General features: G+C 57.6%; 96 protein-coding genes (1 of these 96 running past the window's edge). 56 read left to right on the top strand and 40 right to left on the bottom strand.

Annotated features, from left to right (window positions below):
• Window positions 1–10 precede the first annotated feature (10 nt).
• The 5 genes from DSCA_RS21495 to DSCA_RS21515 all read left to right on the top strand — a co-directional run bounded on the left by DSCA_RS21495 (window position 11) and on the right by DSCA_RS21515 (window position 5,228).
• The gene (locus tag DSCA_RS21495) at window positions 11–2,044 is read left to right on the top strand and encodes an FAD-dependent oxidoreductase (RefSeq protein ID WP_155318391.1); all 2,034 of its coding nucleotides are present in this window, start codon (window positions 11–13) and stop codon (window positions 2,042–2,044) included.
• 1 nt (window position 2,045) lies between these two features.
• Window positions 2,046–2,702, top strand: coding sequence for a VOC family protein (locus DSCA_RS21500; protein ID WP_167527901.1), 657 nt, complete (start codon window positions 2,046–2,048; stop codon window positions 2,700–2,702).
• 33 nt (window positions 2,703–2,735) lie between these two features.
• On the top strand, window positions 2,736–3,119 hold the full coding sequence (locus tag DSCA_RS21505) for a YajD family HNH nuclease (RefSeq protein ID WP_155318393.1): 384 nt from the start codon (window positions 2,736–2,738) through the stop codon (window positions 3,117–3,119).
• A gap of 44 nt (window positions 3,120–3,163) precedes the next feature.
• On the top strand, window positions 3,164–4,549 hold the full coding sequence (locus tag DSCA_RS21510; RefSeq protein ID WP_155318394.1) for a ferredoxin reductase family protein: 1,386 nt from the start codon (window positions 3,164–3,166) through the stop codon (window positions 4,547–4,549).
• A gap of 82 nt (window positions 4,550–4,631) precedes the next feature.
• Window positions 4,632–5,228 carry a YceI family protein gene (locus DSCA_RS21515; RefSeq protein ID WP_155318395.1) on the top strand — a complete coding sequence of 199 codons (597 nt, stop codon included), beginning with the start codon at window positions 4,632–4,634 and terminating at the stop codon, window positions 5,226–5,228.
• 79 nt (window positions 5,229–5,307) lie between these two features.
• Here DSCA_RS21515 and DSCA_RS21520 read toward each other — a convergent pair whose 3' ends face one another.
• A complete protein-coding gene (locus DSCA_RS21520; protein WP_167527902.1) occupies window positions 5,308–5,814 on the bottom strand; it encodes a hypothetical protein in 507 nt (168 codons plus the stop codon).
• 250 nt (window positions 5,815–6,064) lie between these two features.
• Here DSCA_RS21520 and DSCA_RS21525 point away from each other — a divergent pair, with 250 nt between their 5' ends.
• Window positions 6,065–6,787, top strand: a complete 723-nt coding sequence (locus DSCA_RS21525) for a spondin domain-containing protein (RefSeq protein ID WP_174783996.1) — start codon at window positions 6,065–6,067, stop codon at window positions 6,785–6,787.
• Between the two features lie 144 nt (window positions 6,788–6,931).
• Here DSCA_RS21525 and asnB read toward each other — a convergent pair whose 3' ends face one another.
• The 7 genes from asnB to DSCA_RS21560 all read right to left on the bottom strand — a co-directional run bounded on the left by asnB (window position 6,932) and on the right by DSCA_RS21560 (window position 17,125).
• On the bottom strand, window positions 6,932–8,899 hold the full coding sequence (gene asnB / locus DSCA_RS21530; RefSeq protein ID WP_155318397.1) for an asparagine synthase (glutamine-hydrolyzing): 1,968 nt from the start codon (window positions 8,897–8,899) through the stop codon (window positions 6,932–6,934).
• Window positions 8,900–9,049: 150 nt separating this feature from the next.
• Complete coding sequence (glnA, locus tag DSCA_RS21535) at window positions 9,050–10,462, bottom strand: type I glutamate--ammonia ligase (protein WP_155318398.1); 1,413 nt, start codon at window positions 10,460–10,462, stop codon at window positions 9,050–9,052.
• 126 nt (window positions 10,463–10,588) lie between these two features.
• On the bottom strand, window positions 10,589–10,927 hold the full coding sequence (locus tag DSCA_RS21540; RefSeq protein ID WP_155318399.1) for a P-II family nitrogen regulator: 339 nt from the start codon (window positions 10,925–10,927) through the stop codon (window positions 10,589–10,591).
• A 65-nt stretch (window positions 10,928–10,992) separates the two neighbouring features.
• The gene (locus DSCA_RS21545) at window positions 10,993–12,282 is read right to left on the bottom strand and encodes an ammonium transporter (RefSeq protein WP_155318400.1); all 1,290 of its coding nucleotides are present in this window, start codon (window positions 12,280–12,282) and stop codon (window positions 10,993–10,995) included.
• Window positions 12,283–12,358: 76 nt separating this feature from the next.
• Window positions 12,359–15,001: a [protein-PII] uridylyltransferase gene (gene glnD, locus DSCA_RS21550; protein ID WP_155318401.1), complete on the bottom strand. Its 2,643-nt coding sequence runs from the start codon at window positions 14,999–15,001 to the stop codon at window positions 12,359–12,361.
• Between the two features lie 325 nt (window positions 15,002–15,326).
• Window positions 15,327–16,736: an ammonium transporter gene (locus DSCA_RS21555; protein WP_155318402.1), complete on the bottom strand. Its 1,410-nt coding sequence runs from the start codon at window positions 16,734–16,736 to the stop codon at window positions 15,327–15,329.
• A gap of 50 nt (window positions 16,737–16,786) precedes the next feature.
• Window positions 16,787–17,125: a P-II family nitrogen regulator gene (locus DSCA_RS21560; RefSeq protein ID WP_155318403.1), complete on the bottom strand. Its 339-nt coding sequence runs from the start codon at window positions 17,123–17,125 to the stop codon at window positions 16,787–16,789.
• Window positions 17,126–17,802: 677 nt separating this feature from the next.
• Here DSCA_RS21560 and DSCA_RS21565 point away from each other — a divergent pair.
• The 3 genes from DSCA_RS21565 (at window position 17,803) to DSCA_RS21575 (ending at window position 22,003) form a co-directional block, all read left to right on the top strand.
• Window positions 17,803–18,984 (top strand): pyridoxal phosphate-dependent aminotransferase, encoded by a 1,182-nt coding sequence (locus DSCA_RS21565; protein ID WP_155318404.1) that lies wholly within the window; start codon window positions 17,803–17,805, stop codon window positions 18,982–18,984.
• Window positions 18,985–19,315: 331 nt separating this feature from the next.
• On the top strand, window positions 19,316–19,720 hold the full coding sequence (gene mce, locus DSCA_RS21570; protein ID WP_155318405.1) for a methylmalonyl-CoA epimerase: 405 nt from the start codon (window positions 19,316–19,318) through the stop codon (window positions 19,718–19,720).
• A gap of 264 nt (window positions 19,721–19,984) precedes the next feature.
• A complete protein-coding gene (locus DSCA_RS21575; protein ID WP_231716237.1) occupies window positions 19,985–22,003 on the top strand; it encodes an acyl CoA:acetate/3-ketoacid CoA transferase in 2,019 nt (672 codons plus the stop codon).
• 28 nt (window positions 22,004–22,031) lie between these two features.
• Here the strand turns inward: DSCA_RS21575 and DSCA_RS21580 are convergent, their stop codons facing one another.
• Window positions 22,032–23,447, bottom strand: coding sequence for a sigma-54 interaction domain-containing protein (locus DSCA_RS21580; protein WP_231716238.1), 1,416 nt, complete (start codon window positions 23,445–23,447; stop codon window positions 22,032–22,034).
• 705 nt (window positions 23,448–24,152) lie between these two features.
• Between DSCA_RS21580 and DSCA_RS21585 the strand changes: the two genes are divergently transcribed.
• From DSCA_RS21585 to yedF, 13 genes are all read left to right on the top strand, one after another.
• On the top strand, window positions 24,153–25,301 hold the full coding sequence (locus DSCA_RS21585) for a TRAP transporter substrate-binding protein (protein WP_155318406.1): 1,149 nt from the start codon (window positions 24,153–24,155) through the stop codon (window positions 25,299–25,301).
• 110 nt (window positions 25,302–25,411) lie between these two features.
• Window positions 25,412–25,924, top strand: coding sequence for a TRAP transporter small permease subunit (locus tag DSCA_RS21590; protein WP_155318407.1), 513 nt, complete (start codon window positions 25,412–25,414; stop codon window positions 25,922–25,924).
• 6 nt (window positions 25,925–25,930) lie between these two features.
• Entirely contained in the window at window positions 25,931–27,274 is a 1,344-nt protein-coding gene (locus DSCA_RS21595; protein WP_155318408.1) for a TRAP transporter large permease, read from the top strand.
• 40 nt (window positions 27,275–27,314) lie between these two features.
• Window positions 27,315–28,073 (top strand): (Fe-S)-binding protein, encoded by a 759-nt coding sequence (locus DSCA_RS21600; RefSeq protein WP_155318409.1) that lies wholly within the window; start codon window positions 27,315–27,317, stop codon window positions 28,071–28,073.
• Window positions 28,063–29,493, top strand: a complete 1,431-nt coding sequence (locus DSCA_RS21605; protein ID WP_155318410.1) for a LutB/LldF family L-lactate oxidation iron-sulfur protein — start codon at window positions 28,063–28,065, stop codon at window positions 29,491–29,493. The genes DSCA_RS21600 and DSCA_RS21605 overlap by 11 nt, the downstream gene beginning before the upstream one ends.
• Window positions 29,486–30,148 carry a LutC/YkgG family protein gene (locus tag DSCA_RS21610; RefSeq protein WP_155318411.1) on the top strand — a complete coding sequence of 221 codons (663 nt, stop codon included), beginning with the start codon at window positions 29,486–29,488 and terminating at the stop codon, window positions 30,146–30,148. The genes DSCA_RS21605 and DSCA_RS21610 overlap by 8 nt, the downstream gene beginning before the upstream one ends.
• A 71-nt stretch (window positions 30,149–30,219) precedes the next feature.
• Complete coding sequence (locus tag DSCA_RS21615) at window positions 30,220–31,608, top strand: FAD-binding oxidoreductase (protein ID WP_155318412.1); 1,389 nt, start codon at window positions 30,220–30,222, stop codon at window positions 31,606–31,608.
• Window positions 31,609–31,612: 4 nt separating this feature from the next.
• Complete coding sequence (locus DSCA_RS21620; RefSeq protein WP_155318413.1) at window positions 31,613–32,902, top strand: (Fe-S)-binding protein; 1,290 nt, start codon at window positions 31,613–31,615, stop codon at window positions 32,900–32,902.
• On the top strand, window positions 32,899–33,606 hold the full coding sequence (locus tag DSCA_RS21625) for a FadR/GntR family transcriptional regulator (RefSeq protein WP_155318414.1): 708 nt from the start codon (window positions 32,899–32,901) through the stop codon (window positions 33,604–33,606). Before DSCA_RS21620 ends, DSCA_RS21625 begins: the two co-directional genes overlap by 4 nt.
• 182 nt (window positions 33,607–33,788) lie before the next feature.
• Complete coding sequence (locus DSCA_RS21630) at window positions 33,789–34,139, top strand: carboxymuconolactone decarboxylase family protein (protein WP_155318415.1); 351 nt, start codon at window positions 33,789–33,791, stop codon at window positions 34,137–34,139.
• A 159-nt stretch (window positions 34,140–34,298) separates the two neighbouring features.
• On the top strand, window positions 34,299–34,598 hold the full coding sequence (locus tag DSCA_RS21635; protein ID WP_197904645.1) for a hypothetical protein: 300 nt from the start codon (window positions 34,299–34,301) through the stop codon (window positions 34,596–34,598).
• Complete coding sequence (gene selD, locus DSCA_RS21640; protein WP_155318416.1) at window positions 34,585–35,646, top strand: selenide, water dikinase SelD; 1,062 nt, start codon at window positions 34,585–34,587, stop codon at window positions 35,644–35,646. The genes DSCA_RS21635 and selD overlap by 14 nt, the downstream gene beginning before the upstream one ends.
• Window positions 35,647–35,803: 157 nt before the next feature.
• Window positions 35,804–36,400: a sulfurtransferase-like selenium metabolism protein YedF gene (yedF, locus tag DSCA_RS21645; RefSeq protein WP_155318417.1), complete on the top strand. Its 597-nt coding sequence runs from the start codon at window positions 35,804–35,806 to the stop codon at window positions 36,398–36,400.
• 81 nt (window positions 36,401–36,481) lie between these two features.
• On the opposite strand, the gene DSCA_RS21650 is transcribed toward yedF, so the two are convergent.
• On the bottom strand, window positions 36,482–37,696 hold the full coding sequence (locus DSCA_RS21650) for an aminotransferase class I/II-fold pyridoxal phosphate-dependent enzyme (RefSeq protein WP_155318418.1): 1,215 nt from the start codon (window positions 37,694–37,696) through the stop codon (window positions 36,482–36,484).
• A 360-nt stretch (window positions 37,697–38,056) separates the two neighbouring features.
• On the opposite strand from DSCA_RS21650, the gene DSCA_RS21655 reads away from it, so the two are divergent.
• The 4 genes from DSCA_RS21655 to DSCA_RS21670 all read left to right on the top strand — a co-directional run bounded on the left by DSCA_RS21655 (window position 38,057) and on the right by DSCA_RS21670 (window position 41,200).
• On the top strand, window positions 38,057–38,827 hold the full coding sequence (locus DSCA_RS21655) for a YdcF family protein (RefSeq protein ID WP_155318419.1): 771 nt from the start codon (window positions 38,057–38,059) through the stop codon (window positions 38,825–38,827).
• Between the two features lie 78 nt (window positions 38,828–38,905).
• Window positions 38,906–39,838: a tetratricopeptide repeat protein gene (locus tag DSCA_RS21660; protein WP_155318420.1), complete on the top strand. Its 933-nt coding sequence runs from the start codon at window positions 38,906–38,908 to the stop codon at window positions 39,836–39,838.
• Window positions 39,822–40,730: an SDR family oxidoreductase gene (locus DSCA_RS21665; RefSeq protein ID WP_155318421.1), complete on the top strand. Its 909-nt coding sequence runs from the start codon at window positions 39,822–39,824 to the stop codon at window positions 40,728–40,730. The genes DSCA_RS21660 and DSCA_RS21665 overlap by 17 nt, the downstream gene beginning before the upstream one ends.
• The gene (locus DSCA_RS21670; protein WP_155318422.1) at window positions 40,727–41,200 is read left to right on the top strand and encodes a hypothetical protein; all 474 of its coding nucleotides are present in this window, start codon (window positions 40,727–40,729) and stop codon (window positions 41,198–41,200) included. Before DSCA_RS21665 ends, DSCA_RS21670 begins: the two co-directional genes overlap by 4 nt.
• Here the strand turns inward: DSCA_RS21670 and DSCA_RS21675 are convergent.
• Genes DSCA_RS21675 through DSCA_RS21685 form a run of 3 tightly spaced genes read right to left on the bottom strand, consistent with a single transcriptional unit; the run spans window position 41,197 to window position 43,560 of the window.
• A complete protein-coding gene (locus tag DSCA_RS21675; RefSeq protein ID WP_155318423.1) occupies window positions 41,197–41,865 on the bottom strand; it encodes a response regulator in 669 nt (222 codons plus the stop codon). The genes DSCA_RS21670 and DSCA_RS21675 overlap by 4 nt on opposite strands.
• A gap of 1 nt (window position 41,866) precedes the next feature.
• The gene (locus tag DSCA_RS21680; RefSeq protein ID WP_155318424.1) at window positions 41,867–42,802 is read right to left on the bottom strand and encodes a sensor histidine kinase; all 936 of its coding nucleotides are present in this window, start codon (window positions 42,800–42,802) and stop codon (window positions 41,867–41,869) included.
• Entirely contained in the window at window positions 42,802–43,560 is a 759-nt protein-coding gene (locus DSCA_RS21685) for a MinD/ParA family protein (protein WP_155318425.1), read from the bottom strand. The genes DSCA_RS21680 and DSCA_RS21685 overlap by 1 nt, the downstream gene beginning before the upstream one ends.
• Before the next feature lie 490 nt (window positions 43,561–44,050).
• On the opposite strand from DSCA_RS21685, the gene DSCA_RS21690 reads away from it, so the two are divergent.
• The 7 genes from DSCA_RS21690 (at window position 44,051) to DSCA_RS21720 (ending at window position 56,052) form a co-directional block, all read left to right on the top strand.
• Window positions 44,051–44,515, top strand: a complete 465-nt coding sequence (locus tag DSCA_RS21690; RefSeq protein WP_167527903.1) for a MarR family winged helix-turn-helix transcriptional regulator — start codon at window positions 44,051–44,053, stop codon at window positions 44,513–44,515.
• A gap of 26 nt (window positions 44,516–44,541) precedes the next feature.
• Window positions 44,542–45,900, top strand: coding sequence for an efflux RND transporter periplasmic adaptor subunit (locus DSCA_RS21695; protein ID WP_155318427.1), 1,359 nt, complete (start codon window positions 44,542–44,544; stop codon window positions 45,898–45,900).
• Window positions 45,897–49,133 carry an efflux RND transporter permease subunit gene (locus tag DSCA_RS21700; protein ID WP_155318428.1) on the top strand — a complete coding sequence of 1,079 codons (3,237 nt, stop codon included), beginning with the start codon at window positions 45,897–45,899 and terminating at the stop codon, window positions 49,131–49,133. Before DSCA_RS21695 ends, DSCA_RS21700 begins: the two co-directional genes overlap by 4 nt.
• Before the next feature lie 25 nt (window positions 49,134–49,158).
• On the top strand, window positions 49,159–50,613 hold the full coding sequence (locus DSCA_RS21705) for a TolC family protein (protein WP_167527904.1): 1,455 nt from the start codon (window positions 49,159–49,161) through the stop codon (window positions 50,611–50,613).
• An 88-nt stretch (window positions 50,614–50,701) separates the two neighbouring features.
• A complete protein-coding gene (locus tag DSCA_RS21710; RefSeq protein WP_231716239.1) occupies window positions 50,702–51,880 on the top strand; it encodes an MFS transporter in 1,179 nt (392 codons plus the stop codon).
• Between the two features lie 217 nt (window positions 51,881–52,097).
• Entirely contained in the window at window positions 52,098–52,865 is a 768-nt protein-coding gene (locus DSCA_RS21715) for a substrate-binding periplasmic protein (protein WP_167527905.1), read from the top strand.
• A gap of 58 nt (window positions 52,866–52,923) precedes the next feature.
• A complete protein-coding gene (locus tag DSCA_RS21720; protein WP_167527906.1) occupies window positions 52,924–56,052 on the top strand; it encodes a PAS domain-containing protein in 3,129 nt (1,042 codons plus the stop codon).
• Between the two features lie 149 nt (window positions 56,053–56,201).
• Here the strand turns inward: DSCA_RS21720 and DSCA_RS21725 are convergent, their stop codons facing one another.
• Together DSCA_RS21725 and DSCA_RS21730 are read right to left on the bottom strand one after the other, a co-directional pair.
• A complete protein-coding gene (locus DSCA_RS21725; RefSeq protein WP_155318432.1) occupies window positions 56,202–58,202 on the bottom strand; it encodes an oxidoreductase in 2,001 nt (666 codons plus the stop codon).
• 15 nt (window positions 58,203–58,217) lie between these two features.
• The gene (locus tag DSCA_RS21730; protein WP_155318433.1) at window positions 58,218–58,928 is read right to left on the bottom strand and encodes a MerR family transcriptional regulator; all 711 of its coding nucleotides are present in this window, start codon (window positions 58,926–58,928) and stop codon (window positions 58,218–58,220) included.
• Between the two features lie 271 nt (window positions 58,929–59,199).
• Between DSCA_RS21730 and DSCA_RS21735 the strand changes: the two genes are divergently transcribed.
• From DSCA_RS21735 to DSCA_RS21755, 5 genes are all read left to right on the top strand, one after another.
• Window positions 59,200–59,820 carry a TetR/AcrR family transcriptional regulator gene (locus DSCA_RS21735; RefSeq protein WP_155318434.1) on the top strand — a complete coding sequence of 207 codons (621 nt, stop codon included), beginning with the start codon at window positions 59,200–59,202 and terminating at the stop codon, window positions 59,818–59,820.
• A 62-nt stretch (window positions 59,821–59,882) separates the two neighbouring features.
• A complete protein-coding gene (locus DSCA_RS21740; protein ID WP_155318435.1) occupies window positions 59,883–61,031 on the top strand; it encodes an acyl-CoA dehydrogenase family protein in 1,149 nt (382 codons plus the stop codon).
• 26 nt (window positions 61,032–61,057) lie between these two features.
• Window positions 61,058–61,840: an enoyl-CoA hydratase-related protein gene (locus DSCA_RS21745; RefSeq protein WP_155318436.1), complete on the top strand. Its 783-nt coding sequence runs from the start codon at window positions 61,058–61,060 to the stop codon at window positions 61,838–61,840.
• 46 nt (window positions 61,841–61,886) lie between these two features.
• Window positions 61,887–63,053: a beta/alpha barrel domain-containing protein gene (locus tag DSCA_RS21750; RefSeq protein ID WP_155318437.1), complete on the top strand. Its 1,167-nt coding sequence runs from the start codon at window positions 61,887–61,889 to the stop codon at window positions 63,051–63,053.
• A gap of 119 nt (window positions 63,054–63,172) precedes the next feature.
• Window positions 63,173–63,823 (top strand): XRE family transcriptional regulator, encoded by a 651-nt coding sequence (locus DSCA_RS21755; protein WP_155318438.1) that lies wholly within the window; start codon window positions 63,173–63,175, stop codon window positions 63,821–63,823.
• 117 nt (window positions 63,824–63,940) lie between these two features.
• On the opposite strand, the gene DSCA_RS21760 is transcribed toward DSCA_RS21755, so the two are convergent.
• From DSCA_RS21760 to DSCA_RS21795, 8 genes are all read right to left on the bottom strand, one after another.
• Complete coding sequence (locus DSCA_RS21760) at window positions 63,941–64,981, bottom strand: zinc-dependent alcohol dehydrogenase family protein (protein ID WP_155318439.1); 1,041 nt, start codon at window positions 64,979–64,981, stop codon at window positions 63,941–63,943.
• A 144-nt stretch (window positions 64,982–65,125) separates the two neighbouring features.
• Window positions 65,126–67,207, bottom strand: a complete 2,082-nt coding sequence (locus DSCA_RS21765; RefSeq protein ID WP_155318440.1) for an Ig-like domain-containing protein — start codon at window positions 67,205–67,207, stop codon at window positions 65,126–65,128.
• Window positions 67,208–67,312: 105 nt separating this feature from the next.
• Entirely contained in the window at window positions 67,313–69,547 is a 2,235-nt protein-coding gene (locus DSCA_RS21770; RefSeq protein WP_167527907.1) for a type IV pilus secretin PilQ, read from the bottom strand.
• A 166-nt stretch (window positions 69,548–69,713) separates the two neighbouring features.
• Window positions 69,714–70,394, bottom strand: a complete 681-nt coding sequence (locus DSCA_RS21775) for a pilus assembly protein PilP (RefSeq protein ID WP_155318442.1) — start codon at window positions 70,392–70,394, stop codon at window positions 69,714–69,716.
• Entirely contained in the window at window positions 70,333–70,986 is a 654-nt protein-coding gene (locus tag DSCA_RS21780; RefSeq protein WP_155318443.1) for a type IV pilus inner membrane component PilO, read from the bottom strand. The genes DSCA_RS21775 and DSCA_RS21780 overlap by 62 nt, the downstream gene beginning before the upstream one ends.
• Complete coding sequence (locus tag DSCA_RS21785; RefSeq protein WP_155318444.1) at window positions 70,983–71,561, bottom strand: PilN domain-containing protein; 579 nt, start codon at window positions 71,559–71,561, stop codon at window positions 70,983–70,985. Before DSCA_RS21785 ends, DSCA_RS21780 begins: the two co-directional genes overlap by 4 nt.
• Window positions 71,558–72,616, bottom strand: coding sequence for a type IV pilus assembly protein PilM (pilM, locus tag DSCA_RS21790; RefSeq protein ID WP_155318445.1), 1,059 nt, complete (start codon window positions 72,614–72,616; stop codon window positions 71,558–71,560). Before pilM ends, DSCA_RS21785 begins: the two co-directional genes overlap by 4 nt.
• Before the next feature lie 11 nt (window positions 72,617–72,627).
• Complete coding sequence (locus tag DSCA_RS21795) at window positions 72,628–72,834, bottom strand: helix-turn-helix transcriptional regulator (RefSeq protein WP_331457120.1); 207 nt, start codon at window positions 72,832–72,834, stop codon at window positions 72,628–72,630.
• A 644-nt stretch (window positions 72,835–73,478) separates the two neighbouring features.
• On the opposite strand from DSCA_RS21795, the gene DSCA_RS21800 reads away from it, so the two are divergent.
• Window positions 73,479–74,903 (top strand): sensor histidine kinase, encoded by a 1,425-nt coding sequence (locus DSCA_RS21800; RefSeq protein ID WP_155318447.1) that lies wholly within the window; start codon window positions 73,479–73,481, stop codon window positions 74,901–74,903.
• Window positions 74,903–76,297 carry a sigma-54-dependent transcriptional regulator gene (locus tag DSCA_RS21805; RefSeq protein WP_155318448.1) on the top strand — a complete coding sequence of 465 codons (1,395 nt, stop codon included), beginning with the start codon at window positions 74,903–74,905 and terminating at the stop codon, window positions 76,295–76,297. Before DSCA_RS21800 ends, DSCA_RS21805 begins: the two co-directional genes overlap by 1 nt.
• Before the next feature lie 126 nt (window positions 76,298–76,423).
• Here the strand turns inward: DSCA_RS21805 and DSCA_RS21810 are convergent, their stop codons facing one another.
• The 9 genes from DSCA_RS21810 to DSCA_RS21850 form a co-directional block, all read right to left on the bottom strand.
• Window positions 76,424–77,110 carry a tetratricopeptide repeat protein gene (locus tag DSCA_RS21810; protein ID WP_155318449.1) on the bottom strand — a complete coding sequence of 229 codons (687 nt, stop codon included), beginning with the start codon at window positions 77,108–77,110 and terminating at the stop codon, window positions 76,424–76,426.
• Window positions 77,110–78,099, bottom strand: coding sequence for an adenosine kinase (locus tag DSCA_RS21815; protein ID WP_231716241.1), 990 nt, complete (start codon window positions 78,097–78,099; stop codon window positions 77,110–77,112). The genes DSCA_RS21810 and DSCA_RS21815 overlap by 1 nt, the downstream gene beginning before the upstream one ends.
• Before the next feature lie 23 nt (window positions 78,100–78,122).
• A complete protein-coding gene (locus tag DSCA_RS21820) occupies window positions 78,123–78,560 on the bottom strand; it encodes an SH3 domain-containing protein (RefSeq protein ID WP_155318450.1) in 438 nt (145 codons plus the stop codon).
• A gap of 76 nt (window positions 78,561–78,636) precedes the next feature.
• Window positions 78,637–79,326: a transcriptional repressor gene (locus tag DSCA_RS21825; RefSeq protein WP_155318451.1), complete on the bottom strand. Its 690-nt coding sequence runs from the start codon at window positions 79,324–79,326 to the stop codon at window positions 78,637–78,639.
• A 59-nt stretch (window positions 79,327–79,385) separates the two neighbouring features.
• Window positions 79,386–79,637 carry an FmdB family zinc ribbon protein gene (locus DSCA_RS21830; RefSeq protein ID WP_155318452.1) on the bottom strand — a complete coding sequence of 84 codons (252 nt, stop codon included), beginning with the start codon at window positions 79,635–79,637 and terminating at the stop codon, window positions 79,386–79,388.
• Between the two features lie 46 nt (window positions 79,638–79,683).
• On the bottom strand, window positions 79,684–81,408 hold the full coding sequence (recN, locus tag DSCA_RS21835) for a DNA repair protein RecN (RefSeq protein WP_167527908.1): 1,725 nt from the start codon (window positions 81,406–81,408) through the stop codon (window positions 79,684–79,686).
• A gap of 79 nt (window positions 81,409–81,487) precedes the next feature.
• Entirely contained in the window at window positions 81,488–83,059 is a 1,572-nt protein-coding gene (locus tag DSCA_RS21840; protein WP_155318454.1) for an FGGY-family carbohydrate kinase, read from the bottom strand.
• A gap of 11 nt (window positions 83,060–83,070) precedes the next feature.
• On the bottom strand, window positions 83,071–84,699 hold the full coding sequence (locus tag DSCA_RS21845) for a glycerol-3-phosphate dehydrogenase/oxidase (protein ID WP_155318455.1): 1,629 nt from the start codon (window positions 84,697–84,699) through the stop codon (window positions 83,071–83,073).
• Window positions 84,696–85,397, bottom strand: a complete 702-nt coding sequence (locus tag DSCA_RS21850) for a GntR family transcriptional regulator (RefSeq protein WP_155318456.1) — start codon at window positions 85,395–85,397, stop codon at window positions 84,696–84,698. Before DSCA_RS21850 ends, DSCA_RS21845 begins: the two co-directional genes overlap by 4 nt.
• Before the next feature lie 454 nt (window positions 85,398–85,851).
• On the opposite strand from DSCA_RS21850, the gene DSCA_RS21855 reads away from it, so the two are divergent.
• The 7 genes from DSCA_RS21855 to DSCA_RS21885 all read left to right on the top strand — a co-directional run bounded on the left by DSCA_RS21855 (window position 85,852) and on the right by DSCA_RS21885 (window position 95,492).
• Window positions 85,852–87,912 carry a serine protein kinase PrkA gene (locus DSCA_RS21855; protein WP_155318457.1) on the top strand — a complete coding sequence of 687 codons (2,061 nt, stop codon included), beginning with the start codon at window positions 85,852–85,854 and terminating at the stop codon, window positions 87,910–87,912.
• A 170-nt stretch (window positions 87,913–88,082) separates the two neighbouring features.
• Window positions 88,083–88,307 carry a hypothetical protein gene (locus DSCA_RS21860; protein ID WP_155318458.1) on the top strand — a complete coding sequence of 75 codons (225 nt, stop codon included), beginning with the start codon at window positions 88,083–88,085 and terminating at the stop codon, window positions 88,305–88,307.
• Entirely contained in the window at window positions 88,291–89,685 is a 1,395-nt protein-coding gene (locus tag DSCA_RS21865) for a DUF444 family protein (RefSeq protein WP_155318459.1), read from the top strand. Before DSCA_RS21860 ends, DSCA_RS21865 begins: the two co-directional genes overlap by 17 nt.
• 163 nt (window positions 89,686–89,848) lie before the next feature.
• The gene (locus tag DSCA_RS21870) at window positions 89,849–91,501 is read left to right on the top strand and encodes a SpoVR family protein (RefSeq protein ID WP_155318460.1); all 1,653 of its coding nucleotides are present in this window, start codon (window positions 89,849–89,851) and stop codon (window positions 91,499–91,501) included.
• 47 nt (window positions 91,502–91,548) lie between these two features.
• Window positions 91,549–93,837 carry a serine protein kinase PrkA gene (locus DSCA_RS21875; protein WP_155318461.1) on the top strand — a complete coding sequence of 763 codons (2,289 nt, stop codon included), beginning with the start codon at window positions 91,549–91,551 and terminating at the stop codon, window positions 93,835–93,837.
• Window positions 93,838–93,927: 90 nt separating this feature from the next.
• Window positions 93,928–94,545 (top strand): alpha/beta hydrolase, encoded by a 618-nt coding sequence (locus DSCA_RS21880; RefSeq protein ID WP_155318462.1) that lies wholly within the window; start codon window positions 93,928–93,930, stop codon window positions 94,543–94,545.
• Window positions 94,546–94,838: 293 nt separating this feature from the next.
• Complete coding sequence (locus DSCA_RS21885) at window positions 94,839–95,492, top strand: cytidylate kinase-like family protein (protein ID WP_155318463.1); 654 nt, start codon at window positions 94,839–94,841, stop codon at window positions 95,490–95,492.
• A gap of 314 nt (window positions 95,493–95,806) precedes the next feature.
• Here DSCA_RS21885 and DSCA_RS21890 read toward each other — a convergent pair whose 3' ends face one another.
• Window positions 95,807–96,727, bottom strand: a complete 921-nt coding sequence (locus DSCA_RS21890) for a DMT family transporter (protein WP_155318464.1) — start codon at window positions 96,725–96,727, stop codon at window positions 95,807–95,809.
• A 327-nt stretch (window positions 96,728–97,054) separates the two neighbouring features.
• On the opposite strand from DSCA_RS21890, the gene polA reads away from it, so the two are divergent.
• From polA to DSCA_RS21910, 3 genes are all read left to right on the top strand, one after another.
• Complete coding sequence (gene polA, locus DSCA_RS21900) at window positions 97,055–99,760, top strand: DNA polymerase I (RefSeq protein ID WP_231716242.1); 2,706 nt, start codon at window positions 97,055–97,057, stop codon at window positions 99,758–99,760.
• A gap of 70 nt (window positions 99,761–99,830) precedes the next feature.
• A complete protein-coding gene (sppA, locus tag DSCA_RS21905) occupies window positions 99,831–100,820 on the top strand; it encodes a signal peptide peptidase SppA (protein ID WP_155318466.1) in 990 nt (329 codons plus the stop codon).
• Window positions 100,821–100,903: 83 nt separating this feature from the next.
• Window positions 100,904–101,713, top strand: a complete 810-nt coding sequence (locus DSCA_RS21910; protein ID WP_155318467.1) for a hypothetical protein — start codon at window positions 100,904–100,906, stop codon at window positions 101,711–101,713.
• A 37-nt stretch (window positions 101,714–101,750) separates the two neighbouring features.
• Here DSCA_RS21910 and DSCA_RS21915 read toward each other — a convergent pair whose 3' ends face one another.
• Complete coding sequence (locus DSCA_RS21915) at window positions 101,751–101,945, bottom strand: hypothetical protein (RefSeq protein ID WP_155318468.1); 195 nt, start codon at window positions 101,943–101,945, stop codon at window positions 101,751–101,753.
• 186 nt (window positions 101,946–102,131) lie between these two features.
• Here DSCA_RS21915 and queF point away from each other — a divergent pair, with 186 nt between their 5' ends.
• Both queF and DSCA_RS21925 read left to right on the top strand, forming a co-directional pair.
• Window positions 102,132–102,536, top strand: a complete 405-nt coding sequence (queF, locus tag DSCA_RS21920; protein WP_231716243.1) for a preQ(1) synthase — start codon at window positions 102,132–102,134, stop codon at window positions 102,534–102,536.
• Window positions 102,533–103,465, top strand: coding sequence for a hypothetical protein (locus DSCA_RS21925; protein WP_155318470.1), 933 nt, complete (start codon window positions 102,533–102,535; stop codon window positions 103,463–103,465). The genes queF and DSCA_RS21925 overlap by 4 nt, the downstream gene beginning before the upstream one ends.
• A gap of 258 nt (window positions 103,466–103,723) precedes the next feature.
• Here DSCA_RS21925 and dusB read toward each other — a convergent pair whose 3' ends face one another.
• Genes dusB through DSCA_RS21940 form a run of 3 tightly spaced genes read right to left on the bottom strand, consistent with a single transcriptional unit; the run spans window position 103,724 to window position 105,945 of the window.
• Window positions 103,724–104,701: a tRNA dihydrouridine synthase DusB gene (dusB, locus tag DSCA_RS21930; protein WP_155318471.1), complete on the bottom strand. Its 978-nt coding sequence runs from the start codon at window positions 104,699–104,701 to the stop codon at window positions 103,724–103,726.
• Window positions 104,698–105,582 (bottom strand): DUF1848 domain-containing protein, encoded by an 885-nt coding sequence (locus tag DSCA_RS21935; protein ID WP_155318472.1) that lies wholly within the window; start codon window positions 105,580–105,582, stop codon window positions 104,698–104,700. Before DSCA_RS21935 ends, dusB begins: the two co-directional genes overlap by 4 nt.
• A 21-nt stretch (window positions 105,583–105,603) precedes the next feature.
• Window positions 105,604–105,945: a hypothetical protein gene (locus DSCA_RS21940; RefSeq protein WP_155318473.1), complete on the bottom strand. Its 342-nt coding sequence runs from the start codon at window positions 105,943–105,945 to the stop codon at window positions 105,604–105,606.
• Between the two features lie 404 nt (window positions 105,946–106,349).
• Here DSCA_RS21940 and DSCA_RS21945 point away from each other — a divergent pair, with 404 nt between their 5' ends.
• Complete coding sequence (locus tag DSCA_RS21945; RefSeq protein ID WP_155318474.1) at window positions 106,350–107,096, top strand: N-acyl homoserine lactonase family protein; 747 nt, start codon at window positions 106,350–106,352, stop codon at window positions 107,094–107,096.
• A gap of 270 nt (window positions 107,097–107,366) precedes the next feature.
• Here DSCA_RS21945 and DSCA_RS21950 read toward each other — a convergent pair whose 3' ends face one another.
• The gene (locus tag DSCA_RS21950; protein ID WP_155318475.1) at window positions 107,367–107,534 is read right to left on the bottom strand and encodes a hypothetical protein; all 168 of its coding nucleotides are present in this window, start codon (window positions 107,532–107,534) and stop codon (window positions 107,367–107,369) included.
• A 202-nt stretch (window positions 107,535–107,736) separates the two neighbouring features.
• Between DSCA_RS21950 and DSCA_RS21955 the strand changes: the two genes are divergently transcribed.
• The 3 genes from DSCA_RS21955 (at window position 107,737) to DSCA_RS21965 (ending at window position 112,782) form a co-directional block, all read left to right on the top strand.
• A complete protein-coding gene (locus DSCA_RS21955; protein ID WP_155318476.1) occupies window positions 107,737–110,145 on the top strand; it encodes a 3-hydroxyacyl-CoA dehydrogenase/enoyl-CoA hydratase family protein in 2,409 nt (802 codons plus the stop codon).
• Between the two features lie 36 nt (window positions 110,146–110,181).
• A complete protein-coding gene (locus DSCA_RS21960; RefSeq protein ID WP_155318477.1) occupies window positions 110,182–111,366 on the top strand; it encodes a thiolase family protein in 1,185 nt (394 codons plus the stop codon).
• A gap of 324 nt (window positions 111,367–111,690) precedes the next feature.
• Entirely contained in the window at window positions 111,691–112,782 is a 1,092-nt protein-coding gene (locus DSCA_RS21965) for a 3-deoxy-7-phosphoheptulonate synthase (protein WP_155318478.1), read from the top strand.
• 371 nt (window positions 112,783–113,153) lie between these two features.
• Here DSCA_RS21965 and DSCA_RS21970 read toward each other — a convergent pair whose 3' ends face one another.
• Window positions 113,154–113,600, bottom strand: a complete 447-nt coding sequence (locus DSCA_RS21970) for a hypothetical protein (RefSeq protein WP_155318479.1) — start codon at window positions 113,598–113,600, stop codon at window positions 113,154–113,156.
• Between the two features lie 34 nt (window positions 113,601–113,634).
• Window positions 113,635–115,343: the 3' portion of an HD domain-containing phosphohydrolase gene (locus DSCA_RS21975; RefSeq protein WP_155318480.1), read on the bottom strand. Its footprint extends 358 nt past the window's final position; the window shows 1,709 of its 2,067 coding nt (coding positions 359–2,067); the start codon falls outside the window, past its right edge; its stop codon occupies window positions 113,635–113,637.

Below are 115,343 nucleotides of genomic sequence, written 5' to 3' on the forward strand. Positions count from 1 at the left end.
GGAGACCCGGATGACGAACCACCCCTATCCCCATTTGTTTGAACCCCTGGACCTCGGTTTCACGACCCTTAAAAACAGGTCGGTCATGGGCTCCATGCATACCGGGCTGGAGGAGGCCCCCGACGGTTTCGCGCGGTTGGCCGCTTATTTTGCCGAGCGGGCCGCAGGAGAGGCGGGGCTGATCGTGACCGGCGGCTTTTCTCCCAATCCCGAGGGCCGCGTGGCCGACCACGCGGCCCAGCTGCACACCGCGGACGAGGCGGCCCGCCACCGGGCCGTCACTGCGGCCGTCCATGACCAGGGTGGCAAGATCGCCCTGCAGATCCTGCACACGGGCCGGTACGGGTTTCACAAAAAGCTGGTGAGCGCCTCGGCCCTGCAGGCGCCCATCAATATCTTCAAGCCCCGGGCGCTGTCCGAAGCGGACATCCTGGGCCAGATCGACGATTTTGTCCGATGCGCCCACCTGGCCCTGCAGGCCGGCTACGACGGGGTGGAGATCATGGGCTCCGAAGGCTACCTGATCAACCAGTTCATCGCCCCGGGAACCAACCGGCGCACCGACCGCTGGGGCGGCTGTTTCGAGAACCGGATCCGCCTGCCCCTGGAGATCGTCCGCAGGGTCCGGCAGCGGGTGGGACGGGAATTTATCATCATATACCGGCTTTCCATGCTGGATCTGGTTTCAGGAGGCAGTTCCTGGGAACAGGTGGTGGCATTGGCCCGACAGGTGGAAATCGCCGGGGCCACCATGATCAACACGGGCATCGGCTGGCACGAGGCCCGCATTCCCACCATCGCGAGCATGGTGCCCCGGGCCGCCTTCACCTGGGTTACCGGCCGGCTCAGGGGCGCGGTATCCATCCCCCTGATCACCAGCAACCGGATCAACACCCCCGAGGTGGCAGAGCAGACCCTGGCCGCCGGCCGGGCGGATCTGATTTCCATGGCGCGCCCGTTTCTGGCGGACCCGGACTTCATGCTCAAGGCGCGGCAGGGCCGGGCCGACGAGATCAACACCTGCATCGGCTGCAACCAGGCCTGCCTGGACCACATTTTCCAGGGCAGGGTGGCCAGCTGCCTGGTCAATCCCCGGGCCTGCCGGGAGACGGAATGGGCCATCACCCAGAGCGACCGGCCCAAACGCATCGCCGTGGTGGGTGCCGGCCCGGCCGGCCTTTCCTTTGCCGTCAATGCGGCCTCGCGGGGTCATCGGGTGACCCTTTTCGACCGGCAGAACCGCATCGGCGGGCAGCTGAACCTGTCGGTCCGCATTCCCGGCAAAGAGGAATTTGCCGAAACCCTGAGGTACTACCGCAGGCAACTGGCGCTGATGAAGGTGGTCGTGAGATTGAACACCCCCGTGGAAGCCGGCACCCTGAAAGCGGGGGCCTTCGATGCCGTCGTGGTCGCCACCGGAGTCGTGCCCCGCCGTCTGGATATTCCCGGCATCCATCACGCCAAGGTGATCTCCTACGTCGATGCCATTTCCGGGACGGCTCCCATCGGCGAGTCCGTGGCCATCATCGGCGCCGGCGGCATCGGCTTCGACACGGCCATCCTCGTTTCCGATGAGCGACCCTCCACCAGCCTGGACCGCGAGCGGTTTCTCGAGGAGTGGGGGGTGGACCGCGACTACCGCCAGCCGGGCGGCCTGCTGGCGGATTTTTCGGCATCGGATCGGTCATTCCGTCGTGTCACCCTGTTGCAGCGCAAGGCCGCCAAAATGGGTGCCTCGCTGGGCAAAACCACCGGCTGGATCCACCGGGCCACGCTGAAAAAACGCGGCGTGGCCATGCTCAACGGCGTGGTTTATGAAAAAATCGATGACGCCGGGCTTCATATCGTCAAAAACGGCACCCGCCGGACCATTGCCGCCGACACCATCATCGTCTGTGCCGGTCAGGAGCCGCTGCGCACGCTGGCCGAGGATCTTCAATCCGGGGATATGGCCGTTCACGTCATCGGCGGTGCGGACAAGGCCACCGAACTGGATGCCAAACGGGCCATCGACCAGGGGACCCGGCTGGCCCTGGAGATATAAGGTGACCCCACCCGCTGCCATGCTGGACCATCTCGTGGTCGCCGCCGACACGCTTGATCAGGGCTCGGCCTTTCTTCAGGCGCGTCTGGGCGTTGCCCCATCCGGCGGCGGCCGGCACGCCGCCATGGGCACCCACAACCGGGTATTGAAGCTGGGCCGGGACCGGTACATCGAGGTGATCGCCATCGACCCCGACGGGCGGCGACCCGATTCGCCACGGTGGTTCGACCTGGATGATGCGGACCGCCGGGCCCGGCTGAAAGACCGGCCCCGCCTGATCACCTGGGTGGCACGAACGGATGCCCTCGATGCGCTCGCAGAAGCGGTGTATGGACAGCGGGCTGACGTGCGGGCCATGCAGCGGGGTGACCTGAGATGGCGATTTGCGTTCACCATGGACGGGTCGCTGCCGGGCGATGGGCTGATTCCCCATCTGATCCAGTGGGCGGGTGATCGCCATCCCGCCGAATCCATGGTTGAATCGGGATGTACGCTGGTGGGCCTCGACGGAACGCATACCGACCCTGAAGCCTTTCGCAAAACAATCGCGTCCCTGGGTCTGGAAGGCACCCTCACCATTCACCCGGTTTCGGGACCACAGCCGCCGGGCCTGTCCGTACGGATAGAAACCCCTGCGGGTACAGTCATATTGGATTGAAGAAAAAAGATACCGGTAGAAAGGAAGCCGATCATGCCTGCCAACAACAGGAAGGATTCTGACAGATTGTCACAAGTGGTGGCCGATGCCCGCCGTCACATGAAGGAACGGGAAAAGACGTACCGCGAGAAGGCCCTCAAGATGTATCCGCACGTTTGCGGCCGCTGTGGACGCGAGTTCAGCGGCAAGGGGCTGCGGGAACTCACCGTTCACCACAGAGACCACAACCACGACAACAACCCGCCCGACGGCAGCAACTGGGAACTCTTGTGCATCTACTGCCACGACAACGAGCACGGCCGGCTGGAAGTGGCCGAGGCCTACGACGGCCAGTCCTCGTCCACGGCCCCTCCGGATTCTGATTTTTCTCATAAGCCTTTTGCCGCGCTGGAAGCGCTGCTGAAGGGTAAAAAATAGTACCGACGGTCATTTGATCAACCCCAACGCATAGGCGCAAAACCGTGACAAGGCCCCTTCCGGAGACCTTTTTTCCTGCTGTCGGAAAAATCATCCCTTCCGGCTGGTGCCGTCTGTGGGCTTTTGGGATCGTCTGCGGTTTTCTTTTACTGCTGGCCGGTGCGCTTGCGATCCCTTTCTACTTCGAATCCCCGTCCATCTGGTACAAGTTCGGAATGGAAAAGGTCAGCCTGCGGACGGGAAAATTGATGGGCATGGGGGGCGGCCTTCTTCTCCTTCTCCAACTGCCGCTGGCCGCACGGCTGAAGGCGCTGGACCGCATCTTCTCCCTGCCGGGCCTGATGCGTCAGCACCGTCTGCATGCCTGGATCATCGCCGCGGCGGCCCTGGTGCACCCCGTTGGTGTACTGCTTTCCGAAGGCACGTTTTTTGTCCCCCTGGAAATACGCTACTGGCCGGAATGGGTGGGGGCCGGGCTGATGGCGATCATTTTGATCCAGGTCGGCTGCAGCCGCTGGCGGCTTCGGCTGGGGCTGGCCTTTCACGTCTGGATGAACCTTCACCGTATCATGGGAGTATTGATCGCCGTTTTATTGATTGTCCACGTCCTTGCCGTAAGCGAAACCTTCTCCGAAGACGGACCGCCCCGCCTGGCCGTGTGGATTGCAGCCGGTATCTTTGCCCTTCTCTGGGCGTTGGTGCGCAGCGCCTGGGTCCGTGCAGGCCGAAGGCCCTATGTGGTTTCCCGCATCAAACCTGTCGGTGCCGACTGCACCGGTGTGACGTTGGTTCCGGTGACAGCCTTCCCCTTTCTGTACGCCCCTGGCCAGTTTGCCTATGTCTCCTTTCGCTCCCGGAAGGTTTCACGGGAACCCCACGCCTTCACCCTCTCCTCCACGCCCAGCCGTCCCGGCATGCTTCAGTTTACCATCCGTGCCTGCGGAGACTGGACCCGGCATGTGGATAGGATCCAACCCGGCGATCGGGCCCTTGTACAAGGCCCTTTCGGGCGGTTCGGCCACCTGTTTACATCGCCGGGTCGGCCCCTGATCATGATTGCCGGCGGCATCGGCATTACCCCCATGCTCAGCATGCTGCGCTTCATGGCAGACGAGAACGATCCCCGCCCCATTATCCTGATTTGGAGCACCCGTACCCCTGCGCACCTGATGTTCGGCGAGGAGCTGGATCTTCTTGCCGTCAAATTGACAGGCCTTCGACGGGTCCCTATGTTTACCCGTAATACGGAGGATGGGGGCCAGACCGGCAGGCTGAACCGCCAGTCTCTGGAATCGATACTTCACGGATGCGACCGCAGGTCCGCGGTCTTCCTATGTGGCCCGCCGCTGATGATGGACCAGGTCAGATCCGACCTCAAAATGCTCGGATTTCCGGCCCGGGCGATATTCAGTGAATCTTTCGGGTTCTGACAACCGCCAGTCGGCGGAGCGGACCACGCCCCACGGTTGGCCGGCGGCCAGCCCAACCCTACCACCGGACTGGAGGCGACCCATGAAACCATTTGTCCATTTTTTCCTTGTCCTTCTTTTCCTGCTGGCGGCTGCGGTCCCGGCACAGGCTGCGGCCCCGGAGTGGGAAATCGATCCGGCCCATGCCGGCGTCTACTTCAGCATCGATCATATTTACTCCACGACACGCGGTTATTTTGAAGATTTCAAGGGGACGGTGATGTTTTCTCCCGAGGACCTGACCGGCAGCCGTTTCGACTTCGAGGTTACGGTGAAAAGCATCAACACCGGGAACAGCAAGCGCGACGGTCACCTCAATTCCGCTGACTTTTTTGATTCCAAAACCTACCCCGTGATGTCCTTCAAGAGCACCGCCGTTAAGCATGTCCGGGACAACCGCTACGTTGTCGAGGGGACAATGAGGGTCAAGGATGTCAGCAAAACCCTGACGGTGCCGTTTACCTTGCTTGGGGTCAGGACCCACCCCTTTGACGATAATAAGGAAGTGGCCGGTTTCGAAGCCCGAATGGTCATCGATCGCCTGGCCTACCACGTCGGCGGCGGAAAGTTTTATGACATGGGGGTGGTCGGCAAGGATGTGGACGTGCTCATTACCCTCGAAGTGATCCGGAAAAAATAGATGACCACCGATACAATGTTACGGGGGGGCGGCCGCCCAAGAAGTCCCGGGTGCGTTCCGCGTGCGCGATGCCGCCATTTCAGGCCATGAATCGACGACTCACCCTGCCGGTCTTTCTGCTCCACGTCGGTTTGGCTTCACCGGCATGAAGCGATGCGCCCCCTGTGCCGGAGGCGATCTCCCTGCCGGCCGGTTTCCGCATTTCCATCTTTACCGACAGGGTCCCCAATGCCCGGTCCATGGCGCGGGAGCCCGAGGGGGTCAGAAAATCAGTCGGATTCGACTGGCGCCCCATGCGGCGGCACTGGGCATTCGCTTTTACACCGGAAAGAATTTCCCGCCCCAATACCACGGCCAGATATTCATTGCCGAGTACGGCTCCTGGAATCGGAGCCGGCCCATCGGTCACCGCATCACCCTGGTGCGGCTCAAGAACGGTCGGCCCGCATCCCAAGACGTGTTCGCCGGCGGGTGGCTCGGCGGTGACGGGGTCATCGGCCGGCCGGTGGATACCGAGATCCTCGCGGACGGCGCCATGCGGGTCTCCGACGACCTTGCCGGCAGGATTGACCGCATGGCCTGCCACCACTGCCCCGGGGATCCTTCGCCTGCTCCTTTTGATGCCCTCGTAAAAGGCTGCATTTCTCGGGATCCGAAATCCTTGATCCCGGCTATTTTTCGAGCCCGTCAATCTTTACCGAATCTTTATCCGATCTTTACCGAAGGTTCATCGCCAAGGGTTATCTTTCCTTCAGCGCCAACCGCATTGGACGCCTACCCAATGAACACCTGCGGCGGCGCGAGACTTTCAACCCTTGCTTTGGAAGGAGATCATCATGGAAAGAATTCTATTCAAGACACTGTTTGCAGTAATGGTCGGGACGGTCCTGACCATGGGGCAGGCCGTTGCGGCCGAGTTCAGCGTCACCGTGAAGAACCTGACCAACGGGATTTATTTCACCCCTTTGCTCATCACCGCCCACGACGGCGACAGGCGGCTTTTTGAAACCGGCGCGCCGGCATCGCCGGCCCTGGAAGCCATGGCCGAGGGGGGCGATATTTCCGGGTTGCTCAACATGGTGGGCGGCCCGGACCCGGACACGGTTGAAGATCCGGCGGGCGGGCTGCTGCCCCCCGGCGGCATCGTCAGCGACGTCTATTTCAACACCAACCGGACCCGCAACCGGTACCTGTCATTGACCGCCATGCTGCTGCCCACCAACGATGGCTTCGTGGGTCTCGATTCGCTGCCCATTCCCCGCATCCCGGGAACCTACCGCTACGACCTGTACGGCTACGATGCCGGCACCGAGGCCAACGACGAGCGGATCACCGAGATTCCAGGCGCCCCCGGCGGTCATGCCGGCACCGGCGGCAGCGGGGTCTCCGGACCCGATGACAATGCGACGGTACACATTCACCGGGGTGTCGTCGGCGATGCCGATCCTGAAGGCGGCATCAGCGACCTGGACAGCAGCATTCACCGCTGGCTGAATCCGGTTGCCGAAATAGTGATTGAGGTCCACCATCGACGACATGGCAGAGGCTACCCGTGGTAAGCTGACGGATGCATTGCCCGGGTCTGCTCCTGACAGCCATGATTCACTTACGGACCGTTGGGCCCAATATCACGCCTATCCAGAACATGGCGGCCGGATAGGCGTGCCGCTTTTCATCCACCACCGCTGCAACTTTCGCTGCGCCTACCGGATTGCCGCATGCTCCCGGCGGCGGGTCGCGGGGACGCGAAAATCCTCGATAAACTGATGGTGAACCAGCTGGGTGGACAGGATGCCCACCAGGGCCATATTCTCCCGCTCGCTGAGCAGTGATCCTCTCCCCTGGCTGCACTTGGCCACCAGTCGGGCCACCTTTTTCCCATCGAAGTACCCATAGCGCTTCAGCGTATCATCCGAGAGCATCTCGGAAACATAGTCCGGCTGCCCATCGCCGAAGAAGCACCGGCTGATGGGTGCCCGATAGGGCTGCTTGGCCCGGTCGATGAGCGGGTCCGGAATCAGGCCGCGGGCCGCTTTTTTAAGAATATATTTCTCGGTGAGCCCCCTCATCCGCAAACGGGAGGGGATTCTGGCAGCCGCTTCGAAGATGCGGTGGTCCAGAAAGGGGAACCGGCCTTCGATGGAATTGGCCATGGCCATGCGGTCCCCCTGGGAGGAGAGCAGGTAGTTGGACAAAAACAGGCGGCTTTCCGTATACTGGGCCCGGGTGAGCAGGTCCCAGCCCATAAATCCGTCGGGCAGGCTCTGGGCATACCTGTCGATGAAACCGGTCAGGCTGTCGGAACCGTTTCTCAGGTCGGCTGAAAAAAACCCCTTCAGCACATCGGTGTTGTGCCAGCGCAGCAGATGGGAATATGCCGGTGAATCCACATCGGTCAGGTTGCGTTTGAAAAAGGACTGCAGGAATGCGCCGGATTTGGCGTCCTTGAAAATATAGGGATAGAGGCGGGCCAGCAGGGCCGGCCGCATTTTAGAATCCGGGTGCCGCGCCCAGAATCGCCGGATTTTGGCTTCCTTGAAGATGTTATACCCCGCAAACACCTCATCGGCGCCTTCTCCGGTGAGCACGACTTTGAAGTCACTGTCGCGAACCAGTCGGGATAGCAGGAAGAGCGGCGAGGGTCCTGTCCTGAGCAGTGGGGTCTCGGCGTGCCAGACGACCCGGGGGAAAATCCGGCCGATATCCGCTTCGGCGCAGCGGACGGCGCGGTGCTCGGTGCCGAGTGAGTCCACGGCAATTTTCTGGAATGACGCCTCGTCGAAGCGCGGGTCCGTGAAGCCCACGGAAAAGGTATGCAGCCGGTTGTTGAAATGGCGTTTGACCACAGTGCTGGTGTAGGTGCTGTCGATCCCCCCGCTCAGATAGGCGCCGACCGGTACATCGGCACGAAGGCGGATGCGGGTGGCATCCAGCAGCAGCGCCCTGATCGTCTCCACCCAGTCCTCCTCGGTTTTGGATTCGTCCGTTTCGGCACCAAACGGCAGGACCCAGTAGGGCTGCAGGGTGAGGCCGTCCCGGTCGAAGCGGGCGAAGTGCCCCGGCGGCAGCTGATGGATGTCCGTGAATGGGGTCGCCCCCCCCATGGCGGTCCAGCAGGTAAAAATGTCCGACAGGGTCTGGGCGTCCAGGGCACGTGGGGCGTCCGGGTCGGCAAAGATGGCTTTGATTTCCGAGCTGAAGGTCAACCGCCGGTTTCCCCGGTGGTAGAACAGGGGACGGATGCCCACGCGGTCCCTGGCCAGCAGGAGGGATTGTTTCCGGCCGTCCCACAGGGCGAAGGCGAACTGGCCGTTCAGGCGGGCGAACATGTCGGTGCCGTGTTCCTCATACAGGTGGACCAGCACTTCCGTATCGGTCCGGGTATAGAACCGGTGGCCTTTTTCAACCAGGCCGCTTCTCAGTTCCGGGTAGTTGAAAATTTCACCGTTGAAGGTGATCCAGACCGTTTTGTCTTCGTTGTGTATGGGCTGATCGCCGCTGGCGGACAGATCGATGATGCTCAGGCGGGCATGGCCCAGCGTCACCGGCTGGCAATGGTAGATGCCCGATGCATCGGGCCCCCGGTGGGGCATCATGTCGAGCATCCGTCCCACCACAGGTGCCGCCGCTTCACGGTTGTTGAAATCAACAATGCCGGCAATACCGCACATAAATCCTCCATCCGTTGTGCATGGGAAGTCTCTTGACCGGTCAAAATAACAGAAGGGGCGCCATCATACAATAAAAACGGCAGCCCGCTGCTGGATCACGCAGGCTGCCGTTTCAGGAGGACCGATTATCGTCGGGAGGACGCGGTCACATCAGATGTCGTAGTACAGGTGAAACTCGTGCGGATGCGGACGCAGTTTCACGGGGTTGACTTCGTTTTCGGTCTTGTAGTCGATCCACATGTCGATGGCATCCTTGGTGAAGACATCGCCCTTGAGCAGGAAGTCATGGTCTTCGGCCAGGGCCGCCAGGGCTTCGTCCAGGGAGCCCGGTGCAGAGGGAATTTCGGCCAGTTCTTCCGCCGGGAGGTCATAGATGTTCTTGTCCAGGGGATCGCCCGGGTCGATTTTGTTCTGGATGCCGTCGAGAACCGCCATCATGATGGCGGAGAAGGCCAGGTAGCCGTTGCAGGACGGGTCGGGTGTCCTGAACTCGATGCGTTTGGCCTTGGGGGATGCCGAATACATGGGGATGCGGATGGCCGCGCTGCGGTTGCGGCTGGAGTAGGCCAGGTTGACCGGCGCCTCGAATCCCGGAACCAGACGTTTGTAGGAGTTGGTGGTGGGGTTGGTGAAGGCGCACAGGGCCTTGCAGTGCCTGAGGATGCCGCCCATGGCCCACAGGGCCTCCTGGGAGACGCCGGCGTACTTGTCGCCGGCAAACAGCGGTTTGCCTTCTTTCCAGATGCTCACGTGCGTATGCATGCCGGTGCCGTTGTCGCCATAGAGGGGCTTGGGCATGAAGGTGACGGTGTGGCCGGCGTTGTAGGCCACGTTCTTGAGCACATATTTAAACCACATGAGCTGGTCGGACATCTGCAGCAGGGGTTTGAAACGCATATCGATCTCGGCCTGGCCGGCGGTGGCCACTTCGTGGTGCTGGCACTCCACGTCGATGCCCAGGCTTTCGAGGACCAGCAGCATCTCGGAACGAAGATCCTGGAACTTGTCCGACGGGGGCACGGGGAAATAACCTTCCTTGTGACGCGGCTTGTACCCCAGGTTGGGTTCTTCGCAGCGACCGGTGTTCCAGGTCCCTTCCACGGAATCGATGGCGTAGAACGCGCCGTTTTTCTGGCTGTCGTAGCGAATGTCGTCAAAAATGAAAAATTCCGCCTCGGGGCCGATGAAGACGGTGTCGCCGATACCGGTGCTCTTCAGAAAGGCCTCGGCCTTTTTGGCGATGTTTCTCGGGTCGCGGCTGTAGGCTTCGCGGGTGATGGGATCGGCAATGTTGCCGATGAGCACCAGCGTGGGAACTTTGAAGAAAGGATCGATCTTGGCGGTGGCCGCATCGGGGATCACCAGCATGTCGCTGGCGTTGATCGGCTGCCAGCCGCGGATACTGGAACCGTCGAAACCGAAGCCGTCTTCAAAGCTGCCCTCGTCCAGTTCACCGATGGGCACACTGAAGTGCTGCCACATGCCGGGGAAATCCATGAAGCGAATGTCGACTACCTTAACGTCGTTTTCCTTTGCCATTGCCAATACTTTTTCGGGTGTCATAATTTCCTCCACAGTATAAGGTTTTTAGGTGTTTAGACCGAAGGCTGAAGAGTAATGCAGCTGTCGCTTTTCAAAATCGTTCTTTTCTCTTCTTCAGCCTAAACACCTTCAGTCTGTTAACCAGCTTTAAATTGCGTCCTTGCCCTTCTCGCCGGTGCGTACCCGGATGACTTCTTCGACGGAGAACACAAAAATTTTACCGTCGCCGATTTTGCCGGTGTTGGCCGCCTTCTGAATGGCCTCCACCACCAGATCGGCACGCTCCGAATCGACGATAATTTCGATTTTGACCTTGGGGATAAAATCGACCACATACTCGGCTCCCCGGTAGATCTCTTTGTGCCCCTTCTGGCGTCCGTAGCCCTTGACCTCGGAGATGGTCATCCCCTGGATGCCGATCTCGTTGAGGGCCTCTTTGACATCGTCCAGCTTGAAGGGTTTGACGATGGCCTCGATCTTCTTCATTTTATTCAACCTCCTGTGTTAAGTAGCCGAGAGAGCGATGGATGTCTCCCCGAATGGTAACATGCTTATGTGATCTCAAATCCGCGTTCACCGTGAAGGGTGTTGTCCAGGCCCTGGATCTCATCATCGCGTTCCACGCGCAGGCCGCCGGTCACAGCTTTGGTGATGTAGATCACAATCAGGGTCCCCACGGCGGTGAACGCGGCCGTGGCGACGATGGACACCACCTGGGTCCACAACTGGCCGGGGTTGCCGTAAAAAAGTCCGGCTTTCCCCTCGGTGATGGCGGGATTGGCGAAAAGGCCCGTGGCCAGGGCGCCCCAGATGCCGCACATGCCGTGCACACCGAATGCATCCAGTGAGTCGTCGTAGCCGATCTTGTGTTTGACGACGGCAACGAAAAAGTAACCCAACGAACCGGAAACCAAGCCGATAATCAACGAAGCAGGAAGGTTGACGAACCCGGCGGCCGGTGTGATGGCCACCAGTCCGGCCACCACGCCGGAAGCGATGCCCAGCACCGTGGGCTTGCCGGTGACGATCCACTCACAGAACATCCACACCAGGGCGGCCGTGGCGGCGGAGGTGTTGGTGACCAGAAAGGCCGATGCGGCCACCCCGTCGGCGGCCAGCTGACTGCCCGCGTTGAATCCGAACCAGCCGAACCACAACAGGGCCGCCCCCAGGGCCGTGAGGGTGATGCTGGAGGGGAACATGGCCTCCTTGCCGTAACCGACGCGTTTGCCCAGGACCAGAGAGAGCACCAGTCCCGCCACACCGGCGTTGATGTGGACCACATTGCCGCCTGCAAAGTCAAGGGCGCCCATTTCTCCCATCCAGCCGCCTCCCCACACCCAGTGGGCGATGGGGCAATAGATGAAGGTGACCCACAGGATGGTGAAGACGATCCACGAGGAAAATTTCATGCGGTCGACGATGGCGCCCAGCACCAGGGCCACGGTGATGCCGGCAAAGGTCATCTGGAAGAGGGCGAACACCAAGGTGGGAATGCTGCCGGACAGGCTGTTCACGCCGATGCCGGCCATGAAAAAATGGTCCAGACCGCCGATGATGCCGCCTTTGCTTGATCCGAAGGCCAGGGTGTAGCCCCACATCATCCAGATGACGCTCGCCAGGCAGTAGGAGACAAAGGTCATGGCCAGGGTGTTGAGCAGGTTCTTGTAGCGTGACATGCCGCCGTAAAACAGTGCAAGTCCGGCCGGGGTCATCATCATGACCAGGGCGGTGGCGACGATCATCCATGCCGTGTCGCCGGTATTCAGCCCATCTTCGGCCAAGGCCGGGGTGGTGATCAATCCGAGCAGCAATGTCAGCATAATTGATTTCAATCTCATGGTTGTGTCGTCCTTTTTTTTTACAGGAATGCCCGCCGGGCGCTTCCGTGGGTTCAACGCAGCGCAAAGGTTGCGGTCAGCCATGGATCGGATCTTCACCCGGGAGAATCTCCTGGATGGCTGCCTTGACGGCCGCGACCTGATAGGGTGCGTCCACCTTCTGGCCGTCAAAATCCCTTACGTAAAATACATCCACCACCTGGTCCACCTTGGTGGCAATTTTGGCGACCCAGATATCCAGGCCGCATTTGAAAAGCGCATCCGTCACCCGGAACAACAGTCCGGGATAGTCAAACGTCACCACTTCGACGATGGTAAAAAAGCTCGATGTTTCATTGTCCACCACGATCTCTGTGGGCCTTTCAGCCGTATAGGGCCGGATCGGCGCGGCGTCGTTTTCTTTGTGGATCATCTCTTTGGCGATATCCAGCCGGTCCGCCAGGGCATCCTCAAGGTTCCGGCGGGCCCGCTCCCAACGCTCCTCTTCGAAGATCGGATCCGGCGGCGGGGTGACTTCGAAAACGTCCAGGGCAATGTTGTTGCGCCAGGTAAAGACCTGTACATCGAGGATGTCGATGCTGTTGAGGGTGAACACGCCGGCAATCCTGGAAATCAGCCCGGGCCGGTCCCTGCCGCAGATGGTCACCGTGCGGGTGTCCGCACCCGGAGATTTTTCGATGTGCCACACGAATGGCCGTTCACCGAGGTCTGCGTAAAGATCGAGGTGCCTGGGAATGTTGGCCGCCGGCGTGTAGAGCATGTAGCGGGGCGACATGAATTTGAGCAGCATGTCCAGTTGGCCGGGCTCCATCTGCCCGGTCATGGCGGCGACCACGGCCTCCCGTTTCTGTTGCACGGTTCTCACGGCGCGGCCGGTGGCCAGTTCACCGTGTTCGAGAACGTTGAGCACCTTGAAAAACAGGTTGATGAGCAGTGAGCATGTCCAGTCGTTCCAGGCCTTGGGGCCGGTGGCCATGGAGTCGGCCACGGTAAGCAGGTAGAGCATTTTCAATAACTCCGCCTTCTTGATCGTCCGGGCCAGGGTGATCGCCGTTTCTTCATCGTTGATGTCCCGCCGGGTGGCCGTCTGGACCAGCAGCAGGTGATGTTCGACGAGGAAGGCGACGGTTTTGGCGTCAGCGGGGCTGGCGCCTTTCTCCAGGAGGATTCGTTCCGCAAGGATGGCGCCCCGTTCGGAGTGGCCGCTGGTGGGGTCTCCCTTGCCGATGTCGTGGAGCAGGGCCGCCCACAGCAGGACCTTCTTTCTTTTCAATTCCTTGTACAGGCGGTGGGCGAGGGGATCTTTTTCCTTGCCGGCATCGCTGTCGAAACCACGCAGAATTTTGATGGTGAAGAGCAAATGCCTGGCCACCGGGTAGAGATGATACTGGTCGAACTGGATCCGGTTCACGACCGATTTGAATTCGGGGATAAACCGGGCCAGAAAACCCGTGTAGAGCATCTGGTTGAAGACCTCGAATGTCCGCGGTGAACGGACCAGGATTCGCTCAAACAGCTGCACCACCATCGGATCGGGCCGGAATTCATCGTCCACCAGATGGACAAAATCCTGCACCAGGCGTTTGGCTTCGCTGTTGAGCGGAGCCCTTTGTGCGGCACTTTCCGCAAATATTTCCATCAGCAGGTGCGGATGGTTGAGGATTTTTTCCGGCGAGGTGAAATTGAGCATTCCCCGGTTGAACTTCAGCCCTTTGACCTGGGTGGTCTTGAGCCCTTTGTTCTTCCTTTTGAGCCGTTTTCTCTGCTCCATCTCGTACAGGAACATTTCATGCTGCTGCTTTACATACTCCATATGGCCGTGCAGCTGGCCCAGCAGGTGTTCCACGGGCAGGTGGCCGTTGACTGCCGGGATCCCCATGACGTCGGCCAGTTTGCGCTGCTGCTCCAGATGGATCTGGTCCCCTTTGCGATTCATCATCAGGTGAAACCGGTTTCTCACGTTCCAGATGAAGGACAGCGCCTCGGACAGGCGGGCGTAGTCATCATGGGAGAAATAGCCATAGTACTCCAGGTCCCGGCGTTGTTTGATGCCGGACTTGATCTTGGCGATCCACAGCATGGTGTGATAGTCCCGCAAACCGCCCTGCCCCTCCTTGAAGTTGGGTTCCAGCAGGTAGGAGGAGTCGCCGAAGCGCCGATGCCGTTCCCGGTTGGTTTCCACCAGCCAGGCGATGATCGCGTCGGGCTTGAGGTTGATGAACTTGGCACGGATCTGGTCCATCAACTTCATGAACAATGGCGACATGCCACAGATGAAACGGGCGTCCAGGATGGAGGTCAGCACCTCGAAATCCTGGCGGGCCATGGCGACGCATTCTTTGATGGACCGCGTGGCATGGCCCACATCCAGCCCCATGTCCCACAACGGGTAGACGATCTCGCGCACGAGGTCTTCGGCCACCCGGGGGACTTTTTTTTCGAACAGGAAAAGCAGGTCCACATCCGAGTATACGCACTGCTCCGCCCGCCCGTAGCCGCCCAGCGCCACCACCGCATAAGGGTTCTTGGCGATGTCCATTTTGGGGCCCACCACGCTTTTTTCGTAGCTTTGATGAAAATAATCGTCGATGAGCCGGGCGTTGTCATCGAGAAATCCGGGCGCCTTGCCCGCCAGGAGGTCCTCGATAAGCTGTGCCCGTCCCTTTTTCAGGGCCATGGAGGCATCGGCGTAAAGGTTGTGTGGGGCAGGGGCGGTCACATCGGTATCCTTTGGTTACTTGATGGCCATTAAGCAAAGCAACCCGTGTGCCATCTGGCAATTAATGTTAAATGCATCGTAAAAGCAATTTGTTATAAATTTTTAACTGTTTTTTTATTTTCTGTCAGGATTGCAAAAATGTAATTAAAAATTCCAAAAAATTACAAAAATGAAATTGTTGATTTGAAAACCGAAATGCTGCATGCCCGGCCGGTGAAAAATGAAAATGCACCCTGAAGCGGCAGGACCGGCCACTTCAGGGTGCATTTACAGGGAGGAACAGATGGCGCTGATGGGTTTTTAAATCCGGATGGTCAATCGTCAGCTACGATTGGGTTACCGGCTTGGCAGAGGGTGCATAACTGGTCAGGCCTGACGACGGTGTTCCTGAAATCGTGGAGATCCCGCCGTGGGTGGAGACGCCGAAGTCCGGATAGGCGATGCCGCCGTGCTCGGCATAGTCCAGTCCCTCCAGCTCCTCTTCCGGTGTCACCCGCAGGCCGATGGTCTTGTCGATGAGTTTGAACATCACGAATGCCATGGGGAATGTCCAGACGAAGCAGGCGGCGATGCCCAGCAACTGGACACCGATGATGCCGGCGGAGGTGCCGCCGATGTTGAAGATGCCGGCGGCCAGGGTGCCCCAGGCACCGCAGACACCATGTACGGAAACGGCACCGACCGGGTCGTCGATTTTGATCTTGTCAAAAAACATGACCGAGAAAACCACGATGATACCGGCAATGGCGCCAATAACGATGGAGCTGGTTGGCGACACATTGGCACAGCCCGCAGTGATGCCCACCAGGCCTGCCAGGGCGCCGTTGAGGCTCATGCCCACTTCAGGTTTGCCGAATTTCATCCAGGAGACGATCATGGCCAGACAGGCGCCCGCTGCGGCGGACAGGTTGGTGTTGACGAATATCATGGCAATGCTGGTATCCGCCGTGGTGGTGGAGCCGGGGTTGAACCCGAACCACCCCAGCCAGAGGATGAACACGCCGAGTGCCGCCAGGGGAATGTTGTGGCCCATGATGGGTTTGATCTTGCCGTCTTTGGTGTATTTGCCCAGACGGGGGCCAAGCACGATGGCGCCGGCCAGGGCTGCCCAGCCACCCACCGAATGGACCACGGTGGAGCCGGCAAAGTCGATGAATCCGAATCCTTCCAGCCAGCCGCTGCCGTTGAACAGGCTTCCCCAGGCCCAGGAGCCGAAAATCGGATAGATCAGGCCGGAAACAAAGATGCTGTAAACGATGTACCCGGTAAACTTGGTTCTTTCCGCCATGGCACCGGAAACGATGGTGGCGGCGGTGGCGGCGAAGACCACCTGGAACATCCAGAAGGCCAGCACCCAGGGGTCGCCGTCCGGGGCGAAGTCGCTGAGAAAAAAGCCTGTGGTGCCGAACCAGCCGGTGGCGGAGGCTCCGAACATGAGGCCAAAGCCGATGGCCCAGAAGGCAATGGATCCGATGGAAAAATCCATGAGATTTTTCATCATGATGTTGATGGCGTTTTTGGCCCGGGTAAAACCGGCCTCGACCATGGCAAAGCCGGCCTGCATGAAAAACACCAGGCAGGCCGCCACCAGCGTCCACAGGTAGTTGGCATGGGTCTGAACCAGGTCGATCGCTTCCTTATTGGTCAACACCGTGGGGTCGGGGTCGGACGCCATGGCAGCCGGAACACTCATCAGGGCAACGAGCATCAGCAGGATAAAGGCTTTCAATTTCATTTTTCTCTCCTTGTAAATATAAAATGGTGTAAATGATCACTGCTGGCGGTTTAAATGGCATCCTTGCCCGATTCGCCGGTACGGATGCGATACGCGCCTTCGATGGGCATCACGAAGATCTTGCCGTCCCCTACACTGCCGGTATTGGCGGTTTCGGTGATGGTGGACACCACCTTGTCGGCCATGTCGGAATCGACGATCAGGTCGATTTTGATCTTGGGGATGAAGTCGGTCTGGTATTCGGCGCCGCGATAGATCTCCTTGTGGCCTCGCTGGCGCCCGAACCCTTTGACTTCACTGATGGTCATGCCCGACACGCCGATGCGGTTCAGTGCGTCTTTGACATCGTCCAGTTTGAACGGCTTGATAATCGTTTCAATTTTTTTCATTGCTGACATCTCCTGGTAGCTAATAAGGTTGAGCGTCCCCGGGTATTGGCTGCTGTTCGAATGCTTGTTGAGCAACCCCTGTGCCATTTTATTCTAAAAACTGTATAACCATTTGTATTTATATGAATAAAAAATTTTTACCAACAAAAGGGTTCTTTCATTATGTTTCATTTATGTAAGATTAAAATTTATAATAATACAAAATAAGCATAAATAAGCATAAAAAATACAAAAATGTAATCAAAGGGGGGGTGCGTCATCTTGGCGGATCTGGCAAGAGGTTTCGCCTGTCGGATGACCAGGGCTTGATCAGCCTGCCCCGCTGTTTCCGGTTTCACAAAACCCATCGGATTTATACTTGATTCGGACGGGGCTGGGGGATTTGCGGATGAAGGGGCGAGATCCGCCGGCGCCGGGCCGGGACGTCACGGGGGCTGCAGCGGGGATCCATGCTTTTTACTGTTGCTTACAAAAATGTATGCTTTGACCCACCCCCTGCTTCACGGGGTGGGGCCACCCCCAGGGGGATCGGGCGCCGTCTTCCGACATCGAAATTATCGCTTGAATTTTATACAGGATTTCCATAAGTTACTCTTTCACTGACTGTCAGCCTGCAGCGCGCCGGTGTCTGGTGCGCGAAAACCCACCGCCGGAATTAAGCATAGGAGGCAAAACAGATGACCGTTGCACGCAAGATCAACGACATCATGGCCAAATCCTCGTGGATTCGAAAAATGTTTGAAGAGGGGGCCAGGCTCAAGGCCGCCCATGGGGCCGACAAGGTCTTCGATTTCAGCCTGGGCAACCCCAACCTGCCGCCGCCGGAAAAATTCAACGAGATCCTCCGGGACACGGTGGACTCGTGCGGGCTCGGTGATCACTGCTACATGCCCCAGGCCGGCTACCCCCAGGTGTGTGTGTCCATTGCCGACTACCTCACGGAAGAGCAGGGCGTTGCCATTTCCTGCGATGAAATCATCATGACCTGCGGGGCCGCCGGCGCCCTCAATGTGATCTTCAAGGCCCTGCTGGATCCGGGTGACGAGGTGCTGACGCCCACGCCCTGCTTTGTGGAGTACCGGTTTTATGCGGACAACCATGGCGGGGTTCTCAACATGGTGGGGACCCGGCCGGACTTCACCCTCGATCTCGATGCGCTGGGCGACGCCATCAGCGAGAAAACCAAAGTGGTGCTGATCAATTCTCCCAACAACCCCACCGGCCAGATATACAGCCGGGAAAGCCTGGATGAACTGGGGCGGCTGCTGACCCAAAAAAGCCGTGACTACGGCCATATCATTTACCTGGTTTCCGACGAACCCTACCGCAAAATCGTGTTTGACGGCGCCCAGGTGCCGTCTATTTTCCAGAGCTACCCGGAAAGCATCATCGCCACCTCCTACTCCAAGGATATTTCCATTCCCGGCGAACGCATCGGTTTTGCCGCGGTGAACCCCGCCGCCGCCCATAAGCCGGAGTTGATGGCCGGCATGGCCCTGACCAACCGGATTCTGGGGTTTGTCAATGCGCCCGCGCTGATGCAGCGGGTGGTCGCCTGCATGCAGGGAATGAGCGTGGATATCGGTGAGTACAAACGCAAAAGAGACCTGTTGTGTGACGGGCTGGCCGATGCCGGATACGAATTCACCACCCCGCCCGGAGCGTTCTACCTGTTTCCGCGCACGCCGATTGCCGATGACGTGGCTTTTGTCAAGGCGTTGCAGGAGGAATTGATCCTGGTGGTGCCGGGCAGCGGTTTTGCCGGCCCGGGGCATTTCCGGATCGCCTTTTGTGTCGACGACCGGACCATTGTCGATGCGTTGCCGGGGTTTAAGAGAGTCATGCAAAAATACAAATAGACATCCAGAAACGGCATTTTGCGGCCCAGACCGGCGTTCTCACATTTTTGCAATCCTCAACGTAGCGCAGCTACGCCTGCGGCTGCAAAAACGCTGCGGCCTTGGCCTGAACCACAAGCTACCATTTCTGGACGGAAACTAAGATTTTACTTTTGGATTTCGAATGCGGAACATTAAACAGTGGGAGCGACTTACAGCAGCAATATAAGATCGTCCAAAGCACATTCATCACAGCTGGAATTCGTTCCTCTGTGAATTTTGAATGTTGAGGGAAAAGCAAAGGGCATTTTTAGGTTTTCATTAAACCTTTATTCAATAGGAGGCGTGATTCATGAAAATTTTGAAGATCGATCATCTGGGCATCGCCGTGAACAGCATCGACGCCGGCAAGGATTTCTGGTCCGGCGTGCTGGGGCTGGATTTCGAAGGTGCGGAAACCGTTGCCGAGCAAAAGGTCACCACGGCTTTTTTCCCGGTGGGTGAAAGTGAAGTCGAACTGCTGGAATCCACCGCACCGGACGGACCGGTGGCCAAGTATATCGAAAAGCGGGGCCAGGGTATCCAGCATGTCGCCTTTCGGGTCGAAAATATCGATGAGGCCCTGGCCGAACTGAAAGAAAAGGGCGTCAAGCTTATTGACCAGCAGCCCAGAATCGGTGCCGGCGGCGCCAAAATCGCTTTTTTGCATCCCAAGGCCACCAATGGTGTCTTGGTGGAATTATGCCAGCGGGATTGATATCGGCGCGTTAATTTCCAGTGGTGCCTGCGGCACCCCATCATCCATGGAAGAGCCATGGGCAAGGGGTGCCGTTTGGTTTTAAACGCCTCCCTGTTGCCTGCTTGCCCGCCAATTTATTGGTTTGTACACAGCCCCTCCGTTTCGGCATTTATCTTGCTTAAGTTTTTTCGTTGATTGACTGCAGGCGGCGGTCATACCATTATTATCAGACCACCTCTCAAGCCCGAAACGCTTGCCCACGACTCTTCAAGGAGGACCTTCATGGAAAAGAAAAAGAACCCATCCGTTTCGTCTCACCCCATGCTCTCTTCCCTGACTCCCGACCGCGCCAAAAAAGGAAAGGTCGTGTCCGCCGAAGAGGCGGTCCGTATCATCCGGGACGGTGATACCGTTGCCACCGGCGGCTTTGTCGGCATCGGATTTCCCGAACAGATTGCCATGGCTCTGGAATCCTATTTCCTGGCGCACCATTGCCCCCGTGACCTGACGCTGGTCTATGCCGCCGGCCAGGGCGACGGAAAGGAACGGGGATTGAACCATCTGGGCCACCAGGGGCTGGTCAAGCGGGTGGTCGGCGGCCACTGGGGGCTGGTCCCCGCACTCCAGCGCCTGGCCCTGGAGGATAAAATCGAAGCATACAACCTGCCCCAGGGGGTCATTTCGCACATGTACCGGGATATCGCCGCCCACAAACCGCGCACCATCACCACGGTCGGTATCGGCACCTTTGTGGACCCCCTCAACGGCGGCGGCAAGATCAACACCCTGACCACCGAGGACCTGGTCGAGCGGATACAGTTCGATGGCAACGACTATCTGGCCTACAAGACATTTCCGATCAACGTGGCTATCCTGCGGGGCACCACCGCCGACACCGACGGCAATATTTCCATGGAGAAAGAGGCCCTGACCCTCGAAGCCCTGGCTATCGCCACGGCGGCCAGAAACTCCGGCGGATTCGTCATCGTACAGGTGGAACGTGTCGCCGAACGCGGCAGCCTGAACGCCAGACAGGTTAAGATTCCCGGGATCATGGTGGACTGCGTGGTGGTTTCGGAACCGGAGAACCACTGGCAGACCTTCGGCACCCGTTATGACCCCTCTTTCAGCAGTGAAGTCAAGGTGCCCGTTCAGTCCCTGCCACCCATGGAAATGGGCGCTCGCAAGATTATCGCCCGGCGGGCGGCCTTCGAACTGATCCCCAACAGCGTGGTCAACCTGGGAATCGGCATGCCCGAAGGCGTTTCCAATGTGGCCAACGAGGAAAAGATCATCGAGTACCTGACCCTGACGGCGGAACCGGGGGTCATCGGCGGACTGCCGGCGGGCGGCCTCAATTTCGGCGCCGCCGTCAATACCGAGGCCCTTATCGATCAGCCGTCCCAGTTCGATTTTTATGACGGCGGCGGCCTGGACCTGGCCTTCCTCGGTCTGGCCCAGGCGGACCGGGCCGGCAATCTCAACGTCAGCAAGTTCGGTCCCAAGCTGGCCGGTGCGGGCGGCTTCATCAATATCAGCCAGAACGCCAAGAGCGTGGTTTTCGTGGGCACCTTTACCGCGGGCGGGCTTGCCATTTCCGTCCGCGAGGGCAAGCTTTCCATCGACCGGGAAGGCAAGCTGAAAAAGTTCCTCAAGCAGGTGGAGCACGTCACGTTTTCCGGCGCCTATGCCGTCTCCAGGGAACAGCCGGTGCGGTACATTACCGAGCGATGCGTTTTTGCGCTCACCCCGGACGGCATGGAACTGGTCGAGGTCGCACCGGGAATAGACATTGAACGGGACATCCTGGCGCAGATGGATTTCAAGCCGGTCATCAAGGGGGAACCCTCATCCATGGACCGACGCATTTTCAGTCCCGGGATTATGGGGCTCAAGGAGGACCTGTTCGCCGTTTCGCTGGAAAAGCGCCTGGTTTACGACCCGCGGGAAAACCTGTTTTTCGTCAACTTCGAAGCCTACGCGATTCGCACCCCCGAGGATGTGGATGCGGTGAGGGCCGCCGTTGCCGGCGTTCTGGACCCTGTGGGCCATCGGGTCTATGCGGTTGTCAATTATGACAATTTCAGTATCCTGCCGGAATTGGTGGGGCCCTACACCGATATGGTCGAAGGGTTGGTGAGGCGCTATTACACCGGTGTCACCCGCTATACCACCAGCACCTTTCTGCGGATGAAAATCGGTGAGGCGCTGAAAGAGCGCAAGATGGCGCCCCACATCTATGAAAGCCGGGAGGAGGCGGAGCTGGCCCTCAGGGGAGGGGGCGGCGCCTCCGAGACATGATTCGGTTTATGTATCCGTTTTGATACATTCATCGCCTGCTGCCGAGGGCGATCGCGTGCTTTTTCATTTTTTTGTACAGCAGGGTCCGGTGGATGCCCAGCAGCGATGCGGCCCGCGCCTTGTTGTTGCCGGTCTTCTCCAGCGCGGCGACAATGGCCCTTTTTTCCGCATTGGCCTGGACTTCGCGAATGGGCGCCACGGCAACGGCATCCGGCGGGGCCTTTTCCCGCTGAAGGGCAGAGGGCAGGTCGGTCAGTTCGATCACATCCCCGCTCATGGTGGACAGGGCCCGCTCCAGTACATTGGACAATTCGCGGACGTTGCCCTGCCATGAATGGGCCAGCAGGGCATGGATCGCCTCCGGGCAGAGTCGGATTTCGCCGGCATCCGATGTCTGGGAGGACTGCCTGAGCAGATGCCGGGCAATGGGGATGATGTCTTCGGTGCGCGCCTTCAGCGGCGGAATGGTCAATGAAATGACATTGAGCCGGTAGAAGAGATCCTTGCGGAAACGTCCCTTGTCGATCAGCCGTTCCAGGTTCTGGTTCGTGGCCGCAATCAGCCTGAAATCGGATTCGATGACCGTGTTCCCGCCGACCCGCTCAAAAACCTTTTCTTCCAGAACCCGCAATAGTTTGGGCTGCATCGCAAGGGGAAGATCGCCGATCTCGTCCAGGAAGATGGTCCCTTGATGGGCCAGTTCGAATTTGCCCGGCTTGCCGGCCGACCGGGCGCCGGTGAATGCGCCCCGGTCATAGCCGAAAAGCTCTGACTCCAGCAGGTCCTTGGGGATGGCCGCGCAGTTGATCTGGACAAAGGGATGCATGCCCCTTGAACTGGCATGGTGAATGCTCTGGGCAAACAGTTCCTTGCCCGTCCCGCTTTCACCGGCGATCAGCACCGGATAGGTATTGGTGGCCGCCACCAGGGCCTCCTGCTTCAGGTCGGCGATGGCCCGGCTGTTGCCGATGATGCTTTCCAGTGTGTATCGGGTGGAACGCAGGGTCATCAATTCCTTCTTGTACTGTTTGACCTGGGATTCGAGATGGCGCAGTTTCTTGGCCAGTTTGACCACTTCCCCCACATCCTGAAACATGACCAGTCCGAAGACGGCGATGACCTTTCCCGACTTTTTCAGGGGAATGCGGTGCACGAGAATGTTCTGGCCCCGGATGGTCTGGGTCTGGTTGATTTCGGGTTTGCCTGTCCGGGCGACAATGTGCATCCGGGTGTTTTCCACCACGTCGGTGCAGTGTTTTCCGATGCTGCGGCCTGGATCGATGCCCAAAAACTGGGCATAGGGCCTGTTCAGGTGGGTGACGATGCCGTTGGCATCGGTCACCATGGCCCCGTTGTACAGGTTGTCGAAAATCAGGTGAAACAGTTCCAGCTGGCTGTTGATGGTCGTGGTACCGGAATGGTTGGCCATATCGTGATCGCTCATCCTTCGGCTGCGGGCCTTTCATCGGGACAACCGCGAGGCGCGCCCTGCAGTATGTATCAAAAATGGATCATGTATATATTTTGATACAACATGACCGGCGTTGCGTCCACCCCTAAAATGATCCCGCCACCCTTGAAACGCAATTAATCGATCGATAACAGCTACATAGATAGAAACGCGTCCAGGTTCTTGAATTGGTCCTGTAATTGCACCACGCAGGCCCATGGGCTCAGGTTCCAATGGTACCGCCATTTGAGCGCTACGCCCTCGAGGTGGGGCTTTTACCTCCCCGTCTCCGGTCGGCACCCGCTTTCTTTCCGTTGATATCGAAGAAGCCGATAAATTTGCGCCGCATGGCTGATGCGATGGGCTTGTCGTCTTTGAACCGGTATTCCGGACCATGGATCCGTTGCGGCGCCATCGGCAGGCCGCACGCTCAGGGGGTCGCGACGGATAGGGCGCCTGTTTTAAATGAATATCCTTCATCATCTGTACGAAAAATTTATTATTGACATGATCCGTCAGCTATAATATTCAAACCTATTATTGGTATGACCATTAACTCATTAAACATAAGACCATTTTAGCCAATCTACCAGATCGCTATGAAGGGGGGTGAGAGACTAATCTGTCGACAGGTTGTCGATGCACACAATCAAGCCGAGATGTTTTCAATCCATATTGACCTATCAGGGAGGAACCGTCATGAAAAAAGCGTTAACCACTATTTTTTGCATCGTCCTGGCCCTCTGTTTCCTGACCAGCGCATCCTATGCCAAACGTGAAAAATTCGGCAGCGATCCACGCCACGACGTTGCCAAACGGGTCAAATTCAAAACCAGTGACGAAAAAATACGCTGGAAGATGGTCATGCCCTGGAGCAAGGGCCTTCTGTTTTACGACATTGCCGTGCATTTTGCCGACAGCGTACGTCTGGCTTCCGCCGGCCGGCTGGACATCAAACCGTTCTCTGCAGGCGAACTGGTCCCCGCCATGCAGAGCTTTGACGCCGTCAGCAAGGGTTCCGCCGATGTCGGCCATGACTGGCCCGGCTACTGGAAAGGCAAAAACGAAGCCTTTGTGGCCTTTGCCTCCGTGCCCTTCGGGCTGGATGCCGAGGGTTACAACATCTGGCTGTACGAAAAAGGCGGTCTCGAACTGATGCAGGAAATCTACGGCCAGTTCAATCTTTTTGCCCTGCCCGGCGGCCAGTGCGGCCAGGAGATGGGCCTTTCCTCCAACAAACGCGCCACTAAGATGGAAGATTTCAAGGGGATGCGCGTACGGACACCCGGCTGGTATATGGACATCCTCAACAACCTGGGCGCCTCGGTCAGCCCGCTGCCCGGCGGCGAGGTATACCTGGCCCTGGAGCGCGGCGTCATCGATGCCGCCGAGTTCTCCTCCCCCGCCATCAACTACCCCATGGGATTCGACGAAATCACCAAATACGCCATTCAGCCCGGCGTGCACCAGCCCGGCATCCAGTGCGCCCTGTTTTTCAACAAGGACTCCTACAACAAGCTTCCTGAAGACCTGAAGTGGATCGTGGATATCTGCGCCAAGGAGACCCAGCTGTGGAGTTACAACTGGATCAACGGCCTCAATGCCGAAGCCATCCGCCGATTCAAGGAAAAGATCGAATTCGTCCAGATGGACAAGGAAACCCTCATCGAATTCCGCAAGACCACCAAAAAATACCTGGACGAAGTCAAGGCCAAGTACCCGGATGTCAAAAAGGTGCTGGACAGCCAGGAAAAGTTTATCGCGGATTTTTCCGACTGGCGTGAAGTTCGTTCCGGAGCGACGCCGTGGCCCTACGAAACATACGTCGGTGGTCGTATTACGGAATAGCGACCCATTCGCGTTTAATTCATTGAACCCAACGGTTGGGGGCCTGCATTCGGTTCTTGCAGGCCTTCAACCCATCTACGGATCCGGTGCCGTTTGAAAGGAAAGCAGGCATGCTGGAAAAACTATCCAAGGCAATCGACACGTTTAACATCAAGCAGGGCGAGTTCAGTTCGCTGCTGGCGCTGCCCCTGCTGGTGGTGGTGGTCTACGAGGTGATCATGCGCTACGCCTTCAACGCCCCCACCACCTGGGGGTTTGAAGCCACGACGTTTATTTACGGCGTGCACTACATGCTGGGGCTGGCCTACTGTGACGTTTACAGCGGGCACGTGCGGGTGGACATCTTCACCTCACGGATGCCGCTTAAACCCCAGGGTGCCATCGGCGTAATGACCAATCTGGTGTTCTTCATGCCGGTGATGGTCCTGATGACCATCGCATCGTGGAAATACGCCCTGACATCCATCGCCGGACGGGAACTCAACCCGACCAGCTGGGCGCCGCCGATTTATCCCATCAAGACCCTGATGGCCATCTCCTTTTCATTTCTGCTGATTCAGGGATTCTCCAATCTGATCCATAATATCCGGGTGCTGCAAGGCAAAGCAGAAGGGGTGAGGTAACCAATCATGAGTGTAGAATTTTTAACTGTTGCGATGTTCGTGTCACTGATTGCAGCCATTATTTTCGGTCATCCGCTGGCCTACACCCTGGCGGCCGTGGCGACCCTGTTCGGGCTCCTCGACAACGGGTTCAATGTCTCTGCCCTGTTTGACATGTTTGCCAACAACGCCTGGGGCGTCATGGAAAACTATGTGCTGGTGGCAATCCCGTTGTTTATCCTCATGGCCCAGCTGCTGGACCGCTCCAAGGTCAGCGACAAGCTTTTCGAAGCGCTGTACGTGGTGCTGGGCAGCATCAAGGGCGGCCTGGGGCTGGCGGTTGTCGTCGTCTGTACCGTATTTGCCGCCACGACCGGCATCATCGGGGCGTCCGTGGTTGCCATGGGCCTGCTGGCCACCCCGGCCCTGCTGAGAAAGAACTATCAGAAAGAGATGACCAGCGGCATCATCTGTGCCGCCGGCACCCTGGGCATATTGATTCCGCCTTCCATCATGATGGTGGTGTACGGCGGCCTGACCGGCCTGAAAGAGACCACCGTCGGCAACCTGTTTGCCGGGGCCATTTTTCCCGGCATGCTGCTGGCGGGTCTTTATTTTGCCTACATTTTCATACGCTGCAACATCAACCCGGAACTGGGGCCTCCGATTTCCAAAGAAGAGGCCGGCAGTTACACCGCCGCCCAGAAGTGGGGCATGACCCTGAAATCGCTGGTGCCTCCGCTGGCACTGATCCTTGCCGTGATGGGAACCATTCTGGGGGGCGTGGCGACGCCCACCGAGGCGGCCGGTATGGGTGCCAGTGGTTCGCTGATACTGGCATTGGCCAACCGCAAACTCACCTGGCCGGTATTCAGGGACAGTTGTTTCGCCACCCTGAAAACCACGTCCATGGTGATGATGCTCTTCATCGGCGGCAAATTTTTCAGTTCGGTCTTTTTGAGCATGGGCGGTGGCGACGTGGTCGCCGACGTACTCATCGGCTCGGGCATGAATCGCTGGCTGGTGCTCCTGATCATGATGGGCATCGTTTTCCTGATGGGCATGTTCATCGACTGGGCCGCCATTTTGCTGGTCACCGTCCCCATTTTCATGCCGATTGCCATGGAACTTGATTTCAATCCGCTGTGGTTTTCGATCCTCATGTGCGTGAACCTGCAAACCTCGTTCCTGACGCCGCCCTTTGGCTATGCCCTGTTCTACTTCAAGGGGGTGGCACCGCCGGAATACACCATGATGCACATCTACCGCGGTATCATGCCTTTTGTTCTGCTGCAGCTGGTGGGACTGGCGATCCTGGTGCTGTTTCCGGGTCTGATCACCTGGCTTCCGGCCCTGTTTTTCGGCAACTGATGCTCCTCGCAGGGGATGTCAACCTCCGAAGGTGAAATCCATGAAAACCCGAAAATATGCACAACGATCCGACACGGTCTATTTTTTTGGTACCTGCCTGATGGATGCCGTCTATCCCGATGCCGGGATGGCGGCCATCCGCCTGCTCGAATCCCTGGGGGTCACCGTGGTGTTCCCCCCGGGCCAGTCCTGCTGCGGCCAGCCGGCCTACAACTCCGGGTTCGTCCGGGAGGCCCGGGCCGTTGCCAGACAGCAGATCCGCGTGTTTTCGAAACCCTACCCCATCGTCGTGCCTTCCGGATCCTGCGCCGGCATGATGAAGCACCACTACCCGACGCTGTTTGCCGGCACCCCCGATGAAGCCGCCGCCCGCCGGTTTTCCGACCGGGTTTATGAATGGTCCGAATACCTGGCCACGGTGCTGGCGGTCGAACTCGAAGACCGGGGGGAGCCGCTGACGGTCACCTGGCACAGCTCCTGCCACGCCCTGCGCGAAATGGACGTCGTCCGGCACTCCAAGGCATTGCTCCGGCAGCTGAAAAACGTCACCCTGGTGGAACTGCAGCGCGAGACCGAATGCTGCGGATTCGGCGGTACCTTCGCCGTCAAGCAGCCGGCCATATCGGCCGCCATGGTCAGGGACAAGGTGGATGATGTCAGGCAGACCGGGGCCTCTACGCTGGTGGCCGGAGACTGTGGCTGCCTGATGAACATCACCGGCGCCATGGACCATGCCGGTGTGGCGGTCGCCGGCAAACACCTGGCCGAATTCCTCTGGGAGAGAATCAATGGGCAATGACAAACGGTTCGATTTCGAACACAATGTCGCCGGTGCGCTGGCGGATGATCAGCTTCGCAAAAACCTGCGCAACGCCATGGACATCCTGGTGGAAAAGCGCCGCACGGTGTTTCCGGACGCCGACGCTCTCGAGCAGCTGCGCTCGGCCGGCAATGCCATCAAGCGCCGTGCGCTGAAGCAGCTTCCCCGGCTGCTGGAGCAGCTGGAAGCCAACTGCACAAGAAACGGCATCCGGGTGCACTGGGCCGAAGACACGAACGAGGCCAACGGCATCGTGCTCGAAATCCTGCGACGCCACGATGCGCCCGAAATCGTCAAGGGCAAATCCATGGTCTCCGAAGAGATGCATCTCAACCATTTTCTCGAAGAAAACGGGATCGAGGCGGTGGAGACCGACCTGGGCGAATTCATCATCCAGCTCAATCACGAAACCCCCTCGCACATCATCGTGCCGGCCATTCACAAGAACAGGGACGAGGTGGCCGCCATCTTCCATGACAAGATCCCGGACACCCCCTACACCGAGGACGTGGACGCGCTGACGGCCATCGCCAGGCGTGTGCTGCGCAAGCGCTTTGCCAGCGCCAGGGTGGGGCTTTCCGGCGTGAATTTCGCCATCGCCGAAACCGGCACCCTGCTGCTGGTGGAAAACGAAGGAAACGGCCGCATGTGCACCACCGCGCCCGAGGTGCACGTGGCCGTCATGGGCCTGGAAAAGGTCGTCGAGAAGCTCTCCGACGTACCGCCCCTGCTGCGGCTGCTGACCGGATCGGCCACCGGGCAGGCCATCACCACCTATGTCAACATGATCAGCGGGCCACGCAAGAGCGATGAAAAAGACGGCCCCAGGGAGGTGCACCTGGTCATTCTGGACAACGGCCGCTCGCGTATGCTGGCCGACCCGGAATTTCGCCAGACCCTGTTGTGCATCCGCTGCGGCACCTGCCTGAACCACTGTCCGGTATACGTTCGCATCGGCGGCCATGCCTATGGGCATGTCTATCCGGGCCCCATCGGCAAAATCCTGACCCCGCAGATGGAGGGCCTCCGCCGGGCCGGCGTGCTGGCTACCGCATCGAGCCTCTGCGGGGCCTGCGGCGAGGTCTGTCCGGTAAAAATCCCGATTCCCGATCTGATCCGCCGCCTGCGCAACGAAAGCTACGATCAGGACAACAGCGCCGCGGTGGCAGGCGGGGGCTACAAGAAAAACCTGGCCGAAACGATGGTCTGGAAAGGATGGGAGCTGGCCAACCGATCGCCGCTGCTGAATGCCATCGGTACCCGCCTGGCCGGAAAAGTCGGCAAGCGCATGCCCAGGGTCGGTCCGCTCAGACAATGGACGCGCGTCCGGACGCCGCCGACGGTGGCCCGCTGCAGCCTTCACGAACGCGTGCGCAAGGAAGGGGTGAACGATGAGTAGCCACACTGCCCGTGAACGCATATTGGCCCGACTGCATGCCTCCGGTACGGAGCAAACCAGGGTTCCTGAGGCGCCGCCGCCGCCGGATTTATCCCTTGATCGGGATGCGCGCATCGAGCGCCTGGCGACCCAGATGACGGCCATCCGTACCGAGGTGCACCTGGTGGACGCCGACCGCTGGACGGACAAACTCAAGGCGCTGGCCCGGGAGAAGGGGTGGAGACGGCTTCTTTTCGGACCGGGGTCGCCGATCGGCCCGGCCATTGAGAAGGCGTGGCCATCGGACGCCGACGGATTGCCGGAACGGGTGGCCTATTCCTCGCAGGTGGAGACCTTCAAGGACGATCTTTTTGAGATCGATGCCGGAATTACGAGCGTGCGCGGGGGCGTGGCCGATACCGGCGCCGTGGTCCTCTGGCCTACGCCGCATGAGCCCCGGCTCATGTCCCTGGTACCGCCGGTACATGTCGCGGTGCTGGATGCCGACACGATATACAACTCCCTGTCCGAAATGATGGCATCCGAGAACTGGGCCGCCGGCATGCCCACCAACGCCCTGTTGATCTCCGGGCCGTCCAAGACGGCCGATATCGAGTTTACCCTGGTGTTTGGTGTTCACGGTCCCAAGGAGCTGATTTTAATAATAAAAAAATAGACAGTGGGGAATGCTTGACTCCTGGCTCCTGAATTCCGGATTCATTTTCATAAACAGCAAGGACCCTGACCATGATTGCTGATTCACTTGTCAAAAAATTCAAAGCCATCGTCGGTGACGACAACGCCTGGACCGATGCCACCGACCTGCACACCTACTCCTACGACGCCGCCGTTGTTGACCCGGTCCAGCCCGGCTTGATCGTGCGGCCGACCACGACCGAGGCGCTCGGTCGGGCGGTGCGCCTGTGCAATGACAACGGCCTGCCGCTGACCGTGCGGGGTGCCGGCACCAACCTGAGCGGGGGTACCGTGCCCCTGCCCGGCGGTGTGGTCATCGCGACCAACGGGATGAAGTCTATTCTCGAGATCAACGAGGCGGATATGTACGCCGTGGTGCAGCCCGGCGTGGTCACGGCCAAACTGGCCGCCGCCGTGGAAGCCAGGGGCCTGTTCTACCCGCCCGATCCCGGCAGCCAGGCCGTTTCGACCATCGGCGGCAACGTGGCTGAAAACGCCGGGGGCCTGCGCGGGCTGAAATACGGCGTTACCCGGGATTACGTCATGGGCGTGAGCTTTTTCGATGTTGACGGCAACCTGGTCAAATCCGGATCCCGGACCGTCAAGTGCGCCACCGGCTACAACCTGACCGGATTGATGGTCGGCTCGGAAGGCACCCTGGGCGTGTTCGCCGAAATCATTCTCAAGCTGATCCCGCTGCCGGCTCACCGCAAGGCCATGATGGCCGTTTTCGAATCTCTGGAAAAGGCCTCCGAGACCGTGGCCGCCATCATTGCCGAGCGGATCGTTCCCGCCACCCTGGAATTTCTGGACAACTTCACCATCCGGGCGGTGGAAGATTTCAGCAAGGCCGGCCTGCCCAGGGACGCGGCGGCCATGCTGCTGGTGGAACTGGACGGTCACGCGGCGCAGGTGGAAGAAGACGCCGATCGGGTGGAAGCGCTGTGCCGGTCCATGGGCGCGACCTCGATCCGTGTGGCCCGGGATGCGGCCGAGCGCGACCGGGTCTGGGCGGCCCGCCGTGCGGCCCTGTCCGCCCTGGCGCAGCTCAAGCCCACCCTGGTATTGGAAGATGCAACGGTGCCCCGCAGCCGTATTCCGGATATGGTCGCCGCCATCGGACGGATCGCCAAACGCTACGATCTCACCATCGGCACCTTCGGGCACGCCGGCGACGGCAACCTGCACCCCACCATCCTGACGGACAAACGCAACCATGACGAATGGGAGCGGGTGGAAAAGGCCATCGACGACATCTTTGATGAAGCCCTGGCCATGGGGGGAACCCTGTCGGGCGAACACGGCACCGGCCTGGCCAAATCCCGCTACCTGGAAAAGGAAACCAGCGCCGGAACGATTCTTTTTTCATCGCGGATCAAGCGCGCCATGGATCCCAACAACATCCTCAACCCCGGCAAGATCATCGCCGCGAAAGCATAGCAATATGGCATCAATGGAAGCACTCGCCCGCCTCATGCGGGAACTGGAAGATCAACTCGTCGTCTGTATGCGCTGCGGCATGTGCCAGTCGGTCTGCCCGGTTTTCGACCAGACCGGTCGGGAAGCCGACGTGGCCAGGGGCAAGCTGGCCCTGTTGAGCGGTCTGATGGAGTCCATGTTCGATGACCCGGAAGGGGTCTACCAGCGGCTGAACAAGTGCCTGCTGTGCGGATCCTGCTCGGCCAACTGCCCCAGCGGGGTCAGCGTGCAGGAGATCTTCATCAAGGCGCGGGCCATCCTGACCGGTTATATGGGGCTGCCCCCGGCCAAACGGCTGATCCTGAAAGGCATGCTGGCCCACCCGGCGCTGTTCGACCGGCTGACCGAATGGGGCGCCCGGTTCCAGAAAATTTTCACCCGTCCGGTCAACGACATCGTCGGCACCTCCTGCGCCCGGGTGATGTCGCCCCTGATCCAGGATCGCCATTTCCGGACCCTGGCCCCGGTGCCCTTTCACCGCGAGGTGCCGTCCATGGACCGGCCGGCCGGCCGGTCGGGACTCAAGGTGGCCATTTTTACCGGGTGTCTGATCGACAAGATGTTTCCCGCCATCGCCCACAGCACCATCAAGGTGCTGGACCACCTCGGGGTGGGCATCTACCTGCCGGACAACCAGGGCTGCTGCGGCATTCCGGCGCTGTCCAGCGGGGACCTGCCCACCTTCCAGAAGCTGCTGTCCCACAACCTGAAGCGCTTTGAAGCCGGTGAATTCGATGTGCTGGTCACCGCCTGCGCCACCTGCACCTCCACGATCCACGAAATGTGGCCGACGATGGCGGATGACGGCCACCGCGAGGCTGCCGCCCGGCTGGCCCGGCGTACCATGGACATCAACCAGTTCCTGATCGATGAGGCCGGGCTGCAGCCGCTGACCGGTTCGGCCGCAACCCCCCGGACGGTCACCTACCACGACCCGTGCCACTTGAAAAAGAGCCTCGATGTGTCCAGTCAGCCGCGTGCCGTGATTCACGCCGCCCCCGGCTGCACGTTGACGGAAATGGCCGAGCCCGACTGGTGTTGCGGCATGGGTGGCAGTTTCAACCTGCAGTACTACGACATCTCCAGAGGCATCGGGCAGAAAAAAGCGCTGCAGATCCAGGAGACCGGTGCGGATACGCTGGCAACGGGATGCCCGGCCTGCATGATCCAGATTTCCGACATGCTGTCCCAGGCCGGCGCGAAGGTCGCCGTGCGGCATCCCATCGAACTTCTGGCGGAAGCCCTGGGCGAATGAAAATACGGCTGAAACCCATCAATCCCAAGCGCATTTCCGATCAGGTCTTCGACCAGCTGCGGGAGCTGATCTTCCGCGGCGACTTCCAGCCCGGCCAGAAAATCATGACCGAGCGGGAACTGGCCAAGGCATTGAATGTCAGCCGGAACTCCGTCCGCGAGGCGATCAACAAACTGGTCACCCTTCGTTTTCTGGAGCAGCGCCAGGGCCAGGGGACCTTTGTGCGGTCGATGGACGAAGCGGTGAGGATACCCCTGGCCACCGTCATGGAAACCCAGGATGCGAGCCTCATCGACCTGATGGAAATGCGCATGGGAATCGAGTGCAACGCGGCTTCGCTGGCAGCCCTGAGGGCCAATGCGGACGATCTGGAGGCCATCGAAAAGGCCATCGTCGAGATGGACACCGATACCCGTTCCGGCGGACTGGGCACCGAGGGGGATCTCTCCTTCCACATGGCCATTGCCTCGGCGACCAAAAATCCGCTGCAGATCTACATCATGAAAAATGTTTCCGATTTCCTTCATGTCGGCATCCGCGAAAACCTGCTGCATCTCTACCAGGATCCGGATAACATCGTGGAGATCCTGCGACAGCACCAGGCCATCTACCGGGCCATCCGCAGTGGTGATGCCGAAGCGGCCTACACGACAATGAGAAATCACATCAACTACGTGATCCGCTTTTTCAAAAATTTCGAATAGACTGCCTTTTCATCGCTTTGCCGCGTCTCTGCAGCGGCTCATCCGCTTTTTCGACCTGCCGCAACATAGCCTTTGCACTGAAATTCATGTATACCCGTTTTCCGATGGGAACCGCCTGTTTCCGGGCGGGGGGCGAACCCTTTCCCCGCCGTCACATCACAACCGCAAAGGAGAGACCTGCCATGGGTGACATCGAGACGTTTCAACAGGAGCGGAAAACGCTCAACGAACTGGTCATGAAGTATGCCGGGCTGGGCACCAAGCGATACTACAGCCTGGATTCTCAAGCGTATCGGGAGGGGGCGCTGCCGGTCAAGACCAAGGAACTGCTGGGTCTGGTGGCCAGTTTTGTGCTGCGATGCGACGACTGCATCAAGTACCATGTGATCCGCTGCCACGAAGAGGGCGTCACCAGCCAGGAATTGGAAGAAGCGCTTTTTATCGGCCTGATCGTGGGTGGAACCATCACCATTCCCCACCAGCGTCGAGCCATGAAGGCGTGGGATGAACTGGTAAGCAAGGATGCCGATTGATGACGGGGCGTCACCCTTTTTACGTATCCGTCGGAAATGCGACTTTACCTGCGTCCATCAATTTTTTCTATGGACAGGGCTTGCCGGATCGTTTTTAGCAATTTGATTTCCACCCCTTTCACGATTACTCTCAACCGATCGAAAGGATGGGAAACCAAGATGTCACAAAACGCGCCGGCTTGCATTGATTCACGAATGACGGTATTGGATATCGTCAGTTGCCACCGGGCGACCGAGGCGGTGTTCAAGGCCTGGGACCGCCGAGCGGGTGCGTGCATCTGTTGCCAGGCACTGTTCGATCCGCTATGGCAGGTGGCCGATCGCTACGGCCTCGATCTGGACCGGCTGGTGGCCGAGCTCAACGCCGCTGCCCGCCTGCCGGGTGCTCCGGAAAGGGCTGACGGTTCCGGCATCCCCATCGACCCTAGACCCCGGGAGAAACAACATGGCTGCAAATAACCCATCCCCGTCCCCCCTTCGCCTGACCGAAACGGTTAAAGGGGCCGGCTGAGCGTCCAAACTGCCTCCAGGGGACCTGGACAAAGCCTTATGCGGACTGGATTTTCCAACAGACGCCAATGTGCTGGTGGGCCTCAACCGCGCAGACGATGCCGGTGTCTACCAGGTGTCCGAGGATCTGGCCCTGATTCAAACGGTGGATTTTTTTACCCCCGTGGTCGACGATCCCTACTGGTTCGGACAAATCGCCGCGGCCAATGCCCTGAGCGATGTCTACGCCATGGGCGGGGAGCCTAAAACGGCCATGAACCTGGTGGGATTCCCCCTGAAGCTGATGGACCTTTCCGTGCTGCGGCAGGTGATTCAAGGGGGGATCGACAAGGTCAGGGAGGCGGGCGTGGTCCTGCTGGGCGGGCACAGCGTGGAGGATGAGGAGCTCAAATACGGGCTTTCCGTGACCGGGTTCATCCATCCCAACCGGATACTCACCAAACAGGGGATCAACGTGGGCGATCGCCTGGTGCTGACCAAACCCCTGGGTACGGGCATCGTCAATACGGCCATCAAAGGCAAACTGGCCTCGGGAGAGATTACCCGCAAGGTCACCGCCATCATGGCTGCTCTGAACCGGACGGCCGCCGACGTGATGCGCGCCTATCCCGTGCATGCCTGCACCGATATCACCGGTTTCGGGCTGATCGGCCATCTGGCCGAGATGATGCAGGGGACCGGGCTGGGGGTGCGGATCGTACTCGAAAAACTGCCCATTATCGACGTGGCGCTGGGGTTTGCCTCCATGGGCATGGTGCCGGGAGGTGCCCACAAGAACCGCAGTTTCCGCGCCTCCATGGTGGATATGGACGAAGGGGTGGACCCGGCCATGCAGGATATCCTGTTCGACCCCCAGACATCCGGCGGGTTGTGCATCGCCGTGGCACCCACCTCGGCCGACGGATTGGTGGAGCACCTGCATAGTGAAGGGGTCGAACATGCCGCCGTCATTGGCGAGGTGGTGGATTATCCGGCTGGCATCATACAGCTGGCGTGAATGGGAACAGAAGACAGAGGCCGGATGACTGAGGTCGGACATCCGACCGCCGAATGCTGGATTGAGGGATTAAGGGCTTGCAGGAGCGGCTTCCAGCCGCGATCTGGCTTCCGGCTTCCGATCGCCGGCATCCAATTTTTGAATAAAGGAACCACACGTGAACAAGATCGATGCGCGCGGCCTTTCCTGTCCGGCACCGGTGCTGGAGACCAAGGCGGCAGTGGAAAGCCGGCACCCCGAACATATTGAAGTGCTGGTGGATAACGAGCCGGCCCGGCAGAATGTGGTCCGGTTTCTGGAGTCCCAGGGCTATCAGACCCGAACTGGCCGGGACGGCGGCTCCTTTTCGGTTGTCGGCACCGGCGGAGACCCGGCGCCTGAGTCCAAAGCGGCTGTACCGTTGACGGATGGTGCCGGAAAGAAAATTATGGTGATGGTGGCGGCGGACTGCATGGGCAGCGGCGACGACGAACTGGGAGCCCGGTTGATGATCAACTTCATCAAAACCCTCAAGGAGATGGGCGACGAGCTGTGGCGCCTGGTGTTCGTCAACAGCGGGGTCAAGCTGACCATCACCGGAGCCGGCACTCTGGAAGATCTCAAGGCGATGGAAGACGCCGGTCTCTCCATCCTGGTGTGCGGTACCTGTCTGGATCACTTCGCGTTGCTGGAGAAAAAGCAGGTCGGCCAGACGACCAACATGCTGGATATCGTTACGGCCATGCAACTGGCCGACAAGGTGATCAACATTTAACGGCTGAAACCGGCAGCCCCTTTTACCTGACCGCGACGGGATTTTGCTGCAGGATGCCGTTTGATCGATTGGCGGTGGTCGTTATCCATCGGATCGCCCCTTTTCCATCTCACCCAATACCCGCCGCATCTGCCGGAGTCCCTGGCGGATGCGGTTTTCGTTTTCCACCAGGGCCAGACGCAGGAATCCGTCCCCCTCCTCGCCGAAACCGGCGCCGGGGGTAACGGCGACATTGGCCCGCTCCATCATCTCCACGGCAAACTTCACCGAACCCATACGGCACCAGGGTTCCGGAATCCTGACCCAGACGAACATGCCCGCCTTGGGCTTTTCCACGGGCCAGCCCATGCGCTTCAGCCCTTCGCACATCACATCACGCCGACTCTGGTAGAGCCGGGCCTGGGCGGCGATGTCGTCTTCGCAGTCGCGCATGGCCACGATACCGGCGATCTGGATGGGGGAGAAGATGCCGTAGTCGTAATACCCCTTGATTTTTCCCAGTCCTTCGATGATTTCAGGGTTGCCCACGCAATAGCCGACCCGCCAGCCGGCCATGTTGTAGGATTTGGAAAAAGAGCCGAACTCGACGCCCACATCCATGGCTCCGGGCACCTCAAGGAAGCTCGGGGCGATGTAGCCGTCGAAGGTCACCCGGGCATAGGCAAAATCATTGACCACCATGAACCCGTAGCGCCTGGCCAGGTAGACGATGCGGGTGAAGAACGCCTTTGACGCCAGGGCTCCCGTCGGGTTGTGGGGATAATTGAGCATGAGCAGGCGGGGCGCCGGTGTCAGGGATTCGCACATGGAGGTGATGCGTTCCAAAAACGCCTCTTCCGAGGATATGGGCACCCGGATGACGCTGGCACCGGCTATGACGGCCGCATAGACGTGAATGGGAAACGCTGGTGCCGCCACCAGTACCGTATCGCCGGGACCCACCAGGGCCAGGCACAGGTGTGAGATGCCCTCCTTGGAACCGATGGTGCAGATGACCTCTTTTTCCGACTCCAGATCCACCCCATAGTTGCGCCGGTAGTACCGGGCGATTTCCCGGCGCAGGTTGCGCATCCCGCCGGCAACCGGGTAGCGGTGGGTCTTGGGATCCTGGGCCACTTCGCACAGCTTGCCGATGACCGTATCCGGTGCCGGGTCGACGGGGTTGCCCATGCCCAGGTCGATCACATCCTCGCCATTCCAGCGTCTCTCCATTTTCATTTTGTTGATCATGCCGAACAGATACGGGGGCAGCTGGGACATGCGCTCCGAAAATCGGATGGGTGTCGGGGTCTGCATTCTTTTCTCCTTATCGCGGTTCCTGAAGCGCCGTCATCATCGGACCTGAAAACAAAAAACCCCCGGACCGTCCGGCCCGGGGGTTGCAGCAAATGGGGCCGGTGTGGGGTCCGGCCCGGTGATGTTCGGTGGTTCAGCAGTTGGGTGTGCTGCTGCTGCCGACCGTCAAGGGACCGAGTCCGTTGCGGCCGCCGCAGCATTGATCGTCTGTGTGTTCACGGCATCTCTCTTTTTTACGGATAGCCACTTCTTTAACAAAGCGGGGGCTGTGCTGTCAATGATTCTGACGGGTACGGTTGCAATTGACCCGGGATTTTCAATTGGCGTATAATAGATTTTACCAAACCGTCCGGAGAAAAGATGCCGTTGATGTTTGAATTTAAAAAAATCGTTACCCCGCTCATACTCCCACCGGGTATTGTCGTCGTGCTGATTGTGCTGGTTTCAATGATGATGGGGTACCGAAAACGCTGGAAACTGGCCCTGGTCAACCTGACGGTGGGGTTCTTGTTGTATGCCCTGTCTACCGGGCCGGTGGCCACTTTTTTGATCCGGGGGCTGGAATCGGATGTCTCCATCCCGGAAAATCCGTCCGGGGATGTGATCATCCTTCTTGGGGGCGGCATCATCGACCGGGTGCCGGACCTCACCGGTACGGCGGCGCCCTCGCCGCTGATGATGGGGCGCATTGTCACCGCTGTCCGGCTGTACCAGCGGCTGGGGTTGCCCATCATTGTCACCGGCGGAAGGGTCTCCGGGGATGCCGAGGTTGCCGAAGCACCGGTGGTCAGGCGATTTCTGGTGGACCTGGGGGTTCCCGGAAATCGCATCACCCTGGAGGATCGGGCTCGCGATACGGCCCAGAATGCCCGGCTCACTGCCGCGATCTGCCGGCAGCAGGGGTTTTCCAGGCCGATCCTGCTCACCGCCGCCTACCATCTCAAGCGGGCCGGCATGGCCTTCGACGCCGCCGGTATGACCTATACGCCGTTTCCCGCCTATTATTTAGGGGCCAGAAACGCTCCTTACACATGGCGTCGCCTCCTGCCGGGCGCCGGCTTTCTGTCGACCTCCGCCAATGCCCTTCATGAATACATCGGCATCGTCTACTATCGGATGGTACAACTGTGATCCCCGTTTCGGCGGCGTTCCATAGACCGGGGGGCCATCCATCGGTTTCCTGCATGATCCTGAACCGGAAGGCTCAAAATGAAAAATAGTCTGGTACTTGCAATGGTGCTGGCGCTTTGCGGACTTCATGGCTGCGCCGCATCGCCGGAGGTGACATCCTCCGCAGATGGCTCCGATCGCGGTGATCGGGAATTGAAACGGGGAATCCACTGGTATCAGAAGGGATGCACCCGCAGGGCCATGGATCATTTTTTTGCGGCCCATGAAATTTATTCCATCAGCGACCGGCAGGCGGGTGTGGCCCGCAGCCTGAACAGCCTGGCGAACGGGTACCGCCAGACCGGTGACGTGGCCAATGCGCGTTTGTTTTACGATGCGGCCATCACTGCCGCCAGGCGCTGCGACGACCAGCAGGTGATCGCCCAGGCTCTGTCCAACAAGGCCTCGGTGCTCATGGCCGAGGAGGATCTGGCCGGTGCCGAGGTGCTCCTGGACGAGGCGCAGCTGCTCTCCCGGGAGACCGGTCCGGTGTTTGCCATGGTCCTGAATCATCGGGCCGTGCTGATGATGAAGGCCCGGCAATTCGATGACGCATTGACCCTGCTGGATCAGGCCGATGCCATGGCGGATGGCGATGGCATCACGGCCGCCGCGACCCTCCGGTTCACCCGTGGCCGGCTGATGGCAGAAATCGGGAACGTCCCGGAAGCCATGACCTTTTTTCATCAGGCCCTGGAACTGGACCGGCAGGCCGGGTTTTCCCGGGGCATGGCCGACGATCTTTCCGCCATGGCCGGCATTCATGAGCAACTGGGTCAGGATGAAGCCGCTCTGGACTGCCTGGACCGAAGCATAAAAATTCACGCCCTGGTCGGCAATCGTCAAAACGTTCTGGATAATCTGGACCGCCTGGAATTGCTGGCGCAAAAAACCGGAACCGACGTCAGGGTGACGGTTCACTTTATCAACCAATGGCTGGCGGGTGGATCGGTCGATGGCATCTGCCACTGACGCCGGCCGGCTGCTGATCACAGGTGCCAGCGGCTTTTTGGGGTGGCACCTGTGCCGCCAGGCCAGGGCGGGATGGGCCGTTTACGCCCTCTGGCGGCATCACCCGGTAACCGTTCCCGGTGTGATAACGGTGCAGGGGGACCTGACGAACGCCGGGTTCATGGAATCTCTTTTGCGGGAAATTCGACCCCAGGCCGTGATTCATGCGGCGGCCCAAAGCAGTAACGGTTTTTGCGAGTCCCATGCCCACGACTCCCTGCAGATCAATGTGCTGGCCACCGAGCGCCTGGCGGGGCTGTGCCGCCGGTTGACCATTCCCTTTGTCTTTACATCCACCGACATGGTGTTCGACGGCACCCGGCCGCCCTACGCCGAGAATGATCCGGCGGCCCCGCTGTCCGCCTACGGCCGGCAAAAGGCGGATGCAGAGCAACGGGTTCTGCATGGCCACCCCCGGGCGTTGATTTGCCGCCTTCCCCTTCTGATCGGCCTTTCGGGTGGACACGGCAGCACGTTCAGCCTGAAGATCATCGAGGCCCTGGACGGTGGCGCGCCCGTGTCCCTGTTTGCCGATGAGTTCCGGACCCCCGTGGACGGAGAGAGTGCGGCCGCGGGCATACTCATGGCCCTCGGGCGCGGGACCGGCGTGCTGCACCTGGGGGGGCGCACCCGTATCTCCCGGCTTCAAATGGGGCGCCGTCTGGCTGCCATCATGGGGGCTGGCGAAGATGGGATCCGGCCCGCCAGTCTGGATGACACCGCAGCGGGAACCCGGCGCCCGCCGGATGTTGCCCTGGACAGCCGCCGGGCCTATGCCCGGGGATACGACCCGTTGGATCTGGACCGCGCCCTGGCGCGGTTGGTTCGGCTCCACCGCGAGGGCTGTTCATGACCCTTTCCCGTCTCAAACCGGCTGTGCCCAAGTGCTGGCTGTTTGCCGCCTCGGGTGTGATGTGGAGCGCCGTGGGCCTGATGATGTGCCTTACCGGTATCGGCTGGCTGGTTCCGGAGGGATTCGTCCGGGGCGCGGGCTTTGAACTGCTGGGCCTGCTTCTGGCCTGGCTGGCCGTGCGCCGGGGGTTTGGCGGCATTGCCAGGAAAAACATCCGGCGCCTGCGCCGGCTGCCCGATCGGGGCTGTTTTTTTGCGTTCCAGGCCTGGAAGAGCTATCTGCTCATCATGATCATGATTGCCCTGGGGATCGCCCTGCGGCACTCACCGGTTCCCCCGCCGTTTCTGGCGGTCGTTTACACCGCCGTCGGCGGCGCTCTTTTTCTGGCCAGTTTCCATTATTACCGGCATCTGGTCCGGTTGATGAGGACCCTTGCCCGTCGGCGTGCCGGCCGTCGTCCTTTCTCTTAATCGAAGGTCAGCGACGATTTTTCAATGTCCACGATGCGTTCCCCCTGCACATAATCCTTGGTCTCGTAGCGGGTGATGCCCATGAGCTTCTGGGTAATGGCGCCCATGCGCTCTACCTGGGATTTGATCTTGGCGATTTTCGGGTAGACGGGGCTGTCGTTTTCAAGGGTGTCCAGGAGCAGTTCCGTATGGCCCGAGATCGCCATCATGGGCTGGTTCAGTTCGTGGCAGATCGCCCCGGCCGTTTCCAGGACCGCCTGGAGCTTTTCGCGGTAGATCCGTTCGTATTCGCTGCGATGGCGGTGCAGGGCAATTTCAATGGAGACCATGAGGCTGCGGGTCTCGAAGGGTTTGACGACGTAACCGAAAGGTTCCATTACCTTGGCCCGCTCCAGGGTGGCCGGGTCGGTATAGGCAGTGAGGTAAACGACGGGAACGTTGAACCGGTCCCGGATCACCCCGGCGGCTTCGATGCCGTCCATCTCGCCTTTCAGCCGGATATCCATGAGTACCAGATCCGGTTGCATTTTTCCGGCGTGGGCGATGGCTGTCCGGCCGTCATGGGCCACGGCGCAGACCGCATAGCCGCTTTTTTCCAGGCGGCTTTTGATTTCCTGGGCAACGATGCCTTCGTCTTCGACCACCAGTATGGTCGCCTGTGTCATGTCAACAATCCTTTCCGGGCTGTGCCGGTGTGTTCAATGTGATGCTGAACCGGGTTCCGTTGTCCGTTGTGACGGCCAGGGCGCCATCCAACTGGGTGGTCAGGGTGTCGACGAGTCGCAGTCCCAACGATTTTTTTTCAACGTTTTCAGAAGGTTCAGAAATTCCGATGCCGTTGTCGGCCACAAGGATGTTTATCCGCCCGGTCTCCAGGGTACGAATGACGATATCAACCTTCCCCGCGTCCTGGGGCAAAAAGGCGTATTTGAGAGCGTTGGACACCAGTTCATTGATGATCAGGCCGCAGGGCACGGCCATATCGATCCCCAGGGCGATGTCGTCGGCCCTGACATCCAGCCGGATACGGGCCGGGTCGATGCCGTAGGCGTCCAGCAGGTTGGTGGCCAGCCCTTGAATGTATCGGCCGAAGTCGATTTTTGCCAGGTCCTCCGTGCCATAGAGCTGCTCGTGAATCAAGGCCATTGATTTTACCCGGTTCTGGCTTTCTCGAAGAATATCAATGCCTTTTGGGTCCTGCATATAATCTTCCTGCAGGTAGAGCAGGCTGGAGACGATCTGCAGGTTGTTTTTGACCCGGTGGTGAATCTCCTTGAGCAGCGACTCTTTTTCCGTCAGCGATTGGCGTAGTTGCCGATCAGCGGCCAGCAACTCCTTTTCCGCCATCTGGCGTTCGAAAAGCTCCCGTCTCAATTCGGCGGTTTTGCGTTTAACCATCCGGTTTTGCTGGAGGTAGCCGAGAGCCACGGCCACCAGCAGCACGACGATCCACAGCGCCACCCAGAACAGGTTTCCATTCACGGCATGGGCATTGCCGGCGGCGTGGGCCGGTGCGGCGACCATGAGCCCGGCCGATATCCCACAGCGGCTGCCGGCTAGGGCAATGACGCGCAGAAGGATGGCGTTATGATCGGATGTCATCAGATCAGCGACCCCACCTTTCCCGCCAGGTCGTGGACGGCCCGGGCAGCTTTGCTGCCGGGTGTCTGTTCGATGAAAGGCACCTGGTCCAGGACTGCCTGGCGGACCGCCTTGTCTTCCGGAATGCTGCCCAGATGGGACAATCCCAGGTTGAGAAACCGTTGGGTCACCCGCTTGATCGTTTCAACGGTATGGTTGCCTTCACGAACGCCGCGGACGAAATTGAGCACCATATTGAATCCGTTGATTCCCTGATCCCGCGATAACAGCTTGATCAGGGCATAAGCATCGGTCATTGAGGTGGGGTCCGGGGTCAGGATGAAAATGCTATGGTCGGAAAACCGGTTGTACCACAACACCGACGACCCGATTCCCGCCGCCGTATCGATGATCACGTAGTCGAAGTCAGATGAAATCTGTCTGATGAATCCGGCCAGCCGATCCTGATGGCGCTCCCCTAAGGACACCATCTCCGGAACACCGGAACTGCCCGGCAGCACGGCGAGGTTGGGTCGTGCGAAAATCAGTGCCTGACGAGGATCCGCGCCACTTTCAAGGATGTCCCGGATATTGTTTTTAACCGATAATCGCAGGAGTACATCCACGTTGGCCAGCCCCATGTCACCATCCACCACCAGGACGCGGTTGCCGCTTCGGGTAAGGGCGATGGCGAAATTCACCGTGAAGCTGGTCTTGCCGACGCCACCTTTACCGCTGGTCACACAAAGGGTCTGCGGCATCTTTTTACTCAAGGTCATATGGGTTCCATTCGGGGCTTATTATGGGTTATTGGAACTGTTTCCCACAATATCGGCCTCTGGGAAACATTCTTTAACATGCGCGAGGGATAAAAACCATGGTCGATCAGATTCGCCGCACGGCGGCTTCCCTCATCATGCCTGAACATAAACCGCGTAATCGATGGGCCGTTTTCAATACCTTCCCGTCCGGCCGGCGCCGTCGAAGTCGGTGGAAACGATGAAAACAGATCCTGATCCGTCACCTGGCGTCAACAGGGCTCCAGTCTGAAGCCGAATGGATACGAATCGTTACCGGTTGATACAATTTCGAAAAGGATGGCCGGCCGGATGCCTGTATCATCGGGTCCGTCTCTCCTGCCCGCCCGAGCGGGACTTTTAAATTTATAAAACTAAATATTAGAAAATCTAAATATAATGTTGACAAAAAATTAGATAGGCTTATATTTCAGCCTCCCCAATCCGGAAAGCGACCATGTCGGAGGCGTATATGACAGATCAGAATGCATTGGCCAGCGCCCGTTATATTTTCACCACCGGGCGAATGATACATGACCACGTCCAGCGGATCACCACCGGGGCCTGCATGCAGGAGGGCAAGGACAACCGTTTCGGAGAACTTTCCGCCCAGCAGATGAACATGATCATGATGGTTCGTGTCCGCGAAGCCGTTTCGGTCACTGAACTGGCGGCATTGCTCGGCGTCTCGCCGCCTTCCGTATCGACCATGGTGGAGCGGCTGGTGGAACGTGGCCTGCTGACCCGGACCCCGAGCAATCGGGATCGACGAAAAGTGGTGATCCGGGTTTCCCCTGAAGCGATCGAAGACATTGCCCGGGTGGAAGCGATCATCCTCGGCTCTTTCGTTGAACTGGTGGAGGCGTTGGGGGCGGAGACCGCCCAAAAATGGTGTGAGGTGCTTGAAAAGATAAAGGCGGTTCTGGATAAAAAATAACCTTCAGCTGGATTCAAGGCGACCCGATGGAACCCATTGAAAAAAAACGACAAAAAAAACATGTGCTCGTTCGAATCGTTATCTGCACGCTGATTCTGTTGATCGGTTGGGCGGGGATGAACGGATTGGCAAGCCTGAAACAACCGCCCGCCGAGGCCAAAACCGAAGAGCGGGCCATCAAGGTGCAGGCCGCAACGGTTCACCCACGGGATTATCCGGTGTCGATCACCGGATATGGTGAGGCCAGGGCCCTGACAGTGGTGACCCTGGCCCCGGAAGTCTCCGGCCGGGTGATAAGCACCCACCCGACCCTCAAGACCGGGCAGATCATTCCTGCCGGCGACGTGATGTTCCGGATCGATCCGGCTGATTACGAGGCCGGCCTTCTGGAGGCCAGAGCCGGTGTGGCCCAGTGGCAAAATTCGGTGGACCGTCTGAAAAAGCAGTTTGCCATCGACACCCGGCGGGCCAAAACCCTGGCGCGAAGCGCCCAACTGGCCCGCACCGAATTCGAACGGATCCGGCAATTGTTCGAGACGGACCGGGTCGGCACCCGATCCGGGGTGGATCAGGCGGAACGTGCCTATAACAGCGCCACGGACCAGGCGGACCTGATCGCTCAAGCCGTCAGCCTTTACCCGCTGCAGATCCGGGAGGCCGAAAGCAGCCTTCTGTCGGCAACAGCCCGTCTCACGCTGGCCGAAACCAACCTCTCCCGCTGCACGGTCAGGGCGCCCTTCGATGCCCGGATCAAATCGGTTTCGGTGGAGACCGGCCAGTATGTCTCTCCCGGTCAGAACGTATTGACCCTGGCCGACGATTCGGTACTGGAAATTCAGGTCCCCCTGGACAGTCGGGATGCCCGTCATTGGCTGCAGTTTGAAACCCCGTCCAGCGACCGGCCGCCCAGCGCCTGGTTTGCCCGCCTCACGCCTGTTGACTGCACGATCCGCTGGACCGAAGACAAGACCGGATCAGCCTGGACCGGCCGCCTGAACCGGGTGGTCAAGTTCGACCAGCAGACCCGGACGCTCACCGTGGCGGTGCGTATCACCGCCGAATCGGCCATGGGCAACGGCGACCGGACGCTGCCGCTGGTGGAGGGGATGTTCTGTACGGTTGATATTCCCGGCCGGACCATGCGGGACGTCTACCGACTGCCGCGGCAGGCCGTGAGCTTTGAAAACAAGAGTTACCTGGTGAACGCCGACAACCGGCTCCAGACGGTCGACGTGACCGTGGCACGGATCGAGGGAGAGTCCGTTTATGTGGGCCGGGGACTCAATCCGGGTGACACGGTGATCCTTACCCGACTCATCGACCCGCTTGAAAATGCCTTGCTGGAAATCGCGACGACCACGGCCGACGGGGAGCAGCGATCATGAAACGGATACTTGCCGCCTTTGCCAGGAATACCGTTTTCGCCAATATCCTCCTGGCGCTGATTTTTATTGCCGGCTATATCGCTTCGTCCAACATGATTCGTGAGACATTCCCGGAATTCTCCCTGGACATGATTACCATCTCGGTGCCCTATCCCGGCGCCGACCCGGAAGAGGTCGAAGAAGGCATCAGCCGCAAGATCGAAGAGGCGATCGAGGGGTTGCAGGGCATCAAGCAGTATACCACCGAGTCTTCGGAGGGATTTGGATCAGCCAATATCGAAGTCCGTGAGGACTACGACCTGGACGAGGTGCTCGACCGGGTGCGGACCAGGGTCAACGCCATCTCCACGTTTCCGGTCGATGCCGAAAAGCCGGTGATCAGCGAACTGCTGCTCAAGGACGTGGTGACGCTGCTGTACCTGTCCGGGGACATGTCCGAACGGCGGATCAAGGAATGGTCCGAGCAGATCAAGGACGAGATCCAGCAGTTGCCGGATATTTCTCAGGTGGAGACCTTCGGGGCGCGGGATTACGAAATCGCCATCGAAGTTTCCGAAGAGCGGCTGCGCCAGTACGGCATCTCTTTTTCCGAGGTGGCCGGCGCCATCCGCCGAAGCAGCCTCAACCTGGCCGGCGGGACCATACGCACCCGTGAGGAGGAGATCCGGGTTCGTACCATGGGAAGAAAATATACGGGCGAGGAGCTGGCCTCGATCGTGGTCCTGGCCCGGCCGGAAGGCGATGTGGTCACCCTGGACCGACTGGCCCGGATCGATGACGGATTCACCGAGGATCCCATTGCCGCCTCCATCAACGGGGAGCCGGCCGTCCTTCTGATTGTATACAAGACGCCGGAAGAAGATGCCCTCAAGATTTCCAGAACCATTGAGCGGTATATCGATGAAAAGCAGAATCAAACGCCCGCCGGCGCCACCATTGAAGTGCTGTACGACAACACCGACATGCTGCGTGCACGCATTGACCTGCTGCTGAAAAACGGCATCATCGGGCTGTGTATCGTTTTTCTGCTGCTGTGGTGTTTTCTCAATGTCCGACTCTCTTTCTGGGCAGGCATGGGGATACCCATTTCCATCGCCGGTGCGCTGGTGATCCTCTGGGCCATGGGCGGAACCATCAACATGATTTCTCTTTTCGGCCTCATCATGGTGCTGGGTATCGTGGTGGACGATGCCATCGTGGTGGGAGAGGCCATCTACGTTCATCGCAAGCAGGGCAAGACCGCCCTTAAGGCCGCGGTGGAAGGCGTATCGGAAGTCGGTATGCCGGTAATCGCCGCCATACTTACCACCATTGTGGCTTTCCTGCCGCTTTTTTACGTGGGCGGCATCATGGGCAAGTTTATCTCTATTCTTCCCGCCGTGGTGATCGCCTGCCTGGTGGTGTCGCTGGTGGAGTGCCTCTTTTTATTGCCGGCCCATCTGAGCCACCTCCCGGACCCCAACCGAACCAAGGATCAGGATCCCCGGCTGATCCGCCGGCTTACTGCGGTCCAGCAGACCACCTCCCGTTGGATGGAGCGGTTCGTTGCCCGCGTATATCTGCCGTTTCTCAGCAAAGCCCTTCACTGGCGGTACATCTCGCTTGCCACGGCGATCACCGTGCTGATGTTGACCATCGGCCTGGTGAGAAGCGGCATCATCAAGTTCGAGGTGTTCCCGAAACTGGACGGGTTCATCATGACCGCCACGGCAGAGTTTCCCAGCGGCACCCCGCCGGAGACCACCCGGCGGGCCATCCGGGAAATTGAGGCGGCGTTGATGCGTCTGGAAGCAAAAACCCAGACCCGTTCAGGGGCGCCGTTGGTGGAGGACCGGTTGACCCTGGTGGGACAGACCCTCAGTGAGATGCCCAAGGTGGGCCCCCACTATGGCTCCGTCCAGGCCATCCTTCTGGATTCGGAAGTCAGGGGGATCCATGCCGAGGAACTGATGGTGCAGTGGGAAAAGGAAATCGGCATCCTTCCCGGCATCAAATCACTGACCTTTGCGGGTATGGAGGCCGGACCGCCGGGTGATCCCATCGAGGTGTGGCTGCAGGGCCACGATATGGGCGATATCCTTGAAGCGGCCGATGAACTGATGGACCGGTTGAGAAAATTCGAAGGCGTATACCAGATCCGTACTGATTTCTCTCCCGGTAAGAACGAGATGCGGTTAACGCTCAAGCCAGAAGCCAGGGCGCTCGGGCTCACCGTTGAGGACCTGGCCCGGCAGATATACGCCGGCTACTACGGAGACGAAGCGCTGCGACTGCAACGGGGCAGAGATGACATCCGTGTCAAGGTCCGCTATACGGCTGACGAGCGCAGCCGCCTGTCCGACCTGGACCGGGTCCGCATCCGCACCGCCGGCGGGGTCGAAGTTCCGCTTATGTCCGTTGCCGACGTCACCTTTGCCCCCGGCTACTCCACCATTACGCGTACCGACGGCATGCGTCGGGTGGCCGTGAGTGCCGGTGTCGACACCAACAAGGCCAACGCCAACGAGATTTTTGCGGAGTTGTCGGCCAATTATTTCCCCCGGCTGAAGAAACGCCATCCCGGATTGTTCGTTGATCTTCAGGGGGAACAGAAGAAAATGCGCGAATCCTTCGGCAGCCTTTTCATCGGTTTTCCCATAGCGGTCCTGGGTATCTTCGTTGTCATCGCCACCATGTTTCGCTCCTATGTCCAACCCTTCGTGATCATGTTCACCGTCCCCTTCGGAATTATCGGTGCCGTGTTCGGCCACCTGCTCCTGGGCTACGACCTGTCCATCATGAGCATTTTCGGTATGGTGGCGCTCACCGGGGTGGTGGTCAATGACGCCATCGTGCTCATCGAACGCATCAATGAGAATCTTGCCTGCGGAATGCCTTATTTTGAGGCAATCCTTCAAGGGGGTGCCCGGCGCTTCCGGGCCATCTTCCTGACCACGCTGAGTACGGTGGGCGGGCTGTCCCCTCTGATCCTGGAAACCGATTTCCAGGCCAAATTCCTCATCCCCATGGCCCTTTCCATCGCCGCCGGCGTGGCTTTTGCCACGGTTCTCACCCTGGTGCTTATCCCCAGCCTGCTGGCCATCCTGAACGACCTGCGGTTGGTGGTCCACCGGGTCCGGCACGGCCGATGGCCCCGGCGTCTTGACGTGGAACCGGCCAGGACCCGGCATGACGATCCACTGGCCGACGGTCACGGGCAACGGCCCTCACCGTCTGCCGATGTGTGCACCTAGTCCCTTAAAACCAAGTCAGGAGAGAATGGCAACGATGAAAAAACGCACTTTAGGCTATGCCCTGCCCATGCTCTACTGGATGCTCGCCCTGTCGCTGGCGGGTGTTGCCCAGGCACCCGCAGCCACGGGGGCTTCCGTCAGCGGACCTGCCGGCCGGGACATGACGGTCGACTGGGCCGCCATGTCCGTCCTGGACCTCGACGACGCTGTGGCCATTGCCATGGCCGGCAACCCCGGGCTGGACGCCGCGGCGGCGCGCGTCAGGCAGGCCAAGGCCCAGGTGGACCAGGCCCGATCCACTTACTGGCCACGGCTGGACGCGAACGCGTCGGGGGCCCGGGTGGAGCTTTCCGGGAACAGCTACCGGCAAAATCTGGCCAGCGCCCGACTGCTGAATCCGTCCGCCACCATCGCGGATCCCGAGGAATACTACAATGCTGATCTGACCGCCTCATGGACCTTGTTTGACGGGTTTGAACGAAAATTTTCCAATGCCGCGGCCCGCTATGGCGAGCAATCCAGCACCGCCGCCTTGAATGATGCCCGCCGGTTGCTGATTTCCGCCGTGGCCCTCTCCTTTTTTTCCGCCCAACTGGCCCTGGAGAACATTGCCATCGCCAGAGCCGATGAGGCGTTCAACCAGCGCCAGCTGGACGATGCCGAGGCCCGCCAGCGGGTGGGAACCGGATCGTTCAGCGATGTGCTTAATTTTCAGGTGCGTAAAAATCAGGCCAAAACCACCCGCATCAATCAGGAATACCAGTACGAAATTGCCCTGTATGGGCTTGCCGCCCTGATGGGGCTGCCCGAATCCCGGTTGCCGGCGCACGTGCAGCTGGCCCATTTGTCTCCGGAGACGGCCGATGAACTGGCCGCCCCGACCGTGGACCCATTGATTCTCGGAGCCATGAAGCATCGTCCGGACATCCAGCAGGTCCAGTGGCAGATCAAGCAGGTCGAGGCACAGGTCAAAATTGCCCGGTCCGACTTCTATCCAACTGTTTTTGTCACCGGCAGCCTGGACGGTGAACGGACCGGGAATCCAGATTTGGGACGGGACGATTTCGGCAACCGTGTGCAGGTAGGGCTGTCTTACAACCTTTTTTCCGGAGGCTTCACCCGGGCCCGGGTCCGGGAGGTCCGGCAGCAGAGAATTGAGCTGGACAAGCGCCTGGAAGAGCTGATCCTGTCCGCTACCTCGGACATCCGCAGCTCCGCGGCCCTGGTGACCACGGCCCAGGTGCAGGTGGCCCTCCAGCGGGAAAATGTGGATCTGGTGCAGCTTACCCGAGACCTGGTGGAAAAAGAATACAACGCCGGGCAGGGGTCCCTGGTGCGCCTTAACGAAGCCCAGCGGGACCTGACCACCGCCCAGAGCAATCTGGCCCTGGCCCTGGTCGGGCTGCGCCAGGCATGGGTGGAGCTGGAAACCCGATCGGGAACCCTTCTGGCGACCTACGGCATTTCCGAAACACCCTGATATCGTTGTCACCGCTTGTCACCGCCGTTCATTGGTGATAGACCCGCCCTTTCAACGAACCATCCTGACACAGGGAGCCGTCACCGTCGTGGACCATGTCAAAAAAAATCCCATGTTTCTCTACCTGGTGGTGCTCACCATCGGCTCCACGGTGGGGCTGCAGGCGTGGACGACCCTGTTCAACAATTTTGCCGTCGAAGTGGCCCGGCTGGACGGCGACGGCATCGGGATGATCCAGTCCATCCGGGAGATCCCCGGCTTTCTGGCCCTGCTGGCCATTTTTGTCATTCGTCTCATCCCGGAACACCGGCTCTCCGCCCTGTCCATTCTGCTGCTGGGGGTGGGCATTGCCGCCACCGGGTGCTTTCCCTCCTTTGCGGGCCTGGCCCTGACCACCCTGGTGATGAGTTTCGGGTTTCACTACTACGAAACCACCAATATGTCCCTGACCCTGCAGTATTTCGACAGGCACACCTCACCGTGGGTGTTCGGCAAGCTGCGCAGCATCTCCGCCGCATCGAGCATTGTCGTGGGGGTGTTTATCTTTTTCATGGCCTCGGTGCTGGACTTTTCGCGCATCTACCTGCTTGTCGGGGGGGGCATCTCGGCGGTGGCCCTGTGGGGGTTTTCCCGCCGGCCCGCGAGTACTGACGTCGTTCCCCAGCGCAAGCGGATGGTCCTGCGAAAACGTTACTGGCTTTATTATTTTCTCGCCTTCATGGCCGGCGCCCGGCGCCAGATTTTCATTGCTTTCTCTGTGCTGCTTCTCGTTCAGAAGTTCGGGTATTCGGTCCAGGCGGTGACCTCTCTTTTCGTGCTCAACAATTGCATCAATTTCTTTCTTAGCCCCACCATCGGCCGCGCCATCATCCGCTTCGGCGAGCGCAAGGTGCTTACCGTCGAATACACCAGCCTGGTTGCCGTTTTTTTAGCCTATGCCTTCACCGACTCCAGATGGGTGGCCGGCGGCCTGTATATCCTTGACCACATATTTTTTAATTTCGGCATGGCCATCAACACCTATTTCCAGAAGGTGGGCGACCCCGGCGACATGGCGCCCACCATGGCCGTCGGGTTCACCATCAACCATATTGCCGCCGTATTTCTGCCCGCCATTGGCGGTTATTTCTGGATTATCGATTACCGCATTCCCTTTATCGCCGGCGCCGTCATGGCTTCGATCTCACTGATTGCCGTCCAGAAGATCCATACCCCGCCATCGTTTCCGGCTGCAGCCGGTTCCCTGAAAAACACCCCGGGACGGTAATGTTTTTGACCTGAAGGGCCAATAACGGTATAGCATCACCATGACGCAGCGCTGATGGCGACTGTCATCTGCCGAAACGGCGGTTCCGAAGCGGCGAATGGCGTCAACACCGCTGCACCAGTGTTTATCGGCGGGGCGTTGTGCACCGTATCCACCAACGCCTCAACCAGACATTGCTGTTGTGAAAATTGCAGTGTCCGGACGGAAAGAACATCCGATGCGCATTCTTGCCCTTTTCTTTTTAATACTGCTTCGGGTCGGTCTGCCGGCAACATGGGCACATGACATCGTTCTCGTGGCCGACCCATGGCCGCCGTTCAACATGGAACCGGGCGGTGACCGGGAAGGCTACCTTATCGATGTGGCCCGGGCGGTGTTTGAACCCGCCGGTTACACCGTGACCTACCGGACCGTTCCCTGGAAACGGGCGATCGAGGGTGTCCGCACCGGCAGGTATACCGGCGCCGTCGGGGCCTCTAACACCGATGCCGCCGGTTTTGTCTTCCCCGATGAAGAATTGGCCCGCAACACACTCGCCTTTTTCACCCGGGGCGACCATCCGTGGGTATTCGATGGCCCGGCGTCCATCGAGACGGTCTCGCTGGGCGTTGCCGCCGGATACGATTACCGGCAGTGGCTCAACGGGTATATCGCCGCACATCGCAACGATGAGCAGCGGGTCCAGGTTATTGCCGGCGTTCAGCCCCTGAAGCAGAACCTGAAAAAGTTGCTGCTCGAGCGTATCGATGTTGTCGTGGACACGGAGGCCGCCATCCGCTATACGGCCAAAGAGATGGGGATTTGGGAACAGATCAAGTTTGCCGGTCACGGGGTGGAACCCGCCTACATCCATATCGCTTTTTCACCGGCCCTGGCCGAGTCTCCCGAGCTGGCGGGCCTGCTGTCCAGGGGCATCGTCAACCTGCGGCGCAGCGGACGGCTGAAGGAGATTCTCGACCGATATGGGTTGCATGACTGGAAGTGATATCGGCTTGATCCCCTGTTGGCCACCTCCTTTCGGAGCGAGGGGGCGGTGGTTCCGAATGGGTCATGACGCACCCGGCCGGCGACCCCATCAGGGACGTGTCCGTTTCGACCGTTTCATGAACGGCGGGCTCCCGATCATCATATTGTTGGCATGGGCAACCGCATTTTTTGTTTTTTCCCCCTTCGTTTCAAACGGTCACGCATCCACCCCCGCCGCCGTATTGATGATCAATGCCTACCATCCGGGATACCGCTGGAGCGATCAGCTGGTCCAGGGGGTTCGCGACACCCTCATGGCGGCGGCGCCCCAGACCCGGCTTTACGTGGAGCATCTGGACAGCAAGCGGCTGTATTCACCCCCTGCTTTCGATCGTCTGGCCGACCTGATCGGTGAAAAATATCGCCACATCTCTTTCAATGCCGTCATTGCGGCGGACAACAATTCGATCCGCTTCCTGAAAAAACACCGCCAATCACTGTTTGCCGGTATACCGGTGGTCATCTGCGGCGCCAACGATTTGAATCCGGCCGACCTGGATGGCATGGCTCCCGTCACGGGCGTCAATGAGGCGGCCGATGTGCGTGCAACCATTGACCTGGCCCTGAAATTGATGCCCGCGGTGCGGCGCATCGTGGTGGTCAATGACACCACCCCCACCGGCCGTCAGGTCCACCGTGAAATCCAGCGGGCCAGTGAGGCATTTTCGGACCGAATCGCCTTCGTCTATTGGGATGACCTGCGACGGGAAGACCTGATCCGGCGGCTGGCCGGTTTGAATCACGGCGACATGGTGCTCTATACGTTTTTGTTCAAAGACCGTTCCGGTGATTATTTCGCCTACGACGACAGCGCCCAGCGCATCTGCAGCGCTTCGCCGGTGCCTGTTTTCGGCCTGTGGGAGTTCAACCTCGGACACGGCATCATCGGGGGGAAACTGGTCAGCGGTGTCACCCAGGGACAGGCGGCGGGTAAAATGGTCCTGCGGATCCTCGGCGGCGAAAAAACCGATACCATTCCCCTGTTAATGGAAAGCCCGAACCGGTTTGCATTTGATTATCGTGTGCTGGAACGTTTCGGCTTCCGTGAATCCGACCTGCCGGCAGACAGCCTGATCATCAACAGGCCGACGTCCATCTACGAGGCCTACCGAGCGCTGATCTGGTGTGGCATCGTCGCTTTTGCTGGAATGATCATTTTGATCCTTTTTTTGCTGGTGAACATCGACAAGCGCAGAAAAATGGAACGGGATCTTCGGGAAAGCCGTCAGAGCCTCAAAAGTATTACCGACAACATCCCCGGTGTGGTCTATCAGTTCCATGCCGCGGCCGACGGGCAATACGGACTTAATTATGTAAACGACAAAGCATCTGACATCTTCGACCTGCAGCCGACGCCGGACACCTTTTTCGAGGCCTTCTCTGCCCGTATCCATGAGGCTGACCGTGAACGATTTTTCACCTCCATTGCAGATGCCGTTGCCGCCGCCGGCCCCTGGCATTTCCAGGGCCGATTCGTACACCCCTCAGATGGGGTCATGTGGTTTTCAGGCAGCGCCGTGCCCCGAACAGTGAACGGCCAAATCATTTTCGACGGGGTCCTCATGGACATCTCCGAGTTGAAAAAAGCTGACGCGGCCTTGACGGATGCCAACCGAATGCTGCGGCTGGTTCTGGACACCATCCCCGTGCGCGTGTTCTGGAAAGACAAGGCATGCCGCTACCTGGGCTGCAACCAGCCGTTTGCCGGCGATGCCGGGCGGTCACGCCCCGACGAACTGATTGGCAAGGACGATTTTTCATTTCCATGGGGAACGGATCAAGCCGATTTATATCGCCGGGATGATCTGATGGTGATGCGTACGGGAAAACCCAAGATAAATTATGAAGAGCCCCAAACCACCCTGGACAATCGAACCATCTGGCTCCAGACCAGCAAGGTTCCCATGCGTGATGCGCAGGACAACGTCATCGGCGTTCTGGGCACGTACCAGGATATTACCGAGCGCAAACTGGCCGGAGAAGAACTCCGGAAACTGCGCAATTACCTGACGAATATCATCAATTCCATGCCATCCGTACTGGTGGGGGTCGACACCCAGGGGCGGGTGACCCAGTGGAACAGGCAGGCCGAACAGATGACGGGGATGACTTTCGAAAAGGTTCGTTCGCAGCCGGTGGCGAGGGTTTTCCCCCGGTTGATGGACGAAATGGACCGTATCAGAACCGCCATCACGGACCGCCGGGTCCTCAGGGATTTAAAGATTCCCAGAACGGAAAATGGGGAGACCCGTTTTGAGGATGTGACCATATTCCCGCTGGTGGCCAACGGTATTGAGGGGGCGGTGATCCGTGTGGACGATGTCACCGATCGGGTGCGCATGGAAGAAATGGTGATCCAGAGCGAGAAAATGCTTTCCGTCGGCGGACTTGCTGCGGGCATGGCTCACGAAATCAACAATCCCCTGGCCGGTATTCTTCAGAATACGGCCGTTCTGGAAAATCGGCTCTCCGGCGATCTGCCGGCCAACCGGAAAGCCGCTGAAACCGCCGGGACGACCATGCCGGCGATCTGTCATTACCTGGAACTGCGTCAATTGCCCGCCATGCTGGACAACATCCGGACCTCCGGAAACCGGGCGGCGGCCATCGTCAAGAACATGCTCAGCTTCGCCAGAAAAAGCGACCGCATCACATCCAGCCATGAACTCACATCGCTGCTGGATCAGACCATCGAACTGGCCCGGACGGACTACGACATGAAAAAGCGCTATGACTTTAAACAGATTCACATCGTCCGGGAGTATGACGACACGGTCATACCCGTGCCTTGTGAAGGCAGCAAGATTCAGCAGGTGTTCCTGAATATCCTCAAAAATGGTGCCGAAGCCATGGCCGATCGGAAAGTTACACAGGCGCCGCCATTATTTGTCCTGCGGGTAAAAGAAGAGGGGGTGTGGGTTCGGGTTGAGATCGAAGACAATGGCCCGGGGATGGATGAGAAAACCCGCCGCCGCATCTTTGAACCCTTTTTCACCACCAAGCCTGTGGGTGAGGGGACGGGGTTGGGGCTGTCTGTCTCCTACTTCATCATTACCGAAACCCATGGCGGAAAGATGGATGTCCTGTCGACGGACAGCGGCGGAACCCGCTTTGTCATAAGTTTGCCAAAAGCGGGACCGTCTTGACCGCCATGTCGACCGCTGAAAGCGCCTGTCATGCAGTCCGTCTGGCCCGGGCACCGAGCATGACCGCCGGGGATGATCAAAAGGATCCCCCGTTTAACTAGTGTCCGTCCAGAAAATAGGTAAATTGGCCTTTTATGGATGGGCACTGTCTAAATTTCCATTCCCGCCCGGTACCCCTGGTGAACGGCATCGAAGGCCAGGGCCACCCTGCCGGCGTCACCTGCCACCTTGAAGGCGATGCCCAGGTTTTCCACCACCTCCTGCAACGGATTGTATGATGCGGCCCCGGCGGCGATCACCACCGTGTCGGCGGCGATGGTCTCCACCCGGCCGTCCTTTTCCACCTTCAGCCCCTGCGCAACGATTTCCACTACCGTTGCCCGGGTGACCGTGGCTACGCCGATGCGTGACAGCTGCTGCATCATTCCCCAGCGCGTGGACTTGCCGATGTCCTTGCCCACCTTGTCGAGCATCTCCACCAGGGTCACCTGCCGGGTGCCCCGGGTGGCCATCTCAAACAGGGTCTCCGGGTCTTCGGCGCGATTGACCAGCAGAAACTTGACGCCCTCGGCAGACAAGGTGCCTTTTTCGGCCAGGAACAGGGCGGTCTCCACCCCGACGGCACCGCCGCCGATGATCGCCACCCGCTGTCCGGTGGCCGCCCGGTTCATCAGCACATCCCAGGCCTGAACCACATGGGGCCGGTCGCTGCCGGGAATGGGCGGCGACAGCGGCCGGGCACCCGTGGCCAGAACCACCGTATCGGGGGCTTCCCTGCGGATCAGGGTTTCATCGACCCGGCAATCGAGCATCGTGGGGATTCCCGCCACCTCTACCTGCCGGGCCAGGTCCGTCGCCAGTGAGGCAAACTCGGCCCTTCCGGGAGGAGCGGCGGCCAGATGCAGCTGGCCACCCAGCCGGCCGGTTTTTTCAAAGAGCGAGACCCGGTGGCCTCGTTCGTGGGCGGCCAGGGCGGCGCTCATTCCCGCCGGGCCGCCGCCTACCACCATCACTTTTTTCGACGGCGATGCTTTTTTGACTGCCCCGGCGGTTTCGTGGCCGGCCCGGGGATTGCACAGGCACTCCACGTGCTTGAGCTGGAACAGGTGGTCGAAGCATCCCTGGGCACAGGCAATACAGTGGACGATATCCGCTTCCTTTTTCTGACGGGCCTTTTCCGGCAGCCTGGGGTCGGCAATCAGGCTGCGGCCCATGGCCACCATGTCGCACATGCCGTCGGCGATCATCTCCCGGGCCGTGTCCGGGGTGTTGATGCGGTGGCTGGCGATTACCGGCACATCCACCTGCTCCCGTATGGCCTTGGCCAGGTAGGCGAACACCCCCCGGGGTACGGCGGTGACAATCTGGGGGACCCGGGCCTCGTGCCAGCCCACATTGATGCACAGGGCATCGGCCGGGCCTGCCGCCAGGGCCCGGGCATAGGCCTGAAGCTCGAGGCGGCCGTTGCCGCCGGGCATGAAGTCGTTGCCGTTCATGCGCACGATCAGCGGGTAGTCGTCGCCCACGGCGTCGCGCACAGCGGCCATGACCTCCAGTCCGAAGCGCATTCGGTTTTCCAGGCTGCCGCCGTAGCGGTCGGTGCGCTGGTTGGTCAGCGGGGAGAGAAATTCACTGATCAGATAACCGGTGCCGCTGAGTACCTCCACGGCATCGAACCCGGCTGTTTTTACCCGCAGGGCGGCGGCGGCAAAGGCCTCGATGGTTTCGCCGATCTCCTCGATGGACAATTCCCTGGGGGTTTCCCCGGTCATCCGGGACGCCACCGGAGAGGGTGCCACCGGTTGTTTGCCGTCCATGAAAAAAGAGAAATTATAGCGGCCTGCATGGTTGAGCTGCACGGCGCAGCGGGCGCCGTTGTACTTGATTGCCGCCGCCAGCCTTTCGAGGCCGGGAATGAAGGCGTCATCGTGGGCGCCGATGTTCTGGGTGTTGCCGGACAGGTCGTCCACGGTGGCATAGCCCACGCAGATCATGCCCGCACCGCCTCTGGCCCGTTCGGCATAAAACGCCTCCAGCTGATCGGTCACCTGATAGTCCACGGCCATGCCCAGGTGCATGGCGGGCAGGTAGATCCGGTTGCTGACCTCGAGTCGGTTGAGTGTGATGGGTCGGAATAAGGGATCCTTCATTGGGTTTCTCCTGTCTCACGGTTTTCGATTTTTGAGCCCTTTAAAGTCGATGAGCCGTTTCTGCATGATGCGGTCGATGACATAGGTTCTCAGCCCCCGGGCCATGCGGGTCAGCTCCAGGGTCAGGGCGGCGTCTTTTTCGAAGGAGAGCGGTCCGGTGATTTTCTGACGCAGGGTTATTTCCTCTTCCACCATGGTCTCTGCCAGCTTCGGGTAAAAGGATAAATCCGGGATCGTCATGCCCATGTCGAGCCCTTTTTTGAGCAGCCGGCCCATGGCCTGATCCTCCCTGTCGAACTGCCCGTCGGCCAGGGGAACAAGGATACGGGCTTTACAGAGGGCGGTCACCTGCTCGCCGCTCAGGCCGGTGGCGCTGCAAAAGGCCTGCCTGCCGATCCGTCTGCCCCGGGAACCGAACAGGGTGGCCTGGAGCTCCACCAGGGGGCCCACGTCCCGGCCGTTGTCCATCTCTTTGAGCAGGCCCTTGATGGCCGCCAGGGGCAGCCGGTGACGGGCCTGGGCCTGTTTGATAAATCCCACCCGCTCGATGCATGACGGATGGTAGTAGGCCATGTTGCGCTGGGTGCGCACCGGTTCGGGCAGCAGGCCGGTGTTCACATAGAGAAGGAGGGTCGACTTGGGCACGCCGCTGGCATCGACCAGTTCCTTCATCTTCAGATAGGGGCTGCCGCTTTCGGTATGGGGTTTGCCATGGGAAGATGCCACGAGGCGCTCCGGTGACGGCCAGATTTCTGAGAAAAAAGTGTTAACTGTCACTTCACACTGTTGGCGTATACCTGTTTTCTGCCGTCCCTGTCAATATCCGAATCGTTTCCGGGGCCACGGACCACCCGTATGCAGCCCCGGCTTTTGGGCTTGACAAGGCGCCGGCCCCTGGATTAGAAACAACCTAACGACCGGTCGGTAAAATTTCCCTTTCCTTCCTTTCCGAAGACTGCTCCGGTCATTGCCCGTTGAATCAGGAGCCGCCATACCCATGGGCGACATGAAGACGACCATAAAATCCGTATCCATCGATCTTTTTTTCGAAAAAGGATATTTCGCCACCAGCATCAGCGACATCGCCAGGGGCAGCGGCATCCAGAAAGCCAGCATCTATTATCACTATGCCAGCAAGGCGGACCTGCTGTTTCGTATTATGAGCGCCACCATGGATGATCTGACCACCACCCTCAAAGAGCGCCTGGCGGCGGCCGGGGGAATCGAGGTCCAGATGCGGGCGGCCGTGCGTGGCCATGTGTGTTTTCACCTGGAGCGGCAGAAAGAGAACTTCATCGCCAACAGTGAGCTTCGGGGCCTCAGCGCCGAACATTACCGGGCCATCGTCAGGAAGCGTGACGAATATGAATCCATTTTTCAGCAACTCATCCATCAGGGAACCGTGGCGGGTGTGTTTGCCGATGTGGACGTCAAGATTCTTTCCTACGCCATTTTGACCCTGTGTACGGCCGGTGCGACCTGGTACAATCCCAACGGCCGTTTGACGGTGGATGAAATCGCCGATATTTACGAAAATTTTATTATCAGCGGCTTAAAGCAGGGCTGCCTCACCCCCCTGCCGGCAGCTGAAAAAGGTATTTTCAACGGTACTCAATAGTGGCTGCAATGCAACCGTTGATGCGTTGCGGCCGGCCCCGCTGTTGCGGAAAGGAGGTCCTCGTGGATTTTGACTTGACCAGAGAGCAGGAGATGATTCGCAAGGAGGTCCGCAAGTTTGCCCAGAGCGAGATCGCCCCGGTGGCAATGGAACTGGATGAGGCCGAGGCATTTTCCTGCGACCTCACGCGAAAGATGGGTGACATCGGATTGTTCGGCATGTTTGTCTCCGAGGCTTACGAGGGGCAGGCCATGGACTACATTTCCTATATCATTGCCGTGGAGGAGATCGCCCGGGTGGACGGCTCCCAGGCGGCCACCATTGCCGCGGGCAATTCTCTGGGAATCGGTCCCCTGTATTATTTTGGCAACGAGGATCAAAAAAAGAAATATCTGCCCGCCCTGTGTAACGGGGAGGCCCTGTGGGGGTTCGGGCTCACCGAACCCACCGCCGGCTCGGATGCCGGCGGTTCCAAAACAACGGCGGTGCGCGACGGCGACGACTGGGTGATCAACGGCTCCAAGATCTTTATTACCAACGCGGCCAGTGACATGACCCTGGGCGTGACGGTCCAGGCCATCACCGGCACCCGGCCCAGCGGCAAACCGGAATACACCTGTTTTATCGTGGAGAGCGGCACCAGGGGGTTCAAGGCCGTGCCCATGAAAAAGAAGATGATGTGGCGCTCCTCCAACACGGCGGAACTCTATTTCGACGATGTGCGTGTGCCGGCCAAAAACATCCTGGGCCAGCAGGGCGACGGATTTCACCAGATGCTCCAGACCCTTGACGGCGGCCGCCTTTCGATCGCCGCCATGGGCCTCGGGGGCGCCCAGGGGGCCTATGACACGGCCTTGAAATATGCCCGCAACCGGGAGCAGTTCGGCCAGCCCATTTCCAAGTTCCAGGCGGTGGCCTTCAAGCTGGCGGACAGCGCCATGGAGATCGAATGCGGCCGCAACCTGCTGTACAAGGCCTGCTGGCTGCGGGATCACCGGCGACCCTTTGAAAAAGAGGCCGCCATGGCCAAGCTCTATTGTTCCGAACTCATGGGGCGCGTGGCCAATCATGCCGTGCAGATTCACGGCGGCTACGGGTTGATGAAAGAGTATGACGTGGAGCGGTTTTACCGTGACCAGAAGCTGCTGGACATCGGCGAGGGCACTTCGGAAGTCCAGCGTATCGTCATTTCACGCTATATCGGCTGTTAACCCGAAGCCTTTTCAAGGAGGGCGGCATGAACGACCCTATCCTGTTAACCGAGCAAGCGAACGGGGTGGTCCTGATCACTTTGAACCGGCCCGAGGTGATGAACTCCTTCAATTTTGATCTGCTGCATGCCTTGCAGGCCCGAATCGCCGACATGCGCTTTGACGGCAGTGTCCGTGTGATCATCATCACCGGCAGCGGTGACCGGGCTTTTTGTTCCGGGGCGGACCTGAAGGAGCGGGCCACCCTGTCTCCCGTCCAGGTCAAGGAGTACATCTTTACCATCCGCAACCTCTTCACGGCCATTGAAGGGCTCAACAAGCCGGTGATCGCCGCGGTCAACGGCGTGGCCCTGGGCGGTGGCACCGAACTGGCCCTGGCGTCGGACATCCGCATCGCTTCTGAAAGCGCCACCATGGGGCTCACCGAAACCCGCCTGGCCATCATCCCCGGCGCCGGAGGCACCCAGCGCCTGCCGCGTCTGGTGGGCAAGGGCAAGGCCAAAGAGCTGATCTTTACCGGTAAACGCATCGACGCGGCCGAAGCGCTGAACATTGGCCTGGTGAATAAGGTCTGCGCGCCGGAGGCCCTCATCGACACCTGCCGGCAGATGGCCGCCGAAATCTGTGAAACCGGTCCCGTTGCCATCGAGCAGGCCAAGTATGCCATCAATCATGGCATGGAGACGGACCTGGCCACGGGCCTGGCCATTGAATCCAACGCCTATTGGGTATGCATTCCCACCGAAGACCGCCTGGAAGGGCTGGCGGCGTTCAGGGAGAAACGCAAACCGGTTTACCGGGGGCGCTGAACCAGATACCGCGCCTTTCCATCACCCAGAAAACACAGGAGGTATCATGACCGAATATGATTACTGGAAAATATTTCCGCGGATGCCCAGAAAAGTGACCCTCGGCGACATCACCGTCCGGGACGGCTTCCAGCATCTGGAAAAGTTCATTTCCACCCGGGCCAAGATTTTTTACGCCGAAGAGATGATCTTTGCCGGCTGTCGCAACATCGAGGTGACCAATCTGGGCAACCCCTACCTCATGCCCCAGTTCAGTGACGCGGAACAGCTTCTGGCGCACCTGCGCAGCGACCGGTTCAAGGCGCGCTGCCGGAAGCGGGGCGTCAACCCGGACGACATTACCATCACCGCCGTGACCATCCGGGAACCGGGGGTGGACCGGGCCATCGAACTGGCCAAAAAAGGTGTCGGACCGGACCGCTGCCTGATGATGGTTTCCACCGAGGAGGAGCACCATTTCGCCAACTCGGGCCTCAGCCTTCCCGAATACTGGAAAGAGTGCGAAAGCGCCATCCGTAAATGCCGGGATGCCGGACTTCAGATGTGCGGTACAGTCAGCACCATCTGGGGCAGCCCCATTGCCGGCGCCACCGAACTCAAAGACGCGGTGGAATTTACGAAGCGATGGCTAGAGATCGGAGCGACCGACATCGAGCATGCCGACCATGACGGCAGTGCGTCGGCACCGGAGGTCTACCGTTATTTTTCCATGATTCTGGACGAAATCCCGGACACCTCGGTGCACATCGCCCACTTCCACGAAACCAAACGGGTGGCTTCAGCTTCGGTGCTGGCGGCGCTTCAGGCGGGTATCTGCCATTTCGAGGGGACCCTGGGCGGTCTGGGCGGACAGCCGGCCAACTTCCTGGACGACTGTCCGGTGCCGGGCACCGGGGAGTACTACTACGAGGATCCCCGCTATGTGGGGCTGACCTGTTTTGAGGACATGCTGGTGCAGATCGATGAAATGGGCATCGAACACGGCTACAACGTGGATCGCGTCCTGTGGCTGGGCCGCCAGCTGGAACGAACCGTGGGGCAGCGCCTGCGGAGTGAAGCGGTAATCAACGGAAGAACCCTCCAGGAAGGGCACATTGAATTTGCCCGGCCGGGGTTGAAAAAACTCAAAGAGAAGATGGGGGAGACGCCCGGCCAGAAACTGCCTTCCCAATGGGCGGAAAAAGCGGTGCTGCCGGAGCGTTATCGTCCCTGACCGGTTTGAACCGTCTGGGGAGCCGGGGACGGGCCAACACGTGACCGTGGCCCTTCCACCCCTATCAACAGGAAAATCGGGGCCAGTCCCCAACCAGGAGTCCAACCAGGAGTATTGCCATGGAAACAGGCCAGAAGAAACCTCACATCAACGTGGATTATTTTGAAGACCTGACCGGACAAATCGGTGAGGGGACCTGCAGCCAGCCGGAGGGCGGCCAGGAGGATATCGGTCAGCGGATCAAGGCGATCCGTGAAGCCAAAGGCATCTCCCTGGACGAGCTGTCCCACCTGACCGGGTTTGAGGTGGAATTGCTTGCCCGCATCGAAAGCTGCGAGGTCCAGCCCCAGCTGGGGACGGCCATCAAATTGTCCAAAGCCCTGGACAGCGCCTTCGGCCGACTGGTGTCCGGCGTGGGGGAGAAGCTCTACGCCATCACCCGCAAGGGGGAGCAGAAAATCGTTTCCCGCTCCACCTCGCTGAAGGGGAAGAAACAGGCATACATTTACCGCAGCCTGGCCCCGGAAGTAAAGGGACGGCACATGGAATCCCTGATCGTCCAGCTGGAGGAGGCGCCGGACGGAGAGCGGTCCGTTCATGACGGCGAGGAATTCATCTATGTGCTGGAGGGACAGGTGTCACTGGACATCGGGGACGACCATTTCGACCTGGAACCCGGGGACAGCGCCTATTACCTGTCTACGACGCCTCACCTGATCGCCGCCACAAGGGATACGGCCACGATCCTGGCGGTGCTTTACGGCGGGTAGGGTCTCCCGAGGTCGGAAGGCAGAGGACCGACGGCCGAAGCGAAACTTGCACGGGCGTGGTCTTACTCCGGGCGATCATGACGAGCGGAGGCGGCACTCCGTCAACTGTGATTTCCGTCAAAACTGATTGATAACCGTTACGCCGGTGTGATCGAAGCGGTCCATGACGGTCAGTTGCGCGATCCCTTCCTCTAAGTCGACCACCTGCCCGATCAGTTTTTCCGGTTGCAGTTTTCCCGCAGCGATCATGTCCAGCAGCCGGCTGTACGCGAAGGCCTGGATGCCGTGGCTGCCGAGAATTTCCAATTCATGGGCAATGACCCGGTCCATGGGGATCGGCGGATGGCGGTGTTCCGTATCCAGAATGCCGATTTGGATGTGTTTGCCCCGCTTTCTCAGGCTGGCGATGGCGTCGAAACAGGTCTGGGGACTGCCCAGTGCGTCCACCGACACGTGGGCCCCGCCGCGGGACAGGTCCCGGACCGCTTCCACCAGGTTGCCCGTGGACCGGGCGTTGACCGTCTCCGATGCGCCCACGGATCGGGCCAGCGCCAGTTTGTTGTCGGTGATGTCCACGGCCACCACCCGGGCGCCCAATGCGTTGGCAATCATGATGGCGGACAGGCCCACACCCCCGCAACCGAACACGGCCACCCACTGACCGGCGCCCACCCGGCCCTGGGCGGCGATGGCCCGGAAGGCGGTCACGAAGCGGCAGCCCAGGCTGGCCGCGGTGACATCGTCCAAGGCGGCCGGCAGGCCCACCAGGTTGACGTCCGCATAGCGGATGGCCACATATTCGGCAAACGATCCCCACCCGGTAAATCCAGGTTGAAACTGATGGTCGCAGACCTGGTGGTTGCCCGACAGGCACTGGGGACAGCCCCCGCAGCCGCAGACGAACGGCAGGGTCACGCGGTCCCCGGGTTTCCAGTTGTTCACCCTTTTCCCCACGGCTTCGACGACCCCGGCCAGTTCGTGGCCGGGCACATGGGGCAGGATGATATCCGGGTCGTGCCCCTTCCAGCCGTGCCAGTCGCTCAGGCACAGGCCCGTGGCCGCCACTTTGATCACCACCCCGTCTTCGGGAGGGGTCGGGTCGGGCAGGATTTTTACCGTTACCGGGCCTTCAAATTCTTCATAATAGGCGGCGCGCATGTATAATCGCTTTCATCGGATGGCTAAGGCCAATTTCCCCCTTGGGGCTTCCGAAGAAATGGTGTTGTGATCGAAAAAATGGCTGCCGGGGAAACCGGCAGCCATTTGATGGCATCTCAGTTGACAGACGGGAGCAGGTTAATGTTAGTCCAACGTGCCGATAATGGTAAGCGATTCGGTACCGTATGACCCGTCTACGGTTACCGTTAGTGAAATGGTTTTCGGCGCATCGGTATCGTCCGGGTCATCGTCAGCAATAATGGCATCGTATTCGATCTGAGCCAAATGGCTGGTATAACTTCCAGTTGCACCTGGTAAGTAGCTGTTGTCGGCCATTTCAACTGAATCGGCATAGATCTTCCCGCCACCATCCGTAGAAATGGATATGGTGGTGCCCGCACTGAGGTAATTGAGGTTGCGATCGGCAACGACAAAGGTGAATCCCTGGGATCCGCCATTGGGAATATTGAATGTCGTCGGGTTGATGGCGATAATCGGTTCGCCGGTAATCAGAAGCTTGAAATTAACGAAAATATCCTTCTGGCTGTCCCAAGAACCGTTTACACTGTCCCAGGTTCCTGAACTGTTGACGTCATTGAAAATTTCAGTGGGGTCGTCGCCCAGGGAGGTATATACGTTATAGACGCCATTGTCATTATAGTCGATGAAGGGATCATCATGGGTGTCCAAAAAAGTTTCACCGGCATCATAGAGGCCGTTGGCGTTCAGGTCGTCGAAATGCTCTTCTCCCTGCGTATAAGCCAGCACGGCGACTTGACCGTCTCTAGGCGTCGTTTCCCCTGTCCAGCCAGGGTTTGGCGCCATATAGTCTGGATAGGTTGTATTCATGTAATCCAGCAGGTCTTCTTCCCAGTCGAACGGGGCAACGTCTTTCCCCCCCAGATTCATATCAAGGGACGGGTGCTGGGTGCGTGCACTTACGGTGGCCAAGCCATCGGCATTTACGGTGGCCACGGAGGCGTCGACGGCCAATGCCGGCTCTGACCAGAAGGACACCGTGGTCCCTTCCAGAATGTTATAGTTGCCGTAGCGGTCTGACATATAAGCAGTGATTTCAGTGGGTACGCCATTGCGGCCCAGGCCGGGAATGTTCAGCACACTGGCGGAGACGCTGAACCGAGATGCCGACGGGACACCGCCGCCGATGGACACCACCGACGAATTCGTCCGGTAGAACACGCCGTCCCTCTCGACTGTCGCTCTGATCGTCACCGGGCCGGGGGTCAATCCGCTTCGCAGGGTGACGGTGGCGATTCCATCAGCGTCCGAGGCGACTTCGATTTCTTCAGGAGTGCTGTCGTTGTCAATGTATTCGCCCCCATTGGGTCCGCTTTCAATATTCATTAAGACACTGATGCCGCTTACTGGGTTTCCGTTTTCGTCGACAACAATGAATTTAATGTCCGAGTATTCCTGTCCTCCTGAACCGGCAAGGGCAATTCGTTGCGGTTCGGCGGAGGAAAATTCGATGGACGCCGGTTGGCTCTGGTTGATCAGGATGTCGACGCTGTTGTTGATGTTGCCGACGGAGACCTCGATAGTAGCGGTGCCCGGTTGATTAGCAGCGATAAAAGATGCATTGGCAAATCCGTTAATGGTCGTGTCTGCATCCGAGGACATGCTCCCGAAATTGGTGTTGCTGACCACAAAAGAAACCGACGTGCCGTCGGGCACCGGGTCCCCGAATTGATCAAGGACCTCGGCACGAATGCTGGCAGTCCCTTCAACCAGCAAGGTATTGGGCGTTGCTGTTAAATTGATCGTTTCGGGGTTTACGCCTGACAAGATGGATACTGTTCTTGCATTACTGTTCAGGTCCTGGGCGCTGGCCGTTATGGTTAGTGTGCCCTGCTGGTCCCGGGCAGTCAGCGTGGCACGGGCCACGCCACTGCTGCCTGTCGTGGCCGTACGCGAGATGGCGGCTAGGGAGGGCTGATCAAGAGAGAACCCAACGACGACACCGGAGACTGGACTGCCGCTTTCGTCATAAACGGTTGCCGTTACATCACTTTCTTCCAGAACGTTGATCGAATCGGGATTGGCATCGACGACAATTTCAGAAATAGTAGGTTCAGTCGTTTCATCACCTCCGCTGTCTCCGCTGTCTCCATCACTATCGCCGCCACCTGAAGAACATGCAACAACAAAAAAGAGAATCATTGCTAATGAGAAGAGTCGTATTGGTTTGTCAAACCGCAGTTTCATGAAAAGCCTCCGAGAATAGATGTTGGATCCTGTATCTTGTTGATGATTCCCATAAGTCGTCGAAGCAATCTGAAGGTTGCCAGCGGACGCTGTTAATATAATGGGTTACCGCTGTTCCAGTTGAACAATTTTGGGGTTCATGAAAATCAGCAGCTCATTGCTGTCCGCATCCTCTATATTGCTCTGGAACAGCCAGCCGAGCACAGGGATCTTGTGAAGTCCCGGAAATGCCGTTTTTGCTTTGGTCGATGTCGACTTGATGATGCCCCCGATGACGATGGTATCGCCGTCGTTGACCAGAAGCTGCGTGGTTGCCTCGTTGGTGGAAATGACCGGCACCCCGTCGACAAAATTGGTGACGTCGTTTTTCTCGATAACGATGTCCATGGATATGCGGTTGTCCGGGGTGACGTGAGGTGTCACTTCGAGCAACAGGTCCACGTCCTTGAACTTGACGGAAGATCCGCCGGCCGAATCCCGTTCCAGGTAGCCAATTTCCTGGCCCTGCTTAATCCTGGCCTTTTTGTTGTTCAGGGTCGCGATTTTCGGTGCCGAGAGGATTTTCCCGTTGCCGTTGGTTTCCAGGGCGGTCAGGGCCGCATCCAGGGTAAAGGGCGTGCCGGCAATTTTCGCATAGTTCAGCTGAAAGCCATTGGTACTCGCCGATGGGTAGTTCATGGCCACGTTGGTCGTATATTCTGACCCGCCATCATTTATGGTGACCGGGCCGACGCCCAGCTCCCAGGAAAACCCCAATTCTTTGGAGTATGACTCATTGACTTCAACCACCCTGGCTTCGATGATCACCTGAGAGGTGACCTTGTCGATCTGCCTGGTGATTTCCTCCGCCTGGGCAATGATATTCGCCGTGTCGGTGATGATGATCTGATTGTTTTTGCCATCGACGGATACCGAGCCGCGTCCCTTGGTAATGATATTTTTGATGTGGGGGAGGACTTCCGTGCCGGCGTCGGAGTAGCTGATCGGAATATAGCGTGTCTCCAGCGGTTCCAGCGCTTTGATCTGTTCCTTTTCTTTTTGCAGTGCGGCGATTTGTGCTTTGCGGAGATCGTTTTCCTTTTTCAGGGTTGCCAGTGTGGCGATTCTGATAATATCACCTTCGACGATCATGCCGAGCTGGTTCATCCTCAGCACCAGATCCATCACCTGATCCCATGGAACCGGTTTGTCAAGCGTCAGGGTGACCTTGCCGTTCACATCATCATCGATGGCAAAGTTTTTGCCGCTGACCTCCCGGAGGATCCGGAATACATTTTTAATATCCGTTTTATAAAAATCCAGGGCGATCTTCTCACCCCCGTATTTTCTGGTGCTTTTTTTAAGGACCATGGCCTGGTCGGCGCCAATCGTCACCTCAGGCGATTTCGGGCCGGGCCGGTCACCCATGGCCGGTTCGTCAGTCAACGGGTCGGCCTGGTCGGGGCTCAGGCCGGAGGCCTGTTTGGCGTATGGCGCCGTTGAAAGGATATCGGCGGGGCCGATGGTTGCTTCAAGTGCCTTTTTCCAGGCGGGAAGATTGGTTTCGTCGGCGGGCGCCGGTGGAACGGAAGAGGCTTCAAAATGGACCAGCAGCAATCCGCCAACCTGCTCCGTGTAATACGCGACCGGTTCACGCAGTTCGATAGAGAACATTGAAAAATCTTTCATCGACGGCAACTGGATGGGCATAATCCGGTTGACGGCGCTTTCAAAACGGGTCGTTATCAACGGGCGCTGTCTGAATTCGGCGATATTGGCATTCATCAGCCGGAGCTCAAGGAGTGTGCCAGAAATTTTTTGGAGGTTGTAATCGATCTTGGTCGTTGTTTCGATGGACAGGGTTGATCGTCCGCCGGTTTCACCGAGAAAGTCAATGCGATTGACCCATATCTGGTCTTCTTTTCCAATCTGGGTGCCGGTTCCCTGATACGTTCCCGAGGGTTGAACAAACGATGTGGGTTCCGGTTGTAATACTTTCGACGGTGTCACTTGCACGGCTTCGTCTGACGGGGCTGCAGGCGCGTTGCCGCTGCCTGAAGATCCGGAGGCCGTTTTGGTAAATTTTACGACCAGGGAGGTGCCGTCTTGTACCACGTTGTAAGGGGCATCCGAGGCGGTAAGGATTTCGATGCGGGAGGTGTTGTCCTTGTTCTCGATCTGGCCGGCATGAACGGAAATGACAGGGTCGCCGGAAGACGTTACATCGGTATTCGCAAGGTTCAAACGCGTTTTTGGGAAATAGAGAACGACGCCAAGGGGAAGCGGCTGCCTGACCGAGGTGTAGGTTAACGGCTCGGTCCCGGCAATCACCACACTGGTGGCATCCGTCTCTTCAGACAATCCGATCGCAGTGATTTCCGTGGATGGGGAAGGATCAATGTCGGCCACACCGGTTTTGAGACCGGAATCCTGAGTTGCGCATCCTGCAAAGAAAAGGGCAACAGCCATTCCAAGGCAAAAAACGAGTGTCAATTTTTTTGAAACTATGATCCTGAAGTTGTGCATATCACTCTCCAGCTGGTTTCTGAAGTTTTATTTCCGTATTTTGAAGAATAAGTTCTCCCATCAGGTTCTCTAATTCTTCTTCAACAATCACGCTGTCGGCGTTGATTTGGGTCACAATGCCTGAATTTAAACCGATATAGGTTCCATTTTTAATGATATACCCTTTACCGCTATTATCTTCTACAAGTCCCCGGTTCCCTGTGGAAGCGCGAATCACGGCTACCAATTTAAGTTGATTGATGCTTACCCGTTCCAAAGGCGTTTGGGGAATTCGTTTTTTCTTTTTCTTTTTTCCGGCTTGGTCGGCCACCGTCTCTTTCTTGTCGGCTTTAAACAGGGGGGTAAACGGGTTCAGCCGCTCCTTCGGGTTGTAGATTCGCTGGGCGACGCTTTCAGTTGTTTTTTCTGAACCCTTTGCTTCGGCGCTTTCAGCCGGTGAGCCCGCTGGGGCAGGGTCGCTTTTCTTGTCCGGTTTCGGCAGTTTTTGTACAGAAATTTTCTTGCTGATGACAGGCGCTTTGGAGGCCTCTTTTTGATCGCCACAATTCAAAAGAAAGAATGGAATCAGCAGAAACAATAGTACATTATTTAAAAATCGTTTCAATTGCATTTGCATGGCTTTACCGCTTTTTCTTCCTTTTAGACTTTTTTGACTTTCGACTTTTTTTCGTTTTTGTTTCATCAACTTCAATGAACTTATACGTTACTGCCGTACATTTGGTTTTTAGCGTTTTGCCTTTATCTTCGGGCGACATTCTGATGTTTCGTATGTTGACAATGCGGTTCAATCCGGCGACACTTTCAAAAAATGTCGCCACGCCATGATAATCTCCCGTGACTTCCATTGCCACCGGGATTTCTGCGTAAAAATCCTTTTTTACTTCGGCTTTGGGCTTGAACAGGATGAAATTCAGGCCGGAACTTTTTCCCGCTTTTGAAATGCCGGTCAGCAGGGTCGGGATTTCTTCTTTTTCCGGCAACGCCCGCATAACAATCTTAAACTGCTCTTCAGCATCCTGCATCTTTTTTCGATAGGCATTCAACTGTCGTGCATTCTTTTTGGCAACCTCCAACTCCTTGGTAACCTTTGTCAGATTGGTTTTCAGCCTGTCGATTGTTTTTAATTTAGGAAGATATGAAAAGTAGACGAAGGCAGCGATAAGCAAAATCAACAGACCTGCCCAAATAGCAATCCGCTGGATTTTGGAGAGCTGCTCTAACTTATCAAAAAAGGGATTGACTTTCTCAATGGGAACCGCTTTGCCCTGCTTCATTTCTTCGAGACCTTTTCAGGTTGTTTTTTGGGATTCGTTTTCTGAAATCTGATATCAAACTTCTTCAGATTCAACCCTTTTACAGAAGTATCCTGGTTGATTGACAAAAGCTTGACATTGTCATATTTCGGAGACGACTCGATCCGGGTCATATACTCAGCGATGGTCGGATTGTCCAAGGCGATGCCAACGACCTTATATTTACCGGCGTTTTCCTGTATCTCGGTAAGCCACATCTGTTTCTCGACAACGATCCTGGACATGTCGTCAAGAAATTCCACGGGGGCATTTCGAGTAAGATCCAAAGACTTGATGACTTCAATCTTTTTGTTCAGAATCTCCAGCTTCTTCTTGATTCCCGCAATCTCTTTGTTGATTTTGTTGTACTTGTCGACCTGAGCCTTGGTATCCGTAATTTGTTTGTTCAGCGATGTGATTTTTCCGGATAAAATGAAGTTGAACCAGGCGGCAACAATAACAACCAAGACAAGTGACAACAAAAAGATGGACACCTGTCGCCTGATATTCTCTTTTTTTCGTGCGGCTCGAAATGGGAGTAAATTAATGCGTATCATTTATCATCAACTTTTCTCGTTGCCAGCCCCATGCAGATGGAGGCCTGGGGGGCGATTCGTTTTAAAAATTCCACATCAAACCGGTTCTCATCTATATTTAACCCTTCAAAGGGATTTATGGTTGCCACTTCCGCCGAGGTTTCGACAGACAACAACTGTCTGAACTCTTTTATGTTTCCCCCGCCCCCGCTGAGAATTATTTTTTTAATCTGATCGTCGGGATACGTTGAATAAAAGAAATCAAGAGCCCGCCTGATTTCCGTGCACCAGTCTGAAACGACTGACGAAACAATGTCGGAAAGATCCCCTGCAGTTATTTTTTCCGACTGCTCACCAAATTTGATCTGCTCGGCGTCTTCAATGGAACAGTCAATCAACGATGCGATTTTCTGGTTGATTTGCCCGCAGCCGAGTGAAACGTCTCTCATGAAGACTGAGGATTTGCCTTTTAAGATATTAAGTGACGTCTTGCTGGCGCCAATATCGATAAGCGCGATGTTTTCACCTTCAGCAGGGGCGTAATTGAATTCGTAAATGTTCTGAAGTGCAAAGGCGTCTACGTCAATGATGCATGGATTCAATCCCGCCATCTGGGCAAGATTCACGTAATCATTGACCATCTCTTTCTTGGCCGCAACCAGCAGCACATTCATCTGGTTGGGATTGCTTTCATTCTCTCCCAGGATTTGAAAATCCAAATTTACGTCGGATATATCAAATGGAATATACTGTTCCGCCTCAAACCCGATCGTCTCCTGAAGCTGCTCTTCCGGCATGGCCTGAACATTGATTTTTTTTACGATAACCGAATAGCCGCCTACGGAAAGAGCAACGTTATGACCTTTGATGCCATAGTTTTTAAACATCTGGCGGACGATGTCGGCAACTTGCTCGGCATCTTTAATGGCGCCGTCTTCGATAAGGCCCGGTGCGATATCGATGATGCCGAATCGTTCAAGGGTATTCCCTTTTTTCGTTTCGGAAATTTCCGCTGCTTTAATGGATCTGGACCCGATGTCAAGGCCAATGAGTCTGTCTTTTTTTCCAAAAAACATGGTTAGCTCTTTTATTCACCAAAGATTTTTTTACTGTCCGAAAGGCTGTACCCGAGAGCCAGCAGTATTTTTCTTTTGGTCTCCAGCCGGCACGGTTTTCCCTCTTCGATCCGCGTAAGCGTAATGGGAGAGACGTTCGCTTCTCTCGCCAATTCCGATTTGCTCATCAAAAGGGATTCCCTTATTTGTTTTAATGAATTCTTCACCATTTGAACCATCGTCTTCTGGCAATCAAAAAAGTCATTGCAATGTTAGCTTGTCAAAGAGAATACTGGGTTGGATGCTTTTTCAATCCGTCGCATTAGCCGTCGCCTGATTGTGATTCAAGTCCCAAATAAAAACGTTGTCAAGTAAAATTATATGACTTTTATGCATAATTTTGCTTATTTAATCTATATTGTGGTTCTGTATCATTAATTACCGCTATCTTGTATAACGCCGGATTCAACATTTTCTGGTTCATATCGAGGATCTTTTCATCCGACACTTAAGGGTCGTTTTTTTATGGGCAACCGGTCCATGACCCCGGAGCCGAACCTGAATCGGGACCGAGCCCCTGTTTCCCATGAATTCCCGATGCGCAGCTCCGTGAAACCATGTCTGTTGTCAAAACACACCGGGAGCGGTGGGGCGTTAAACCTGCAGCACATTGACAGGATCCTCAGCTTTATCTATATGGCAAGACAATGTTGTCGCTGGTTCACCCTTCAATTCGGCACCACCGGCAGAAACTTTAGTGCGATCTCATTTCCCGGACCAAAAATAATCGAAATGGGACGGGCCAACCCTGTAACGCAATGCCAGATGGTGATTCCACGTCGACCCAGTGGCAAATTGCAATTGATAGCGGCAGTGTAACGCGATGAAACCGTCCAATGTCATAGAACGGGCCAAACCCTTTCGGCTGGTTAAATATTTTACGTTTACCAGCCTTGTCGTTATTTTTATCGGTACGATCATTCTTTCCGTGCTCAACACCCACTGGGTCCGTTCGATGCAGTACCAGAAAAGTGAAGATTACGCCCTGCTGCTTATCGAAAACCTGAACCATCAGGTTTTTTTGCAGTTCATTCTTCCCGTGGGGTTGAAATACGGGAAAATTGAACTGAGAAATCAGGAGCAGTTTGAAAGAATGGACAGTGTTGTCCGCAGTACATTGCACAGTTTCAATATCGAAATGGTCAATATTTACAGCAAAAAGGATGTCATTGCCTACAGTTTTTCCTCCGAACTGGTGGGGCTGGAAAATGTCGGGGGGGCTTTCTACAAAAATGCGCTGGACGGCAAGTCGTCCTCCAAATTGGTTCAAAACGGCGCCTTCTGGGAAATTCTATTAGGGATCCCCAAAGAAATTAAAATTGTCACGTTTGCCCCTTTGAGGGCTGAAAAACCGTTGTCACCGATTTCCGGTCCGGTATTGGGTGTCGTCGAAATCAGACAGGATCTGTCCAGCGACTACCGGAAAATTTTTAAATTTCAGGTCCTGGTGATCTGTACCATCAGCATCGTCATGGGGATTTTGCTCCTGACGTTGATATATGTCGTGAAACGGGGCGAGGGGATCATCGAAAAGCGGGCTCTGGAGCGCATACGGCTGAAGGATCAGCTGGCCAAAGCCAAGCACCTGTCCTCACTGGGGGAAATGGTTGCCGGTGTCTCCCATGAGATCAGAAACCCGCTGGGGATTATCAGCAGCTCAGCGGAACTGCTGAAAAAGAAAATGGATCCCCGGGACAGCCTCAATGCAATCGCCGACATCGTTGTGGCGGAGGCACGGCGCCTGAACAATATCATTACCGATTTTCTAAACTATGCGCGTCCCAAAAAACCCAACCGAGGCCCCTGCCGCATTGATGAAGTGATCACCAAAAATATCAATTTTCTTGAGCATCAGATGAACGCGAACGGTTTTACGATCAGGACATGCTTCGCTGACAAGATTCCCGTCATCATGGCTGATGGGGACATGCTTTACCAGGCGTTTCTCAACCTGCTGATCAACGGCATGCAGGCCATGCCCGGCGGCGGTGCCATTGATGTGACCGTTGAAATCGGCGATGATTCCCTGTGGCTCTACGTCGAAGATGAAGGGGACGGCGTCCCTGCGGCGGTGCTGGAAAAAATCTGGGACCCTTTTTTTACCACCAAGGAAAAGGGCACCGGACTGGGACTTGGGATTGTAAAAAATATTATTGAAGCCCATGATGGAATGATCCGGATTGACAACCAACGGGAAAGCGGGTGCCGGGTTTCTATCAAATTCCCGTTACGCCAGGAGTCAAAATAATGGAAACCATCCTCATTGTTGACGATGAGAAAAATTATACGCTCATCCTTGCAGCGGTTCTGGAAGACGAGGGGTTTGAGACGCTCACGGCCAACAGCGGCCCCGAGGCGTTGGATATTCTTTCCGATTCCGATGTGGATCTGGTTCTGACGGACATGAAAATGCCGGGTATGGACGGCATCGACCTGCTTGAGCGGGTTAAGAAGGAAGACGCGGATCTTCCCGTAATCATGATGACCGCGCACGGCACGGTTGAAAAAGCGGTGGAGGCGATGCAGAAAGGCGCCTATAATTACATTCTCAAACCTTTCGACAATGAGCAGCTTGTTCTTTATGTCGGCAAGGCGGTTTCCATGTACCGTGTGGTCAAGGAGAACCGCCAGCTCAGGAGTGCGGTCGAGAGCCGTTACAGCTTCCATAACCTTATCGGTAAAAGCAAAGCCATGCAGGATGTGTTTCAGATTATCCGGAAGGTGGCACCGGCGATGGCGACGGTCCTCCTTGAGGGGGCCAGCGGGACGGGAAAGGAACTGGTGGCCAATGCCCTGCATTTCAACAGTCCCAGAAAGGATAAACCACTGGTGGCCGTCAATTGCTCCGCGTTGGCCGAGTCTCTGTTAGAGAGTGAATTGTTCGGTCATGAAAAGGGCGCCTTTACCGGTGCGGTGTCCAGGAAAAAGGGGCGGTTTGAGCTTGCTGACGGGGGGACGCTGTTTCTGGATGAAATCGGGGAACTCTCCCCAGGCCTTCAGGTGAAACTGCTTCGTGTTTTGCAGGAACGGGTGATCGAACGGGTGGGAGGGGTCAATCCGATTCCCGTCAATATCCGTTTGATTGCAGCAACCAATAAATCCCTGAAGGCGGAAGTGGCCGAGGGAAATTTCCGGGAAGATCTGTTTTATCGGCTCAATGTGGTTCCCATCACCTTGCCGTCACTGCGTGAACGCCTGGAAGACATTCGTCCGCTGGTGGGTCATTTTATCAGTAAATACAGCGACCAGCGGTATACGGGACCGCCGGTGACCGGAATTGACCGTGACGTGGAGCGGCTGTTTTATGAATACGACTGGCCGGGAAATGTCCGGGAGTTGGAAAATGTCATCGAACGGGCGGTGGTGATGAGTCCGGAGGAAATTATTCAGGTGTCCGACCTGCCAAAGGATTTTATCGACAATGCCCACAGTACCCTGCACATGGATGGTATCCCTGTGGATGCCAGTTTATACGACACCCTGGCGCTGGTGGAAAAGAACATGATCATCCGGGCGCTGAAAAAAGCCAACTATGTGCAGGCCCACGCGGCAGACCTGCTGGGCATCGGCAAGAGTGGGCTGAACCAAAAAATAAAGAAGCATAAATTGTTCGAGAAAAAAAAGCCCGGGCCGGCGCAGTAACTCCTCGGATATCGGAAAAACGAAGGCGGGGCGTGCCCTTGTCCCCTCCGGCGCAATCGATGATAATTTGAGGGGCGTGGCCCCCTATTTTCCCTTCAACATGGCAGGACTTGCCCGGGTGCCGGTTCAGCTGTTTATTTTTTCCCTTACCAGGTCGCCGTACATGGTCTCCGGGAAATCGGCCAACAGCTGCTTGTACAATGCGGTGCTTTTGGATGGGTCGCCGGTGGTTTCATAAAGCCATGCCAGATTGAAGAGCGCTCCGCTTTTCAGGGTCGGCTCCTGGCCTGCCACAATCATTTCAAAATATTGAATGGACCGGGGGTATTCATTTTTCAGGGCATGCGCATGGCCCAGGCCGCTCAACACGATGTTTTTCAATGCCGGGGATTGGTCAAAATCATCCAATGCCCGCGTGTACATGGCAATTGCAGTATCGGCATCCTGGGCATTATAGCTCATGTCCCCATAGATGATCCGGGCAATTTTCACAGTATTTTTTGAGCCGTAAGCGTCAAAAATAGCATCGAAATCGGTTTTTACCCGGCCATAGGCTGTTTTCGGATCGGTATCTTTGAGGGCGGCTGAATATTTGGCCACGGCCTTTTCAACCTGCTCAGAGGCCCGTTTTTCATTTCTGTCGGAAACCTGGCGCACCGTTGCGACAACCAACAGCAGTGCAAGGATGCTTCCCGCACAGATCAGAATCGTTTTTGAATGGGTTCGTCCGAAGGCAATCAGTTTCCCTGAAAAAGTGATAAACTGATCGGGTTCTTTTAGCAGTTGTTTGCGTGTTGCAGCCCCTCTGGCCATTATTCCTCCAGTTCCTCTTTAATTCGCATCCATCCATCGGCAGGGATGTCGGCACCGACCACCTGACATACCTCATAACCGCACGCCGAAGCAAGCCGGCCGCTCTTTTCGTGGGGATAACCGTTCACGAGACCATACAAAAACCCCGAAGCCCAAAGATCTCCGGCCCCGGTGGTGTCTACGGCTTGTCCCGAACCCTGTGCCGGGATGCGGTAAACCTGATCCTTGTTTTGAATGAAACTTCCCCTGGCGCCGATTTTCAGGGCGGCGGTATCCACATGACGAGCCAGTCGGGCCAGCGCCCGGGCTTCGTCCCGGAGGCCGGTATAGGCCCGTGCTTCGTCTTCATTGGCGATGAGGATATCTACATCGCGCCTGATGATGTCCTCGAGAAGGGTTTGGGATTGCTCGACCACGGTAAAACTGGCCAGATCGAGAGACACCTTTGCCCCCGCCTTTTTGGCGGCATTTAACGACGCCGCCATCAAATCCGGATTGAACAGCAGATAGCCCTCCATGTGAACCACGGCGCTGTCGTGAAAGCATTGCGCCGTGATTTCTTCCGGTCGGGTGTCGGCCGATGCCCCCAGGTAGGTAATCATCGTGCGTTGGGCATCGGGGGTGATGATGGAAAGCACCCGCCCGGTGGGCAGGTCCGATGTCATCAAAAAGGGCTCAACCCCCCGTTCAACCAATGCCTTTTCAAAAAACCGCCCCAGATCGTCGTTTCCCCGTTTCCCCACAAAACGGGCACAGCCGTTTAGTTGTCCGACGCCCACCGCCGTATTGCACGCCGATCCGCCCGGGACCTCGATGGGCGCCCCAGAGACCTGGTTCAATATCTTTTCCAGCGTCGGCATGTCCACCAGGGTCATGCCGCCTTTTTCCACACCGATGCGTCTAACAAAGTCATCGCTTTCGTGAACCAATATGTCCACCAGTGCGGAACCGAGCCCCACGATCCGGGGCGTTTTACCCTGCGGTTTCAAATCGACGCCTTTCTTCCCGCCTGTCACCAGACCAGCCTTCGGTGAATCCACCCCTGATCACCATCCGCGTGGGCGACCTGAAGCCAGTCCCCTTTTTCCCGGAGCACCTTGAAGGGCACACCTTTGTCCACGGTGAACCGGATGTCGTTATCGGTTCCCGGCCCCGAACGGACGTTGCACCTGTCGTTTTTTACAATTACGGATTTGATTTTCGCAAGAAGGGAGTCGTGAATCCACCCGCGATCACCTTCAAAATCTTCGAACAGACACCAGCGGCCTTTTTTGGTGATCACCTTCAGGGGGTGATATTTTTCCACCTGCCAGATGACCGCATCACTGGTATTCGGCCCGGAACGAATGTTGGCGATGTTGGCCTTCACGCTCAGCCGTTCTGCCTGCGCAAGGCCTGCACCGGCCACGATCCAGGTGACAGCCAGAAGAATGGGGATGAATTTGTTCATTTTCCAAAGTTTGGCAGCGTAAAACGCGCCTGTTTCAGTCGGGTGCCTGTTTGGCCTGCCGGTCTTCATTCGCCAATCACGGCTTTTTGGTGTTGACCTGAACCAGCAGCTTCTGTGCCAGGCCCCGGCCGAGTACGATTCGTTTGTAATCCACTCCGATAACCAGCTGCCCCTGTCCTGAATTGGTGATCACGTCCACTTCGTCTCCGACCCGGAGGCCCATGGCCATCAAGCGCGCTCGCGCCATGGGGCCGCCGTCCAGCCGGGCGATCACCAATCGTTCTCCTCCCGGTGCATCGGAAAGGGGGAGCAGTTTTCTTCGCTGGGACATGCATTGCGAGCAGATCCCGTACATCTCCATTTTGTGCTGGAGCAGGTGGAACCCATGCCGCTCAGCGGCCTGAACCTGAAGCGCCTCCAGTTGAGGGTCTTCAAATTCGACGATTTTTCGACATTTGGTGCAGACCATGTGGTCATGATGCTGCCCCAGATGCAGATGCTCATACAATATATCGCCGTTGTCGAACTGCCGTTTACTGGCGAAGCCATACTGACACATCAGTTTCAACGTGTCACGGACAAATTCCGGTTCCAGCCGGTGGCCCATGTCGTTGAGTCGTTGGATCATCTGGGCCGAGGAGACGTGCCCATCGATCTGCATAAACGCTTCCATGACCGCAAACCGGTTTTCGAAGTCTGTGATCTGATCCTGTTTGAACAGTTTGCAGAACTGTTCCTTTTCCTGCTTGTGCAATGTCTGCAGCATGGGGGTGACCTTAGCGATGCAATGGAAAGACAGCCAAAACGGAAGCCAGGTTGGTGGCCCTATGCCGGCCCGGGGATGGTGTAGGTGGTGCAAGAGCCAGAACTGCAGGTTCGTGTCTGGGTGCTGGCGCCGGAACCGGAGGGCTGCCCGGAACCGCCACCCGTGATCGTGTGATTGGTGGAGGACAGGATTCGTTCCAGGTTGCCGGATCCACATTTGGGGCAGGCCAATTCCACCTCCTCCTGCTTGTTCATCACCAAAATTTCCAGGAATTCGTCACAGTCCAGACATTTGAATTCGAATATGGGCATCTTGATCTCCTTATGAAAAAATTTTGCAAAAACTGGCCATCATCCGCTAATTGTCAAGCGCGGGATGTTCTCCGTCATTGGCCATCAGGGCGCGGGCGTGTTCAAGGGCCGTCGGGGTGATCCTTTCCCCGCCCAGCATGCGAGCGATTTCATGGACCCGTTCCTGTGGGTCCATCCGACGGATGGTGGTGGTGGTTCGGCCGTCCTTAACCTGTTTTTGTATATAGTGGTGGCAATTGCCGAAACGCGCAATCTGGGGCAGGTGGGTGATACAGATCAGCTGGTGTTTTTTTGAGAGCGCTTTCAGCTTTTTCCCTACCACGTCGGCCACGGCGCCGCCAATGCCCGCATCCACTTCATCGAAAATAACCGTAGCCACCGCATCGGATTGCGCCAGGATCGCTTTGAGCGCCAGCACCACCCGGGAGAGTTCGCCACCCGATGCGATGGATGCAAGGGGTTTTAGCGTTTCTCCCACATTGGGGGCGATCATGAACGCTGCCTGGTCAATCCCCGTGGCCGACAGCAGGCACCCGTCCACACAACGCCACGGGGACTGATGTTCATCGCAGGGCGGTTGGTCAATACGGACACTGAACCGGGTCCCGGCCATCATGAGCCCATCCAATTCTGTTTCGACGCATTGGGCGAATTCCGTGGCCACCTGTTTCCGTTTTTCAGACAGTCGACGGGCCTGCTCTGCCACCCGGCCGAAAATATCGCTCAATTGGGCTTCGCTGCGCTGAATATCCTCATCCAGATTGCTGATGGCACAAAGTTCCGCTTCAATGGCATCACGCTTTTCAAAAAGCGCCTCCATGGACCCCCCGTATTTGCGAATCAGGCGGTTGATCAGATCCAGGCGGGATTCCACCGAATCCAACCGGTCGGCTTCGGTGTCCAGCGTTCCCAGGTAGGACCGCAACGTTTGGGTGACATCTTCGAGGCCGAAAAGGTGGTCGGAAAGTTCCTGCACGCCGGCCAGCAGTCCATCGTCAAGATCCGCTGCCTTTTCCAGGTTTTTGCGCACTTCACCCAACTGCTCCAGTATGGCGCCGTCGGCACCGTGAAGGGCCTGGATGGCGTCATATACAGACCGCTGGAGAAATTCGGCGTTTTTGAGGCGCAGACGCTCTTTTTCCAGTGATTCGTCTTCACCCGGCAGGATACCCGCATCGGCGATCTCCGCAGCCTGGTACCGGAGCAGATCCATCTCCTTTTCCTGGTTTCTTTTTTTCGTTTTGAGGGCGTCAAGCGCCAGGGTCAGCGGAACCATTTTTTCATACTGGGCGGCCAGTTCCCGGACCTGTGGGGAAAGGCCGCCAAAACGGTCCAGTATGGCGAGGTGGGTATCTTCCTTCAGCAGGCCCTGGTGGGCATGCTGGCCGGATATGCTGGCCAGGTCCACGGTGATGGCGGCCAGCATCTGCATGGTGGCCATCCGGTCGTTGATGTAGATGCGATGGCGGTTATTGGCGGCGATGACCCTGCGCACCAGCAGGCCATCGTTGATGTCATAGCCGTTTTCCGCCATGATGGCTTCGGCCGCGGATGCTTCAGGGACGTCGAACCAGGCGGACAATTCGGCACTGTCATAGCCGTCCCGGATCATTTTGGCGCTGGCCCTGGATCCCAACAGCAGGTTCACGGCCTGGATAATGATCGATTTTCCGGCGCCGGTCTCGCCGCTCAGGATGGTCAATCCATCTTCGAAGCGGATGTTCAGATCTTCGATAATGGCAAAATTTTTTATTAACAGCTCTTTAAGCATAGTGCACTCCACCGCATGGTCGCAGCCATCATAAAAAAGGCGACCGGGGGAATCAAGCATTATCGTAACGGATGATGGGTCAGGAGGGCGGTTCTTCCGGATACCCGGTGATGGCACGAATTTTTTTATAGAGCGGCTTGAGGCGGCGATACATCCGCTTGTACACCTCATGGTAAAGCGCATTGTAAAGTCGGTGGGTTGACGGGTCCGGTTCAAAGCGATCGCCGGGTCGGGTCATGGCTTTTACGGCCGTTTCGAAGTCAGGGTGAAGGCCCAGCCCGACGGCCGTGTCGATGGCCGCGCCCAGGCCGGAGGTTTCGTAAAGGTGGGGCCGGACCGTGGGCAGACCGAACACGTCGGCCGTCAGCTGCAGGGCCAGGTCGCTCTGGCTTCCTCCCCCGGAGACCCGCAGACCGGTGATGGGGGTGCGGCTTCGCCGTTCAATGCGTTCTTTGCCTTCGCGCAGGGCATAGGCCAGTCCCTCTAAAATCGACCGGTACACGTGGGCCCGGGTGTGGACGTCGCCGAAGCCGATGATGGCGCCCTTGGCTTCTGGCCCGGGCGTGCGGATGCCCGGTGTCCAGAAGGGCTGAAGCATGAGGCCCATGGATCCGGGAGGGACATCCTTGATCAGGTCGTCGAATAAATTCTCGGCGGCCACACCGGTTTTTTCGGCCGCCTGCTGCTCCGGGAAACCGAACTCTTCCTTGAACCAGTTGACCATCCAGAAGCCACGGAACACCTGGACCTCAACGGTATGGTTCCCGGGAACGGCGCTGGGATAGGCCGGCAGCAGCGGGATGGGTTCGATGTAGCGGCGGTGGGTGACGTTGATGGTGGCCGTTGTGCCGTAGCTCAGGCACCCCACCGACGGGTCGAGACTGCCCGAGCCGATCACTTCGCAGGCCTTGTCCGCCGCCGCGGCAATTACCGGCAGTCCTTCCGGGATGCCGGTTTCCCGGGCAGCACGACGGCTCACGGTCCCGAGGACCTGGCCGGGTGCCGTCAACTGCGGAAGTTGATCCGGGTCAACCGGCACGCAGCGCCATTTCCAGTCCCAGGACCGGGCCCACCGCAGTCGTTTGTAGTCAAAGGGCAGATATCCCACCTGACTGCCGACGGAATCCACATACTCGCCGGTCAGGCGGAAATTGAGATAGCCGGACAGCAACAGGAACTTGTGGGTCTGGGCCCAGACCCTCGGCTGGTTTCTGGCGATCCAGTTGGCTTCGGTTTCCGACTGGATATAAGCCAGGGTGCCGGCAAGTCCGGTCGCCTTGAAGAACAGGCCCCACAGGCCTCCCAAGGGCGGCATACCGTGGCATTTGCGCTGGTCCAGCCAGAGGATGGCCGGCCGCAAGGGGCGGCCATGCCTGTCCACGTTGACCACCGTGCCGCGCTGGGTGGTCAGGGAGACGCCGGCGATGCGGGACCGTTCAATGCCACGGGCGTTGAAAATTTTCCGGCAAGCATTGCACAGGGCGTTCCAAAAGACCGTGGGGTCCTGCTCGGCCCAGCCGGGGTGTGCCGAAAAATAAGGCGTGAACAGCACCTGTTCCCGGGCGATCAGATTCCCGCCGGCGTCAAAGATCAGTGCCTTGAGGCTTTGGGTGCCGTTGTCGATGGAGAGCAAAAGGTCTCGTTCAGCCATTTTTCTCGATTTCAGGCAACATGCCGGTGGATCCGTCGGCCCAGCCGATAGAAAAAGGATTTCACCCGCCCCCGGGATGCCGCATGGCGGCCGGGCAGGCCATGGGCGAACCGCCATTGGTCGCGGTAATCCCGGATTTCTTTTTTCCAGCGGGCGGCGTCCCAGTCCAGTACCGGCTCGCATAGATGCCGGATGCGTTCCAGATGGGCCCGCCCGCCCTCCTGCGTCACCAGACCTATCCGGACGCGCCGGAGGAGAAGATCCGGCAGGTGACGGATCTTTTCGCGGGCGGCACCGTGTACAAGCTCCGACCATCTGTTTCGCGTACCCGGAATCACCGCAAGGTCCGATGGCGAGGCCGTCCTTGCAAGGGTTGCGGCCGCGTTGCCATAGCGCCCGAAAAGGGTTTCCCAGGTCGGACCGGAAACGGGTGCCGGCAGGGCCGGCTGGTTTTCGAATGGACGAAATACCGGAGATGTGTCCTCGACAGCGACCGCGATGGGTAAAAACGGCCTGGCCGCTTTCAGCGCATCCAGCGCCAGCTTTCGAAACGTGGTCAGTTTGCCCCCGGTGATGGTCACCAGACCCCTGTCCACCCACATCACATGCTTCCTGGATTCTTCCGACGGGCCGCAGGCGCCCTCGCTGAGCACCGGCCGTACGCCGGCCATGGTCGCCAGGCAATCCCTTGCCGACACGTCCAGCGCCGGAAAAAGCGCATGCAGGCCGTCCAGCAGGTAAGAGACTTCCTCCTCCGTAATGCGAGGTTCGAAGGAGAGGCTTTCCCCATGGTCCAGATCGGTGGTGCCCGCCAACACGGCGCCTTCCCAGGGTACGATGAAGACGGCCCGCCCATCGGTCGGATGAATGGTGCTGATGGCCTGATTCACCGGGAGCACATGGGACGGGAAGATCAGGTGGCTGCCACGCAAGGGACGAAGACGGCGGTTTTTTTGCGGACATGGGTGAAGTCGCTCGGCCCAGCAGCCGGTGGCGTTGATGACCGCCGTCGTGGAAAGGGTTTGCGTCTGGTGGGAGTGGACATCTTCGAGGGTCACACCGTTGACCCGGCCTCCTTCATCCCGGCCCACGGCAGCCACGCGGGTGTAGTTGAGGGCCGTGCCGCCATCGGCCATGCCTTCAAAAATCAGACGGAGTACGAGCCGGGCATCATCGACCTGGGCATCGAAAAACCGGAACCCGCCGATCAACCCTTTCCGGTCGATGTGGGGCGCCAGTTTGATGAATGCGTCTGTATCGATATAGGCATGCCGGCGTCGTTTGGCGATCAGATCATAGATGGACAGGCCGGCCTCCAGGGTCCAACGGCCCGGCCCCCGATCTTTGTACACCGGAACCAGAAACCCCATGGGCAATACTAGGCCCCTGGCATCGTTGAGCAGTCGCTCCCGTTCGCGAACGGCATCCCGTGTCAGGAAAATTCGGCCTTCTTTCAGGTAGCGAAGGCCACCGTGGATCAGCTTGGATGAACGGCTGGAGGTTCCCCATGCAAAATCCTGCTGTTCCAGCAGCAGTGTTTTCAGCCCCATGTGGACCGCCTTGCGGAAAACGCCGGCACCGGTGATGCCGCCGCCGATGATGATCACGTCCCAGCTGTTGTCCAGATCCATCATGGTCATGCACCGTCAAGGGTTTTCCACAGGGCGACGCTTTGATTCATGGCCGCCATTACCACGGCCTCCACCCGGCGGCCGCCGGCCGGTATCGCCGAACTGAGGTTGCGGTAATAGTTACGGGATGCCGCCCTTGCTTCCGGAATTGCATAGTAGGCCGTCGCGAGGCTGTCGAACATGGTGGAAAAATCGTTGAGCATTAATTTGTAGATGGGATTCCCTGACTTGGTGGCCATGAAAAGCTGAAGCTGCCAGTCAAAATCCACAAATGCATCGATGTCGTCATCCAGCCTTTCGGCATTTTCCAGAAATGCCTGGACCTCATCAGGGGCCTGGTCCACGGCCAGTGCGGCGATAACAGGCAGCAGGCGGCTTCTGACCTCCATCAGATGGATGACAAACCCTGCCGGAAGGGTATCGATGTATTTGGCCAGGGTGCCCAGCAGTCCCATCCCGCCTTTTTCCCAGTAATCGTTGATCCGTGTCGGTTTGCCATGGGCAATGGTCAGCCAGCCTTCTGTGGCCAGCCGGTGGAGGGTTTCACGAAGGGGGGGCCTGGCCACACCGATGGATTCCGCCAGATGACGTTCATTGGGAAGATGGGTGCCCGGTGGATAGGAGCCGTTCAGGATGCCGGTAATAATTCGGTGCTCAACCAACCGGGCCGGTCGGGAGGGGGGTATGGCCGGGGACGTTACCTTCATGATGGCCTCCTTGAATTAACTGGTAAGAGGTCATACCAGTTGCCCTTGCGCGCTGTCAACCCCGCCGGTCATCACCGAAGGTCTGCCGGCCTGCAGGTCCCGGGCCAGGTATTTCGGGTTGAACTTTGGCAATCAGGTGCTATACTCAATTAGTGGCAATGGAATTCTCATTCTGATGCACCCGCAGCAACAGTCGGCTTTTTTTCCTCGCTCACCTTGTGTTGTGCCTCCTTCCATTGCATCCGGGCCCTTGCCGGCGAAGCACCCGGTTCCCGGGTCATGCCGATTCCTGTCAGAAACTCGTCCTGCGCAGAAATCCTCTCTGATAGCGGACCTGGAAGCCAAACGGTAACGTCTCATCACCATTCTCCTGTTGCGGTTGAAACAACAGGCGGAAGCGATTAACCGGTTTCACCATCTCCTGTAGTGGTCATTTAAAACATAGGGGGACACCATGACCAAAAAGAATTCGTCGGCGCTTCACCAGCATCTGGTCCAGGTCAAGGAGGGAAAACGCTGTTTTGAGAACGCCTTTCAGGGCGTGGCCCGAATGATTCTGGAAAGCGACATCACCAAGGTGGTGGTCAACGGTAAGACCACCTACGATTTCAGTATCTTCAGAACCGGAAAAAAACACATCATCGGCATGTATGACGAGATCAACAGCTTTGTCTCCTACGTCAAGGATGCGGCCGAAAACGGGTCGTCCAAGGAGATGGCCTTTGTCCTGGTGGGGGAGCCGGGAAACGGAAAGACGTTTCTGGTGGATTTTGTCTGCAACAAGTACAGGGAATTTTTGTCCCAGGAAACCAACCGCAAATATTCCTTTCGATTCACCGGACTGGACAGGATCGGCGGGTATGGAAAAATCACCGCCATTGAATCCCAGACCTATGAGGATCCGATGATCCTCGGGATGAACATCACCGATGAAGCGGACAAAAACCGTGAATTTTTATCCCGGGAAATCGGATTTTCGGATAACGAGATCGACACTCTGTGGGTGGACTACCGTCCCCTGGGGGCATGCAGCGCCTTCATCTGGAATGACATCAGGAACTTTACCAACGGCGATCTGGCACAGATGCTCGAGTTCATCCAGATCATTCCCGTTCCCATGACCGAGAGCCTGGGCACGGTCACCGGCAAGTACCCGGCAAAGGATAAGATCACTTCCTCGGCGGTGGACCTTCTGGGCGAGGAGTCCATCCAGCGACTGCTGCACATCACGGAGACCAACAATCCCTACCGGTTTGATCTGCGGCGGGGCGCGCTGGCGCGGGTGGCCGGCGGCGGCGTTCATTTTTCCGATGAAATATTCAAAAACAAGAAGGATCTGGTTCAGGTCTATTTGGGGGTGATTCAGAACCGGAATATCGAAATCGACGGCTACAAATGGCCCATCGACACCCTGATTATTGCCACCAGCAACAACTCCGAGTTCAACCGGTTTCTGGCGGAAAAGGAAGAAGCTCCCATTGTCGACCGCTGCCGCATCTGTTACGTCTCACACAATACCAACTACAAGCTGCAAAAAGACCTGACCATATATGCCATCGGCAACGAGACGCGCACCACGCTCAACCGCGAATACCTGCACCAGGACCCCAACCTGAACCATGCCGCCTCGGTTGCGGTGGTGCTCAGCCGGCTGGCCCGGACGGAAAAGCTCACCCCCATCGAGACCATGAAGCTGGCCGCCGGTGAAGTGGCCGGAGAGAAGAGCATCAAAACGCTGGCCGAGGTCATCGACACGCTCAATCAGAATCCGGACATCACCAAACGATTCGGTCAGAAAGGCCTGGGGCAGCGCAACCTGGGGCGGGCCATGCAACTGCTCATCGAAAGCTCGGAAACCAACGAAGGCAAGTGCATGTTTGCCTACGATATTTTCAAGGCGCTCGATCGTATCATCCTGGACTATGTGACCGATGCCAATGACCGTGCCAAGTACCTGGACGACATGAAGACCGCCAAGGGGCTCTACCGTGAGCGCATCATGACGGAGATGTTCAATGCCTACATGGATGAACCCCTGGCCATTCGCAAGGACGTGATGAACTACGTGAACATGATTATCGGCATCGATGCCGAAAACCTGGGGCCGGACAAGATGTGGAAATACAAAGACCCCCAGACGGGCGAGCTCCGGGCCCTGAAGATCGACGAACGCTATATCAACAGCGTGGAGGAGCGTCTGGGACTGAAGACAACGGAACAGCGGGAGACCTTCAGGACGTCGATCCGCAAAATATACGGCCAGAAGATATCCGTGGATCCGGATTACGATTTCATGGACAATCTGGAGCTGGTCAAAGCCGTCACCGACGTTCGGTTGAAATCGGATATCGCCGGCGCAGGAAGCCTCATCGGCGCCCTGGCCAACCGGACCAACGAAGAGAACCAGAAACTGTACGACCGTATGGTCGACACCATGCTCAACAAGCTGGGGTACTGCCAGACCTGTGCGCAGAAGACGATCGAGTATTTTTGCACCCAGGAGGATGAGAATTAATCGGAGGAGACTCAAAAATGCCTTCTGGCCCAATCTCTGCGTTGGCGTTTGCTCCCAAATCCTCGACATACTTCAAGTATGCCTGCGGGTTGGAAGCAAACGCCGCCTTGGCCTTGAACCAGAATCCTATTTTTTATGACCAACATCAAAAAGGATTGTAACAATTTAAAATGCTTAACTCTAACATAGAATGGATCCTTATTTACGGGCTTTGTGCTATTGTTGCTGTCCTTTTTTGGATGATTTTAACAGGTTGGGTACGTGGTTATAAGTCAGATAATTGGACTCCTTTTGAAAAGGCACTTACTCTTTTGGCCCTGCTTCTTGGAAACCTGCAATACTGGCAATTATTCATAGCAAACATTGGTGAAACGACTGATGCGCCAAAAACTTGAAAAACTATACTCCGAACTTAAAAAAGCCGGCCTTACGCCCGAGCAGGAAGCAAAAATCCTGCTGGAAGTCAACGACGACCGGACGCATGATCTGCCGGTTATCGGGGGAAACATGGCGGTGGTCGCCACCGGCGACGGCGAGATCCGTCTGCTCAACCTGTATGATTACCATGATCTGATGACCCTGCAGGCCATGAGCCAGCCGAAAGGATCCTATGTCAGCCATATCCGCTCCATCGATGAACTGCTCGAAAAGGACCGCCAGCGGGAGAAGGACGGCTTCCCCCGCAAAATCCGGGTGGGCAAAATGATCAAGCCCGGCAAGGGCGGCAAGGGCAAGGTGGTGGTGGTGCCCACGACCGTGGAGGAAAAATTCATCCATGATCCCAACTTTGCCGAACAGGAAGAGAGCCAGGGACAGGGCGGCAGCGGTGATGGCGAAGAGGGTGAGGTGATCGGCGAACAGCCGGTGCGGGACCCGGATCAGGCCGGCGCCGGAGGGCCCGGCGAAGGAGAGGGCGGTCAGCACGAAATAGAGTCCTCGGCATACGACCTGGGAAAAATCCTCACCGAACAATTTGAGCTGCCCAACCTTCAGGACAAGGGGAAAAAGCGCTCATTGACCCGGTATACCTACGATATGACCGACCGAAACCGCGGTTTCGGCCAGGTTCTGGATAAAAAAGCCACCTTGAAGGAGATTGTCGAAACCAACATCCATCTGGGCAACCTCCCCGATGCGAGTGAAATCGATTCGACCCGGTTCATTATTTCCCCCAAAGACCGGATTTATCGGATCCTGTCCAAAGAAAAGGATTTCGAATCCCAGGCCGTGGTCTTTTTTCTTCGGGACTACTCCGGGTCCATGGCCGGCAAGGCCACCGATCTGGTGGTCACCCAGCATGTCCTCATATACAGCTGGCTGCTCTATCAGTACGCCAACCAGGTGGAGTCCCGGTTTATCCTTCACGATACCGAAGCCAAGGAGGTCGAGAATTTTTATACCTACTACAACTCCAAGGTCGCCGGCGGCACCCAGGTGTTTTCCGCCTACGAGTTGGTGAACCGGATCGTGAAAGAGGAAAATCTGGCTGCTGACTACAACATCTATGTTTTCCATGGCACCGATGGCGACGATTGGGACACGGAGGGAAAGAAAGCCATCCCGGCCCTGAAAGAGATGCTGGGTTACACCAGCCGGGTGGGCGTGACGATTGCCGAGCATGCCGGCAGTTCTCAAAACCATACGGAAGTCGAACGGTATCTTAAAAAATCAGGCATTCTTGAAAAAAATCCCAAGCTCATTCGTCTGGACATCATCGACGAAAGCACCGATGAGCCCCGCCTTATTGAAGGCATCAAACGGTTGATCTCCTGAATGCCGCACCGCAAACGCCCTGTGCGCCCACTATCGGCGGGGGACGGTGGCGTGGCTTTTCGCTTCAGCCGCCACAGGCGGCATACTCGCCCTCCCCGAGCCTGTGCGACCGGCAGCGTTTTAAAGACAGGCGCCGGATTCGAGGGCGGAAACGGCAGGATCTATGGAACTGATTGACCAGCATACCAAGACGATCATGGAAGGCTGTAAATTGCGGGCCCGAGACGCCGGTTTGCGTTTCGAAGATGAAAGCCTGGAGTATATCGTCACCAACCGGGATCTCATCGAACTTTCTCCCAAGGTGATGATCCCCACCCTCTACGATTATTGGGTGCACGACGTGGATGTGCTCAAGGAGAAGGGCAAGTATGAGCTGTATCCGGGCAATCCATACGAAACGGTAATCAATACCCGGCCGGCCATATCGTTTTACAACGACAACAACCCGGACTGGCTCAACGTGATGATTTTTTACCATGTCATCGGACATATCGATTTTTTTCAGAATAATCTGTATTTTCGCCATACGTGGGAATACGACTTCAATGGTGAAGCCCTGTCCGATAAACGCACGATCGCCAAGCTTCGCACCGAGCGGGGACGCTGGGTGGACTATGTGATCGAATTTACACGGGGCATCGACAATCTGGTCGGCTACCACAATCTCCTGTCCAGGATGTTTTCGGTACCCGACAGCGGCATTTCAGACAAGTTGAATTATTATTTCGACGTATACCTGCAGGATATCGCCAAGATTAACGTCAGTGCCTATATCAAAGAACTGGAACGCTACAATACGAGCCTGAAGGACGATCCGGTCATGGGCGAGCAGGCTTTTTTTTCGCGAATCGACCAGCGTCATCCGGAATTTGGCAGCCTGTTCAAAAAGCATCTGGCCTCAAAAAAGCAAAAACCCCGGGATCTGCTGGAATTCATCATCGAACACTCCAAAATGCTTCGCCGGGAAGAGAACCAGTGGATGCTGATGGTGATCCAGATTATTCGAAAAACCGCTTTGTTTCTCCAGCCCCAGATCCGTACCAAAATCATGAACGAAGGCTGGGCTTCCTACTGGCACGAAACCCTTTTCATGAATGACGATCGCATCAAGGGGCACGAGGTTGATTTTGCCCGGGTCAATGCAGGGGTTACGGCCATGCCCCGTGTGGGGCTGAACCCATACGCCCTGGGGATGCGCCTTTTCTACTTTCTGGAGGAGCTGGCTGAAAAAGGTCGGATCTCATGGGAATACCAGCATGAGGCGGATGCCGGCCGGCGCCAGGCATACAATGCCAAAACCGGCAAGGGTCGGGACTATATTTTCAAGGTGCGCCAAAATTTTTCGGACTTTACCTTTATCCACAGTTTTGTCGATCAGGACTTCGTCACCGCGAACAATCTATTCGTGGCCGGTAAACGGCTCAATGAAAAAAAAATGGTATGGGAATATTACGTGAAAAGCCGGAATGCCGGCCAATACCGGGATATGCTCATGGGGTCCTTGTACCATCCGCCGCACATTGAAGTCGATTTGGAGAAAACCGAAGACAATTCCCTTTACCTGACCCACCGGTTTGAAGGCAAACCGCTGTTGGCCGAATATATCCCCAATACCATGCTGGGGATTGAATACCTGTGGGGTGGTCCGGTGCAACTGGAAACCATGGAGGTGGCCGCAAGGCCGCGGGAGCCAAGAACGCCCGCCATTCCCGGGTTTTCAGCGCCGAAGACCGACGCAGTCAAACCGCGGGAAATAAAGTGGCAGCGGGTGCTTTACACCATGAAAGAGCGAAAACTGAGTAAAAAGATCCTCTAATTGGCCCGATCGGGGCTGAACCAACCGGGGGTCGGAGAAGGCAGTCTATGGAAAACATCAAAAAGGCCATGAGGCATATCGATACTGGCACCGCCGGGGCAACCCGCCGCAAGCCCATCCCTTTTTCGGATTTTCTGCAAGTCGTGCTGGATACCCCCGTTGCTACGATTCGTAACGTTTTCCAGGTGTTTCACGATCTGTTCAAGGCGCATGTGGGCGAAGGGGTGGATGAATATCCCAACGACCCCGAATCCATCCAATACGTGAGCTATGACTGCAGCCGGCTGTTTGTTGAAGGATCGGACCATCCCTTTTTTGCGGACCGCCTTTTTGCCAACCGGCTGGTCAATCATGTCGAAGCCCTTCGAAGTGGTGCCCAGCAGAATAAGATTTATATTTTTGACGGTCCCCATGGCTGCGGGAAAAGCACCTTTTTAAACAATTTGTTGAAACGTTTCGAAGAGTACGCCAATACGGACGCGGGTAAACGTTACGAAACCATATGGCGCCTGGACCGGCGACAACTGGAGCACGAGGGGGACAACGAGACCGCCTCCATCCTGGAGAGTCTTTTCCGGATGCAGCAACATCCTGACAAAAAACAGTTCGAAAAGGTTCGCACCATGGCCCTGCCCGAGGCGGACGGCCAATTTGTGGAGGTGCCCTGCCCCTGTCATGACAATCCGCTGTTGTTGGTCCCCAAATCCCGGAGGCGGCAATTTCTCGATGATCTGTTCGAAAACAACGAATTTAAATACACCCTTTTTACCGACAAGGCATTCGAATGGATTTTCCACGAGGAGCCGTGCACCATTTGCGGATCGCTATACGATGCACTGCTCGCCCGATTGAAGAGTCCGGCAAAAGTGTTTGAAATGGTCCATGCCGTTCCCTACACCTTTAACCGCCGTTTGGGCAGGGGCGTCAGTGTGTTCTCCCCCGGAGATCGCCCGGTCAAGGAGATCATTCAAACCAACGAATACCTCCAGCGCTTGATCAATCGACTTTTTTCCGACAGCAATCAGGTTCGCTACATATACTCCCGGTACGCCAAGACCAACAACGGCATCTATGCCCTGATGGACATCAAGTCCCACAACATCGAGCGCCTCATCGAGCTTCACAATATTATCAGCGAGGGGATACACAAGGTCGAGGATATCGAGGAGAACGTCAACTCCCTGTTCCTGGCCCTGATGAACCCGGAAGACAAAAAGAACATCAAGGACATCCAGTCGTTCTCCGACCGCATCGTCTATATCAATATTCCTTACGTCCTGGACCTGAACACGGAGGTCGAGATTTACCGCAATATTTTCGGGGCGCATATCGATGGCACATTTCTGCCCCGGGTGCTGCACAATTTTGCCCGGGTTATCATCTCTTCGCGCTTGAGCCTTCGTTCCGAGGCCATGCTCGAGTGGATCCCGGAACCGGAGAAATACAGCCGCTATTGCGATAAGAACCTGCAATTGCTCAAGATGGAAATCTTTACCGGTCATATCCCCGGATGGCTGTCCGAGGAAGACCGCAAGGCGCTCACCGCCAAACGCAGGCGGCGGATCATCGGTGAATCTGACAATGAAGGCCGGCAGGGTATTTCGGGGCGCGATTCCATAAAAATATTCAACACCTTTTATACCACCTACGCCAAATCGGGCGAACTGATCGATATGGCCATGCTGTGCAAGTTCTTTCACGGGCAGAAAGACCTCAAAGCCTCCATCCCGGAAGGTTTTCTCAATTCCCTGCTGCTGATGTACGATTTTTCCATCCTCCAGGAGGTCAAGGAGTCCCTGTATTACTACAATGAAGAACAGATCCACCGGGAAATTCTGCATTATATGTTTGCCGTCAATTTCGAGCCGGAGGCCACGGAGGTCTGCAATTTTACCGGCGAGAAGGTCCACATCACCGAAGAACTTCTGGATGGATTCGAGCGCCGCGTGCTCGGGGAAAAGGTCGAAAAAATCAAATTGCTCAATTTCAGGAAAGACACGCAGAAAGAATACACCACCCGGACCCTGACCCAGGAAATCATGGTGGCCGGCACGCCGCCCACGCAAACCCGTCTGTTTGAATCGTTGAAAGAACGGTACGTATACAACCTCAAGGAAAAAGTGTTCGACCCATTCCTGGAAAACGAAAATTTCCGCCGGGCCATCAAGGATTACGCCCAGGAGGATTTTAAGACCTATGATAAAAAGATCCGCGATGATGTCACCTTTTTGATGGACAACCTCATGAAACGATACCGGTATACGGAGCAAGGGGCCAAGGCGGTCTGCATATACGTCATCGACAATGACCTGGCCGGCAAGTTCACCAAGCCGTGACCAGCGCCTTGTTTTCTGGCAGGGTCCCGGTCCATCGTGTCTTCGGAAAGGGCTCAACCGGATTCAACTTCTTACCTTCAGGGGCGGTCCATGAAAGAAGGCCATGTCCGTTTTTTGTCCGGTGATTGCAAAATGGAAGGGTTGTATCACCCCGGCCACCCCACCACGGCTGCGGTCATTACCCACCCCCACCCCCTTTATGGCGGCGATATGTACAATCCGGTGGTCGAGGCCATTGCCACCGCGTATCAGAAGATCGGATTTGCCACGCTCCGGTTTAATTTCAGAGGAACCGGAAAAAGTACCGGCACCCACGACCAGGGCCTCGGCGAAAAGACCGATGTGGTCGCAGCGGTGGCCTTCTTGAAAGCCGATGGCTTCCGGGAGATTCACCTGTCCGGGTACTCTTTCGGCGCTTGGGTGAACGCCATGGCCGTCCAGGCAGGGTTGTCGGTGCAGGGGTTCACCATGGTGGCCCCACCGGTGGCGTTTATCAATTTCAAGGACGGGCTTCGTCTGCCGATGCTGTCGGCGGTAGTCGCCGGCAGCCGCGATGAATTTGCCCCGCCGGACCTGATTCACCCCTGTTTGGGACAGTGGAATCCCGATGCCCGCCTGGACATCATCGACGGCGCGGACCACTTTTTTTTCGGATTTTTGGATGAGGTGGTCCGCAGACTGGTCCAGCATACCCGTCCAATCCCATAGCCGGCCGTTCACCCATGTCATTCATCGACTGCCTGCTTGACATCAAACCCGTCGTTGCATACAATTTTTGTAGCAACCGTTGAGTCGCCCGGTGCCTATACGGGAAACTATCTCCTTTCGCCTGCCCCATTCTTCCCGACGTTCCACGTTCCAACCGCTTGTTTGACGAATGCGCCTTCGACCATCTGTAACGCTCCTGATTCGGTTCCCGTGGCCCATCACTGCCGCCGCTGCGCCGATGCCATCGGGCAAATTGAGGGCTGGCCTTTAACCCGCAACCACAAGGAGGCGCCATGAAAGCCATTCATCAACTCATTGAAGAGCAAGTGCGACGGTGGGAGATTCTTAAAAGGGAAACGCGTGAGGCCAAACCCATTCCGGTGATTACCGTGTCCAGGGAACCGGGCAGTGGGGGTAAATTTGTGGCCAGGGCCGTGGCCGAACAGTTAGGCCTGGATATCTTTCACCAGGAGATCATTAACGCCATGGCCGAAAATGCCGATGCCAGCACCCGCGTTATCCGGACGCTGGATGAAAGAGGGCTGTCCATGATCGAAGACTGGGTGTCGGCCGCCATCAGTGATCGGCATTTGTGGCCGGATGAGGTCTCCCGGGTTCTGATGCAGGTCATTGGAACGATCGGCCGGCATGGACGTGCGGTTATCGTGGGACGGGGGGCCAATTTTGTCCTGCCGCCTGAAAACCGGTTCCGGGTCAGGATCATTGCCCCTTTTGAAATGCGTGTGAATTGTGTGGCGGAAGCCTATGGCGTATCCAAAAAGGAGGCCAAACGACACGTGCTGCGTACCGAATCAGACCGTCAGGCCTTTATCAGGAAGTATTTTCACAGCGACATCGCCGACCCGGCCAACTACGATATGGTGTTGAATGCAGGATCGCTCTCCGTTGAATCGGCTGCCGCTGCGATATGCAGCGCGGTCGGTTGATCGAGACAACTGCAGAATAAAACGGTTGATGATCGGACGCTTCAATAATTTATCGATTGCAGGGACTGCCAGCGGTTTCGAACGGTCCGTTGAAGGCCCTCGCGCCATGGATCCGCAGTCGTTGACCGCCCGCCTGGAAGATCGTGACCGGCCAGGGGGTGGTTGACGGGAGCGGTCGCACGAACGGCGCCGTCAGATCCGGCAGCTGAAAAAGCGGGACCGGGAGGTAAACGTCCATGTACGCGCCCCTGCCGCACCGAAGCGGTGGGGCCGGTTCCCGTCGTCACCGGTCAACTGGACCGGCTCCGCGCCCGCTAATGAAGGGAGCCGGATGGTCCTTCAGGTTTGACCACCAGTCCGTAAAGCTGGGATAACAGCATCCCCGAAAACATCAGACCGCACCCCATCAAGCCCCTTCCGGACATCACTTCTCCTAAAATCAGCCATCCGCCCACGGCGGCGAACACCGCTTCCAGGCAAAGCAGGATGGCGGCATGGGCGGGGTGGGCGTGACGTTGGGCCACCACCTGGAGGGTATAGGCCACCCCTACGGAAAGGGCGCCGCCATAGATGATGGGCAGCGCCGCGGCGGCAATATCCCCCACGGCGGCGGTTTCGAAAACCACGGCGGTAACCAGGCTGGCCATGGCACAGACCATGAATTGTACGAACGCCAGCCGCAGGGAATCGGTTTTGGGAGAGAGCCAGCCGATCAAATGGATATGGCAGGCCCAGAGCACGGCCCCGATTAATTCCAGCAGATCCCCGAAGGCGATGGTGAAGTCTTCGTTGACGCTGAGCAGGTACATGCCGGCGGCTGCCAACAGGGCGCCGCCCCAAGTGCCCGGGTTGGTGCGCTGGCCCCAGAGCAGCCCCATGATGGGTACGATCACCACATACAGGCCGGTGATGAATCCCGCCTTTCCGGCGGTGGTGTAGACCAGTCCCACCTGCTGGAGCGAGGCGCCGGAGAAGATGGCCAGTCCGGCCAGGCTGCCGTAGGCAAGCAGGCGTGTATTCTGGATGGGGCGGATGCCGTCCGTTTTTGCGGGTTGATCGTTCCGGCTGCGATAGATAAAGGGAACCAGTACCAAGGCACCGAGTAAAAAGCGGATGCCGTTGAAGGTGAACGGCCCCACGTGATCCATGCCCATGCGCTGGGCCACGAAGGCGAACCCCCAGATGGTCGCGCTGAGCAGGAACAGGAGGTCGGATTTCAGGTGCCGGGCCTGCATTTACTGGTTTCCGAACCCGTTCTGGCCGCCGCAGTCCGGGCACTGCCAGGTAATGCCGTTGCAGGACATGCCCCATACATTTTCATACATGCACTCCTGGCAGATCATGAATCCGCAACGGCAGCGCCAGCAGAAGGGAACTTCTTTTCCACAGCAATGACAGATCTGCGGGCCTTTGTGCCGCCGGCGAGACCGGCGAAGCGGTCGGGTTGGGGTGTCGTTCATGGCGTATCGGAAACCGGCTGAAGTCTTGTTGTTTTAGGTGGTTAATGCTACCATACAGCGCCAACGGGTCAAAGCGATACTAACTAATGCAGGAGCAACCTTGTGTCAACGCAAATTGAGCTGAACCGGGAAGAGGAATTCCCGACGCTGTACCTGATCGACGGCAGTGCATACATTTACCGGGCTTACCATGCCGTGCGGGGGTTGTCCAACAGCACCGGCCTTGCCACCAATGCCACCTTCGGATTCACCCGTATGCTGATCAAGCTGATGCAGGATCGGGCCCCCGGTTACGTGGCCATGTTTTTCGATGCCAAGGGCCCCACCTTCCGCCATGAGCGCTATGCATCCTACAAGGCCAACCGGCCGCCCATGCCCGAAGATTTGGTCGAACAGCTGCCCTGGATCCGCAAAGTGACCGAGGCGTTCAATATTCCCGTTTTTGAACAGGCCGGATTCGAGGCCGATGATCTGATCGGCAGCCTGGCCCGCCGTGCCGAAAAAAACGGGTTTCGTGTGGTCATGGTCACCGGGGATAAAGATTTCATGCAGCTGGTCACCGATCGCTGCACCATCTGGGACCCTATGAAAGACAAGCGTATCGATCCGGCAGCCATCCGCGAGGACTTCGACCTGGAGGCCACGCAGATGATTGACGTGATGGGGCTGTCCGGTGACACGGCGGACAATATTCCCGGTGTTCCCGGTATCGGCCAGAAAACGGCCGTCCGGCTGATCCAGACATTTGGCAGCATGGATGGGGTTTACGCCGGCATCGAGAGCATTACTGCCAAGAAGCAGAAAGAAAAACTGCTGCAGTTCAAGGATCAGGCCATGCTCAGCCGCGAACTGGTCACCATTGACCGGAACGCGCCGGTTGACTTCGATCCGGATCATCTGAAACGCAAAAAACCCGATGATGAAGCGCTCACCCGGCTTTTTGCCGAACTGGAATTCAGGCAGTTGCAGAAGACCTATGCGTCGCAGGGTGAGTCCGTGGCGCGCCGTTACGCGGCAATCATGGATAAAGCGGCCCTGGATGAACTGGTGGCCCGCCTGGAGCGCGCCGACCGGTTTGCTCTGGATACGGAAACCACCTCACAGGATCCCATGCAGGCGCGTCTGGTGGGGCTCTCTTTTTCACTGGTCCCTGCCCAAGCTTGGTACATCCCAACGGGGCACAACTACCTGGGTGCGCCGGAGCAGCTGTCCCTGGATGTGGTGCTGGATCGGTTGAGACCGGTGCTGGCCGACCCGGCAATCGAAAAGATCGGTCAGAACATCAAGTATGACTGGATGGTGCTGCGACGTCATGGCGTGGAACTGGCCGGTGTCGATTTCGATACCATGGTGGCGTCTTACCTGATCGACCCCGGCAAACGGGCCCACGGCCTGGACCAGATCGCCCTGGATTACCTGGGCCACAAAAACATCAGCTTTGCGGAAGTGGCAGGCAAGGGGAAGGCTGCCGTGACCTTCGACCAGGTGACCATCGACAAGGCGATCCCCTATGCCTGTGAGGATGCCGACATTACCCTGGCCGCCCACGATGTTTTTGTTCCGCTGCTCGAAGCGCGCGGGCTGACCGATCTGATGAAACGGGTGGAGATGCCCCTGCTGCCGGTTTTGCTGGGCATGGAAATGACCGGTGTCTGTGTGGACCGGGACCGGCTCCATGATCTTTCCAAATCCTTTGCCGGTCAGCTGAATACTCTGGAGCGGCAGATCTACGACATGGCCGGTGAGACCTTCAATGTCAACTCTTCCCAGCAGTTGGGCCATATTCTGTTTGAAAAGCTCAACCTGCCGGTGCAGAAGAAAACCAAGAAAAAAACCGGATATTCCACCGACGTGGAGGTGCTCACGAAGCTGGCCCGCAGCCATGAACTGCCGGCCCTCGTGCTTCGCCACCGTACCCTGGCCAAGCTGAAGTCTACCTACGCCGATGCCCTGCTGGACATGATCCATGCGGAAACCGGGCGCATCCACACCTCCTTTAACCAGACCGTGGCCGCCACCGGCCGATTGAGCAGCAGCGACCCCAACCTGCAGAACATCCCCATCCGCACCGAAGAGGGCCGGGAGATTCGTAAAGCCTTCGTTCCCCGGGAGGGCTGGACCTTTCTTTCAGCCGACTACTCCCAGATCGAACTGCGGATTCTGGCGCACTGCTCCGAGGATTCGATCCTCATCCAGGCCTTCAAGGACGACGAGGATATTCATACCCGGACCGCCACAGAGGTTTTTCAGGTTTTTCCCCAGATGATCAACGACGACCTCCGGCGGCAGGCCAAGGCCATCAACTTCGGCATCATATACGGAATGAGCGCTTACGGCCTGGCCCGGGAACTGGAAATCAGCAACAAGATGGCCCAGACTTATATCGATCATTATTTTGCCCGCTATCAGGGCGTCAAATCGTTTATCGAAAACACCATCGAAGCGGCCCGCGACACCCGCCGGACCAGCACCCTGCTGGGTCGTCTCCGGCAGTTGCCCGATATCGCCAGCACCAACCGCAATGTGCGCCAGTTTGCCGAGCGCACCGCCATCAACACGCCCATTCAGGGCACTGCCGCGGATCTGATCAAGCTGGCCATGATCAACGTTGATCGGGCGTTGCGCCAAAAACGCATGCAAACCACCATGCTGCTGTCCGTTCACGATGAAATGATTTTCGAAGTCCCCCCCGATGAGATGGACGATGCCAAAGCCCTGGTCCGGGAGGAGATGGAGCATGTGTGGGAACTGGCCGTTCCCCTGAAGGTCAACGTGGCCTGCGGACAGAACTGGGCCGAGGCGCATTGAGAATGAATTGCTCATCCCGTCGACGCTTTGCCCTTTCGGTCGGCACGGAAAAGAGGATTGGAGCGCTGTCATGAGGAAATCGGCAGGGATGCTGGCGTTTGTGCTGCTCATCATGTTTTTGCCGGGCTGTTCCGGCCCCCGGATCACTTTGTTTTCCGATGCATCCGATCCGCTCCAGGAGGTCATCCTGGACGGCACGGCCGACGACAAGATCCTGGTGATCCCCATCACCGGCGTGATCAGCGATGCCCCCAAAAGCAGGATCATGCGGACCATGCCGGGTATGGTGCAGGAGGTCGTCTCCCACCTGCGGCTGGCGGAAACGGACGATCGCGTCAAGGCGGTGCTGCTAAAGATCGATACCCCCGGCGGCACCACCACGGCCAGCGACATTCTTTATCACGAGATTGTTTCCTTCAAACAGCGCACCGGCAAAAAGGTGGTGGTCTGCATGATGAACCTGGCCACCTCCGGGGGGTACTACGTGTCCCTGCCGGCCGATGTGATCATGGCCCACCCCACGACGGTGACCGGTTCCGTCGGTGTGATCCTGATGCGGCCCGAGGTGTCGGGGTTCATGGAAAAGATCGGCATTGGCGTGCAGGTGAATAAATCCGGTGAGAACAAGGACATGGGGTCGCCGTTTCGGCCCACCACCCCTGAGGAGGAAAACCTGCTGCAGGAACTGGCCGATGCATTGGGCCGGCGGTTCGTCGATCTGGTCAGACAGCACCGGGGCCTGGACGGACAGCGCCTGGCCGCCGTTGCCGATGCCCGGGTGTTCCTGGCCGATGCCGCCGTCAGCGCGGGCCTGGTCGACAAGATCGGCTATCTTTCCGATGCCGTCGACGAGGCCAAATCGATCGCCGCGCTCGATGCCGATGCCCGGGTGGTGGTCTACCGCCGAACCCACTATCCCGACGACAATCTATACAACACCCTGACCAGCGGCGCCCGGTCCGCGCCAACACCGCTGATGGACCTGGGCCCCTTCTCCGACCTGATGGCCCTGGATGCCGGCTTTTACTACCTCTGGCCCCAGGCATTGGGCTCGCCCTGATCCATTGTTCGAACGCGTCCTAAAGATGCCGCTGCAGCGGCCGATATCCGTTTTACAGGATAACATAAAAGGAGGCGTTTAGAATGAACCCTATCGCAAATCAGCAATCGTTCGCCCCGTTCTCCCGCGGGGCCTTCGCCGGCGGCAGAAGCTTCCAGGCGGAGCAGACCCGTGTCGGCACCGTGTCCATGGCCCAGAATACGGACCTTACCATCACGACCGACGAGGGTGACACGGTTACCATCAGCCTGGCCTCGGCCATGGAGGCCACTGCCGGAATCTACCGCAGCCGTTCATACGAAGGTGGCCGCGCGGCATCATCCCAGACCGCATTTTTCGAATTCTCCGGCAACCGGAACATGACTGTTGCAGTGGATGGAACTCTCAACGAAGGGGAACTGGAGGACATCCGGGAGGCCGTGAGCGCCATCGGTTCCATGATCGATGACTTTATGAACGGCGACCTCCAGGAGATGGCCGAAGACGGTGAACTGTTGAAGGAACTGGACACCATTTCCAGCCTGGAAGCAGCCTTTTCCTATGAACGGCAGGTCATGCATGGCCAGCAGGAAAAGGTCGACATAAGCGGTTCCGCACCGGGAAAGGGGCGCCATGCCCGTCGCCATGGCCAGGGACGGCTCCAGCGCCTGTTGGACCGCATCGACCGGATGACCGACGACATGGCCGAACAGGTCAAGGGGTTCCGCGGCCGGCGCAGGCAGCTTGCCACGTCGGTCGAGGATCTTTTCGGCCGATATCGCAGCGGTGAAGCCGGCAACGCGGCCGGAGACGAATTGGGCCGTGATGTGATCCGGACCATGCAGTCGGCCTTTGTCCAGAAAATACAGACACTGAACGAATCGGCCAGTTTCAACCTGACCTACACGAGGTGACCGGGACGCGACAACCAATTCTATCGGGGGGCGTCGATCAAGGCGCCTCCCTGTCACGGTCGTCTGCTGTTTCCGGCGCGGCCGACTGCTTCACGGTTTCATCCACCGCCCGGTAGATGGACTTGAAGGCCTCCGGAAAGCCCGTCGGTGATACCCTCCCCGTCTCAATGAACTTCACCACGATTTCCTTGGAGGCCCTAAGAATCTGCTCGTCCTGATTGGTTTTTCTCATCTATATTCGCCTTGTATGAACAAATTATTAAATATATTCAACTGTTAACAGGAAAGTGCCTGGAAGTCAACCAGGGCTTCGGGATCGGGTGGCCTGCCCCCCGAAAGGCCGGGGACAGCAGAACGTTTGACACGCTTTGCACGATCCTCTAATAAAGAGCCCAACAGAAAACCACCGGAGAGACCCATGAAATCATATGACCATACCGTTCGTTACACGGTGGACAAGCCGGATATCGTCACGACCGATGTGCTTGATCCCATCGAATACCATTATCAGGGCAAGCGGGATATCGTCATCACCATCGCTCAACCTGAATTTACCTCGGTCTGTCCCATGACCGGACTGCCGGATTTCGGCACCATCAACATCCGCTATACGCCCGACCAGTTTATCGTTGAACTGAAGTCGTTGAAATATTACCTGCTTCAATATCGCAACGTGGGGATGTTTTACGAACATGTGTCCAACCGTATCCTCGACGATTTGGTGCTGGTTCTCAAACCCAAGATGATGGAAGTGACCGGGCAATTCACATCACGGGGCGGCTTGACCACCAACGTTTGCGCCCGATACGAGGCCGCTTCATGATTGCTGTTTCCGGGCTTAAAACAAAACTGCTGTTGTTGCTTGTGCCCATTCTGGTCTGCGGATGCGGTACCTCCACGTCCTACCGGCCGGCTGACCAGAAGACCATTCGCGATTTTACCGGCGGCAGCGGTTACCGTAAAACAGTCGGCGTGATGGCCCTTTTAAATACCACCCGCTTTACCAGTGATCAGGTGGCCTTGCCGTTTATGACCGTGTTCCTGTCCAGCATGGAATCGACCGCTTCCGGTGCGTTGCTGGACGTGCCGGGTAAAGCCGGGGCACCGCCTTTTTTATGGAATCCGCCTCGACTTGCCAACGGGGACCTGGATGTTTTCACCCTCTCCGGGCTGGTCCGGGCGGAAGGCATGAACGCTGTGGTCAGTCCCTTGCTGCTTGATATCCGGGTCCGAAAGCGGGACACGGGGTTCTGGATTTTCAAGGATGTGGCCTACAGCCTGCAGATTCAAACCGCTGCCGCAATATATGATGGCATTACCGGTGCCCGGCTGGCCCTGGGGATTTTGACCGATGAAGTCGATATCGACGAGTACGAAGCGGGGTTGATTCGAGAGGGGCAGGAACTCCAGGTGCCCGATCTGGTTGAAGTCGCCGAGGAGATGGGCGAAGCGCTGGGTGAACGGATGGGTGATGCCATCAGCGATAGCAGTTGGCGCGCGTCTGTACATTCGATTGAAGACGGGGCCTGTATTATTCAGGTCGGCGCCGAGGCGGGCATCCAGGCCGGAGACCGGTTCACGGTGCTGGATGGCAGCCGTGTGCTGACCGGCCTGGACGGGCAGCGTTATATCGTACCGGGTGCAAAAATAGGCGATATCTCCATCGGCCGGGTGGGCCCGAGGCAGGCGGCGGGCGTCACCGAAACCGGAGCGGTTCCCCCGGTCGGCAGTATCCTGGTTCCGGGTCAATAGATGACGGGTTCGTAAAAAAACGATATCCGCGTTACGGGTCATCCCTCGTCACTGCGGGGCACCGCCGGTACATTGCCTGAGGCTCCCGCGACAGCGGTATTCCCGGGATGGACCATCAATGTTCGCCGTAAGGATCTCCAGCGGTTTTACATTCGATCGCTCGATCTCGCTTTCGCGGCCCGCAGGCCTTGATATCGGCTATCTTAAGAGGGGCTCCAACCGAGCGTGTGTCTCTCGCCGGGCCTGTGGTCTCCGGGGTCAGTTCTCCGTGCAGGCTGAAATCGAATCCGCGTATCGCCGAATCAGGTCGGCGGCCTCCTGTTCCGAGGCGATAAAACGGATCGCGTTGCGGAACTGGCCGGCGTTGCGCATGCCTTTTACAAACCAGCACAGGCGACTGCGCATCATGCGGCAGGCCGTTTTTTCCCCGAGGTAGTGCACCGAATCCCGCAGGTAGCCGAGCATCATGTCGATGCGTCGGCCATCATTCATTGCGGTCGCCGGCAGGCCCCGGGCTGCCGCCAGGATCTCAGCGAAGATCATGGGATTTCCGATGGCGGCCCTCCCCACCATCACCCCGTCGCAGCCGGTTTCATGCCGCATGCGCAGGGCGTCCGCCGGTGTGGTTACATCCCCGTTGCCAATGACGGGAAGTTTCAGGACTTTTTTGATCGCCCGGATGACCGACCAGTCCGCCTCTCCCCGAAATCCCTGTGTGGCCGTGCGCGGATGAACGGTGATGGCATCGACACCACAATCCTGGGCCAGCCGTGCAATTTCCATGGCCTGCTTGCCGGTCGGCTCCCATCCGGTCCGGATTTTGATCGTCAGCGGGATGGTTATCGCCTGACGAACCGATTCGAGAATCCGGCGGGCCAGCACCGGGTCTTTCATCAGGGCTGAACCCGAGTTGCTTTTCAGGATTTTTTTGACCGAGCAGCCGAAATTGATGTCCACGATGTCGGCACCGGAATCCTGAACAATCCGGGCCGCATCGGCCATGATCTGTGGATCGGAACCGAAAATCTGCACCGAGAGGGGCTTTTCATCAGGGATGCTGTCCAGCAGCGTCACGGTTTTTCCGGAGCCATACACCAGACCGTTGGAACTGATCATTTCCGAGCAGACCAGGCCGCAGCCGGCGCTTTTGGCCAGCAGTCGCATGGGCAGGTTGGTGATGCCCGCAAGTGGCGCCAGAACGGTGAAATTACTGGTTTCAACGGTTCCGATTTTCATTCGACGCGCCTCCCGTCGCAGGCGGGGTTGGCATAACAGAACAGGCAGTTATGGCGGCAGGGGTGAAGGCTGTAAGACCCGACATCCACGGAAACGGTGCAGCCGCAACCCGCCGATTTTCGCTGGCCGGAATCCTGTCGAAGGGATACCCTGCCGCCGTGAACCGCCATGATCCGCCGTCCCGAAATACATGCCCCGGCGCTGACGGCAGATTTTTGGGGAAGTTGCTCCAGGGTGTCTTTTTCACAACACAGGGTCAGTTGGATGCCCAATGGGCGCAGGGTCTGTTCCATGTTTTCGAGAATCCTCACGCGTTCGGCCGGTGACGGTTCAACAAAGGTCAGTCTGTCGCGGACTCGCCGCTCAATTTTGCGATAGTGATCCATGAAACTGGTGGTGCAGGTGCCGATCCCGCATTTTCCGGCGCTGGCGGCAATGGTTTCAAAATCATCGAGATTGGTTTCGATACTGCCCCCCTGCCGGGTGAAGTGGCAGATGGGGTCGAAGCGCCACTGGACCGACGCGGCGCCAAACCGGCGGCAAAGCTGTCGGAGCTGATCCAGTCGCCCGTCGAGTGCCGGAACCTCCGGTTCGAGGTCCGGGGATCGTGAATTGACGGTGAAATTGAAAAACAGGTGGTACCCCATGGCCTGGAGCCGCTCTCCGTATCCGTTTTCCAGGAAGGGCCCGAAGTTTTTGGACCAGAACACCATGGTGTGAATCCTTTTCGGTGTGACGGCCACCTGCCTGACTTTTCGGTTGAATGGATTGACCACCTCGACAACCCCGCGGGATACCCGGTCCATGAACCAGGGCATATAAAACGCGGGAATGTCCGTGCGCCTCGATACGGACAGGATTTGCTTCGGTTCGTGTTTCATTGTCGACCAAAGGGTGAAGGCTTATCGCTTCAACTTGTCGGCCAGGCTGATGACCGTGGCCTTGCCGTCGGCAGGGGGTGAGACCGACTCTGGGCCGTTTTCGGGGCGTTCATTCCCGTCCGGAACGGTTTCCGGGCAGACAATCCGCTCCAGGCGCATGCGTTTGCCGTTCATGGTAAACTCGTCACCCATGATATACCGATCCCGCAAAATCCAAGTGACCACCTGCAGCGGAACCTGAAGCATCAGCAACTTCACATGATACCAATCCGGTTTGTTGTCGGGAAGAATCTCTTCAACTCGGGCAAACCCCAGGGGTTGATCTTCAAAATGGATCAATACGATGTCGTTTTCTTTCGCCATTTAGCCATCCTCATATCGTCAGCTCCAACGATCAGCTGCGTCTCTTGTGGATACGGGTATCTTAAACTTGTGACCCCGTCATTGAATGTCAAATGAAGGCATGCGGCAGGTTTAGGAATGAAAACCGATCCCGGCCTTCGGGTGTCCTTTGGCAACGGACATTTGCCTTAAAGATTGGATTCGTGACGGCAAATGGGCCGTCATGACTTCAATAGTCCCACCATACCTGTCTTGGGGCTCTTGTATAGGGGGCCCGGGAAGCGCTGTCAACTCGGGAAAGGCACGCCCGCCAAAACCATTGACCAGAAAAAGCATATGCCCTAAAATTAAACTGCCATGCACTGCTAAGATGTCGCCCTGTTCTTTTTTCCACTGTCTTTTCCAACGACCAAGGAGACCGACCGATGACAACATACCGCATTCATCCCATCGTTATGGGTACCAAGCAGTTCGATAAGGGCATGATGACATATCAACACGATTACGGAACGCCCTATACCATTCCCATATACTGCTGGTACCTGGAAGGAGGGGAGCGCACCATCATCGTGGATACCGGCGAGATGCACCCGGTGCAATCCAGCGATCGCGAGCGGGCCATCGGCGGGCCGATTTATACCTTCGAAACCGGGCTGGCCCGGCACGGCCTGGCGCCGGAGCAAATCGATACGGTCATCCACACCCACCTGCACAACGATCATTGTGAAAACGACTACAAATGCACCCATGCCGAATTTTTCGTCCACCCGAAAGAAATGGCACGCATTCACGATCCTCACCCCCTGGATTTCAGGTACGTGGAAGATTATATCGAAGAGGTGGAAGAAAGGGGTCAGATCCGACTGGTGGAAGGCGGTGAACAGATTGCCGATGGCATCCGGGTCCTGCATACGCCCGCCCACACCGAAGGGGGGTTGACCGTAATGGTGGAGACGGCTGACGGCACGGCGGCCATCACCGGTTTTTGCGTGATCAACGAGAATTTTTTTCCACCGCAGCAGATCCGGGCCATGGAAATGGCGGTGGTGCCTCCCGGTACCCATGTGAACGCCTATGACGCCTACGATATCATGTTGCGGATCAAAAAAGAGGCCGATATCCTTTTGCCCCTGCATGAACCGGCCTTCGCCGACGGAAAACCGATACCCTGACTGAATATTCATTCATCAATTTTAAAAAATGGAATCCTGGCTGTCCAACGGTTCCGTCCGCTGGACACGAGTTGACTTGCCTGGCCATCGTCGATGGTTTTGAAAGAGGGCCGCTTCTGTAACCCCGGTCATACGCGGGCGATGCAACCCGATGGGTTGCCGGACGCCCAATTGGGGATAATGAATTTTTATTCATTCGTCTGATTCCGACCCCGTTCCTCTTTGCAGAATTGGAAATATGATGGTCAAGGCACCATTTATTGACCTGTCCTACTGATATAACACCATTTCATTTGCGACCGGCGAGATTGGTGTCGTTTTGGGGTTGACAGCCGCTTTCTTCCTCTGATAAATGAATGAGCGTTCATTCATAATCGGTTTCAGTTTCGCTTCCCCTTGTCCGGATTCATCGAGGCCTTGGTAATTAACAAAGTCCATAACTGTATCCAGAATCCAGCATTGTGTCCGGGATCTTGTGTGAACCGGGCAGGGGAGAGCGAATCCCGGGTCGTCTCCGGTGCCGGCCATTATGTGGCAAAACCGGTCTCAGGCGGCGCCGGAGACCACCCCCAATTTGACGTATGCGTTCAACGTGGTAAACGACCTAAACAGGTGCAACTTAAAATTGCAGGAGGGTATTATGACCAGGAAAATCAGGAAGGCTGCGGTCATCGGTAGTGGCGTGATGGGCGGCGGCATCGCCGCGCTTCTGGCCAGTGCCGGTGTGAAGACGCTGCTGCTGGACATCGTTCCGTTTGATCTGAAAGAAGAAGAAAAGAGCGACCCGGTGGCCCGAAACAGAATCGCCAAGGCTGGCTTGGATACGGTGCTCATGTCCCGACCGGCATTGCTCATGCATCCCACGGACGCGGATTTGCTCAGCATCGGCAACCTGGAAGACGATTTTGACAAGTTGGCCGAATGTGACTGGATCGTTGAAGTGGTGGTCGAGAACCTGAAGATCAAACAGGATCTGCTCAAGCGCATCGAACCGGTCAGAAAACCCGGTTCCATCGTTTCTTCCAACACCTCCGGCATTCCGCTGAAGAGTATGAGCGAGGGATTGAGCGACGAGTTCAAGCAGCATTTTCTGGGCACCCATTTTTTTAATCCGGTCCGTTATATGAAATTGCTGGAAATCATTCCTGGTGAAGACACCCTTTCCGACGTGCTTGCTTTCATGGCGGATTACGGCGAGCGGGTTCTGGGAAAAGGCATCGTCTGGGCCAAGGACACGCCCAACTTCGTGGGCAACCGCATCGGCGTCCAGGGCATGGTCAAAACCATGCAGCTGATGCTCGAAGACGGTTTGACCATCCCCGAAGTGGATGCCCTTTTCGGACCGGCCATGGGCCGCCCGAAAACCGCCATGTTCAAGACCGCCGACCTGGTGGGCCTGGATACACTTTTTCACGTGGCCAAAAACACCTACGACCTGGTTGCCGACGACGAGGCCCGGGACGATTTCGTCATGCCTGCCTTCGTGGGCAAGATGATCGAGGAAAAGATGCTCGGGAAAAAGACCAACGTCGGTTTTTACAAGACCGATCTGACCCCGGAATGGAAAAAAATCCGTACGGTCATCGATCCGGCCACCCTTACCCATGCCGAATATGGCAAGGTGGAACTGCCCTGCCTGGCTGCCGCAAAGGCTGCCAAATCCCTGCCGGAAAAGATGAAAGCCGTTGTATACGGTGACGACAAGGGTGCCCAATTCGCATGGAAGGCCATTGCATCCAACCTGATTTACGCGGCCAATCGGATCCCGGAAATTTCCGACACCATCGTGGAGATCGACAACGCCATGCGCTGGGGCTTCAACTTCGAGATGGGGCCCTTTCAAACCTGGGACGCCATCGGCGTGAAGAAATCCGTCGAAAAAATGGAATCCGATGGAATGCCCGTTCCCGAATCCGTCAAAGCCATGCTGGCGGCCGGCAACGACAGTTTCTACAAACTGGAAAACGGCAAACTCTATTTTTACGATCTGGCCTCCGGCAGCTACCAGGCGGTCAAGATCAGCGATAATATCATCTCCCTGGCCGGACTCAAGGCTGACGATAAGACCGTTAAAACGTGTAAATCAGCCTCCCTGGTGGACATCGGCGACGATGTTTTCTGCCTGGAATTTCACACCAAGATGAATGCCCTCAACGGTGAAATTGTCGACTTCATGGCCGAAACTCTGGATTACGTGGATGCCAACGGAACCGGTCTGGTGATCGGCAACCAGGCTGGCGGCATGCCCGGCGCATTCTCCGCCGGCGCGGACCTGGCTTTCATGGCCGGACTGGCCAAAGCCGGAAAATATGCCGAAATCGACGCGTTTCTCAAAAAAGGCCAGAGCGGTATGCAGAAGGTTCGCTATGCCAGTTTTCCGGTGGTGGCAGCGCCCTATGGCCTGACTCTGGGCGGCGGTTGTGAGGTCTGCCTGGGTGCGGCGGACAAGATTGTCGCCCACAGCGAACTCTACATGGGACTGGTTGAAATCGGTGTGGGCCTGCTGCCCGGCGGCGGCGGATGCCTGAACCTGTGGCGCAAGATGACCTGCAGCATTCCCGGACCGGTGACCGATGTGGATCTGGCCAAATTTTTTATTCCCACCTTCATGGCCATCGCCATGGCCAAGGTTTCCATGTCCGCCGCCGAAGCGCGGGCCAATGGATTCCTCGGCCCCCGGGATCGCATCGTGTTCAACCGGGATTACCTCATCGGCGAAGCCAAGAAAGAGGTTCTCAAGATGGTTGACGAGGGCTACGCACCGCCGGTCAAACGGCCCATCAAGGTTTTCGGCGCGGCGGCCCAGGGCATGATCGATGCCGAGCTGTTCAACATGCAGTCGGCCAAATATGTCAGCGAATACGACGTGTTCCTGGCCAAACGGATCGCCTATGTCATCAGCGGCGGCGATGTGCGTACCAACAGCGCCATTGACGAAGAGATTATCCTCAACCTGGAAAGAGAGGCGTTCATCGATTTCTGGAAACAGGAAAAGACCGTTGCCCGGGTCGATCACATGCTGACCACCGGCAAGCCCTTGAGAAACTAATCGATCCGATTGCCTTATCGTAAAGGAGGAATACCCATGAGAGATGCATATATCGTAACGTCCGTCAGGACCCCCGGCTGCCGCAGAGGCAAAGGGGCCCTGAAAGATACCCGGCCGGAAGACCTGCTCTCCTTCATCATGAAGGCCGCCGTCGAAAAAACCGGAAAGATAGAACCCAAAGACTTTGACGATGTCATGATCGGCTGCTCTTTCCCCGAGGCGGAACAGGGGTTGAACATCGGTCGACTGGCCACCCAGATCGCCGGTTTCCCGGTCACCGTGTCCGGTGCGACGGTCAACCGGTTCTGCTCCTCGGGACTGGAAGCCATCGCCCTGTCATCATTGCGGGTCATGGCCGGCTGGTCCGAAATGACCATGGGGGGCGGCGTCGAATCCATGACCTATGTGCCCATGGGCGGCAACCTGCCCCGCCCTCATCCCGAACATTCACGGGCCCACGCCGACCTGTACGCGTCCATGGGCATCACGGCCGAAAATGTGGCCAACCGGTACAATATAACCCGTGAAGACCAGGATGCCTTTGCCTACGAATCTCAGATGAAGGCCGTCAAGGCCCAGAAAGAAGGGCTGTATACCGAGATCGTGCCCACACCGGCCGCCAAGTATGTACTTCAGGACAACGGCACCTACAAGAAGGAAACCTTTCTCCAGGATTTCGATGACGGCGTCCGGGCCACGACGACCAAAGAGGGGCTGGCCAAGCTGCGTGCCGTGTTTGCCGTCAACGGGTCGGTCACCGCCGGCAACTCCTCCCAGACGACTGACGGCGCAGCCGCAACCATCATTGCCAGCGAAGAAGCGGTCAAAAAATATGGACTGAAACCCATTGCCAAGCTGAAGATGTACACCACTGTAGGCTGTGAGCCGGACGAAATGGGAGTGGGGCCCCGCTATGCCATTCCCAAACTGCTGGACCTGGCCGGAATGAAACCCAGCGATATCGGCTTGTGGGAAATCAACGAAGCCTTTGCCTCCCAGGCCCTGTACTGTATCCGGGAACTGGGCCTCGTTGACAGCATGGACAAAATCAACATCAACGGCGGCGCCATCGCCCTGGGACATCCCCTGGGCTGCACCGGCGCCAAACTTTGCGCCACCCTGCTGGCCAACATGCAGCGCAAAGGCGTGAAATACGGTGTCGAATCCATGTGCATCGGCGGCGGCATGGGGGCCGCAGCCCTGTTCGAACTGTGCGACTAAGCCTTCGGTGAGATCGGCAGGTTGACCGACACCAATTTAAAAGGCCGCCAATCCTGGCGGCCTTTTTCTTAGGGTTTGCATCTTTTGGGGCCCTATGCTAAAGGTTCAGGTATCCAATGAAAAGGTAACCGCAGCCATGCACAAAACGGCAGTCACCCGCGCAACTTATTTCGGCTTTTATTTTTATTATAGCCGAGGTGCGCCTGTGGTCTGCTGACCCCCGATAGCAAGGATTAAGCAAGAAGCCGCAGGCGAAACCGCCTGCGGCTTCTTTGTTTTCGGATGACAGTAAAAAACAATTTTTTACCGGAAAGGAGAACCAGCATGGAAAAGACGTATGATATTCGCGTGGAAAAGTTCGATCCTCTCATTTCACCAGACCGGTTGAAAGAACAGCTTCCATTGAATGACATGGCTCACCGGACGGTCGTGGAGGGGCGTCGGGCCATCTCCAATATCCTGGAGGGAAGGGACTCCCGGCTGCTGGTGATCGCCGGCCCCTGCTCCATCCATGACGAACGGGCGGCCCTGGATTATGCCCGCCGGCTCAAAGCGCTGAGTGAAACCGTTGCCGATACCATGCTGCTGGTGATGCGGGTGTACTTTGAAAAGCCGCGCACCAATGTGGGCTGGAAAGGATTGATCAACGATCCCTGGCTGAACGGCAGTTATGACATCAATGCCGGGCTTCAGCGGGCACGAAGCCTGTTGCTTAAGATCACGGAAATGGGGCTGCCCACCGCCACCGAGATGCTCGACCCCATCGTCCCCCAGTACATTGCCGGACTGGTCTGCTGGGCGGCTATCGGTGCACGCACCACCGAATCCCAGACCCACCGGGAGATGGCCAGCGGCCTTTCCATGCCCGTGGGGTTCAAGAACTGCACCGACGGGGATCTGTCCACGGCCATCAACGCCATGATCGCCGCTGCCTCGCCCCAGCATTTCCTGGGCATCGATCCGCAAGGCCAGACCTGCATCGTCACCACCACCGGAAACCCGCACGCCCACATCGTGCTGCGCGGCGGATCCAGGCCCAACTACGATACCGTCAGCATCAACGAAGCGCGGGCATTGCTCGAGGCCAGGGAACTCAACAGGGCGATCCTGGTGGACTGCTCCCACGACAATTCGAGGAAGAATCACAGCCTTCAGGGAGCGGTGTGGCAGGATGTGATCAACCAGCGCATCGACGGTAACGGGAGCATCATCGGAATGATGCTGGAAAGCAACCTGAAGGCGGGAAATCAGAAGAACACGGGTGATCTGGAAACCATGGAATACGGGGTCTCCATTACCGATGCGTGCGTCGACTGGGAGGCTACCGAGCGGCTGATCGTTTCCGCTCACGAGCAGCTGGGCAGTCTCGGCGAATCCGGTTTGAACGATGGGTCACGCCGGTACAGGGTAGGGTAATCGCTTGCTGAGGGGGTTTTCTGAAGAAGCGGTGCGCCGGTTGCCGGCATCCGTGCGCATGCACGGCACCGGGAGTGGACAAGCCGGAGCGGCCGCCTGCGAATTGGGTCGCTATTCCTGAGATGGGTAAGACCCGGCTGCTATGGTCCTTCGGCATGCCTCAACAGGTTCAGATAGCCTGTCGACCAGTTCCGCGGTTTCATTCGGCAAATTTTGCTTTTTGAGCCGCGTAACGATTGCGGCCATCTGCTCTACGTTCTCCCTGAGTTCTTGGTCGTCCGTGTTGAAACGATCGATGATGGCGTTTACCTGCTTCGGTTGTCCGGATTGCCTGTCATGATCATTTTATCCTTTGGGCCAACGGCCAGCGGTTATTGCAGAGGGTAGTCGTAGGTCGGTTCAGCGCTTGTTCGATAATACACCGCTTTTAGATTTTGCATCCAAATTGTGCCACCACCCTGATCCACGTAGTGAAAACTGAGCCGATAGGCTGTCCCATCCATGTCAACGTAGCGGATGTGGACGCTTGTGCCATTCTTCGCCGGGGCACTGTCAAGCTTGTCGATTGTATAGGCGCCAGCGCCCCCTTCCCCCCAACCGAAGGTGATCGTCCGGTTGGAAAATTGAAGAAACCGATCCAGGTAATTGGGGTGGGTGGTGGTCCAGACCCCATGCAAGTCGGCTATGGAGACCGGGTTAAAATGCCGTTCTTTATCTGGGGCCAGAAGCCAGTATATCAATACGATTGTGATAATAAGCAGCATGAAGTCGCGAATCGTATTGATCAGTGTGCATTTTTTGGAGGGGGTTTGCTTCATATTTTCTTTGGTGCTGTCCAGCCGACAAACGGTTTTATGCTGCCAGCTCGGACTTTTTTTCGATCAATTCCATAAACGCCTCCACCACGGTGGGATCAAGCTGACGTCCGGCTTCGGATTTTAAAATGGAGAGGACGCGTTTCAGATCCATGCCCGTTCGATAGGGCCGGTCCGATGTCATTGAGTCGAATATGTCGGCGACGGCAAGGATGCGTGCCTCCAGTGTAATAGCATCGCCAGACAGGCCGTCGGGATACCCCTTTCCGTCCCAGTGTTCGTGGTGCTGACGGATCATGGGAATGATCGACTTGAATGCTTGGATGGGTGTGAGAATATTGCCCCCGATGACCGGGTGCGACTTGATGATGTCGAACTCTTTACCCGTCAATCGGCCTGGTTTGTTCAGAATTCCCGACGAGATGCCGATTTTACCGATGTCGTGCAGCAGGGCGGCCTGTTCCAAGCGGTCGATTCTTTTCCGAGGTAACCCCATGTGGCGGCCAATGTCCATGGATATCTGCATGACCCGGGCCGAATGGCCGGCCGTCCATGGCGACTTGGCATCCACGGTGCGGGCCAGGGCCTGTATGGAACCGATGGTTAACCGCCGAAGTTCTAAAATCAGGTTGACATTTGACCAGGCCACGGCCAGATGGTCGGCGATCTGACGAACCAACGAAAAGGTCTCTTCATCGGTACAATCTCCCGAGCTGCAACTAACGGACAGCAGGGCAAACAGCTTTCCCGTAATATAGACGGGAAAGAAGACAACCGTTCCGGCTGGTGAGAGAAAGTCAGCCGGCAGATAATGGGAAATTTCTGTGGGGTCATCCACGATCACCCACGGCCGATCCCTGTGAAATCGGCTTAGATGTTTTTCAGAAACATGGAGGGGCTGGCTGGTCAGAACAAAGTCAGGCGTCGCCCGATGACCCACAAATATCCGTGCGTCTTCTGGGTCATCAGCATTGACGCGGGTGATGCCAACCCGTCTGAGGCTGAAATCTTTCAGTAGGCGTTCAATTGACAGACCGGCAATGTGGTCGAAGTCCTTGCCTGACAAGGTTGCGTGATCAATTTCCGCTCGTGTTGCCAAAAAACGGAATTGCCGTCCCAACTGGCCGGACATGGTGTTGAAGCTTTGCGCCAGTTCCTGGAACTCATCACGGCTGGAGACATGTACGCGGTGATCGAAATCTTTATCTGCTATTCGCCGTGCACCATTTTTAAGGGAATCGATGGGTTCCAGGGAACGGCGAAGGTTGAAAAGGCTCATTGCTACAACCATCAACAGGGCCAGAACCGCAACCAGGATGAAAATGAGCTTGAAGCGGGCAATGGGGGCCAGCACATGGGCTTCCGGTTGAAGCACGGACAGGGACCAGCTGTCGCTACCGAATTTGGGTTTGAGAAATAGGGACCAGTTGGCGACAAACCAGTCGGAACCTGACAGGTGCATCCTGACCTGCTGTCCTGCCATCTGCGTGTTAAGCACCTCAGACGGTGAGGGCCAATTGAACGAGCGATACAGAGGCAGACCGGATTCGGTTGCCACTGCGAATTCAGATAGGGGCGGCAGGTTGTTTCCCTTTTCGATGCCCCACAGATAGTTGCCTCGTATCGTTCCCATGAGGATCACCGGCGCACCGCTTCCGGCATCAACGTAGCGGACAAGAGTAATGTCGGTGTTGCCGTCTCTGGAGACAACCAACAGGGACTTGCCGCTATTCAGGTGGGCCTGTT

The sequence above is a fragment of the Desulfosarcina alkanivorans genome, assembly GCF_009688945.1.
Taxonomy (GTDB): Bacteria; Desulfobacterota; Desulfobacteria; order Desulfobacterales; family Desulfosarcinaceae; genus Desulfosarcina; species Desulfosarcina alkanivorans.

Coding starts and splice junctions, on each gene's coding strand:
- DSCA_RS21655 (WP_155318419.1), top strand. CDS start 38,057: ATGCCGTTGATGTTTGAATTTAAAAAAATCGTTACCCCGCTCATACTC.
- DSCA_RS21760 (WP_155318439.1), bottom strand. CDS start 64,981: ATGCGCGCCGCCTATTATGAAGAATTTGAAGGCCCGGTAACGGTAAAA.
- DSCA_RS21885 (WP_155318463.1), top strand. CDS start 94,839: ATGAAAGCCATTCATCAACTCATTGAAGAGCAAGTGCGACGGTGGGAG.
- DSCA_RS21935 (WP_155318472.1), bottom strand. CDS start 105,582: ATGAAACACGAACCGAAGCAAATCCTGTCCGTATCGAGGCGCACGGAC.
- DSCA_RS21540 (WP_155318399.1), bottom strand. CDS start 10,927: ATGAAGAAGATCGAGGCCATCGTCAAACCCTTCAAGCTGGACGATGTC.
- dusB (WP_155318471.1), bottom strand. CDS start 104,701: ATGAAAATCGGAACCGTTGAAACCAGTAATTTCACCGTTCTGGCGCCA.
- mce (WP_155318405.1), top strand. CDS start 19,316: ATGAAAATTTTGAAGATCGATCATCTGGGCATCGCCGTGAACAGCATC.
- DSCA_RS21590 (WP_155318407.1), top strand. CDS start 25,412: ATGCTGGAAAAACTATCCAAGGCAATCGACACGTTTAACATCAAGCAG.
- DSCA_RS21945 (WP_155318474.1), top strand. CDS start 106,350: ATGACAACATACCGCATTCATCCCATCGTTATGGGTACCAAGCAGTTC.
- DSCA_RS21700 (WP_155318428.1), top strand. CDS start 45,897: ATGAAACGGATACTTGCCGCCTTTGCCAGGAATACCGTTTTCGCCAAT.
- DSCA_RS21750 (WP_155318437.1), top strand. CDS start 61,887: ATGACCGAATATGATTACTGGAAAATATTTCCGCGGATGCCCAGAAAA.
- DSCA_RS21775 (WP_155318442.1), bottom strand. CDS start 70,394: ATGAAACAAAAACGAAAAAAAGTCGAAAGTCAAAAAAGTCTAAAAGGA.
- asnB (WP_155318397.1), bottom strand. CDS start 8,899: ATGTGCGGTATTGCCGGCATTGTTGATTTCAACAACCGTGAAGCGGCG.
- DSCA_RS21615 (WP_155318412.1), top strand. CDS start 30,220: ATGATTGCTGATTCACTTGTCAAAAAATTCAAAGCCATCGTCGGTGAC.
- DSCA_RS21635 (WP_197904645.1), top strand. CDS start 34,299: ATGTCACAAAACGCGCCGGCTTGCATTGATTCACGAATGACGGTATTG.
- DSCA_RS21785 (WP_155318444.1), bottom strand. CDS start 71,561: ATGATACGCATTAATTTACTCCCATTTCGAGCCGCACGAAAAAAAGAG.
- DSCA_RS21840 (WP_155318454.1), bottom strand. CDS start 83,059: ATGGCTGAACGAGACCTTTTGCTCTCCATCGACAACGGCACCCAAAGC.
- DSCA_RS21870 (WP_155318460.1), top strand. CDS start 89,849: ATGGAACTGATTGACCAGCATACCAAGACGATCATGGAAGGCTGTAAA.
- glnA (WP_155318398.1), bottom strand. CDS start 10,462: ATGACACCCGAAAAAGTATTGGCAATGGCAAAGGAAAACGACGTTAAG.
- DSCA_RS21850 (WP_155318456.1), bottom strand. CDS start 85,397: ATGAAGGTAACGTCCCCGGCCATACCCCCCTCCCGACCGGCCCGGTTG.
- DSCA_RS21800 (WP_155318447.1), top strand. CDS start 73,479: ATGAAACCGTCCAATGTCATAGAACGGGCCAAACCCTTTCGGCTGGTT.
- DSCA_RS21810 (WP_155318449.1), bottom strand. CDS start 77,110: ATGGCCAGAGGGGCTGCAACACGCAAACAACTGCTAAAAGAACCCGAT.
- DSCA_RS21965 (WP_155318478.1), top strand. CDS start 111,691: ATGGAAAAGACGTATGATATTCGCGTGGAAAAGTTCGATCCTCTCATT.
- DSCA_RS21505 (WP_155318393.1), top strand. CDS start 2,736: ATGCCTGCCAACAACAGGAAGGATTCTGACAGATTGTCACAAGTGGTG.
- DSCA_RS21940 (WP_155318473.1), bottom strand. CDS start 105,945: ATGGCGAAAGAAAACGACATCGTATTGATCCATTTTGAAGATCAACCC.
- DSCA_RS21890 (WP_155318464.1), bottom strand. CDS start 96,727: ATGCAGGCCCGGCACCTGAAATCCGACCTCCTGTTCCTGCTCAGCGCG.
- DSCA_RS21705 (WP_167527904.1), top strand. CDS start 49,159: ATGGCAACGATGAAAAAACGCACTTTAGGCTATGCCCTGCCCATGCTC.
- DSCA_RS21725 (WP_155318432.1), bottom strand. CDS start 58,202: ATGAAGGATCCCTTATTCCGACCCATCACACTCAACCGACTCGAGGTC.
- queF (WP_231716243.1), top strand. CDS start 102,132: ATGAAATCATATGACCATACCGTTCGTTACACGGTGGACAAGCCGGAT.
- DSCA_RS21695 (WP_155318427.1), top strand. CDS start 44,542: ATGGAACCCATTGAAAAAAAACGACAAAAAAAACATGTGCTCGTTCGA.
- DSCA_RS21735 (WP_155318434.1), top strand. CDS start 59,200: ATGGGCGACATGAAGACGACCATAAAATCCGTATCCATCGATCTTTTT.
- DSCA_RS21860 (WP_155318458.1), top strand. CDS start 88,083: ATGCTTAACTCTAACATAGAATGGATCCTTATTTACGGGCTTTGTGCT.
- DSCA_RS21565 (WP_155318404.1), top strand. CDS start 17,803: ATGACCGTTGCACGCAAGATCAACGACATCATGGCCAAATCCTCGTGG.
- DSCA_RS21820 (WP_155318450.1), bottom strand. CDS start 78,560: ATGAACAAATTCATCCCCATTCTTCTGGCTGTCACCTGGATCGTGGCC.
- DSCA_RS21575 (WP_231716237.1), top strand. CDS start 19,985: ATGGAAAAGAAAAAGAACCCATCCGTTTCGTCTCACCCCATGCTCTCT.
- DSCA_RS21610 (WP_155318411.1), top strand. CDS start 29,486: ATGAGTAGCCACACTGCCCGTGAACGCATATTGGCCCGACTGCATGCC.
- DSCA_RS21605 (WP_155318410.1), top strand. CDS start 28,063: ATGGGCAATGACAAACGGTTCGATTTCGAACACAATGTCGCCGGTGCG.
- DSCA_RS21545 (WP_155318400.1), bottom strand. CDS start 12,282: ATGAGATTGAAATCAATTATGCTGACATTGCTGCTCGGATTGATCACC.
- DSCA_RS21845 (WP_155318455.1), bottom strand. CDS start 84,699: ATGACCATGATGGATCTGGACAACAGCTGGGACGTGATCATCATCGGC.
- DSCA_RS21650 (WP_155318418.1), bottom strand. CDS start 37,696: ATGCAGACCCCGACACCCATCCGATTTTCGGAGCGCATGTCCCAGCTG.
- DSCA_RS21585 (WP_155318406.1), top strand. CDS start 24,153: ATGAAAAAAGCGTTAACCACTATTTTTTGCATCGTCCTGGCCCTCTGT.
- DSCA_RS21830 (WP_155318452.1), bottom strand. CDS start 79,637: ATGCCCATATTCGAATTCAAATGTCTGGACTGTGACGAATTCCTGGAA.
- DSCA_RS21755 (WP_155318438.1), top strand. CDS start 63,173: ATGGAAACAGGCCAGAAGAAACCTCACATCAACGTGGATTATTTTGAA.
- DSCA_RS21875 (WP_155318461.1), top strand. CDS start 91,549: ATGGAAAACATCAAAAAGGCCATGAGGCATATCGATACTGGCACCGCC.
- DSCA_RS21795 (WP_331457120.1), bottom strand. CDS start 72,834: ATGGTTCAAATGGTGAAGAATTCATTAAAACAAATAAGGGAATCCCTT.
- DSCA_RS21665 (WP_155318421.1), top strand. CDS start 39,822: ATGGCATCTGCCACTGACGCCGGCCGGCTGCTGATCACAGGTGCCAGC.
- DSCA_RS21660 (WP_155318420.1), top strand. CDS start 38,906: ATGAAAAATAGTCTGGTACTTGCAATGGTGCTGGCGCTTTGCGGACTT.
- DSCA_RS21620 (WP_155318413.1), top strand. CDS start 31,613: ATGGCATCAATGGAAGCACTCGCCCGCCTCATGCGGGAACTGGAAGAT.
- DSCA_RS21745 (WP_155318436.1), top strand. CDS start 61,058: ATGAACGACCCTATCCTGTTAACCGAGCAAGCGAACGGGGTGGTCCTG.
- DSCA_RS21915 (WP_155318468.1), bottom strand. CDS start 101,945: ATGAGAAAAACCAATCAGGACGAGCAGATTCTTAGGGCCTCCAAGGAA.
- pilM (WP_155318445.1), bottom strand. CDS start 72,616: ATGTTTTTTGGAAAAAAAGACAGACTCATTGGCCTTGACATCGGGTCC.
- DSCA_RS21955 (WP_155318476.1), top strand. CDS start 107,737: ATGACCAGGAAAATCAGGAAGGCTGCGGTCATCGGTAGTGGCGTGATG.
- DSCA_RS21630 (WP_155318415.1), top strand. CDS start 33,789: ATGGGTGACATCGAGACGTTTCAACAGGAGCGGAAAACGCTCAACGAA.
- DSCA_RS21720 (WP_167527906.1), top strand. CDS start 52,924: ATGGGTCATGACGCACCCGGCCGGCGACCCCATCAGGGACGTGTCCGT.
- DSCA_RS21680 (WP_155318424.1), bottom strand. CDS start 42,802: ATGACATCCGATCATAACGCCATCCTTCTGCGCGTCATTGCCCTAGCC.
- DSCA_RS21805 (WP_155318448.1), top strand. CDS start 74,903: ATGGAAACCATCCTCATTGTTGACGATGAGAAAAATTATACGCTCATC.
- DSCA_RS21600 (WP_155318409.1), top strand. CDS start 27,315: ATGAAAACCCGAAAATATGCACAACGATCCGACACGGTCTATTTTTTT.
- DSCA_RS21970 (WP_155318479.1), bottom strand. CDS start 113,600: ATGAAGCAAACCCCCTCCAAAAAATGCACACTGATCAATACGATTCGC.
- DSCA_RS21495 (WP_155318391.1), top strand. CDS start 11: ATGACGAACCACCCCTATCCCCATTTGTTTGAACCCCTGGACCTCGGT.
- sppA (WP_155318466.1), top strand. CDS start 99,831: ATGAGGAAATCGGCAGGGATGCTGGCGTTTGTGCTGCTCATCATGTTT.
- DSCA_RS21670 (WP_155318422.1), top strand. CDS start 40,727: ATGACCCTTTCCCGTCTCAAACCGGCTGTGCCCAAGTGCTGGCTGTTT.
- DSCA_RS21715 (WP_167527905.1), top strand. CDS start 52,098: ATGCGCATTCTTGCCCTTTTCTTTTTAATACTGCTTCGGGTCGGTCTG.
- DSCA_RS21960 (WP_155318477.1), top strand. CDS start 110,182: ATGAGAGATGCATATATCGTAACGTCCGTCAGGACCCCCGGCTGCCGC.
- DSCA_RS21515 (WP_155318395.1), top strand. CDS start 4,632: ATGAAACCATTTGTCCATTTTTTCCTTGTCCTTCTTTTCCTGCTGGCG.
- DSCA_RS21950 (WP_155318475.1), bottom strand. CDS start 107,534: ATGGACTTTGTTAATTACCAAGGCCTCGATGAATCCGGACAAGGGGAA.
- DSCA_RS21925 (WP_155318470.1), top strand. CDS start 102,533: ATGATTGCTGTTTCCGGGCTTAAAACAAAACTGCTGTTGTTGCTTGTG.
- DSCA_RS21825 (WP_155318451.1), bottom strand. CDS start 79,326: ATGCTGCAGACATTGCACAAGCAGGAAAAGGAACAGTTCTGCAAACTG.
- DSCA_RS21855 (WP_155318457.1), top strand. CDS start 85,852: ATGACCAAAAAGAATTCGTCGGCGCTTCACCAGCATCTGGTCCAGGTC.
- DSCA_RS21580 (WP_231716238.1), bottom strand. CDS start 23,447: ATGAGCGATCACGATATGGCCAACCATTCCGGTACCACGACCATCAAC.
- DSCA_RS21685 (WP_155318425.1), bottom strand. CDS start 43,560: ATGACCTTGAGTAAAAAGATGCCGCAGACCCTTTGTGTGACCAGCGGT.
- DSCA_RS21555 (WP_155318402.1), bottom strand. CDS start 16,736: ATGAAATTGAAAGCCTTTATCCTGCTGATGCTCGTTGCCCTGATGAGT.
- DSCA_RS21625 (WP_155318414.1), top strand. CDS start 32,899: ATGAAAATACGGCTGAAACCCATCAATCCCAAGCGCATTTCCGATCAG.
- DSCA_RS21880 (WP_155318462.1), top strand. CDS start 93,928: ATGAAAGAAGGCCATGTCCGTTTTTTGTCCGGTGATTGCAAAATGGAA.
- DSCA_RS21595 (WP_155318408.1), top strand. CDS start 25,931: ATGAGTGTAGAATTTTTAACTGTTGCGATGTTCGTGTCACTGATTGCA.
- DSCA_RS21780 (WP_155318443.1), bottom strand. CDS start 70,986: ATGAAGCAGGGCAAAGCGGTTCCCATTGAGAAAGTCAATCCCTTTTTT.
- DSCA_RS21910 (WP_155318467.1), top strand. CDS start 100,904: ATGAACCCTATCGCAAATCAGCAATCGTTCGCCCCGTTCTCCCGCGGG.
- DSCA_RS21765 (WP_155318440.1), bottom strand. CDS start 67,207: ATGAAACTGCGGTTTGACAAACCAATACGACTCTTCTCATTAGCAATG.
- DSCA_RS21690 (WP_167527903.1), top strand. CDS start 44,051: ATGACAGATCAGAATGCATTGGCCAGCGCCCGTTATATTTTCACCACC.
- recN (WP_167527908.1), bottom strand. CDS start 81,408: ATGCTTAAAGAGCTGTTAATAAAAAATTTTGCCATTATCGAAGATCTG.
- DSCA_RS21865 (WP_155318459.1), top strand. CDS start 88,291: ATGCGCCAAAAACTTGAAAAACTATACTCCGAACTTAAAAAAGCCGGC.
- DSCA_RS21675 (WP_155318423.1), bottom strand. CDS start 41,865: ATGACACAGGCGACCATACTGGTGGTCGAAGACGAAGGCATCGTTGCC.
- DSCA_RS21560 (WP_155318403.1), bottom strand. CDS start 17,125: ATGAAAAAAATTGAAACGATTATCAAGCCGTTCAAACTGGACGATGTC.
- DSCA_RS21525 (WP_174783996.1), top strand. CDS start 6,065: ATGGAAAGAATTCTATTCAAGACACTGTTTGCAGTAATGGTCGGGACG.